105 protein-coding genes, 27 tRNA genes, 4 rRNA genes, 2 pseudogenes and 1 riboswitch (1 of these 139 running past the window's edge) are annotated in these 115,343 nt (G+C 39.1%); of the genes and pseudogenes, 12 read left to right on the top strand and 126 right to left on the bottom strand.

Annotation, left to right across the window (positions count from 1 at the left end; genetic code table 11):
• From tsaE to AN957_RS02660, 18 genes are all read right to left on the bottom strand, one after another.
• Window positions 1-78: the start of a tRNA (adenosine(37)-N6)-threonylcarbamoyltransferase complex ATPase subunit type 1 TsaE gene (gene tsaE / locus AN957_RS02745; protein WP_056682053.1), read on the bottom strand. It extends 378 nt beyond the left edge of the window; the window shows 78 of its 456 coding nt (coding positions 1-78); its start codon is at window positions 76-78; its stop codon lies off the left edge, out of view.
• Window positions 79-367: 289 nt separating this feature from the next.
• Window positions 368-444 (bottom strand) — tRNA-Asp (locus AN957_RS02740).
• 3 nt (window positions 445-447) lie between these two features.
• Window positions 448-521, bottom strand: a tRNA-Met gene (locus tag AN957_RS02735).
• Window positions 522-548: 27 nt separating this feature from the next.
• Window positions 549-665, bottom strand: a 5S ribosomal RNA gene (gene rrf, locus AN957_RS02730).
• A gap of 67 nt (window positions 666-732) precedes the next feature.
• Window positions 733-3,665 (bottom strand): 23S ribosomal RNA (locus AN957_RS02725).
• A gap of 420 nt (window positions 3,666-4,085) precedes the next feature.
• Window positions 4,086-5,636, bottom strand: a 16S ribosomal RNA gene (locus tag AN957_RS02720).
• Together the 16S, 23S and 5S rRNA genes with 13 tRNA genes alongside form the textbook arrangement of a ribosomal RNA operon.
• A gap of 81 nt (window positions 5,637-5,717) precedes the next feature.
• Window positions 5,718-5,791, bottom strand: a tRNA-Gly gene (locus AN957_RS02715).
• A 25-nt stretch (window positions 5,792-5,816) separates the two neighbouring features.
• Window positions 5,817-5,893, bottom strand: a tRNA-Pro gene (locus tag AN957_RS02710).
• Between the two features lie 73 nt (window positions 5,894-5,966).
• A tRNA-Arg gene (locus tag AN957_RS02705) sits at window positions 5,967-6,043 on the bottom strand.
• 59 nt (window positions 6,044-6,102) lie between these two features.
• A tRNA-Leu gene (locus tag AN957_RS02700) sits at window positions 6,103-6,188 on the bottom strand.
• 60 nt (window positions 6,189-6,248) lie between these two features.
• Window positions 6,249-6,330 (bottom strand) — tRNA-Leu (locus AN957_RS02695).
• 10 nt (window positions 6,331-6,340) lie between these two features.
• Window positions 6,341-6,416 (bottom strand) — tRNA-Lys (locus AN957_RS02690).
• A 12-nt stretch (window positions 6,417-6,428) separates the two neighbouring features.
• A tRNA-Gln gene (locus AN957_RS02685) sits at window positions 6,429-6,503 on the bottom strand.
• A 21-nt stretch (window positions 6,504-6,524) separates the two neighbouring features.
• A tRNA-Asp gene (locus AN957_RS02680) sits at window positions 6,525-6,601 on the bottom strand.
• A 55-nt stretch (window positions 6,602-6,656) separates the two neighbouring features.
• A tRNA-Glu gene (locus tag AN957_RS02675) sits at window positions 6,657-6,728 on the bottom strand.
• 15 nt (window positions 6,729-6,743) lie between these two features.
• A tRNA-Ser gene (locus AN957_RS02670) sits at window positions 6,744-6,834 on the bottom strand.
• 10 nt (window positions 6,835-6,844) lie between these two features.
• A tRNA-Asn gene (locus AN957_RS02665) sits at window positions 6,845-6,919 on the bottom strand.
• Between the two features lie 116 nt (window positions 6,920-7,035).
• Entirely contained in the window at window positions 7,036-7,506 is a 471-nt protein-coding gene (locus tag AN957_RS02660; RefSeq protein WP_053477854.1) for a SprT family protein, read from the bottom strand.
• A gap of 88 nt (window positions 7,507-7,594) precedes the next feature.
• Between AN957_RS02660 and cmpA the strand changes: the two genes are divergently transcribed.
• On the top strand, window positions 7,595-7,708 hold the full coding sequence (gene cmpA, locus AN957_RS27495) for a cortex morphogenetic protein CmpA (RefSeq protein ID WP_142108194.1): 114 nt from the start codon (window positions 7,595-7,597) through the stop codon (window positions 7,706-7,708).
• Window positions 7,709-8,097: 389 nt separating this feature from the next.
• Here the strand turns inward: cmpA and AN957_RS02655 are convergent, their stop codons facing one another.
• The 9 genes from AN957_RS02655 to acpS form a co-directional block, all read right to left on the bottom strand.
• Window positions 8,098-10,236, bottom strand: a complete 2,139-nt coding sequence (locus tag AN957_RS02655; protein WP_180320709.1) for a Tex family protein — start codon at window positions 10,234-10,236, stop codon at window positions 8,098-8,100.
• Window positions 10,237-10,413: 177 nt separating this feature from the next.
• The gene (gene sigB, locus AN957_RS02650; protein WP_056682046.1) at window positions 10,414-11,196 is read right to left on the bottom strand and encodes an RNA polymerase sigma factor SigB; all 783 of its coding nucleotides are present in this window, start codon (window positions 11,194-11,196) and stop codon (window positions 10,414-10,416) included.
• Window positions 11,162-11,647, bottom strand: coding sequence for an anti-sigma B factor RsbW (gene rsbW / locus AN957_RS02645; protein ID WP_056682043.1), 486 nt, complete (start codon window positions 11,645-11,647; stop codon window positions 11,162-11,164). The genes sigB and rsbW overlap by 35 nt, the downstream gene beginning before the upstream one ends.
• Complete coding sequence (locus AN957_RS02640; RefSeq protein ID WP_056682040.1) at window positions 11,644-11,976, bottom strand: anti-sigma factor antagonist; 333 nt, start codon at window positions 11,974-11,976, stop codon at window positions 11,644-11,646. Before AN957_RS02640 ends, rsbW begins: the two co-directional genes overlap by 4 nt.
• 250 nt (window positions 11,977-12,226) lie before the next feature.
• The gene (gene ndoA / locus AN957_RS02635) at window positions 12,227-12,577 is read right to left on the bottom strand and encodes a type II toxin-antitoxin system endoribonuclease NdoA (RefSeq protein WP_009336311.1); all 351 of its coding nucleotides are present in this window, start codon (window positions 12,575-12,577) and stop codon (window positions 12,227-12,229) included.
• Window positions 12,578-12,581: 4 nt separating this feature from the next.
• The gene (locus AN957_RS02630) at window positions 12,582-12,863 is read right to left on the bottom strand and encodes a CopG family ribbon-helix-helix protein (protein WP_053477859.1); all 282 of its coding nucleotides are present in this window, start codon (window positions 12,861-12,863) and stop codon (window positions 12,582-12,584) included.
• A gap of 178 nt (window positions 12,864-13,041) precedes the next feature.
• On the bottom strand, window positions 13,042-14,187 hold the full coding sequence (gene alr / locus AN957_RS02625; RefSeq protein ID WP_425388937.1) for an alanine racemase: 1,146 nt from the start codon (window positions 14,185-14,187) through the stop codon (window positions 13,042-13,044).
• Window positions 14,188-14,336: 149 nt separating this feature from the next.
• Window positions 14,337-15,344, bottom strand: a complete 1,008-nt coding sequence (locus tag AN957_RS02620; RefSeq protein ID WP_053477861.1) for a LolA family protein — start codon at window positions 15,342-15,344, stop codon at window positions 14,337-14,339.
• Window positions 15,345-15,553: 209 nt separating this feature from the next.
• On the bottom strand, window positions 15,554-15,922 hold the full coding sequence (gene acpS / locus AN957_RS02615) for a holo-ACP synthase (protein WP_053477862.1): 369 nt from the start codon (window positions 15,920-15,922) through the stop codon (window positions 15,554-15,556).
• A gap of 258 nt (window positions 15,923-16,180) precedes the next feature.
• Between acpS and AN957_RS02610 the strand changes: the two genes are divergently transcribed.
• Window positions 16,181-16,909, top strand: a complete 729-nt coding sequence (locus AN957_RS02610; RefSeq protein ID WP_053477863.1) for a rhomboid family intramembrane serine protease — start codon at window positions 16,181-16,183, stop codon at window positions 16,907-16,909.
• A gap of 32 nt (window positions 16,910-16,941) precedes the next feature.
• Here AN957_RS02610 and AN957_RS28730 read toward each other — a convergent pair whose 3' ends face one another.
• From AN957_RS28730 to AN957_RS02515, 20 genes and pseudogenes are all read right to left on the bottom strand, one after another.
• Window positions 16,942-17,940 (bottom strand): methyl-accepting chemotaxis protein, encoded by a 999-nt coding sequence (locus tag AN957_RS28730; RefSeq protein ID WP_053477864.1) that lies wholly within the window; start codon window positions 17,938-17,940, stop codon window positions 16,942-16,944.
• 229 nt (window positions 17,941-18,169) lie between these two features.
• Entirely contained in the window at window positions 18,170-19,591 is a 1,422-nt protein-coding gene (locus AN957_RS02600; RefSeq protein ID WP_056682038.1) for a PH domain-containing protein, read from the bottom strand.
• Window positions 19,584-20,063 carry a PH domain-containing protein gene (locus AN957_RS02595; RefSeq protein WP_056682034.1) on the bottom strand — a complete coding sequence of 160 codons (480 nt, stop codon included), beginning with the start codon at window positions 20,061-20,063 and terminating at the stop codon, window positions 19,584-19,586. Before AN957_RS02595 ends, AN957_RS02600 begins: the two co-directional genes overlap by 8 nt.
• 117 nt (window positions 20,064-20,180) lie before the next feature.
• Window positions 20,181-21,677: a degradosome RNA helicase CshA gene (gene cshA, locus AN957_RS02590; protein WP_056682031.1), complete on the bottom strand. Its 1,497-nt coding sequence runs from the start codon at window positions 21,675-21,677 to the stop codon at window positions 20,181-20,183.
• A gap of 361 nt (window positions 21,678-22,038) precedes the next feature.
• Window positions 22,039-22,734: an alpha/beta hydrolase gene (locus AN957_RS02585; protein ID WP_056682028.1), complete on the bottom strand. Its 696-nt coding sequence runs from the start codon at window positions 22,732-22,734 to the stop codon at window positions 22,039-22,041.
• A 118-nt stretch (window positions 22,735-22,852) separates the two neighbouring features.
• Window positions 22,853-24,067, bottom strand: coding sequence for an ABC transporter permease (locus AN957_RS02580; protein WP_056682025.1), 1,215 nt, complete (start codon window positions 24,065-24,067; stop codon window positions 22,853-22,855).
• Complete coding sequence (locus tag AN957_RS02575) at window positions 24,060-24,992, bottom strand: ABC transporter ATP-binding protein (RefSeq protein WP_056682022.1); 933 nt, start codon at window positions 24,990-24,992, stop codon at window positions 24,060-24,062. The genes AN957_RS02580 and AN957_RS02575 overlap by 8 nt, the downstream gene beginning before the upstream one ends.
• A 24-nt stretch (window positions 24,993-25,016) precedes the next feature.
• A complete protein-coding gene (locus AN957_RS02570; protein WP_231690148.1) occupies window positions 25,017-25,886 on the bottom strand; it encodes an ATP-binding cassette domain-containing protein in 870 nt (289 codons plus the stop codon).
• Window positions 25,864-26,283, bottom strand: a complete 420-nt coding sequence (locus AN957_RS02565) for a GntR family transcriptional regulator (protein ID WP_053477871.1) — start codon at window positions 26,281-26,283, stop codon at window positions 25,864-25,866. Before AN957_RS02565 ends, AN957_RS02570 begins: the two co-directional genes overlap by 23 nt.
• 27 nt (window positions 26,284-26,310) lie before the next feature.
• Entirely contained in the window at window positions 26,311-27,039 is a 729-nt protein-coding gene (locus tag AN957_RS02560; protein WP_053477872.1) for a hypothetical protein, read from the bottom strand.
• Window positions 27,040-27,174: 135 nt separating this feature from the next.
• Window positions 27,175-28,548 (bottom strand): UDP-N-acetylmuramoyl-tripeptide--D-alanyl-D-alanine ligase, encoded by a 1,374-nt coding sequence (locus AN957_RS02555; RefSeq protein WP_056682019.1) that lies wholly within the window; start codon window positions 28,546-28,548, stop codon window positions 27,175-27,177.
• Window positions 28,549-28,922: 374 nt separating this feature from the next.
• On the bottom strand, window positions 28,923-30,002 hold the full coding sequence (locus tag AN957_RS02550; protein ID WP_053477949.1) for a D-alanine--D-alanine ligase: 1,080 nt from the start codon (window positions 30,000-30,002) through the stop codon (window positions 28,923-28,925).
• 264 nt (window positions 30,003-30,266) lie between these two features.
• The gene (gene ltaS, locus AN957_RS02545; protein WP_053477874.1) at window positions 30,267-32,219 is read right to left on the bottom strand and encodes a lipoteichoic acid synthase; all 1,953 of its coding nucleotides are present in this window, start codon (window positions 32,217-32,219) and stop codon (window positions 30,267-30,269) included.
• A gap of 254 nt (window positions 32,220-32,473) precedes the next feature.
• Window positions 32,474-33,931 (bottom strand): SulP family inorganic anion transporter, encoded by a 1,458-nt coding sequence (locus AN957_RS02540; RefSeq protein WP_056682016.1) that lies wholly within the window; start codon window positions 33,929-33,931, stop codon window positions 32,474-32,476.
• Window positions 33,932-34,151: 220 nt separating this feature from the next.
• Window positions 34,152-34,568: a CBS domain-containing protein gene (locus AN957_RS02535; protein WP_053477876.1), complete on the bottom strand. Its 417-nt coding sequence runs from the start codon at window positions 34,566-34,568 to the stop codon at window positions 34,152-34,154.
• Between the two features lie 111 nt (window positions 34,569-34,679).
• Window positions 34,680-35,093 (bottom strand): VOC family protein, encoded by a 414-nt coding sequence (locus AN957_RS02530; protein WP_056682013.1) that lies wholly within the window; start codon window positions 35,091-35,093, stop codon window positions 34,680-34,682.
• A 112-nt stretch (window positions 35,094-35,205) separates the two neighbouring features.
• The gene (locus AN957_RS02525) at window positions 35,206-36,069 is read right to left on the bottom strand and encodes an AraC family transcriptional regulator (protein ID WP_053477878.1); all 864 of its coding nucleotides are present in this window, start codon (window positions 36,067-36,069) and stop codon (window positions 35,206-35,208) included.
• 77 nt (window positions 36,070-36,146) lie between these two features.
• The gene (fosM, locus tag AN957_RS28340) at window positions 36,147-36,569 is read right to left on the bottom strand and encodes a FosM family fosfomycin resistance protein (protein ID WP_053477950.1); all 423 of its coding nucleotides are present in this window, start codon (window positions 36,567-36,569) and stop codon (window positions 36,147-36,149) included.
• A 75-nt stretch (window positions 36,570-36,644) separates the two neighbouring features.
• Window positions 36,645-37,064: pseudogene (locus AN957_RS28725) on the bottom strand (GNAT family N-acetyltransferase); the annotation flags it as partial.
• Between the two features lie 225 nt (window positions 37,065-37,289).
• Entirely contained in the window at window positions 37,290-37,481 is a 192-nt protein-coding gene (locus tag AN957_RS02515; RefSeq protein ID WP_053477879.1) for a hypothetical protein, read from the bottom strand.
• 193 nt (window positions 37,482-37,674) lie between these two features.
• On the opposite strand from AN957_RS02515, the gene AN957_RS02510 reads away from it, so the two are divergent.
• Window positions 37,675-38,229 (top strand): GNAT family N-acetyltransferase, encoded by a 555-nt coding sequence (locus tag AN957_RS02510; protein ID WP_053477880.1) that lies wholly within the window; start codon window positions 37,675-37,677, stop codon window positions 38,227-38,229.
• A gap of 353 nt (window positions 38,230-38,582) precedes the next feature.
• Here the strand turns inward: AN957_RS02510 and AN957_RS02505 are convergent, their stop codons facing one another.
• From AN957_RS02505 to AN957_RS02435, 15 genes are all read right to left on the bottom strand, one after another.
• Window positions 38,583-39,191, bottom strand: coding sequence for a histidine phosphatase family protein (locus AN957_RS02505; RefSeq protein WP_053477881.1), 609 nt, complete (start codon window positions 39,189-39,191; stop codon window positions 38,583-38,585).
• 1 nt (window position 39,192) lies between these two features.
• Entirely contained in the window at window positions 39,193-39,900 is a 708-nt protein-coding gene (locus AN957_RS02500; RefSeq protein ID WP_053477882.1) for an AIR synthase family protein, read from the bottom strand.
• Window positions 39,897-40,391 carry an ECF transporter S component gene (locus AN957_RS02495; protein WP_053477883.1) on the bottom strand — a complete coding sequence of 165 codons (495 nt, stop codon included), beginning with the start codon at window positions 40,389-40,391 and terminating at the stop codon, window positions 39,897-39,899. The genes AN957_RS02500 and AN957_RS02495 overlap by 4 nt, the downstream gene beginning before the upstream one ends.
• Entirely contained in the window at window positions 40,392-40,976 is a 585-nt protein-coding gene (locus tag AN957_RS02490; RefSeq protein WP_053477884.1) for a cob(I)yrinic acid a,c-diamide adenosyltransferase, read from the bottom strand. It lies immediately after the preceding gene.
• A 15-nt stretch (window positions 40,977-40,991) separates the two neighbouring features.
• Window positions 40,992-41,426, bottom strand: coding sequence for a bifunctional adenosylcobinamide kinase/adenosylcobinamide-phosphate guanylyltransferase (locus AN957_RS02485; protein ID WP_056682010.1), 435 nt, complete (start codon window positions 41,424-41,426; stop codon window positions 40,992-40,994).
• Window positions 41,378-41,995, bottom strand: a complete 618-nt coding sequence (locus AN957_RS02480) for a histidine phosphatase family protein (RefSeq protein ID WP_053477886.1) — start codon at window positions 41,993-41,995, stop codon at window positions 41,378-41,380. The genes AN957_RS02485 and AN957_RS02480 overlap by 49 nt, the downstream gene beginning before the upstream one ends.
• Window positions 41,953-42,744, bottom strand: a complete 792-nt coding sequence (gene cobS / locus AN957_RS02475; protein ID WP_053477887.1) for an adenosylcobinamide-GDP ribazoletransferase — start codon at window positions 42,742-42,744, stop codon at window positions 41,953-41,955. Before cobS ends, AN957_RS02480 begins: the two co-directional genes overlap by 43 nt.
• Window positions 42,731-44,245, bottom strand: a complete 1,515-nt coding sequence (locus tag AN957_RS02470; RefSeq protein ID WP_053477888.1) for a cobyric acid synthase — start codon at window positions 44,243-44,245, stop codon at window positions 42,731-42,733. The genes cobS and AN957_RS02470 overlap by 14 nt, the downstream gene beginning before the upstream one ends.
• Window positions 44,160-44,822 (bottom strand): bifunctional adenosylcobinamide kinase/adenosylcobinamide-phosphate guanylyltransferase, encoded by a 663-nt coding sequence (locus AN957_RS02465; protein ID WP_053477889.1) that lies wholly within the window; start codon window positions 44,820-44,822, stop codon window positions 44,160-44,162. The genes AN957_RS02470 and AN957_RS02465 overlap by 86 nt, the downstream gene beginning before the upstream one ends.
• Window positions 44,801-45,877: a threonine-phosphate decarboxylase CobD gene (cobD, locus tag AN957_RS02460; RefSeq protein WP_053477890.1), complete on the bottom strand. Its 1,077-nt coding sequence runs from the start codon at window positions 45,875-45,877 to the stop codon at window positions 44,801-44,803. The genes AN957_RS02465 and cobD overlap by 22 nt, the downstream gene beginning before the upstream one ends.
• On the bottom strand, window positions 45,852-46,817 hold the full coding sequence (cbiB, locus tag AN957_RS02455) for an adenosylcobinamide-phosphate synthase CbiB (RefSeq protein ID WP_053477891.1): 966 nt from the start codon (window positions 46,815-46,817) through the stop codon (window positions 45,852-45,854). Before cbiB ends, cobD begins: the two co-directional genes overlap by 26 nt.
• The gene (locus AN957_RS02450) at window positions 46,814-48,283 is read right to left on the bottom strand and encodes an adenosylcobinamide amidohydrolase (RefSeq protein WP_056687027.1); all 1,470 of its coding nucleotides are present in this window, start codon (window positions 48,281-48,283) and stop codon (window positions 46,814-46,816) included. Before AN957_RS02450 ends, cbiB begins: the two co-directional genes overlap by 4 nt.
• A gap of 3 nt (window positions 48,284-48,286) precedes the next feature.
• A complete protein-coding gene (locus tag AN957_RS02445) occupies window positions 48,287-49,264 on the bottom strand; it encodes a FecCD family ABC transporter permease (protein WP_379998234.1) in 978 nt (325 codons plus the stop codon).
• A gap of 46 nt (window positions 49,265-49,310) precedes the next feature.
• The gene (locus AN957_RS02440; protein WP_053477893.1) at window positions 49,311-50,288 is read right to left on the bottom strand and encodes an ABC transporter substrate-binding protein; all 978 of its coding nucleotides are present in this window, start codon (window positions 50,286-50,288) and stop codon (window positions 49,311-49,313) included.
• 115 nt (window positions 50,289-50,403) lie between these two features.
• Window positions 50,404-50,590: riboswitch (cobalamin riboswitch) on the bottom strand.
• 144 nt (window positions 50,591-50,734) lie between these two features.
• Window positions 50,735-51,511 carry a hypothetical protein gene (locus AN957_RS02435; RefSeq protein WP_053477894.1) on the bottom strand — a complete coding sequence of 259 codons (777 nt, stop codon included), beginning with the start codon at window positions 51,509-51,511 and terminating at the stop codon, window positions 50,735-50,737.
• Between the two features lie 188 nt (window positions 51,512-51,699).
• Between AN957_RS02435 and mgtE the strand changes: the two genes are divergently transcribed.
• The gene (gene mgtE / locus AN957_RS02430; RefSeq protein WP_142108202.1) at window positions 51,700-53,058 is read left to right on the top strand and encodes a magnesium transporter; all 1,359 of its coding nucleotides are present in this window, start codon (window positions 51,700-51,702) and stop codon (window positions 53,056-53,058) included.
• Between the two features lie 306 nt (window positions 53,059-53,364).
• Window positions 53,365-54,555: an FtsW/RodA/SpoVE family cell cycle protein gene (locus tag AN957_RS02425; RefSeq protein ID WP_053477895.1), complete on the top strand. Its 1,191-nt coding sequence runs from the start codon at window positions 53,365-53,367 to the stop codon at window positions 54,553-54,555.
• Between the two features lie 40 nt (window positions 54,556-54,595).
• Here the strand turns inward: AN957_RS02425 and AN957_RS02420 are convergent, their stop codons facing one another.
• Complete coding sequence (locus tag AN957_RS02420) at window positions 54,596-55,468, bottom strand: sulfite exporter TauE/SafE family protein (protein WP_053477896.1); 873 nt, start codon at window positions 55,466-55,468, stop codon at window positions 54,596-54,598.
• A 187-nt stretch (window positions 55,469-55,655) separates the two neighbouring features.
• Here AN957_RS02420 and AN957_RS02415 point away from each other — a divergent pair, with 187 nt between their 5' ends.
• Both AN957_RS02415 and AN957_RS02410 read left to right on the top strand, forming a co-directional pair.
• Complete coding sequence (locus AN957_RS02415; protein ID WP_053477897.1) at window positions 55,656-56,093, top strand: Dps family protein; 438 nt, start codon at window positions 55,656-55,658, stop codon at window positions 56,091-56,093.
• A 152-nt stretch (window positions 56,094-56,245) separates the two neighbouring features.
• Window positions 56,246-56,872, top strand: coding sequence for a pyridoxamine 5'-phosphate oxidase family protein (locus AN957_RS02410; protein ID WP_053477898.1), 627 nt, complete (start codon window positions 56,246-56,248; stop codon window positions 56,870-56,872).
• 236 nt (window positions 56,873-57,108) lie between these two features.
• Here the strand turns inward: AN957_RS02410 and AN957_RS02405 are convergent, their stop codons facing one another.
• The 23 genes from AN957_RS02405 to AN957_RS02295 all read right to left on the bottom strand — a co-directional run bounded on the left by AN957_RS02405 (window position 57,109) and on the right by AN957_RS02295 (window position 84,220).
• Window positions 57,109-58,152, bottom strand: coding sequence for a siderophore ABC transporter substrate-binding protein (locus AN957_RS02405; RefSeq protein WP_053477899.1), 1,044 nt, complete (start codon window positions 58,150-58,152; stop codon window positions 57,109-57,111).
• 263 nt (window positions 58,153-58,415) lie between these two features.
• The gene (locus tag AN957_RS02400; RefSeq protein WP_053477900.1) at window positions 58,416-59,183 is read right to left on the bottom strand and encodes an iron ABC transporter ATP-binding protein; all 768 of its coding nucleotides are present in this window, start codon (window positions 59,181-59,183) and stop codon (window positions 58,416-58,418) included.
• Window positions 59,180-60,136 (bottom strand): iron chelate uptake ABC transporter family permease subunit, encoded by a 957-nt coding sequence (locus AN957_RS02395; protein WP_053477901.1) that lies wholly within the window; start codon window positions 60,134-60,136, stop codon window positions 59,180-59,182. Before AN957_RS02395 ends, AN957_RS02400 begins: the two co-directional genes overlap by 4 nt.
• Window positions 60,123-61,079 carry an ABC transporter permease gene (locus tag AN957_RS02390; RefSeq protein WP_053477902.1) on the bottom strand — a complete coding sequence of 319 codons (957 nt, stop codon included), beginning with the start codon at window positions 61,077-61,079 and terminating at the stop codon, window positions 60,123-60,125. The genes AN957_RS02395 and AN957_RS02390 overlap by 14 nt, the downstream gene beginning before the upstream one ends.
• Window positions 61,080-61,380: 301 nt before the next feature.
• Window positions 61,381-62,175, bottom strand: a complete 795-nt coding sequence (locus tag AN957_RS02385) for a serine hydrolase (protein WP_231690149.1) — start codon at window positions 62,173-62,175, stop codon at window positions 61,381-61,383.
• Window positions 62,172-63,182: an ABC transporter ATP-binding protein gene (locus AN957_RS02380; RefSeq protein ID WP_053477903.1), complete on the bottom strand. Its 1,011-nt coding sequence runs from the start codon at window positions 63,180-63,182 to the stop codon at window positions 62,172-62,174. The genes AN957_RS02385 and AN957_RS02380 overlap by 4 nt, the downstream gene beginning before the upstream one ends.
• 18 nt (window positions 63,183-63,200) lie before the next feature.
• Window positions 63,201-64,142: a C40 family peptidase gene (locus AN957_RS02375; protein WP_053477904.1), complete on the bottom strand. Its 942-nt coding sequence runs from the start codon at window positions 64,140-64,142 to the stop codon at window positions 63,201-63,203.
• Window positions 64,099-65,208: a dipeptide epimerase gene (locus AN957_RS02370; RefSeq protein WP_053477905.1), complete on the bottom strand. Its 1,110-nt coding sequence runs from the start codon at window positions 65,206-65,208 to the stop codon at window positions 64,099-64,101. Before AN957_RS02370 ends, AN957_RS02375 begins: the two co-directional genes overlap by 44 nt.
• 29 nt (window positions 65,209-65,237) lie before the next feature.
• Window positions 65,238-66,158 (bottom strand): S66 peptidase family protein, encoded by a 921-nt coding sequence (locus AN957_RS02365; protein WP_053477906.1) that lies wholly within the window; start codon window positions 66,156-66,158, stop codon window positions 65,238-65,240.
• A gap of 136 nt (window positions 66,159-66,294) precedes the next feature.
• Entirely contained in the window at window positions 66,295-67,935 is a 1,641-nt protein-coding gene (locus AN957_RS02360) for a peptide ABC transporter substrate-binding protein (protein ID WP_053477907.1), read from the bottom strand.
• 77 nt (window positions 67,936-68,012) lie between these two features.
• Window positions 68,013-69,011, bottom strand: coding sequence for an ABC transporter ATP-binding protein (locus AN957_RS02355; RefSeq protein ID WP_053477908.1), 999 nt, complete (start codon window positions 69,009-69,011; stop codon window positions 68,013-68,015).
• Window positions 69,012-69,016: 5 nt separating this feature from the next.
• Window positions 69,017-69,970 (bottom strand): ABC transporter permease, encoded by a 954-nt coding sequence (locus AN957_RS02350; RefSeq protein ID WP_053477909.1) that lies wholly within the window; start codon window positions 69,968-69,970, stop codon window positions 69,017-69,019.
• Window positions 69,970-70,902 carry an ABC transporter permease gene (locus tag AN957_RS02345; protein ID WP_053477910.1) on the bottom strand — a complete coding sequence of 311 codons (933 nt, stop codon included), beginning with the start codon at window positions 70,900-70,902 and terminating at the stop codon, window positions 69,970-69,972. Before AN957_RS02345 ends, AN957_RS02350 begins: the two co-directional genes overlap by 1 nt.
• A 13-nt stretch (window positions 70,903-70,915) precedes the next feature.
• Entirely contained in the window at window positions 70,916-71,740 is an 825-nt protein-coding gene (locus tag AN957_RS02340; protein WP_053477911.1) for a M55 family metallopeptidase, read from the bottom strand.
• 154 nt (window positions 71,741-71,894) lie between these two features.
• Complete coding sequence (locus AN957_RS02335; protein WP_053477912.1) at window positions 71,895-72,212, bottom strand: DUF3870 domain-containing protein; 318 nt, start codon at window positions 72,210-72,212, stop codon at window positions 71,895-71,897.
• A 174-nt stretch (window positions 72,213-72,386) separates the two neighbouring features.
• The gene (locus AN957_RS02330; RefSeq protein WP_245637754.1) at window positions 72,387-73,589 is read right to left on the bottom strand and encodes an alanyl-tRNA editing protein; all 1,203 of its coding nucleotides are present in this window, start codon (window positions 73,587-73,589) and stop codon (window positions 72,387-72,389) included.
• 153 nt (window positions 73,590-73,742) lie between these two features.
• On the bottom strand, window positions 73,743-75,071 hold the full coding sequence (gene dsdA / locus AN957_RS02325; protein ID WP_053477914.1) for a D-serine ammonia-lyase: 1,329 nt from the start codon (window positions 75,069-75,071) through the stop codon (window positions 73,743-73,745).
• Between the two features lie 140 nt (window positions 75,072-75,211).
• Window positions 75,212-76,912: a methyl-accepting chemotaxis protein gene (locus AN957_RS02320; protein WP_172797604.1), complete on the bottom strand. Its 1,701-nt coding sequence runs from the start codon at window positions 76,910-76,912 to the stop codon at window positions 75,212-75,214.
• A gap of 187 nt (window positions 76,913-77,099) precedes the next feature.
• Window positions 77,100-78,077, bottom strand: a complete 978-nt coding sequence (locus AN957_RS02315; protein ID WP_053477916.1) for an agmatinase family protein — start codon at window positions 78,075-78,077, stop codon at window positions 77,100-77,102.
• Between the two features lie 2 nt (window positions 78,078-78,079).
• Window positions 78,080-79,339 (bottom strand): imidazolonepropionase, encoded by a 1,260-nt coding sequence (gene hutI, locus AN957_RS02310; RefSeq protein ID WP_056682005.1) that lies wholly within the window; start codon window positions 79,337-79,339, stop codon window positions 78,080-78,082.
• Between the two features lie 2 nt (window positions 79,340-79,341).
• Window positions 79,342-81,015 (bottom strand): urocanate hydratase, encoded by a 1,674-nt coding sequence (gene hutU, locus AN957_RS02305; protein ID WP_056682002.1) that lies wholly within the window; start codon window positions 81,013-81,015, stop codon window positions 79,342-79,344.
• A gap of 246 nt (window positions 81,016-81,261) precedes the next feature.
• Window positions 81,262-82,737 (bottom strand): response regulator transcription factor, encoded by a 1,476-nt coding sequence (locus AN957_RS02300; RefSeq protein WP_056681999.1) that lies wholly within the window; start codon window positions 82,735-82,737, stop codon window positions 81,262-81,264.
• Between the two features lie 208 nt (window positions 82,738-82,945).
• Window positions 82,946-84,220, bottom strand: coding sequence for a murein hydrolase activator EnvC family protein (locus AN957_RS02295; protein WP_053477920.1), 1,275 nt, complete (start codon window positions 84,218-84,220; stop codon window positions 82,946-82,948).
• A 315-nt stretch (window positions 84,221-84,535) separates the two neighbouring features.
• Here AN957_RS02295 and AN957_RS02290 point away from each other — a divergent pair, with 315 nt between their 5' ends.
• Window positions 84,536-85,210, top strand: coding sequence for a nuclease-related domain-containing protein (locus tag AN957_RS02290; protein WP_231690151.1), 675 nt, complete (start codon window positions 84,536-84,538; stop codon window positions 85,208-85,210).
• A gap of 715 nt (window positions 85,211-85,925) precedes the next feature.
• Here the strand turns inward: AN957_RS02290 and AN957_RS02280 are convergent.
• From AN957_RS02280 to AN957_RS02260, 5 genes are all read right to left on the bottom strand, one after another.
• Window positions 85,926-86,237 carry a hypothetical protein gene (locus AN957_RS02280; protein ID WP_053477922.1) on the bottom strand — a complete coding sequence of 104 codons (312 nt, stop codon included), beginning with the start codon at window positions 86,235-86,237 and terminating at the stop codon, window positions 85,926-85,928.
• A gap of 29 nt (window positions 86,238-86,266) precedes the next feature.
• Window positions 86,267-86,983: a cysteate racemase gene (gene cuyB, locus AN957_RS02275; RefSeq protein WP_053477923.1), complete on the bottom strand. Its 717-nt coding sequence runs from the start codon at window positions 86,981-86,983 to the stop codon at window positions 86,267-86,269.
• A gap of 39 nt (window positions 86,984-87,022) precedes the next feature.
• Window positions 87,023-88,531 (bottom strand): Mur ligase family protein, encoded by a 1,509-nt coding sequence (locus tag AN957_RS02270; protein WP_053477924.1) that lies wholly within the window; start codon window positions 88,529-88,531, stop codon window positions 87,023-87,025.
• A gap of 27 nt (window positions 88,532-88,558) precedes the next feature.
• The gene (locus AN957_RS02265) at window positions 88,559-89,731 is read right to left on the bottom strand and encodes a carboxylate--amine ligase (RefSeq protein ID WP_379998211.1); all 1,173 of its coding nucleotides are present in this window, start codon (window positions 89,729-89,731) and stop codon (window positions 88,559-88,561) included.
• 399 nt (window positions 89,732-90,130) lie between these two features.
• Window positions 90,131-91,042 carry a DUF4003 family protein gene (locus AN957_RS02260; protein ID WP_053477926.1) on the bottom strand — a complete coding sequence of 304 codons (912 nt, stop codon included), beginning with the start codon at window positions 91,040-91,042 and terminating at the stop codon, window positions 90,131-90,133.
• Window positions 91,043-91,263: 221 nt separating this feature from the next.
• Here AN957_RS02260 and AN957_RS02255 point away from each other — a divergent pair, with 221 nt between their 5' ends.
• From AN957_RS02255 to AN957_RS02245, 3 genes are all read left to right on the top strand, one after another.
• Window positions 91,264-93,114 (top strand): LTA synthase family protein, encoded by a 1,851-nt coding sequence (locus AN957_RS02255; protein ID WP_053477927.1) that lies wholly within the window; start codon window positions 91,264-91,266, stop codon window positions 93,112-93,114.
• Window positions 93,115-93,300: 186 nt separating this feature from the next.
• Window positions 93,301-93,561: a YiaA/YiaB family inner membrane protein gene (locus tag AN957_RS02250; RefSeq protein ID WP_053477928.1), complete on the top strand. Its 261-nt coding sequence runs from the start codon at window positions 93,301-93,303 to the stop codon at window positions 93,559-93,561.
• Between the two features lie 174 nt (window positions 93,562-93,735).
• A complete protein-coding gene (locus AN957_RS02245; RefSeq protein ID WP_053477929.1) occupies window positions 93,736-94,659 on the top strand; it encodes a cation diffusion facilitator family transporter in 924 nt (307 codons plus the stop codon).
• Here the strand turns inward: AN957_RS02245 and AN957_RS02240 are convergent.
• The 5 genes from AN957_RS02240 to AN957_RS02220 all read right to left on the bottom strand — a co-directional run bounded on the left by AN957_RS02240 (window position 94,656) and on the right by AN957_RS02220 (window position 97,703).
• Window positions 94,656-94,982 (bottom strand): ArsR/SmtB family transcription factor, encoded by a 327-nt coding sequence (locus AN957_RS02240; protein ID WP_053477930.1) that lies wholly within the window; start codon window positions 94,980-94,982, stop codon window positions 94,656-94,658. The genes AN957_RS02245 and AN957_RS02240 overlap by 4 nt on opposite strands.
• 76 nt (window positions 94,983-95,058) lie before the next feature.
• On the bottom strand, window positions 95,059-95,742 hold the full coding sequence (locus tag AN957_RS02235) for a hypothetical protein (protein WP_053477931.1): 684 nt from the start codon (window positions 95,740-95,742) through the stop codon (window positions 95,059-95,061).
• The gene (locus tag AN957_RS02230) at window positions 95,739-96,479 is read right to left on the bottom strand and encodes a hypothetical protein (protein WP_056681993.1); all 741 of its coding nucleotides are present in this window, start codon (window positions 96,477-96,479) and stop codon (window positions 95,739-95,741) included. Before AN957_RS02230 ends, AN957_RS02235 begins: the two co-directional genes overlap by 4 nt.
• A complete protein-coding gene (locus AN957_RS02225) occupies window positions 96,460-97,362 on the bottom strand; it encodes an ATP-binding cassette domain-containing protein (protein WP_053477933.1) in 903 nt (300 codons plus the stop codon). The genes AN957_RS02230 and AN957_RS02225 overlap by 20 nt, the downstream gene beginning before the upstream one ends.
• Window positions 97,359-97,703, bottom strand: a complete 345-nt coding sequence (locus AN957_RS02220; protein WP_281176483.1) for a GntR family transcriptional regulator — start codon at window positions 97,701-97,703, stop codon at window positions 97,359-97,361. The genes AN957_RS02225 and AN957_RS02220 overlap by 4 nt, the downstream gene beginning before the upstream one ends.
• 253 nt (window positions 97,704-97,956) lie before the next feature.
• Between AN957_RS02220 and helD the strand changes: the two genes are divergently transcribed.
• Window positions 97,957-100,221, top strand: coding sequence for an RNA polymerase recycling motor HelD (helD, locus tag AN957_RS02215; RefSeq protein ID WP_053477935.1), 2,265 nt, complete (start codon window positions 97,957-97,959; stop codon window positions 100,219-100,221).
• 56 nt (window positions 100,222-100,277) lie between these two features.
• On the opposite strand, the gene AN957_RS02210 is transcribed toward helD, so the two are convergent.
• From AN957_RS02210 to rrf (AN957_RS02070), 30 genes and pseudogenes are all read right to left on the bottom strand, one after another.
• Window positions 100,278-100,484: a helix-turn-helix transcriptional regulator gene (locus tag AN957_RS02210; RefSeq protein ID WP_053477936.1), complete on the bottom strand. Its 207-nt coding sequence runs from the start codon at window positions 100,482-100,484 to the stop codon at window positions 100,278-100,280.
• Between the two features lie 25 nt (window positions 100,485-100,509).
• The gene (locus AN957_RS02205; protein ID WP_053477937.1) at window positions 100,510-101,019 is read right to left on the bottom strand and encodes a DUF6773 family protein; all 510 of its coding nucleotides are present in this window, start codon (window positions 101,017-101,019) and stop codon (window positions 100,510-100,512) included.
• A gap of 200 nt (window positions 101,020-101,219) precedes the next feature.
• The gene (locus AN957_RS02200; protein ID WP_053477938.1) at window positions 101,220-103,130 is read right to left on the bottom strand and encodes an ABC transporter permease; all 1,911 of its coding nucleotides are present in this window, start codon (window positions 103,128-103,130) and stop codon (window positions 101,220-101,222) included.
• Window positions 103,105-103,875: an ABC transporter ATP-binding protein gene (locus AN957_RS02195; RefSeq protein WP_053477939.1), complete on the bottom strand. Its 771-nt coding sequence runs from the start codon at window positions 103,873-103,875 to the stop codon at window positions 103,105-103,107. The genes AN957_RS02200 and AN957_RS02195 overlap by 26 nt, the downstream gene beginning before the upstream one ends.
• Before the next feature lie 178 nt (window positions 103,876-104,053).
• Window positions 104,054-105,031, bottom strand: coding sequence for a sensor histidine kinase (locus AN957_RS02190; protein ID WP_053477940.1), 978 nt, complete (start codon window positions 105,029-105,031; stop codon window positions 104,054-104,056).
• Window positions 105,028-105,729, bottom strand: coding sequence for a response regulator transcription factor (locus AN957_RS02185; RefSeq protein ID WP_053477941.1), 702 nt, complete (start codon window positions 105,727-105,729; stop codon window positions 105,028-105,030). Before AN957_RS02185 ends, AN957_RS02190 begins: the two co-directional genes overlap by 4 nt.
• Before the next feature lie 52 nt (window positions 105,730-105,781).
• A complete protein-coding gene (locus AN957_RS02180) occupies window positions 105,782-106,396 on the bottom strand; it encodes a hypothetical protein (RefSeq protein ID WP_075209068.1) in 615 nt (204 codons plus the stop codon).
• A gap of 333 nt (window positions 106,397-106,729) precedes the next feature.
• Window positions 106,730-107,215, bottom strand: a complete 486-nt coding sequence (locus AN957_RS02175) for a DMT family transporter (protein WP_053477942.1) — start codon at window positions 107,213-107,215, stop codon at window positions 106,730-106,732.
• An 11-nt stretch (window positions 107,216-107,226) separates the two neighbouring features.
• Complete coding sequence (locus AN957_RS28330; protein WP_231690153.1) at window positions 107,227-107,385, bottom strand: helix-turn-helix domain-containing protein; 159 nt, start codon at window positions 107,383-107,385, stop codon at window positions 107,227-107,229.
• Window positions 107,386-107,404: 19 nt separating this feature from the next.
• Window positions 107,405-107,926 carry a Crp/Fnr family transcriptional regulator gene (locus tag AN957_RS02170; protein WP_231690152.1) on the bottom strand — a complete coding sequence of 174 codons (522 nt, stop codon included), beginning with the start codon at window positions 107,924-107,926 and terminating at the stop codon, window positions 107,405-107,407.
• Between the two features lie 13 nt (window positions 107,927-107,939).
• Window positions 107,940-108,378, bottom strand: a pseudogene (locus AN957_RS02165) (DMT family transporter).
• Between the two features lie 102 nt (window positions 108,379-108,480).
• Window positions 108,481-110,340, bottom strand: coding sequence for an ABC transporter ATP-binding protein (locus tag AN957_RS02160; protein ID WP_053477944.1), 1,860 nt, complete (start codon window positions 110,338-110,340; stop codon window positions 108,481-108,483).
• Window positions 110,337-112,061 carry an ABC transporter ATP-binding protein gene (locus AN957_RS02155; protein WP_053477945.1) on the bottom strand — a complete coding sequence of 575 codons (1,725 nt, stop codon included), beginning with the start codon at window positions 112,059-112,061 and terminating at the stop codon, window positions 110,337-110,339. Before AN957_RS02155 ends, AN957_RS02160 begins: the two co-directional genes overlap by 4 nt.
• Complete coding sequence (locus AN957_RS02150; protein ID WP_053477946.1) at window positions 112,058-112,546, bottom strand: MarR family winged helix-turn-helix transcriptional regulator; 489 nt, start codon at window positions 112,544-112,546, stop codon at window positions 112,058-112,060. The genes AN957_RS02155 and AN957_RS02150 overlap by 4 nt, the downstream gene beginning before the upstream one ends.
• Before the next feature lie 187 nt (window positions 112,547-112,733).
• Window positions 112,734-113,333 (bottom strand): undecaprenyl-diphosphatase, encoded by a 600-nt coding sequence (locus tag AN957_RS02145; RefSeq protein ID WP_053477947.1) that lies wholly within the window; start codon window positions 113,331-113,333, stop codon window positions 112,734-112,736.
• A gap of 259 nt (window positions 113,334-113,592) precedes the next feature.
• Window positions 113,593-113,666, bottom strand: a tRNA-Ile gene (locus AN957_RS02140).
• Between the two features lie 6 nt (window positions 113,667-113,672).
• Window positions 113,673-113,748, bottom strand: a tRNA-His gene (locus tag AN957_RS02135).
• A gap of 10 nt (window positions 113,749-113,758) precedes the next feature.
• Window positions 113,759-113,832 (bottom strand) — tRNA-Trp (locus AN957_RS02130).
• A 5-nt stretch (window positions 113,833-113,837) separates the two neighbouring features.
• Window positions 113,838-113,921 (bottom strand) — tRNA-Tyr (locus AN957_RS02125).
• A gap of 15 nt (window positions 113,922-113,936) precedes the next feature.
• Window positions 113,937-114,009 (bottom strand) — tRNA-Thr (locus AN957_RS02120).
• A 159-nt stretch (window positions 114,010-114,168) separates the two neighbouring features.
• Window positions 114,169-114,244, bottom strand: a tRNA-Phe gene (locus AN957_RS02115).
• A 169-nt stretch (window positions 114,245-114,413) separates the two neighbouring features.
• Window positions 114,414-114,487, bottom strand: a tRNA-Asp gene (locus tag AN957_RS02110).
• A 21-nt stretch (window positions 114,488-114,508) separates the two neighbouring features.
• Window positions 114,509-114,601 (bottom strand) — tRNA-Ser (locus AN957_RS02105).
• Window positions 114,602-114,613: 12 nt separating this feature from the next.
• Window positions 114,614-114,687, bottom strand: a tRNA-Met gene (locus AN957_RS02100).
• A 20-nt stretch (window positions 114,688-114,707) separates the two neighbouring features.
• Window positions 114,708-114,783 (bottom strand) — tRNA-Ala (locus tag AN957_RS02095).
• Window positions 114,784-114,798: 15 nt separating this feature from the next.
• Window positions 114,799-114,872, bottom strand: a tRNA-Pro gene (locus AN957_RS02090).
• A 9-nt stretch (window positions 114,873-114,881) separates the two neighbouring features.
• A tRNA-Arg gene (locus tag AN957_RS02085) sits at window positions 114,882-114,958 on the bottom strand.
• 46 nt (window positions 114,959-115,004) lie between these two features.
• Window positions 115,005-115,079 (bottom strand) — tRNA-Gly (locus AN957_RS02080).
• A 17-nt stretch (window positions 115,080-115,096) separates the two neighbouring features.
• Window positions 115,097-115,171, bottom strand: a tRNA-Glu gene (locus tag AN957_RS02075).
• A gap of 43 nt (window positions 115,172-115,214) precedes the next feature.
• Window positions 115,215-115,331 (bottom strand): 5S ribosomal RNA (gene rrf / locus AN957_RS02070).
• Window positions 115,332-115,343 lie beyond the last annotated feature (12 nt).

Genomic DNA, 115,343 nt, shown 5'->3' with positions numbered 1-115,343 from the left:
CTTTAAAAATTCTGCAAGCCGTTTAGAAAAATCCATTGTTTCTTCGGGCTGGTTCGAGATAAACTCAAATTGCTTCATATTAATTACTCACCTTTATTTTCATTTAAGTCCCTTTTTTCAAAAGACTGTTTTCAACAGTGTTCATTTACATAGCTATCCTTTATTAAAAAACCTTACTAGAAAAGAATCAACTTTAGATAAAAGTCCGATCTTCTTATTCTGGACAAAAAAACCTTAGGATGGATCCTAAGGAGTATCTATTATATGTATAGTCTACATGATTTTTTGTTACTGAGCAAAAAAGCATGGATAAAAATAGACAAAAAAAAAGACGAAACAATGTTTCGCACTTAACTTTTGTGTATAATGGCGGTCCGGACGGGACTCGAACCCGCGACCTCCTGCGTGACAGGCAGGCATTCTAACCAACTGAACTACCGGACCAGATTGCGGGGACAGGATTTGAACCTGCGACCTTCGGGTTATGAGCCCGACGAGCTACCGAACTGCTCCACCCCGCGACAATAATATTTTATATTAGTTAAACAGCCTAGCGACGTCCTACTCTCACAAGGGGACAGCCCCTAACTACCATTGGCGCTGAGAAGCTTAACTGCCGTGTTCGGGATGGGAACGGGTGTGACCTTCTCGCTATCGCCACTAGACCTATTTATGATGAGGTTTGTTCCCTCAAAACTAGATAATGCTAAAGAAGAAGTTGAGTAATCATTTATGGTTAAGTCCTCGACCGATTAGTATTTGTCAGCTCCACGCGTCACCACGCTTCCACCTCAAACCTATCAACCTGATCATCTTTCAGGGGTCTTACTAGCTTGACGCTATGGGAAATCTCATCTCGAGGGGGGCTTCATGCTTAGATGCTTTCAGCACTTATCCCTTCCGCACATAGCTACCCAGCGATGCTCTTGGCAGAACAACTGGTACACCAGCGGTGCGTCCATCCCGGTCCTCTCGTACTAAGGACAGCTCCTCTCAAATTTCCTGCGCCCACGACGGATAGGGACCGAACTGTCTCACGACGTTCTGAACCCAGCTCGCGTACCGCTTTAATGGGCGAACAGCCCAACCCTTGGGACCGACTACAGCCCCAGGATGCGATGAGCCGACATCGAGGTGCCAAACCTCCCCGTCGATGTGGACTCTTGGGGGAGATAAGCCTGTTATCCCCGGGGTAGCTTTTATCCGTTGAGCGATGGCCCTTCCATGCGGAACCACCGGATCACTAAGCCCGACTTTCGTCCCTGCTCGACTTGTAGGTCTCGCAGTCAAGCTCCCTTATGCCTTTACACTCTTCGAATGATTTCCAACCATTCTGAGGGAACCTTTGGGCGCCTCCGTTACTTTTTAGGAGGCGACCGCCCCAGTCAAACTGCCCACCTGACACTGTCTCCTGCCCCGATCAGGGGCATGGGTTAGAATTTCAATACAGCCAGGGTAGTATCCCACCGATGCCTCCACCGAAGCTGGCGCTCCGGCTTCCAAGGCTCCTACCTATCCTGTACAAGCTGTACCGAAATTCAATATCAGGCTACAGTAAAGCTCCACGGGGTCTTTCCGTCCTGTCGCGGGTAACCTGCATCTTCACAGGTACTATAATTTCACCGAGTCTCTCGTTGAGACAGTGCCCAGATCGTTACGCCTTTCGTGCGGGTCGGAACTTACCCGACAAGGAATTTCGCTACCTTAGGACCGTTATAGTTACGGCCGCCGTTTACTGGGGCTTCAATTCAGAGCTTCGCGTAAGCTAACCCCTCCTCTTAACCTTCCAGCACCGGGCAGGCGTCAGCCCCTATACTTCGCCTTGCGGCTTCGCAGAGACCTGTGTTTTTGCTAAACAGTCGCCTGGGCCTATTCACTGCGGCTTTTCAGGGCTATTCACCCTAAAAAGCACCCCTTCTCCCGAAGTTACGGGGTCATTTTGCCGAGTTCCTTAACGAGAGTTCTCTCGCTCACCTTAGGATTCTCTCCTCGCCTACCTGTGTCGGTTTGCGGTACGGGCACCTTATCCTCACTAGAGGCTTTTCTTGGCAGTGTGGAATCAGGAACTTCGGTACTATATTTCCCTCGCTGTCACAGCTCAGCCTTCACGCAAACGGGATTTTCCTCGCTTGCAGCCTAACTGCTTAGACGCACATATCCAGCAGTGCGCTTACCCTATCCTCCTGCGTCCCCCCATTGCTCAAACGGAGTTTGGTGGTACAGGAATATCAACCTGTTGTCCATCGCCTACGCTTTTCAGCCTCGGCTTAGGTCCCGACTAACCCTGAGCGGACGAGCCTTCCTCAGGAAACCTTAGGCATTCGGTGGATGGGATTCTCACCCATCTTTCGCTACTCATACCGGCATTCTCACTTCTAAGCGCTCCACCAGTCCTTGCGGTCTAGCTTCAACGCCCTTAGAACGCTCTCCTACCACGGACATCGTAGATGTCCATCCACAGCTTCGGTGATACGTTTAGCCCCGGTACATTTTCGGCGCAGAGTCACTCGACCAGTGAGCTATTACGCACTCTTTAAATGGTGGCTGCTTCTAAGCCAACATCCTGGTTGTCTAAGCAACTCCACATCCTTTTCCACTTAACGTATACTTTGGGACCTTAGCTGGTGGTCTGGGCTGTTTCCCTCTTGACTACGGATCTTATCACTCGCAGTCTGACTCCCATGGATAAGTCTTTGGCATTCGGAGTTTGTCTGAATTCGGTAACCCGATGGGGGCCCCTAGTCCAAACAGTGCTCTACCTCCAAGACTCTTTCTACATGAGGCTAGCCCTAAAGCTATTTCGGAGAGAACCAGCTATCTCCAAGTTCGATTGGAATTTCTCCGCTACCCACACCTCATCCCCGCACTTTTCAACGTGCGTGGGTTCGGTCCTCCATTCAGTGTTACCTGAACTTCAACCTGGACATGGGTAGATCACCTGGTTTCGGGTCTACGACCACATACTCATTCGCCCTATTCAGACTCGCTTTCGCTGCGGCTCCGTCTATTCAACTTAACCTCGCATGTAATCGTAACTCGCCGGTTCATTCTACAAAAGGCACGCCATCACCCATAAACGGGCTCTGACTACTTGTAGGCACACGGTTTCAGGATCTCTTTCACTCCCCTTCCGGGGTGCTTTTCACCTTTCCCTCACGGTACTGGTTCACTATCGGTCACTAGGGAGTATTTAGCCTTGGGAGATGGTCCTCCCTGCTTCCGACGGGATTTCTCGTGTCCCGCCGTACTCAGGATCCACTCTGGAGGGAACGAAGTTTCAACTACAGGGCTTTTACCTTCTCTGGCCGGCCTTTCCAGACCTGTTCATTTACCTCGTTCCTTTGTAACTCCGTGTAGAGTGTCCTACAACCCCAAGAGGCAAGCCTCTTGGTTTGGGCTAATCCCGTTTCGCTCGCCGCTACTCAGGGAATCGCGTTTGCTTTCTCTTCCTCCGGGTACTTAGATGTTTCAGTTCCCCGGGTCTGCCTTCAATACCCTATGTATTCAGGTAAAGATTCTATCCCATTACGGATAGAGGGTTCCCCCATTCGGAAATCTCCGGATCAAAGCTTACTTACAGCTCCCCGAAGCATATCGGTGTTAGTCCCGTCCTTCATCGGCTCCTAGTGCCTAGGCATTCACCGTGCGCCCTTTCTAACTTAACCTACTTCGGTCAATGATCAACTGCGCATCTCGGCGTCAGCTCTCTCGCTGTGCTCCTCACGTACTGAGTACGTTCCGGTGCTCGCTCGGTCGCTTCCTTGATCTGCTTGTTGCTCATTGCCCTCATGGTTTACACTCTTACTTGGTTTTAAAAACTCAATATAAGAGAAAAAACTAAGATGGCGATTACTCGGTTATCTTCTTTATTGCATTATCTAGTTTTCAAAGAACAAGGCTACTGATTTCAATCACAACGTGATTAAGCTTCGTAGCTATTCATCATGCTGCCTTGCGACGAGCTGAGGTTTATCTTCCTCGAACTACTGCGGCGCAGGAGCAAAATAATATGAGAGATTACTCTCTCAAAACTGAACGAACAATGAAACGTCTTTTAATGAAGTTAGACTTCATTTCATCCTTAGAAAGGAGGTGATCCAGCCGCACCTTCCGATACGGCTACCTTGTTACGACTTCACCCCAATCATCTGTCCCACCTTAGGCGGCTGGCTCCTTGCGGTTACCCCACCGACTTCGGGTGTTACAAACTCTCGTGGTGTGACGGGCGGTGTGTACAAGGCCCGGGAACGTATTCACCGCGGCATGCTGATCCGCGATTACTAGCGATTCCGGCTTCATGCAGGCGAGTTGCAGCCTGCAATCCGAACTGAGAATGGTTTTATGGGATTGGCTAAACCTCGCGGTCTTGCAGCCCTTTGTACCATCCATTGTAGCACGTGTGTAGCCCAGGTCATAAGGGGCATGATGATTTGACGTCATCCCCACCTTCCTCCGGTTTGTCACCGGCAGTCACCTTAGAGTGCCCAACTGAATGCTGGCAACTAAGATCAAGGGTTGCGCTCGTTGCGGGACTTAACCCAACATCTCACGACACGAGCTGACGACAACCATGCACCACCTGTCACTCTGTCCCCCGAAGGGGAACGTCCTATCTCTAGGATTGTCAGAGGATGTCAAGACCTGGTAAGGTTCTTCGCGTTGCTTCGAATTAAACCACATGCTCCACCGCTTGTGCGGGCCCCCGTCAATTCCTTTGAGTTTCAGCCTTGCGGCCGTACTCCCCAGGCGGAGTGCTTAATGCGTTTGCTGCAGCACTAAAGGGCGGAAACCCTCTAACACTTAGCACTCATCGTTTACGGCGTGGACTACCAGGGTATCTAATCCTGTTCGCTCCCCACGCTTTCGCGCCTCAGTGTCAGTTACAGACCAGAAAGTCGCCTTCGCCACTGGTGTTCCTCCAAATCTCTACGCATTTCACCGCTACACTTGGAATTCCACTTTCCTCTTCTGCACTCAAGTCTCCCAGTTTCCAATGACCCTCCCCGGTTGAGCCGGGGGCTTTCACATCAGACTTAAGAAACCACCTGCGCGCGCTTTACGCCCAATAATTCCGGACAACGCTTGCCACCTACGTATTACCGCGGCTGCTGGCACGTAGTTAGCCGTGGCTTTCTGGTTAGGTACCGTCAAGGTACCGCCCTATTCGAACGGTACTTGTTCTTCCCTAACAACAGAGTTTTACGATCCGAAAACCTTCATCACTCACGCGGCGTTGCTCCGTCAGACTTTCGTCCATTGCGGAAGATTCCCTACTGCTGCCTCCCGTAGGAGTCTGGGCCGTGTCTCAGTCCCAGTGTGGCCGATCACCCTCTCAGGTCGGCTACGCATCGTCGCCTTGGTGAGCCGTTACCTCACCAACTAGCTAATGCGCCGCGGGCCCATCTGTAAGTGATAGCCGAAGCCATCTTTCAGCTTTTCTACATGAGTAGAAAAGGATTATCCGGTATTAGCTCCGGTTTCCCGAAGTTATCCCAGTCTTACAGGCAGGTTGCCCACGTGTTACTCACCCGTCCGCCGCTAATCTTTGGGAGCAAGCTCCCTCAGATTCGCTCGACTTGCATGTATTAGGCACGCCGCCAGCGTTCGTCCTGAGCCAGGATCAAACTCTCCAATAAAGAGTAAGATTAGCTCTTAAGTTTTAAAACTTGAATTAACGTTGACGTTTTTTGTTCGTTCAGTTTTCAAAGAGCAACTTTTGGAGCGGGTGAAGGGAATCGAACCCTCGACAACAGCTTGGAAGGCTGTGGTTTTACCACTAAACTACACCCGCATTATTATTTATAAATGAAATCGAATGGTCGGGAAGACAGGATTCGAACCTGCGACCCCTTGGTCCCAAACCAAGTGCTCTACCAAGCTGAGCTACTTCCCGGATTAGATTAAGAGGTCGAAGAGGAAAGTTTATTTCATCCCTGCTTCTAACTTCCGAATTCTTATATTATAAATGGCGCGCCCGAAAGGAGTCGAACCCATAACCTTCTGATCCGTAGTCAGACGCTCTATCCAATTGAGCTACGGGCGCATTTATTAAAGCAACTTTTATATCATATATTAAATCAATTTAGTTGTCAATATATTTTTTGGTGCGGCCGAGAGGACTTGAACCTCCACGGGGTTGCCCCCACTAGGCCCTCAACCTAGCGCGTCTGCCATTCCGCCACGACCGCATTTAAATAGCGACAAAGTTAATCGTATCAATATTTTATAAAAAAGTCAATAATCAATCATGCGGGTGAAGGGAGTCGAACCCCCACGCCTTGCGGCGCTAGATCCTAAGTCTAGTGCGTCTGCCAATTCCGCCACACCCGCATATTATAAATGGTGAGCCATGAAGGACTCGAACCTTCGACCCTCTGATTAAAAGTCAGATGCTCTACCGACTGAGCTAATGGCTCTAAATAAAAAAATGGCTGGGCTAGCTGGATTCGAACCAACGCATGTCGCAGTCAAAGTGCGATGCCTTACCGCTTGGCTATAGCCCAATAATATTCTCAAAACAAAAATGGCGGTCCGGACGGGACTCGAACCCGCGACCTCCTGCGTGACAGGCAGGCATTCTAACCAACTGAACTACCGGACCAAAATTGTCATTCCATTGCATTTTCAATTAATACAAATTACCGAAAACCTATGGATGACCCGTACGGGATTCGAACCCGTGTTACCGCCGTGAAAGGGCGGTGTCTTAACCGCTTGACCAACGGGCCACATTAAAATTTCGCTGGCGGAGAAGGAGGGATTTGAACCCTCGCGCCGCTTACGCGACCTACACCCTTAGCAGGGGCGCCTCTTCAGCCTCTTGAGTACTTCCCCAAAATAAAAATGGCTCCGCAGGTAGGACTCGAACCTACGACCGATCGGTTAACAGCCGATAGCTCTACCACTGAGCTACTGCGGAATAGTACATATCATCTTTTTGACTCTTCCTATTATAAAAACCTGCCTATTAAAAGTCAAGAATGTTTTTCAAAAAAATAACCCTTTTAGTAGCACCTTATCTAAAAGACAAACCTTTTATATTTTCCCTTCATTCTTCTTAACTAATTTTCCCCTGCACTTTCCGCAAACGTATTTTTGTGTATTTATATTTCTTCTTCTATGATACTCTTGCCCACAGTTCTTACAAGAATAGATAATAATCTTCTTATCTCCATTCCTCCGATTATCCCCTGGCAGTGGTGAGCAAAAACGAGGAGCTCCAACAGCTTTCATTAATATCTTGAAATCTCGATCCTGGTGTTTATACCCTTTTCCCTCTATATGCAAATGATAGTGACAAAGTTCATGCTTTATAATGCCACATAACTCTTGATACCCTAGCTGCTCTAAATATTTTCGATTTATTTCTACATGATGGGTACTCAACATATATCGTCCGCCAGTTGTTTTAAGTCTTGAATTAAAGTAAGCCTTATGTCGAAATGGTTTACCAAATTCCACTAAAGAAATTTCTTCAACCAGTCTTTGTAACTCTAAATCATCCATCTTCCTCTTACCCCTAAGAAATATTGTCAACATGACAACCTATTATAGCATACATTATATATACCTTTTGATCTGAGGAGGTACTCATATGCCTGTATGGTTTCAAAATCAAATCCAACGTGCTTTCTACGAAAAAGATCGTAATCAAATAAAATTGTTAAACCAATGCTGGTTTTTCTACAGAAAAAAACACTGCTCATAGAAAGGCGGAAGCACCTTGATCATCGCCGTACAAACTGGAAGGGCCGTGACTGAGATATAGGAGACACAATGAGCGATAGCGAATTGATGTCGACTTATCGTAGGGAGGGGACCTGAAGTTTGATAGGCGATAGGTGCTGGAGCTAGACATCACGAAATGCGGAGGTAGCTTGTTCACCCCCGACAAGCATAAGACAAATCGGCAGGAAGGTTGTTCTTTAACCTTCTTGACGAGTTGGCTTATGACCTCGAGCCCCTAGCCACCGTAGCTAGACAATTAGAAAGGCGGAAGCGGCTTGCCCACCACCTACAAGAATGGAAAAAGCCCTTGCAAAGTGAAATATTTCCACCTGCAAGGGCTTGGCTATTGTTTAAGCCTCAACAATTTTTTTATTCATTTGGCGGGAGCATTGTTAATGATACTCTTCCTTTATTTTTATCAACAGAATCAACCCATACGGTAACTACGTCGCCTACTGAAACGACGTCAAGAGGATGCTTGACGAATTTTCGGCTTAATTTTGATATATGAACAAGTCCATCCTGCTTTACTCCAATATCAACAAATGCACCGAAATCTACTACGTTTCTGACGGTACCTTGAAGCTCCATTCCGAGATTTAAATCTTCAAGCTTAAGGACATCCTGCTTTAATAAAGGTTTAGGCAAATCATCACGGGGATCCCTTTCAGGTCTTACAAGTGCATCAATAATATCCTTTAACGTTAATTCCCCAATCCCTAACTCTTCCGATAACTGTGCAACATTCAATCCAGAAAGTGATTCCCTTAAAGCTGGACTCCCTAAATCAGCTGTTGTAAAACCAAAATTATTAAGCAGTTTCATTACTTCAGGATAACTTTCCGGGTGGATACCTGTACGATCCAACGGCTCTGTTCCATCTATGATTCGCAAGAAACCGATGGCTTGCTCGTACGTTTTAGCACCAAGTCTAGGAATTTTCTTTAGTTGTTTCCGATTCGAGAATTTGCCCTCTTCCTCACGCTTTTTCACGATGTTATTGGCAACCGCTTTAGACAATCCAGCAACATACTGAAGTAACGATGACGAAGCTGTATTTACGTTGACACCAACCTGGTTAACTGCTGTCTCAACAACAAAGCTTAATGATTCGGTTAATTTTTTTTGGGAAACATCATGCTGGTACTGCCCTACACCAACAGACTTAGGATCAATTTTTACGAGCTCTGCCAATGGGTCTTGAAGTCTGCGGGCAATTGAAACCGCACTTCTTTCTTCCACCTGCAGCTCAGGAAATTCCTCTCTCGCTAGATCTGATGCGGAATAAACACTCGCTCCAGCCTCATTTACAATGAGATAGAAAATTTCTTCATTTAGTTCTTTCAAAATATCTGAAATAAACTGTTCTGTTTCCCTTGAAGCCGTTCCATTACCAATGGCAACCATTTCCACCTTAAATGTCTTTAATAAATTAATAATTTGTGATTTGGCCTCTTTCGTTTTCGAGACAGGCGGATGTGGATAAATCACAGATATTTTAAGAACCTTTCCTGTTTCATCCACAACTGCTAGCTTGCAACCTGTTCGATAGGCAGGGTCAACAGCTAATACCACCTTGCCTTTTAATGGAGGCTGTAATAATAAATTTCGTAAATTCTCGGAGAAAATCATGATAGCCTGCTCTTCAGCTTTCTCCGTTAATTCATTTCGAATTTCTCTTTCAATGGATGGCTGAATTAGACGCTTATATCCATCCTCATAGGCTTCTTTCACAAATACAGCAGCGGGTGATTGCTCATTTTTAACCCACTTTTTATGAAGATATCTTAAAATAAACTCTACATTCGGCTTCACGCTTATTCGCAATATATCTTCTTTTTCTCCTCGATTAAGCGCTAACGTCCGATGCGGAACTATTTTTGCTAGCTGCTCCTCATATCTGTAATACATTTCATACACTTTCTTCTCATCATTTTTTTCGTCTTTAACAGCAGACTCGATTGTTCCGGTTTTTATCGTTTCATGACGAATCCACTTCCTGCTTTCTGCATCATCCGATACCCATTCAGCAATAATGTCCTTTGCCCCTGTAATAGCTTCTTCAACCGTTCCTACTTCTTTTTCTTCAGAAAGAAATTCGGCAGCCTTCTCGTTTACTGGTAGAGAAGTCGGAAAAGTAAGCAGCCATTCAGCAAATGGTTCCAAGCCCTTTTCCTTTGCTATCGTTGCCTTTGTTCGGCGTTTCTGTTTATATGGACGATATAAATCTTCTAACTCTTGAAGCTTACTCGCTTTTTGAATCTGTTCATTTAAATCATCCGTTAATTTCCCTTGCTCTTCGATTAATCGAACAATTTCCTCTTTCCGTTGCTCAAGATTCTGTATGTACTGCCAGCGTTCCATTATATCTCGAATTTGAACCTCATCTAAAGCTCCCGTTAACTCTTTTCGATAACGGGCAATAAATGGAACAGTATTCCCCTCTTCAAGAAGATTAATTGTATTCTTCACTTGTTTTAGCGATAAGGATAGCTCCGATGTAATCATCTCTAATATTTGTTCTTGCCTATTTACTATTTTCTCCAAGGTTTTACCTCCAGCTTTTTAGGTCATCATCTTATCTTATCAAAATCTTGCTCGAGTTTCATACTGCCGCACTTCAATAGCAAATAAGCTTATCTTGTTTGTAAGATAAGCTCAAAAATAAGCTTCCTGTCACGAACGCTATTCTGGATTCTTTTCCTTTGCGTTAATTGCTTCCCTTAACTTTTTTATTGCCTTTCTTTGCAGGCGTGATACGTGCATTTGCGAAATAGCCAGTCTTTCCCCTGCTTCCTTTTGACTCATATTCTCTATATACGTATATTGAATGACACTTCTTTCACGTTCAGTTAGTACATGCAATATTTTTTCAAGTACAAGAATTTGGTTTATTTTCTCATAGCCTTCATCTTCATTCCCTACAATGTCATGTAATGTTGTTGTCCCACCTTCAGAATCAGCATCAATCGAATGATCTACAGAAAGCGCATGATAGCTTTTGCTAATTTCCATTACTTCTAATATTTCCTCTTCTGATACACCAACAACATCGGCAATTTCAGCCATTTTCGGGGACCGCTGCAACTGGATGGTTAGTTCATCAATTGTCGATTTTATTTTTGGACCCAATTCCTTTATCCTGCGAGGTACATGAACACTCCAAGTTTTATCACGCAAAAAACGTTTAATTTCTCCGATTATCGTTGGTACTGCGAAGGCTTCAAAATTCTTCCCATAGGTTTCATCATATCTTCGAATCGCCCCTAATAATCCAATTAGACCAACTTGAGAAATATCTTCATGAAAAGATTTCCCTTTCGAATATTTACGCGCAATAGACTCCACCATCTTTCGATAATGGAGGACAAGTAATTTCTGTGCCTCTTCATCTTGTTCAAGTTGGAAAGCCTTTATGAGTCTATTAATTTCTTCAGGAGTTATCTGGTTTTGAGATTGTCTTGACATCCCTCTCCACCCGCTCTCCCTCAAGGTATTTGATCATGAAGACCGTCACACCCTCTTTGTTATGAATTCGAACCTCGTCCATTAACGACTCTATTAAGTAAAGACCTAAACCTCCTTCACGTAAAAACTCAACAGAATCATTCTCTTCATAACGGCCAATCCCTTGCTTAGCTGATAGAAAGTCAAAACTTTTCCCATTATCTGCTACCATTACTTCCAAACGGTTCCCATAAAGACCGAAGCCAACAATCACTTCCCCATGCTCATTATTGGTATAAGCATGTTGAATGGCATTTGTACAAGCCTCGCTTGTAGCAATCTTTAAATCTTCAATTTCATCATAGGCAAACCCCATTCGGCTCGCAATACCTGACAGTGTAAGTCTGATGACACTCAAAAATTCTGCTTTAGCAGGAATTTTCAATTCTATGTAATCAAACGATTGAATCATTTAGCTTCACCTTCAATCTTGCTGGAAATATCCATAATAGTAGACAAGCCTGTGATTTCAAAAAGCCTCATTAATCGGTTGGATAACCCTAAAAGCCGTAACTGTCCATTATTTGAACGGATATTTTTAAAGACGCCAACAAAGACACCTAATCCAGTACTATCCATATAAGTAACTTCAGAAAGATTAATGATGATAACTGATTCCTTTTTTTCTGCCAAATGAAAAAGAGACTCCCTTAGTTTAGGTGCAGTATATGCATCAATCTCACCGCTAATATCTACAGTAGTTAAATGATCCTTTTCTTTCGTTTCAATTGAAATATTCATGACTGACCCACCTTTTTATGCCAATTTGCCTATTAAGTACCCTGATTTTACAGAGGGTAAACTTGTTATTTACAATTAATTAAAAAATAATTAATTTGAATTTTCGAAACATACCACTGATAAAAAAGGCAAGCATTTTATGCTTGCCTTGGGCAGACGATCTATTTTTTATAAAAATGGTGGCTGTTTAACCAATGTTCTATTTAGCTGTTCAAGATATAAAAACGCTCTTTAGCAAGAGCGTTTTGTATTAAAATTCGATGAGACCAAGGCTAATCTGCACAGCTTCATCCACTTTTTCCATCATTTCGTCATCGAGATGGGTAATCTTATCGGTTAAGCGCTGTTTATCAATTGTACGAATTTGTTCTAAAAGAATAACCGAATCCCGTTCAAAGCCATAACGCTTCGCATCAATTTCAACATGAGTAGGCAGCTTAGCTTTTTGAATTTGAGCAGTGATTGCTGCAACAATTACTGTGGGACTAAACCGATTCCCGATATCGTTTTGGATGACAAGCACTGGACGAACGCCACCTTGTTCTGAACCAACAACTGGGGATAGGTCTGCAAAATAAACGTCACCACGTTTGACAATCAAAGGATTACCCTCCGCTTACTAGACGTTCAACTGTATGTTCTGCCTCGAATTCCGCTTGAAATGCTTCAGATGCAATCGTCAAATTTATTTTCGCCATCTCCATATAGCCACGACGCATGGATTCACGAATTTGTCTCTTTTTCCGTTCACGCAAATACATTTTGGTTGCTTGATAAATGAATTCACTCCGGTTAACGTTTTCCTGTTTAGCAAAACCATCTAACTCTGTTAATAGATGTTGCGGTAATTTAACCATTATCTCTGTTGTTGCGCTAGACTCAGCCACAAACAAACACCTCCACCATCACTACACACCATTTTATATCTACCAATTTCAATATTATCATCAAACACGCCTTATGCAAAGAGGATTTATCAATTCTTCTGTATTATCGGCTAAAAAATTAAGTTTTTATGCATAATCTTATTTTTCCAGTAAAAAACCTGTCTTTCAGCTAAATTAATTACAGTAAAGAGTTAATAATCCTTTTAACTTTTCCATTCTTTTTATACACCTTTGGTATCCTTCCTGCTACCATACATGTAATTTCATAATTAATGGTATGAAGCTTTTCAGCAACCTCATTCACAGAAATATACTCTTCTCCCTGCTTCCCAATCAAAGTCACTACCGTCCCTATAGGTAACTCAGCGGGTAGCTTAACCATGCATTGATCCATACAAATTCGCCCAACAATTGGGACTCTTTGCCCCTCGATAAGCACCTCTTGACCTTGTAATTTGCGTATCCATCCATCAGCATAACCAATTGGCAAAGTCCCAATCCATTCATCTTCGGTTGCTTCATAGGTAGCACCGTAACTAAGTCTCTCTCCTTTACTAATCTTTTTAACATGTACAAGTTTTGTATGGAGAGAAAAGGCAGGCTTCAATCTAAATGGCAGCACTGGCTCAATCTCTGGTGAAGGTGTTAGTCCATACATAGAAATTCCCATTCTTACTGCATTATGGTGCGTCTCTGAATGTATTAAAGCAGCTGCACTATTTCCTGTGTGGATAAATTCTGGTCTTGCCTCAAACCAGGAAATCATTTCTTGAAATCGTTCCATTTGCCGTTCAAAATATGCGAAATTCAGCTCATCAGCTGTTGCAAAGTGCGTGTAAACACCTTCTAAACAGAAGCGAGGATCCTCTTTAATTGTGCTTTCTAGCTCCTTTAGCTCGTCTTTATTGCGCACACCTAGTCTTCCCATTCCAGTATCAAGCTTTACATGGATGTCTAACCTAGCATTAGAAGGAAGGATTTCCTTTGCTTCACACAGCCACCGCTGTTGAAAAACGGTTAATGAAATCCGATTTTCAACTGCAATTCTGACGTCTCCTGGTCGGCATATTCCTAACACAAGGATAGGTGCTGCTATTCCTTTTTTCCGGAGAGCAAGGGCTTCATCCAAAAACGCAACAGCTAAATAGGAGGCACCTGAATTTAATGCCTCTCTAGCGACCTCTTCGTCACCATGGCCATATGCATTAGCCTTCACAACTGCAAACACCTTCACATCTTCACCAACATGCCGCTTCATTTCATCCATATTATATGAAATATGATCCAAGTTTATTTCCGCCCAAGTATCTCTATAATAAGCCAATTGGCTGTCCACTAACTTCCCCATCCTTTTAACAGTCATAAATATTACTATTATCAAACTCTCTATATAAATTTGTCAAATTAATTTATTTTTTATCTGAATATTCACAAATAAAAAAGGCTCTTTTCAAAGAGCCTGAAAGTTAATACTTATTTTACTGTATTTCCTTGGACGGAACGGGCGATTGCAGTTAATTCTTCGTCCGTTAAATCATTAGATGCAATTAAATAATCCACTCCTTGATGTGTCCAAGTAATTGTATTATTAGAAAGAGCACCAATCGTGAAACCTAGGTCCACAGGGTCACCACTTACAGATGTTAATGAAGAAGCAGTCCTTACTTCTGCCTTTTCCTGAATAAGTGTAAATGATTTTTCACCATCATATGTTAAAACTACACGCTTTCCATTTTCCGTTTTTATTTCCTTTTGATCAATCAATTCATATTCTGAATACTCAGTAGGATATTTCACTGAGAACTCTTCATCTGCTACTTCTCCCATGACAGGAACTTCTAATTGAGCACTCGTCATATTCTTTTTCATATCAAAGTCTTTTTTATCTAAAGAGGTATTAAATTTCACACCCGTAAATTCAACGGTTACAAGCGCATTTTTATCTGTATCCATTACTTTCACACTTACAGGAGATAGATCTGACTTTTTCAGTGTAATTTCTTGGGTAGGAAGCATTTGGTTATTTTGATATTTCGTTTTTGTTTCAAATATATAATGTTGTTTTGTAGCTTTAAACGTGGCTTCTTTGTCGTCAATAATATCATTTATTAACGATTCATATAAATAAGCCTGACTGCTATTTTTCGGCCACTCGCTTTGAAACTTGAAGCTCTTATTTAGCGCAGGTGTAAGGACAAACACGCCTTCATCATTCCGAAGAATCATTTGGCTTTGATCCTTTTGCGCATTTTTAAGATCTACCTTATAATACATTGGATCCTTGTGCCAAACCTCAATATCATACGTTTGTGGCTCTGTTCCCATCTGCAATGTCATCTTCGCATTTGCCTTATAGCTTTTAATTTCCTCGAGCTTCCCGCTCAACTCCTTCGTTACGTCTTCTTGGGATTTCGTTCCGCAAGCAGACAATGCAATGACAATCAATAGCCCGGCTAACAGCATTAACCACTTTCTTCTCATTCCTTCAACCCCTTTAGTCTCGATTCAGTGTATTGTCCAGCCACTGCACTAAGCCAATTCCTAACGGAAAAATCAGCTTTGATCGCGCGTTTATTGTGGAGGAGATGGAGGCAAGATTTTCAGTTGCAAAAAACCAGCCTTGTCTCTCCTATTGCACTATGAATATATGAGACAACCTTTAAGAATATGCTAAAGGGAATGACAAGCTTTTATTTTTCTTTCAGTTCTTGTTTTTCAATAACAACCTGTGCAACGGCATATTCTTTACTATGGGAAATAGAAAGATGAACACCTTCATTAAACGGTTTAGAGATAAACGGCTTCCCTTTCTTATCTTTTTCGATTTCAATATCTAAAAATGACAAATTCCCGCCTAAACCTGTTCCTACTGCTTTCGAAAAGGCTTCTTTTGCCGCAAAACGTCCGGCTAAATACTCAGCTTGCCTTTCTTCTGTCAAACTGTTAAAGATCTCCTTTTCCTTCGCGGTTAATATTCTGTCAACAAACTTTCGCTGTCTTAAATAAATTTTTCTTATTCGATTAAGCTCTACAATATCTATCCCAATACCAGAAATCATTGGACATCATCCTTCTAATTAAATTATTCTATGCATAAACAATTAAGAGAAAAGAAAAGCGCAAGCGCCTTGGTCATCGCCGTACAAACTGGAAGGACCGGTTCTTTCGATAAAGGAAACACGGTGAGCGAGAGCGAACCGATGTTGACTTATCGTAGGGAGGGGGCCTGAAGTTTGATAGGCGATAGGCGCTGGAGCTAGACAATTCTCTAACTTCAAAGTTATACTTTCTTATCCTTTAATACAGGGAGGACCCACATGTTCACTAGAACGGAGAGCTTTAAACAATTTCTGCGCTATTACCCAGTAGTTTCTATCATTGTTTTCATTCATATTGTACTTTATTTAATATCCATCCTGCCATTTCTTCCAAACACATGGCTCTTTGAACATTTTGCTGGGGTGAATTTATATATTGTAGAAGGGGAATACTGGCGGTTGCTTACACCTATTTTTATGCATAGCGGCTTTTCTCATGTACTTTTTAACAGCTTTTCACTCGTCTTATTCGGCCCTGCTCTAGAGCAGATATTAGGGAAAGGCAAGTTTATCTTTGTTTATGTAACTGCTGGGGTGGCCGCAAATGTAGCTACATTACTTTTCGAGCCATTAACTTATATTCACGTTGGAGCTAGCGGGGCAATTTTTGGGTTATTTGGCTTTTTCGCAGCCATCATTATGTTTAGAAAAGACTTGATTTCTTATGCAAATGCACAGCTCATTTTAACTATTACTATCATCGGTGTAATTATGACCTTCTTGCAGCCGAACATTAATGTAGTTGCTCATTTAATTGGGCTCTTAGCTGGTTTTCTAATCGGGGCTGGCTTACTCTCGAATAAAAAAAGACCAACCTTTTCATTTAACCGTCCCTCTTCCAATCGTTTTGGAAACCATCGTCCTTCATTAAAAGAAATCGCTCTTTCTAAACGATTGCTATGGGGCATTATCATTATTCTAGCATTAGTAGGATTTTTATTCAGATAAAAAGGGGCATTTTCAGCCCCTTTTCCAATTCATTATTTATATTCTTTATACTCATCCCAAAGTTCTCGGTTTCCCCGATTGCTTAACTCTGCTATTTGCTTGATGCCACTTTCTAACTTTTCATCGACAACACTTGCATCACTAATATGCTTAATAATCATTTCATTTGCTTCATCAAAAGTTGATCTTGTTTCTCTGATTTCATTCATTACATCATTTGAGTAGTCACGCTGCTCCTCAATGGTGCTAATAACATCCTTAACCTCTGTTTGGACATTATTAATGACAGACAAAATATAATCAATCGTACTTGTTGTATTTGTGCTTAGTTGAATTCCTTCTTCAATTAGTCCTGTACTCATTTTCGTCGATTGCAAGGAACCATCAATATCCTTTTGGATATTTTGTGTCAGCACACTAATATTGTGCGTACTTTCCGCCGTATTTTCTGCCAGCTTTCGAACCTCTTCAGCAACGACAGCAAAGCCCTTCCCGTGCTCTCCAGCTCGTGCCGCTTCAATTGATGCATTAAGTGCAAGAAGATTCGTTTGGTCTGCAATTTCTTTAATTACTTTAACAATCATTTCAATTTCTTTTGACCGCTCATTTAATTGATTCATTTTAACAGAGGTTTCATGCAGCTGTTCACCAAGCTTTGCGATAAGACCCTCTACTTTACTTACAGAATCTCTTCCTTCTTCTGATATTTTCACCATGTCTACTGTAGATTCAATTAGGCTCTGACCCTTTTCATGAAGTCCAATGGATTTATCATAAGACATTTGACTTATGACATTCACTTTATCAAATCGCTCCATGATTTTTCCAACTAAATCAGCAAGAATATTATGCTGTCCATTCACCATTTCATGCTGTTCAATTGCAATATTTATTTCATTATTAAAGCTTTCAATAAAACTATTAAGATATTCTTCATTTTGCTGAGCTTTTTCAAATATAGTCTTTAAGCGATTTTTCAACTCCGTATTTTCCTCTTGAAGCTGTGTCGATCCTTTTTTTGTTTTAAACATAGTCAGTCACTCCATTGTTCAATTTTCATACCACTTCAACCCGTTTTTCTATATATGTTATTGGAATCAGCTAGGTCTTATCCCCTACACCGAAATGGATTCGAAAAATCTGGGAGGGGCAACTCAATTTAAAACATAGTCCATTATTACTATCGGTTATTTTACCTTTTTATTTATTGATTTGAATCAAGAATTGAAGAATATTCAATAATTTTTTAATTTTTCTCGATTACTTTGTATACGAGTACCATTCATATATACCTTCTACATCCTTCTTTTCCAAATCAACCACTCTCCCACCAGTTCCACCTGAACCAGACATCACCGTTGCTTCAATCGAAGCCAATTTATTTTTATTTTGAAAATAGCTTTCTTTCATTACTAGTGATTGAATTCGATTTCTTTTCATAAAAATCGTATTTCTTATTATGGTTCGGTATCTCAAAGTCAGCTGCTGGTGATCAACCTTCCAGCCCGCGTCCATAAATTTTAAATACGACAGGAACATCGCAGGGATGACGATTAGAAGCGATAAATACCCCCATGGCCTAAAGAAAAGTACTGAAACAGCCATGATTGGCAGCATATATACAAATCCTCTAAATAAATACCGTTTTAAAGATCTTCTTGGAGCAGATAAAATGGAAGTCTCCAAATTATATTCAGGTAAATACGGAGATAAAATAGTCGTAATAACATTCCTTTTCGCGATTGGCACAAGCATTTCACGAGTACTTTCTGTATCAGTTGCAGATCCGCCAGCACTTTCAATATATACTGTACTTAATCCCAATGGCTGCCTTATGAGGTTTTCACTTATTCGAATCGCCTGAATGCGATGCAAAGGTATCGTAAGCTGCCTTTTTTCAAGCAGCCCTCTCGTAATAATGAAGTCATCTTCGTTCTTCTTTACAGTAAATCCAGCATACTTAAGCATCGTTCCAATCAGCGCAGCTGCCCACGCAACTAAAAAGCCAATAAATACAAGTAAACTGACAACAAGAACCCCACTTGAAATAAAATTCTCCAGCCCGTTGAAAACTTTTTCATAAGGAATAATTTCCTCAAATTGAAAGATAAATGCAATAACTGCAGAAATAACTACCCCTACTCCCCCGGACGTAGATGCAAGCAGAAAAAGCTCCTTCGGTGTTATTTGATAAAGAATGGTTTCTTTCTCATCTTTAACCACTTCTTGCTCGTCTATTGAGGTGCCATCTTTAGCGAAGGATAAAGCTTGTTGAATGATAGTTGCTTGACTCTTTGAAATAGCTGTTAAAACAGCCTCTGCCTCTCCACTTGAACCGGCGGTTTCAATTTTCACCTTCACTAGGCCAAATGGGCGCTGTAAAATCCCTTCTGACAAATCAAGACTTTGTATTCTTTCAAAGGGAATATATCTTTTCTTTCGTACAAACACGCCGTATTCAATCCGCAATTCCCCATCTTCTAAACGATATGTAAATCTAAGCCATGTAAGAATTCCAATGATCAATACTAAAACAATGACCCCTAAGGAGGCGAATAACTGAAATAAGCCGTTTTTGCTCCCAAATACAACAAATACTAGAAAGGGAATGATTAATTCCTTTAACTGTTTTATACAGTTAATGACAGCAGCTATGGGATGAAGCCGTTTTGGTTCAGACATCCTCATCAGCCACCCTCGCTAGCTTCGAAATGAAAAAACGCAGCTCCTCTGCTTCATCCATCTCCAGTGCCGGAATCTCATGAACGGTTGCGGCAGTAGATACGGTTATGGTTGCTAACTGATATTTCCGCAAAATTGGTCCTTGCTGCGTATCAACATGTTGAACTCGTATCATAGGAACTAATGTTCTTTTTATGATAAATACGCCATGCTGAAGCTCAATTTCATTTTCACGCACCTCATACCGCCAGCGCTTCCACCGTATTGTTGGAAGAAGCATAATAAAAAGATAGGCATACAACAGAAAGGTAAGAACGGCGATCCCAATAATCCAGCCCGGCCAATCAAAGATAATTGTAAGAGCGATCGCTGCTCCAGATACAAGGAAAGCAAAAAATGAATGCATAGCCCCTGATATCCTCCAAACGGTCAGCCCCTTCTTTGAAATTCTTTTTTGTGGTTCCAAAATCATGTGTAACCTCCTAATAATTAACTACTCTTATTAGTATACATGACCGAAAAAGGCATGTATAAACTTTAAAAGAAAACATAGAAAAAAAGAGAGCACTCTCTATGCTCTCTCTTTTGCTTAACGATAACTATTAGAATTAGATCGATTATTATTGTTATTATTGTTATTATTGTTATTGCTGTTGCTATAGCGTTTATTTTGGGATCCTTGGCGTGATCTTACTGGCGCCTTTTGTCTTCCTCTTTGACCGCCATATGATTTATTTTTGTCATCAAATCTGCGTTCTCTTTTTTGTGGCAGCGGTTTTTCTTCTGTTAACTTGACTGGCGTTGTATCAGGTTCTTTTGTTAACATCTTTAATACTGCTTGAACAATCGTTGTTGCATCTTGCTGCTCTAATAATTCTTCAGCTGCTTGTTTATAATATTGCAGATTATTCGATTCCACAGATTGCAGAATTCGTTCGATAACAGCTTTTTGCTGACCTTCTAACGCCTCATCTAAAGTTGGTGGCTTCATGCGTTCCATTTTCCGTTTGGTTGTTCTTTCAACTACCTGCAGATATGATTTTTCTCTCGGTGTAATGAAAGTCATTGCTACGCCTGTTTTGCCAGCACGTCCGGTACGTCCAATTCGGTGAACATAGCTTTCCGGATCTTGTGGAATATCGAAATTGTATACATGTGTAACACCTGAGATATCCAAACCACGTGCCGCAACATCTGTTGCCACTAGCACATCAATAGAGCCTTCTTTAAATTTGCGTAATACAGACATCCGCTTCGCTTGACTTAAATCGCCATGAATTCCCTCTGCATTATATCCTCTAAGGTTCAACGCCTCTGCCAATTCGTCAACCCGACGCTTTGTTCGTCCAAATATAATAGCAAGTTCAGGTGATTGAATATCAAGCAATCTTGTCAAAATATCAAATTTACTTCTTTCCTGTACTTCTAAGTAATACTGCTCAATTTGCGATACAGTTACTTCCTTTGTTTTCACACGGACGATTTGTGGTTCTTTCATAAAACGTTCAGCAATTTTTTTGATCGGACCAGGCATTGTTGCTGAGAACAAAAGAGTCTGGTGTTCTTCAGGAATTTGTGCAAGGATTGCCTCGATGTCCTCAATGAATCCCATATTCAGCATTTCATCAGCCTCATCGAGAATCACTGTATGAACATTTTCTAGACGTAACGTTTTTCGGTTAATATGGTCAAGCAGTCGTCCTGGTGTACCGACAATAATATGAGGACGGTTTTTTAACGCACGAATTTGGCGATTAATATCTTGGCCGCCATAAATCGCTAACACTCTTGTTCTTTTTCCATAGCCGATTTTATACAATTCTTCCGATACTTGAATAGCAAGCTCACGTGTTGGGGCAATGATAATTCCTTGAATCACATCTTGACTGTAATCAATTTTGTCGATCATCGGTATACCAAACGCTGCTGTTTTTCCTGTTCCTGTTTGAGCTTGTCCGATCAAATCTTTGTTTTCTAGACTCAAAGGAATCGTTTGTGCTTGAATTGGGGTCGCTTCTTCAAATCCCATTCTCTTAATAGCCTTCATCGTTGCAGGGCTGATGCCCAAATCTTGAAACTTTGTCAATGTGTTCATTCTCCTTCTAATCTTCGTAGAGTATTTTCCATTAATACAGGAAAGATATTTTCGTGAATTGGGTACGAGGATGATTCTTCATTTGTTTTCAATAGAGAAATCTTTACCTTACATGAAGAAACCCGCTTGAGAGGAAGGATGTGGCAAGGAGATTGGTTCCCCTTTAAATCTATATATACAAATTCACGTAATGAATGAGTGATCCGCATCCTACTTAATGCAGTATAAAAGTGAAAAAAGACATTCTCCAATTGGAGTATGTCCGGGTTTCTAAAGTGTTCCTCATGATCCTATAAAATTAATTTTATCATTTTCTATACACAATTGCAATCTGAGACAGTATTGGATTCCTTTAATTTCCTAACTGTTTTAAAAATTGGTGCACTTCCATAAAAAGGTCTTCACTTTCCTCACAATGGCAAATTAAATGCTTGGACTTCTTAAAAAATATCAGCTTTTTAGAAGTGGTTCCAATTCGATTATATAAATATTCTGCACTCTTCGGGGGAACTACTCCATCAATTTCCCCTTGTGCAATTAAAGTGGGGATAGTCACTTGAGACAAGATTGGCCGAATCGACGCAACCAATCTTCGAAACTGAATGGTTGCTGTAATAGGGGTAGCCTTGATTTTTCTCCTATATCTAATAAATAGTTCATTTTCTGTTAGCCTTCCCTTTGCTGCGTCCCTCAGGATTTCACCGATATCCTTAAAAAGCTGCTTCGGATTAACATAATAGGCAGCGGCGCTAAGCAGGACTAATTTAGCAACGGGATAATGAACAGACAAATAACTGGCAATTAGTCCTCCCATAGAAAAGCCAATAACATAAACTGTTTCACATTTTTCAATCAGCCTTTGTAATTCATGTTCCGCATGTTCAATCCATTTCTTATATTCTATACCCTTTAATTCGAGCTTATCCCCATGCCCCGGGAGAGTAGGTACAACTATTTCCCAATCCGTACGGTCCTTTAAATAGCTAGCTAAAGGCTCTACCTCATAAGGTGAACCTGTAAATCCATGTATACACATGCAGCCAATCATTTATAATCACCGCCAAATTAAGTTTATTTTGTTTTATTTTACACTAAAAGCTTTTTTCAATACTATTAATAGCACTCATAATTAAATCCCTTCAACTTCTTGTTGAAGGGATTTAATATTAATATCTCAGCCATTTTAATATCTCTTTTGGTGTAGCATTTTTTCCATACATTAAAATACCAATTTTGAATATTTTTCCTGCTAACTTCATAAACAGCCATATACTGATCAGAAGAATAATGATTGAAATAGATATTTCAATCCACGGCCAGCTTTCAAGCACAGATAGCCTCATAATTAATACAGCTGGCGATGTTAAAGGAAAGTACGAGGCTGCTTGTGCAATAATCCCTTCTGGGTCAGATATGACTGGAGAAAACAATGCTGCTGGCAGCCACGGCAATAAAAAAACAATCCCTTGGAAATTACTCGTTTGGTCCATATCCTCGAGAGTGGCACCAATTCCGGCAAAAATAGCAGCAAACAGAAGATAGCCTAAAACAGCAATAAAAACGAGCAGCAAGGTTTCTGGTACTAGCAAATATTCTAGAATCGGAAAATCATTTTTCCAAATGAAAAATGGAACAACTATTAAAATCCATGCAAAAACTTGAGTAATTCCAAGAGCAAAGTAACCGATTATTTTACCTTGCATTAATTCAGAGGAATCTACCGATGAGAGAACAATTTCAGCCACCTTTTCCTTCTTTTCATTAGAGGCGCTTTGAAAAATCATCATTCCTGTCATGACAATAGAAAAAAGAATGATACCTGCAAAAACTCCAGGAACAAGTCTTTTTAACGGATCTTCCTTCACTTCACCAACACCTTTTGATAAAGAAACAGCATCAATTGTGATTCCCTGATTAATGATATCTTTATCTTGCTGTGATAACTGAAGGTTTTCTATTTGCAAGTCTCTTAAAGGCTGCACCAATACATTCACTTGCTTTTCAAAATCTTTATCTATTTCTTCATTTGTATAAACAGTCAGCTTCCCTTGTTCCATCAAATTTTTACTGAAAGAAATATAAGCTGTATTTTCTGTGTTCTTTATTATTTCCTTCATTCCGCTTTCATCAGTTTCCGCCTCTTGAACATCCCATTCAATCCCTTGTGAGAGAAGCGTTTCTTCAACACTTTCCCACGTATTCATTTCATCCTGAATATAAACCTTCACAGGGTCAGATTCACTTTTAAACAAATCCATGAATGATGGCAATGAGGAAAAGATAATAAAAATTAGCGGCGTGATTAACAGGGAAATAATAAATGATTTGTTTTTCATATTTTTCCTATATTCCCACTTTGCTACCTTCATACTGTTACGCACTCTTTTCACCCTCTCCCAATAATTTTTTGTCTGTTGCGATATCTATAAAAATTTCATGGAGCGAAATTCTGCTTACTGTTAGCTCTTGAATTTGAATCTCTTCTGGAAGCTGCTTTAACCAAGTGGATGGTTGGATATTTGCCTCCAAGTACAATGTTGCAAGCTCACCGCTCTGCTCGACTCTTTGAACCTGAGGGAGCCTTGCTAAAATACTCTCCTCATTATTCCCGCGGATTACACATTTATAGTTAGCATACTGCGCCTTCACTTCCTCCATCGTTCCGCTGATAACCTTTTGACCTCGGTGTATCATAAATAGACGATCGCATAATTCTTCTACTACATTCATTTGGTGCGCAGATAATAAAATCGCTGTTCCCTTATTCGCTAATTCTTTAATCTCGCTTTTAATCAATTCTTGACTAACAGGATCGAGCCCTGAGAAAGGTTCATCTAAGATAAGAAGGTCAGGCTCATGGATTATCGAAGCAATAAATTGAACCTTCTGTCCCATCCCTTTTGACAATTCTTCAATCGAGCTTTTTTCCTTCCCTTCGAGCCCTAATTTCTTTAAGTATGTCAATGCTCGTTCTTTAGCCTTTTTCACAGGATAGTCCTTCAATTCAGCAAAATAGAGCAGGATATCCATTATGCTAACCTTTTTATATAAACCGCGTTCCTCAGGAAGATAGCCAATTCTATGGCGAGGAATACTTCCTGCTGAGTGGCCATGAAATTTCACTGTCCCTTCATCAGGATGAAGAATTCCCATAATGCTGCGGATTGTCGTCGACTTCCCGGCTCCGTTTGGTCCTAAAATAGCCATTATTTCACCTTTTTTAACTTCAAAAGAAATATCCTTAATAATTTGTTTATTTTTAAAAGATTTACCAACTTGGTTTACTGCCAAAACAGGTCCACTCATTTCCCATTCAATCCTCTCTCCTAATTATGATGCCTTCCCAATAAGCATATAGGTGATAATCTCTTCTATTTCTAAGTTTTTGGCACGAAGCCATTTTAATTGCTTACTTGCTAAATACGACTCTGTTTCTTCTGCACATTTAGAAACTAGAATTCGTTCATTTTTCCGTTCGATTACTCCCGGGATGGGTTCGTTTGGAAGGGAATCCTCCATCCAATATTGCTTATATTGGCTCGTTAATTCTTCTTTTTCGAATTTTCCAAGCAGCTGCCCCTCTTTCATAACAACTACATAATCTGCAAGTTTTCGGATATCCTCAGCCTGATGACTTGAGATAATGATTAATTTTTCTCCTCTTTCCATCCATTCAACAATCACATCTAAGAGCAATTGCTTTGAAGGAATATCCATATGAGCAGTCGGTTCATCAAGTATTAAAATTTCAGCATCCCTAGCAAGTGTTAGTGCAAGATTTAGTTTTTGCTGGACACCTTGAGATAGCTTTCCATATTTTTTTGTCAGCGGAATTTGGTACATCTCCACTAACTGCTCAAATAACGATTGGTCCCATGTTGGGTACCATTTCGAAACAAGCTCCCTAAGCTGGTTTCCATTGAAAGAATCACATCCTACTAGTGTCTGCGGCAAATAGGCAATTCTTTTTTTCCATCCTTCCGCTTCACTATCTATCAGCTGTCCAAATACTTTTATTTCTCCTTCATTTTGTGCAGCTAAGCGCATCAAAACCTTTAATAACGTACTTTTTCCAGCCCCATTGTTACCGACAACAGCAGTGATGGTGCTAGCCTCAAAGGACAGGTCAATTGGTCCTAATTGAAAATCATCTACATTCTTTTTTAAACGATTTATTTCAATCCATTTTTCCATCGTCATCATGTCCGCCTTTCTCTTTCAAACTAGCGATGATTTCTTGAAAAACTGCTTCTATCTGTTCAAGGGTATAATCATGGCGCAGAGCTGTTTCTACAGCTTTTTCAATTGCTTGATAAACTGCGGAAACCGTTACTTCTTCCTTCTTAGATGCCTCAATCTCTGCGACAAATGTCCCTTTCCCTTGAGTCGTTCTTATGAATCCTTGGTATTCAAGATTTTGGTAGGCGCGCCGTGTTGTGATCACACTGATTTCAAGCTCCTTAGACAGAACACGTATGGATGGCAACGGTGTTCCGGCGGGCAGCTGACCTCCTGCAATAAGTGCTTTTATTTGCTCTTCAATTTGGTGATAAATTGGCTCTCTTGATTCCTTTGAAAGGCGAATAGGAAGTTCCACTTAATCGCCACCTTTCTTATTAATCCATTAGTGTAAATAATCCACTTTATCAATTCTTTTGTAGACATAGCCTTTGTAATATAAGAGACCGATGGCAGCCAACAAAATTGAAATAAGAATTGAAGGTAGCGGCCACTCCTTTGCAGCATACATAGTCATTTCGACAATTCCTTTATTAAACACATAATAGATCACTATAAGAACAGCAAGTATCCCACCATAGAATAGGACACTGTAGACGATTGCCTTTAATGTACTAATCTTCTCTCCGACATCACTTGCCGGAAACATGGAACCGCATAATACACCAAAACTAAGCCAGATAATCGAAAATACTAGATATGAACCGACGGGCATATATGCTCTATACTCTGATGAAAGCGTATAGATAAGAATAAGCACTAATATATGAAAGGGAATTGAAATCGTAAAATAACTAATGAATCTGCTCAATACAAGTACATTTTTCTTAACCGGCAATTGGTTAAGCATGATGAAATAAGGGGAGACCCAGATATCTCCTCCCATCCTTTTTAATTGATGCTCCTTTGGTCTGAACGAGGCAGCAAGCACCCAAAAAGTGAACAAAAAGAATACGTCAAAAACAATTGGAACATCTTCCATGATCGTGATCGAAAAAACCTCTGTAAAAAAAATGGCTAATCCAAATGATAAAGCAATAAGTGTAATAATTCCTTTCAATGATGCCTTCACTTCAAACATAGCAAGCCACCGCGCTTGTTTCCACTCGCTCATAGATAAGTCCTCCTATAGCTGTTATACTGTTTATATCTATATACACACTATATGATACATGGAAACTTTTTGCAACTGATTTCTAGTAAAATAAAAAATCCCTATTCAGAAAACTGAACAGGGATTTTTACAATTCTATTGTAATGCCGAGACAACTTCCTCGAGCATCATTCCTCTTGATGCCTTCACTAATATAATTGTGTCTTCATTTACTAATTTTTTCAGCTCATCAATAAGAGGCTGTTTCTCTGTATAAGCAAAAACTCGATTTGCTGGCAAGGAGATTTTTGCCCCTTCAGCAATATGCTTTCCTAGGTTTCCAAAAGTAAAGACATAATCTATTTTATTGGAGTCAATAGACTCGCCCATTTTGCGGTGGAATTCTTCTTCTTCTGGTCCTAGTTCAAGCATATCACCAAGAACAAGAACCTTATTCTTATACCCAGGAAGATGGGCAATTAACTCAATAGCTGCATACATCGATGTCGGACTTGCATTGTACGCATCATTAATAATTTTTTCACCCATTTTTCCTTGAAGCAGCTCTGTCCTCATATTTGTCAATTTCAATCCGGTAAAACCGTCATTCATCTTTTCATAAGGAATACCGAAAAAATTGGCAACAGCCATGGCTGCCATCGCATTTAATACATTATGCGTTCCAAGGACAGGAAGAAAAAATGTTGACTCAGAAGCATTGATGACAAACGAGCTCCCAGTATCATTTTGTTCAATTTCCACTGGATAAAGGTCATTTTTGATCGTTCTTCCAAACGTCTTTGTGTCGATACTTCTTTCTAAGTTCTTTAATTGTTGTGTTAATAAAGGTTCGTCCCCGTAATAAGCAAGTAAGCCATTTTCCTGTAGACCGTTAACAATCTCCAGCTTTGCTTCCGCAATCCCTTCTCTTGAACCTAAATCTAGAAGATGGGATTCACCGATATTCGTAATAATAGCAGCCTCTGGCCGTGCTAAGCGGGTAAGAAAATCAATCTCTCCCTTGCTGCTCATCCCCATTTCTAGAACAGCCATTTCTGTATCTTTTTCTAATCCAAGAATCGTTAATGGGAGGCCAATTTCATTATTAAAATTCCCCTCTGTTTTTTGCACTTTGTATTTTAAGGAAAGCAGGTTTGCCGTTATATCCTTTGTCGTCGTCTTTCCATTACTTCCTGTAATCCCAACTACCTTAACATCCAGCTCATTGCGGTATTTACGCGCTAACTCTTGCAAGGCTATCAACGGATCCTCTACAACTAAAATAGGCAAATGCAGTGGCGGGTTAGGAACATCCTTTTGCCAAAAGGCTGCTGCTGCTCCTTTTTTAATAGCTTCCTCTACAAATCGATGACCATCTGAATTTTCCCCCTTAAAAGGAATAAACAGATTCCCCAAATTCAATTTTCTTGAATCAATACTGACACCGCTAATAGCTGAATCTTTAAATGCTGAAACGTCATTCTCAACTTTTATCATCTCAGAAATCTCACGAAGCGTTCGCTTAATCATCTATTTACCTCCTTTTCAGACAGCATTTTATTAATTGTGCATGCGTCATTATGTATAAAAGAGAGCACGCCGAAAATATCGCCGTGTCTTTTCGAATTGTCCAGCTCCAGCGGCTAGGGGCTCGAGGTCATAAGCCATCTCGTCTTGAAGGTTAAAGTACAACCTTCCTGCCGATCTGTCTTATGCTTGTCTCCCCTGGGCAAGCCCCCTCCGCTTTTCGATTTGTCTAGCTCCGGCGCCTATCGCCTATCAAATTTCAGGTCCCCTCCCTACGATAAGTCGACATCCATTCGCTTTCGCTCATTGTGTCTCCTATATCTCAGTCGCGGCCCTTCCAGTCTGTACGGCGATGATCAAGCCGCCTCCGCTTTTCTTTATTCCATCGTATGTTTAATATTTTGCTTTTCTGCATGTCTTTCTTTTGCAAGATTGACTAGTTTTTCAATCAGCTGCGGATATTCTACCCCAGTATGCTTCCAGAGTAACGGAAACATGCTAAATGGTGTAAAACCAGGCATGGTATTAATCTCGTTAATATACCATTTGCCTTCTCTTGTCAGGAAGAAATCAGCTCTTACAAGCCCTGAACAGTCAAGTTCTTTAAAGGCTTTGATTGCCATTTCCTTCAGTTCATTATATTCCGTCTCCGTAATTTCAGCTGGGATAATTAATGCTGTATTGCCATCTTCGTATTTTGCCTTATAATCATAAAATTCCTTCTTTGGAACAATCTCACCAGCGACCGAGCATTCCGGATAATCATTTCCAAGTACCCCCGCCTCGATTTCTCGTGCAGTGACACCTTCTTCAATGATAATTTTTCGATCAAATTGAAAGGCCTCTTTAAATGCTCGCTCAAGCTCTGAACGGTTTGAACATTTACTTATACCAACACTTGAGCCAAGATTCGCTGGTTTAACGAAACAAGGATAGCCAAGCTCATTTTCTACTTTATTGTAGGCATCATCCTTCGCATTTTCCCATTCGCTGCGGATAAACCATGTATACTTCACCTGTGGAAGACCAGCCTGTGCAAAAACGTTTTTCATAATAACTTTATCCATGCCTGCTGAGGAAGCAAGAACTCCATTGCCTACATAAGGAAGGTTCATAAGCTCTAATAATCCCTGTACTGTACCATCCTCTCCATTTGGTCCATGTAATAATGGAAAAATCACATCAAAAGGACCGCTCTGTTCGGATGCTTGAAATAAGTCAGGTGCTAAAGCTGCTTGTGGCAATGCTTCCGTGTTAGAAAATGCCAATTCTTTTATATTTGTCACAGGTCTCAATAATTGCTGACCTTTAATCCATTCCCCGCTTGTTGAAATATATATTGGATGAATTTCAAATTTCTCTAGATCTAATGCTTTTATTACAGCCATTGCCGTCTGCATCGAAACATCATGTTCTGCGGATTTACCGCCATATAAAAGACCAATTTTTGTTTTCATCATTTAAACAAACCTCCATTTGGAATTGCACCTACCTATTTTACCACTTACTTAATTAAGAAAGGGAGTGATTCATATATGTTTATTGAGGAATTTTTTCCCGACTGTCTCCGCCCATATTTATATATGTATGAATCACTATTAAGAAAGGAAACTTTTCTTCGTATGATTTCTATTTTACTTTTTATTCACTTAATCTATCGCTTCATACGTATGCAATTTTAAAAAAAGCTGCCTGATTTCACAGGCAGCCTTTTAATGTTGCTATTCTTCAGATTCAACCACTTCAGATTCATTATATTTATATTGCGAGCGGTCAACTGGAGTAAACCCTTCAGGCGTATAGAAACGCAATAGATCCCCATTGACAACCCTATCAGAAAGAGATAATTTATGACTCGCACTTTCCTGCAATTTTTCTGCTTCAGGTAATCTGTCTTCTTCTACTAGCAAACCAGTCTTTGAATCATAGAATTTGCCATCAATAGCAGTAATCGTTGAGCTTACAAAGTTGCCATTTCGGAAAGGAACTAGATCATCATGCTGTTCAGATAATAGATCTGTTCCGAACTGTACATAATCCTTTGTTTCTATTCCCAGCAAGTGAAGAAGGGTTGGGAGTATGTCCATTTGTCCGCCATACTCATGGTTCACTCCACCTTGCACGCCAGGCACTCGGATAAATAACGGCACTCGTTGTAAACCAGTGCTCTCAAAAGACGTAATTTCTTTACCTAGCACTTTTTCCATTGCTTTATTATGATTTTCTGAAATTCCATAATGGTCACCATACATGATAATAATCGAATTATCATATAACCCGGATTCCTTTAGGTAGTCAAAAAATTGCTTTAAGGCTTCATCAGCATAACGAGCTGTCTGGAAGTAGCGGTCAACTGATTTATCACCAGTTGTATGCGGGGCAATTGTCGCATCTTCATCTTTAATTGGATATGGATAATGATGTGTTACTGTAATAAATTTTGTATAGAACGGCTGTGGCAATGATTCCAATAGTGGAATGGATTGCTCAAAGAACGGCTTATCCATTAACCCATAATCCGCTAAATCTTCCGGCTTCATATCATAATAGCTTGAATCAAAAAATTTGTTAAAGCCAAATGATTTATAAATTTCATTACGGTTCCAGAAGCTTCCTGAATTCCCGTGAAATACTGCGGACGTATAGCCTTGCTGACCTAGAATAGCTGGTGCAGCCTGGAACGTATTTAATCCTTTTGTTGTAAATGCTGAGCCTGAAGGCAATCCATGCAATGAATTTTCCAGCATAAATTCTGCATCGGCCGTTTTGCCTTGTCCAGTTTGATGGAAGAAGTTATCAAAGTAAAGCGTGTTTCCTTCACTTGTCAATGAATTTAGAAACGGTGTTACCTCTTCCCCATTCAGCTTGTAATTAATCAGGAAGTTCTGAATGGATTCAAGATGCAAATAGATAACATTCATTCCTTCGCCCTTAGCAAAATATGCCGGATTTGGCTTAGCATAATTCGATTGAGTAAAGTTAACGACTTCTGTAATGTCATTGCTATCTGCCATAACCCTTTGGGCAGATGCTTTCGTGCTTTGAACCGCATCATAAATTGTGTAGTTATACATTCCCAAATATTTAACAATGTAGTTTCGGTCAAATCCTCTTGTTAATAGCTGAGGACGGTCTGCCTCTGCTATAGCAAGGTTTAAACTTGAAATCCCTAAAGCAAGTGATAATATAGCAGCTACCTTCCGGCGGCCAATATCTTTCACTTCAATCTTCACAAATTTAAAAGAAAGCAAGCCTATCAAAAGAATGATATCAATAAAGAATAAGAAATCATACGGTTTTAAAAGAGAGCTGATGCTTCCACTTACATCGCCAAAATTTTGTGTCTGCGTTAAAGTCGGCAATGTAATAAAGTCATTAAAGAATCGGTAAAACAATACATTGGCAAATAAAAGAAATGATAATAGAAAATCAATTATCAGCAAGAAAATATACTTTTTCCTTCCTTTAAAAAAGAAAGCTAGTCCCAAAAATAATAAAGAGGACCCTAATGGATTTAAGAATAATAGAAACTGTTGCAAGGAACTTTCAATTCCTAAGTCAAACTGTGTGGATTGAACAATAAATGTTTTCATCCATAGAAGAACAACTGCTAAAAAGAAAAAGACCACATATTTATTTAATATATTTTGATCTTTTTGAAACTGTTTATTCATTTTTACACCTTCCCCTATTCTTTGCATTACCGTATGAACATAACTAAGATCCATTAAACCGAAAACTCAAAGAAAGGTTATTTATATATTGATTAATTTTTTATCATTTTAACCGCGATAAACAATATATCATGTTTTACTAAAAAAATGAACCATTTTGATCTATTTACCAATATCCAATTTATGTTCTAAACGTTGAAGAAATGTCCAATTTTATTGAAAAAAATCACTTAATGACCGTGATTTCTATTGACCTAAAACTTCGCTCCAGCCTTAGGATGAACGGCTAATCGATCAATTAAATTCGAACTAGGTTTATTTAACCCAGATAATTGAACAGATACCCCATGAACCCTCAGCTTTAATACAATTTTATCAATCGCTGCAACCCCTGAGTCATCCCAAATATGCGCGTGGGTGAAATCTATATCTACTTCATTTACATCTCCGTTATAATCGAAAGCCGTAACAAGTTCATCAACTGAAGCAAAAAACACTTGCCCTTTAACCGCATATACTTTCTTATTACCTTCTATTTTTGAGATTACCTGAACCTTAGAGATTTTTGCGACAAAGAAGATGGCACTTAAAATAATCCCTGCAAATACCCCTTTTGAAAGATCATGAGTGAACACAGTCGTTACCGTTGTCGTGATCATGACTATGGAGTCTGTGACAGGCGTTTTAGCTAATCCTTTAATTGAAGCCCAATCAAAAGTCCCAATTGAAACCATAATCATCACACCAACTAGGGCAGCCATCGGAATCTGAACAACGATGTTTCCAAGTGCTAAGATCAAAAACATCAAAAAGGTTCCAGCAACAAGAGCAGAAAGCCTACCTCTTCCACCAGATTTTACATTGATTACGGATTGACCAATCATAGCACAGCCAGCCATTCCTCCAAATAATCCGGCAACAATATTTGCCACTCCTTGACCACGGCTTTCACGATTTTTATCACTAGCTGTATCTGTCATATCGTCTACAATAGATGCAGTTAATAATGACTCCAATAAACCTACAATGGAAAGAGCTAGTGAATATGGGAAGATAATTTTCAACGTTTCTAAATTTAACGGAACATCCGGGAAGAAAAAAGATGGGAGAGCAGATGTTAAAGTGCCCATATCCCCTACAGTTTTCACATCACTTTTTGTCATAATAGCAATAATAGTAATAACTATAATCGCAACTAATGGTGATGGAACTGCCTTCGTTATTCTTGGGAAAATATAAATGATCGCTAAAGCTCCAGCTACCATTGCATACATAACCCATGTTGCATCAACAAATTGTTCAAGCTGCGCCATAAAAATTAAAATAGCTAATGCATTAACGAAACCAATCATAACGGATCGCGGGATAAATTTCATAAAACGAGCCAATTTCAACACACCAAATAAAATTTGCAGAAGACCGGTCAAAATCGTGGCAGCAAATAAATATTGCATCCCATGATCAGCAACTAATGTAACCATTAGTAGTGCCATTGCTCCAGTTGCTGCAGAAATCATTCCAGGCCTGCCGCCTACAACGGAAATCGTTACCGCTATGCAGAAAGAGGCATACAATCCTACCATTGGGTCTACTCCAGCAATGATAGAAAATGCAATGGCTTCTGGAATAAGCGCTAATGCGACCACTATTCCAGCAAGTATATCTCCTCTAATATTGCCTAACCATTGTTCTTTAGTTGTTAGTACTTTCAAATAAACACCTCATTCTTAATCTTTTTCCAAAAAAAAAATGACTTTGAACTCGCATCAAAGTCGGGGCCGATAAAAACATATAGAATCATAACATATTTGCGAAGAATGACAAGACTCAATGAAAACGTTTACTCCCTTGCATTTTTTCAAATTCCTCCGTTTTTCTCTTAAATACTATATAAAGACTTTTAAAATAAAAAAGAGACACTTAAACGTGTCCCTAGGATAAATCACTTTTTGAAATTTGCGTAAGTGCTTGACCAGCTTTTTGATCAGCTTGTTCACGAATCGCTAGATCTCCGAGAGATACCATCCCAACTAAATTTCCATTATCTACAACAGGCAAGCGCCGAACCTGGTGCTGAGACATTAATTGTGCTGCTTCCTCTAAAGATGAAGAAGATGAAACAGTTATGACGTTATTTGTCATTACACTTTGAATCGAATCATTTGGAGCCCCATTTGTTAATCCTCTGACAACCATATCCCTGTCAGTGACCATTCCTACCACTTGGTTGTTTTCTACTACTGGCAGTGATCCAATGTTTAATGCCTGCATTTTAGAAGCAACCATGCTTAAATTATCTTGGTTAGAACAACTTTGAACGTTCGTGCTCATAACATCTCTTACTTGCATAGTGCCGTACTCCCTCCATTGGTAATAAACCTTACTGGAGTATTATTTGCAAGTTAAGCATTACTATTCAAATGAATTAGAAATTCCTATTCCTAATAAAATATTGAATGATTAAATGTGAAATTTCCCCTTAAACTCAGGACTTAACTCGCTCCAAACATCGAATAGATTACCATCTAAGTCACTAAATACAAAGTTTTTTCCTGCATGGCCCCTATCTTCTATATCTCCAACTTTTATTTGGCTTTTAAGAAACTCCCTATGTAATTCCTCTAAAGCAGATAATCCATTGACTTCGAACGTAAGTGAAAAACGTTCCTGGCCCTGATAATCATAGAAATTAGCCGTTTCATTTTCTTTTGCTCGCACTAGAAAAAAACTTTGATTAGCAAAATTAAGAATGGCTTTATCCTCGTCTTTATAGCTAAGCTCAGCCCCTAATTTACTGATATACCAGCTGGATGATCGCTCGATATTTCGGACTGGAATATAGGTTGTTCCTACTCTTAAAATTTTCCCTTTCATCTCAATCACTCCCTTTTAATAAACTATCTTCATACATTCTCTTCATCTCGTGCAAACCCTTTTTTTGCAGAAAAAAAGAGCTGCATATTTTATACGCAGCTCCTCTTAGTGATTATTTTAAAGGGATCCAAATCTCAGAATATAAATCTGGGCTTGAAGGATCTTCATCTGAATAAACTTCCAATTCAGGCGTTCCCGCATGTTCATATTGATTGGAAGGGAACCATTCTGAGAAAATTTGCTTCCATACTTTTGGCATTGCACCTGGCATAGGTCCATGCACCTCGAATACGCCCCATTTCGATGCTGGGATTTCTAGAGTTAGAAAATCCTCGGATGCATCTCCTATATGTTCTGTAGCAACCCAGTAATCAATGGATGGTTCGGACTGTGTTAACCTCTTATCTACACAGACCCCTAGAATCCCTTTAATTTCCCCATTATTTAACTCTGCTAATTTGCCAACCGTTCCATCCCCATTTACTTCATCCCACATTTTAGGGATTCCCTTTAGATTTTCCTCATTTTTTAATGAAAACTCTCTTTTAATACCTGCTACTTGAAAACTGTCTCTTTCCACAATTTTGTACCTCATCGGTTCCGCTCCTTTCAGATTCACCTGGATGACCAGGCGGTTATAGCAATTTAGCTTTCCAATGTTCTTTCTTGCCTCACTTGGTGTAATCCCGTGCTGCCTGCGAAATGCCTTTGAAAAAGCCTCAGGAGTGTCATAGCCATACTTGTATGCCAGGTCAATGATTTTGTGATCCGTATTGGATAATTCTTGAGCTGCTAACGATAATCGTCTTCGCCGAAGGTATTCACCAACAGAGACATCTGTTAAAATCGCGAAAGTTCTCTGAAAGTGAAATTCAGAAGTGTTTGCCTGCTTCGCAATACTTTCCATTGATAGATCCTCTAATATGCGTTCTTCCATATAGTTAATAGCCTTCTGCAACGATTCAACCCAACCCATATCGCTCACTCCTTAATGAAATAATAACAACCGTACTGCATTACTTCCTGTCAATTTATGCTTTGTTAAGACCGTTTTTAATCGAAAAACTCCATGTGCTTTTTTTCTTGCTGATAATACGTCAGTCTATCTTCTAAAGTACCTGTATGGAATTCAAATTTATGACCGTCCGGATCCGTAAAATAAATTGATTTTTTATCTTTTACATCTCTTTCTCGGCCTGTAAGGATATGTACATGTAATCGATTTAATTTCTCGTATACTTTCTCAAAGTCATCTTCCTCAATTGAAAAGGCGATATGTGTATAGGAATGGCTAATATCATTGCGAGGGATATCCCTTTCTTCATTCAGCGCAAGCCACATCCCATTCAAATCAAAATACGCCGTACTTCTCCCTTTTACTAAAAGCTTTGCATCAAAAACATTTTGATAAAAATCGATCGAATTCTCCAAATTTGAAACCGAAAATAAAAAGTGATTTAAGCCTTTAATATTCATCTTAAAGTCAAAATCGCTTCTAACCGGGAAACTAAATATGAATTGTTCTCCAATCTTCCCCATTTTCCGGCGGCCAGTGTCTTTATAACCGACTTTCTCATAAAGTTTCTGGGCAGCCAAGTTCCTTTTATTCACTGCTAATACAATCTCATCACACGACGGAAATTTCTGATTGACAAAATCCTTTATTTGCTCCATTCCTTTTTTCGCAAATCCTTTTCCCTGGTGAGAGTGATTAATGGAAAATGCCGTTAATAACATGGCATTCGGGTTATCAGAATACTCTTTTACTCGGTCACTTGAATGGAGTACAAAAAATCCAACTGGCTCATGATTGTTTAAAATGACAATTGGGTGCCGCTCATGAGTCATTTCTAGTGAATGAATGGGTAATGCAGTAAATTGTTCTTGTTCTTCAGGTAATTCAAATCGGCTTAACGATTCGAAGTATTCAGATTTATACAACTGTAAATTTACTTTCTTTATTGAGTGCATAAAGGAGTCCTCCTAATCTTTGGATGTTTCCTATTTTACCACAAGAACGTTTGTTTGGTACTAAGATTTTTTTAGATATTTTCCACAAAAAAGGAGTGTAAAACTTTTAGATTTTACACTCAACCACGATTCTTATTAATTATTTTTTACTGCCTTAATAATAAAACGGTCCGACCTTACCTCAATATATCCTTTTTCTTCAATTATCTTATGGATATTGTAAAGCTATGTTTCATACTTATGAATTGAAAAATCATCAATCTGCCAGGGTATAGCTTTTAAGTAGTAACAGATTGCTCCTACATCATAAAACCTTGTAAGCGGATATGCCTCTTCTTTTTCTATTATTGAAAAACCAGCTGCTTTAATATCCTCAACTGCCTTTGCTAGCTTCCACTGTATATAGCCAAAATCCATTGGGGTACCAAGGAGCTCATTCTGTTGTTCGTTATCAAGTATCCATATAGGAGGTCCTCTTATACGGTTGCTAATTATCTGTTAAAAGATTGTACATTTGTAATCACGTTACTAGTTTTCTGCCATTTTAATGCAAATATTTGAAACATTCAAATACAGATTGATACAATAGTGTACAGATAGGAGAGATAATATGACAAAAATACTTACAGGAAGAACAGTAACTATACGTCCTATTTTGGAAAATGATTTAAAACCGCTATGGGATTATATTTATGGAACAGAAAATCCAGAATGGAAAAAATGGGATGCACCCTATTTTCCTCTTGTTTTTAAAGAATATGAAGATTTCCAAAAAGATTTTATCAAGATTCCAGACAATGCCCCTGCACCAAGAATGGCCATAGAAGCCAATGGGAAATTGATTGGAACAGTAAGCTACTATTGGGAGCATCGTGAGTCCAATTGGCTGGAAGCGGGAATTGTTATCTATGATCCGCAGTATTGGAATGGCGGCTATGGAACGGACGCCCTATCCCTCTGGGTTGAGCACCTCTTTGCTTCGCTTCCACTAGTAAGAGTTGGGATCACGACATGGTCGGGCAACAAAAGGATGATGCGCGCTGCTGAAAAAATTGGGATGAAGCTTGAAGCTCGCCTGAGAAAATGCCGTCTGTATAATGGGGAATACTACGATTCCATTCGAATGGGGATTTTAAGAGAAGAATGGGAAGAGCAAAGCTGTTAAGATATGGTTTTTTCAAATACGAGACAATTCTACATTCTTGCAGGAAACAAGCTTCTTTCCATTGGTGACTGCTTTTTCTCTTTTCTGCTTTTTAAAGGCACCAATCTGCTCTATTGGTTACCATAACTTCTCATTTCCTGCTTTCTCGGTCGCCTATCAACTCTATTGGCGACCGTCGCTTTCCTTTTCCTGCTTACTCGGGCACCAATCGACCCTATTGGCTACTGTAACTTTCCTTTTCCTTCTTTTTCGGGCACCAATCAACCCTATTGGCAACCGTAACTTCCTTTCTCCACCATTTACGTTCACCAACAACTTTTATAAAAAAAGACCCGCTTCAATTACGAGCGAGCCTAACAGCAATGAGCCATGCATCCTTCCAGTACGAGCTCTTTCTCTCCATTATGAAGTTTAACAATCGTAAGGCTTGTGCCATGTATAAAAGGCGGATCCCAGAGCTGATCAATCGACGCATTTCGGCAGAGCAGGTAGAGTGTTTTAAGAACAACCCCATGTGTAACAACAAGCACATTTCCTAAAGGAGTTGTGTCGATTAATTCCTCTAAAAAGCTAGCAACCCGATCCATTACGTCTATAAATCTCTCACCTTCAGCATTTTCATACATATGAGGTTGATTCCAATATAAATCGTACTGAGAAGGAAATAGTTCCTTGATTTCATCCTCAGTTTTCCCCTGCCAAGCGCCTAGAGCAATTTCCATTAAGCGCTCGTCGGTTTCTATTGGAATATCCCTTTTTCCGCAAATATGCTTAGCTGTATCGAGCGTACGCTGACTAGGAGAGGAAATAATCCGCTCGAAAACGGTATCCTTCAGCCTCTCACCCAATAACTGTGCATCATTTCTGCCCTTCTCCGTCAAATCCGAATCGAGACGCCCTTGCATTCTTTTTTCTGTATTCCATTCTGTTTCACCATGTCTAATGATATATAAATGTAGCATTTTAACCCCTTAACTCGTAAAAATAACGCCCCGCTAGAGCCATCACTTCATCCTTTTTCCCCTCAGGATAAGCTGCGATAAAACAAGTTGATGGACCAGAGGACTTAAGCAGATTCAAGCTCGTATGAATCTCAGGCTCAGTAAATACTTTATTTAAAAATAAACCGTTCAATTCTGATAAAATCCCCCTCGATCCAACTGGCATGGTAACAACATCTGTCAGCGAACAAATTTTCTTAAACAACGACAATGGAGCGGCTTCCTCTTCCCTTTCTACTAACTCATTTCCTACTAATGGAACACCGATTACAGCCAGCATCGTTTGATCCGAGTACACAGGCTCATACATATTCTCCCTCGTTTTCCCGAGAACTGTAATCCCAATTGCTGACTGGCTCAAGGAAAAATTACTCTCTGTGCTTCCGGTAATAGAAACTCCATCCAGTTCAAGTTCAGCAAGACCCTTCCTAATTCCATCTATCAATGCCTGCCATGCCTCATCCCCGCAAAAGTTCTGCAATGTAACAGCAAACGGTTCCGCTCCTGCGGCCATACATTCCATAACTGCCACTCGAAAAGAGTAATAGGAAACCATTTCATAAGGGACCTTTACAGCATCTCCCGATTTCAGACCGATTGCTCCGCTATTATCACTCGCAATGACAATAGATTCTTCACTGTTAAAAGGGATACGAAGGACGTCCCTCATTGGCTTGCCCGTTCCTTAGAAATCACTAACTCTACAATGGGAGATAGCCGTGGAACAATAAGTAAGGCGATAATTGTGTTTAAAACAGAGCCAATAAAAAGAGACGGCACAATAGATAAATAAAAGGCTTTCCCCATTAAAAATAAAAATGGTAATGGCGCAGCAAATGTATTTCCTAAAATAAAGAGAATTCCCGCCTTCCACCTTTTCCTATTTCGATAAAAGAGTGAAAAGACGAAAGCTAAGAACGCCATTTCAACGGCTACTACAAAATGCAACGGACCAAGCGGCATGCCGCCTAGAAGCGCAGACAGCAAATGCCCCATCCCGCCGACAATAGCTCCAGCTGGACTTCCTAAAAGAGCAGCAGCCAGCAAAGCCGGGAAGGCATCTAACGCCACACTGCCAATGATTGCTGGAATCTTTAGGGCTGCCCCAATAGCAGTCAGCGCAACGAGCAGGCTGATCAAAGCCATTTTCTTTGATTTCATTTATTTATCCTCCTTACGCTTCCCCTCACGAAAAACCTTTGCGCTGCGGATGTACTCGACATCTTTTTGATTCAAACGGAAGTTAATCACTCGTGCTAAAGCAAAGAAGTAATCTGATAAGCGATTGATGAACTTTAATGATATTTCAGAAACCTCAGGATCTGCCTTCATTAGGGAAACAACTAATCTTTCCGCTCTTCTTGTAACAGTTCTTGCAATATGAATGGATGCAGATGCAGGAGTCCCGCCCGGCAAAATAAACCTTTCTATCTTAGGAGCCTCTTCAGTGAAAGCATCAATTCTTTTCTCTAAATACTCCACCGCTTCCATCGTTAACTTTAGCTCACGATTTTTTGTAACATTCGCTAAATCCCCGCCGCAATCAAAAAGCTCATGCTGAATTTTCTCCAAGTCTTCCAAAACGTCTTGAAAAATCGCTGGATCTAATTGTGTCATAGCTTGCCCGACAAAGCAGTTTGCTTCATCAACTGTCCCATACGCTTCTACCCGAATATCATCCTTGTCTACTCGTCCGCCAATAATGCTTGTTTTTCCTTTATCCCCAGTTCGTGTATAAATTTTCATTCATCCCATCCCCTTTTATTTGATTTTTTGGCAGATCCCATACCAGATTAAGTCAACCTCTTCTGCCGTTTCTGCTATATCTTGGTAGACCCATCCAGTTACATCCCGCCAGTTACGTTCTTCGGCAAGCATCGGCACAATTCCTTTTGAGATATCCGTTCCAATTAAAATTAATTTTCTATGCTCCTCTTCTTTCTCCCATTGAATCCAACTTTGCAATAGTATTCGCCATTTTCCCCTTATCTCATGAATGGCTAGTTGACCATTCCATTCCTGAACCCATTTTTCAATCCCCTCAAGGATCACAAAATCCAGCCAGTTTTCTCTATTCTCTGGAACAGGATTGCCTTGATAGGCGGAAAACCATAAATGAGGAGCAGCGTTCAGCTTGTAGTGTTCCTTCACCCATTTGGACTTGCCGTTAAAGGCACCTCCTGTAACAAAATGCATCGCTCACCTCTCCTTAATCCATCCCGCGTCCAAATCAGCTCGTATCCTATGCCGTGTGGAATATTCCAATCCCAAAAGTCCTTCACATAAGGCGCATGCTTTGTTAAAAAATAACGAATAACCCCGCCATGTGTCATAACTGCAGCCCTATGAATATTCTCTTCCATTATTCTGTCAACTATCTTTTCCCAACCGCTTTCCACTCTCTGGGAAAATTCTGAAAAGGACTCTCCTTTAGGTGGTTTAACTGTAAACGGTGCATCTACCCACTTCTGATAAAAGAAATCACCCTTTAAATCAGCATAGGTTTTTCCTTCCCATTCCCCAAAATGCATCTCTCTTAGTTCGGATAAACGTTCTGGATGGCAGCTTGGGAACAGGATATCTGCCGTTATAAGACATCTGTCCAAATCACTTGAAAACAAAAGCTCATAGTTTTCTGTACGGCAAACCAGTTTCTCTTTTTCTATTGAACAAAGCGGTGAGTCCGTCCATCCAAGATAGGCATGACGCTTATTTGCTTCCGTCAGCCCATGGCGAAATAATGCAATAGCCACAGTATCATCCATAGCACAAGCTCCATCCCTTCTACACTCGCACCAAGCACATCCCCTGTCATACCGCCAAACCAGCTGATAATTTTCCTAGAAAGAATAAGCAGGAACAGTATGGATACGACTGTGAAAACAATCATTCCGAATAAAAGATGATTAAATAATATACCCGCTGCCGCAAGAAGAAGAATGACATAAATCGGATAAATGACAAGTGTTCTTTTATTCGATGCATTTTTAAACAAAGTACCTAACCCTTCTTTTTTCGCTGCTTTTACCTTTAAAAGTAAAACACCCATCACCATTTTGCTAAAAAAAGGGATCGCTGCAATAAAAAGATACGTAGCCGGAAGAGCCTTCTGCGTGATTTCATACATAAAGAAAAATTTGGCGGTGAGCAAAACAATAACAGAAAGGACACCAAATGCGCCTGTTCGCGGGTCCTTCATAATTTCTAGCCTTTTCTCCCGGTCTCTATATGAAAAAAAGGCATCGCTTGTATCCATCCAGCCGTCCAGATGAATTCCCCCTGTGATAATGATTCCTGCAAGCCAGAGAACCAGCGCTGCAGTTAACACAGAAAACGGAGTCCAATGAAGAATCGCGTAAAACAGCGACGCATAAATGCCACCTTGTATCAAACCTAGCAGCGGAAAGGTCTTAATTGCTTTTTCAAGATGATCCTTATCCATTGGCAGTTCGACTGGAACAGGAATGGAGGTGAAAAACTGAAAATTAATTAATAATCCTTTAAGCCATTTCATTTTCAGTTCTCCAGCTGAATATTATTTCCTTCAGCTTTTCCCAATTAAGATGCGCCACTAAGTGGGCGGCCAGCTCATCATATTTTTGATCCTTTAGCTTACTAATATAAACAGTTTCCTTTAATGGGATCCCCTTTGCATACCGCAGTCCATTCAGCCATTTATTTCTCCATTCATCATTATGAAAAAGGTGATGCAAATACGTACCGATGATTTTGCCATCATTCCCATAATATCCTTCTTCATTGCCATTGTTTAATAGGAGAAAACGATTTTCCTCCCCTTCACTAAGCTTCGTTTCACCTAAGTGTATTTCATAGCCTTGGATCTGCTGCTGAATGCCTGTTCGCGGATGCAAGGTTCCCTCCGCTCTGACCGTAACCTTTTCTCTTAAAAAAGTTGTTGTTGCTGGGATTAGACCTAAACCCTCTTCCATTAAACCAGCAACTCCAGTATCAGAGCCCTCATGATCTACCAATAACTGTCCAAGCATTTGATACCCGCCGCATATACCAACAATATGCCCGCCTCCGCTTTCAAATGTGTGGAGCCACTCATTAAGTCCTGCCTTCTTAAAAAACCGCAAATCGCGTATGGTGCTTTTTGTCCCTGGCAATATAACCGCATCTGGCTGACCAATTTCGTCAAGATGGCTGATCCAACGAATGGAAACATCATCTTCATAGTAAAAGGGCTCAATATCACTATAATTTGAAATATATGGCGGCTTAAGGACTACAATATCAAGGAAATTCTTCCCCCGATTTCCCGAAGAGGCTGGCATCGATAGAGAATCTTCTCCATCAATCATATGATTATCGATATGAGGGACTACTCCAAGGACGGGGATTCCTGTTCTTTCCTCGAGCCACTGCACTCCATCCTCGAATAGCGAAAGGTCACCGCGAAACTTATTAATAACAATGCCTTTTACTCTTGCTCTTTCCTCTTCAGTTAAGAGCTCTAACGTTCCAACAATGCTGGCAAAGACGCCTCCCCTATCAATATCCGCTACTAAAATCACAGGAATATCAGCCATCTGTGCAACCTTCATATTCACAAGCTCTTTTTCTTTTAAATTAATCTCTACCGGGCTCCCTGCACCTTCCATAACAACAACGTCGAATTCCTGACTTAAGTGGTGAAGGGCGGTTTGAATCGCCTTCAGTCCTTTTTCATAGAATAAATCGCGATATCCTCTTCCAGAAAATGTTTCAGTCGTTCTTCCGAATAATACAACCTCAGATTGCTGATCCGATCTCGGCTTTAACAAAATGGGATTCATCCATACGGTCGCTTTTATCTTTGCCGCCTCGGCTTGAATCCCCTGGGCCCGCCCAATTTCCTTCCCATCAAGGGTAACATAGGAGTTATTGGACATATTTTGTGATTTAAATGGTGCAACTCGAATCCCTTCATTGGCAAAAGCCCTGCAAACCGCTGTCGCTATCAGGCTTTTCCCAACATCCGATGCAGTTCCTTGAATCATGACTCCCTTCATGTCCGTCCACCCCTTTCATTCGTACCGGAATGCCTGCTTCCACAAGATAAGCCTCTTTTGCAATAGTAACTATTTGCTGGTGGAGACTGCCAAGCATTCTGCCATATGTAAAAACAAGCTCATTATTATTGATCATTTCATTAAGAACTTCATTACTTACTATAATTAGAGCACGACAGCTCTTCGCAATTTCCCCAACTCCCTCAATAATCGAACACATTATCTGCTCTTGAAAGAAGGATTCCTTCCATAGGTCTTCCTTAGTGAAAAATTCATTATTTAGTAACGTCGTTAAACAATCAAGGAGGACAACATCATTAGAAGTAAAGACTCTAGAAAGCCGCTTTAAATCCCTTGGCTGTTCCCATGTCTTCCAATTTAGCCCGCTCTTAGTTCGATCTTTTTGATGGCGGGCAATTCTCATCTCCATCTCGGGATCACTCGATTGGCCTGCGGCAATATAATGAAGACTTCCCTCTGTTTGATTCACGATATTAGCAGCAAGCCGCTCTGCAAAACTGCTTTTTCCACTCCGAACGCCCCCGCTTATAAAAATTAAAGATGACTGCTTGACCATTCTTTAATCGCCTCCATCAAACGGCTATTATCTTTAGAACCTTTGATTGCAAACCTTAGCCACTCGCCTCTAAGACCTGGAAAGTTCATTGTATGTCTAGGAATAATGCCTCTCTCAATTAAAAACTGAAACAACGGCAGCTGGTCCTTTAAAACCGGGTCCTTAAGTAAGTAGAAATTAACTTGAGAAGGAGAAAATTGAATTCCCTTTTCTTTATAAAATCCAAAAAGACGCTCACGCTCTTGTTTGATCATGCCTCTTGTTTCAATCATATGCGATTCACTTTCAAGACACCATTCACCAGCCATTAGCGCCAGCGCATTCATGCTCCACTGAGGCTGAAAAGCCGACAGCTCCTCAATTACTGATGGAGCTGCCATTAAATAGCCAAGGCGTAAGCCGGGAATCGCAAACATTTTTGTCATCGATCGAATAATAAGAAGGGTAGGAAAGTTATTTATGTATGGAACGATAGATTCATAATCAATAAGAAAATCATAAAAGGCTTCATCTACAATCAATAGACAATCATTTTTCTCACATGCTTTGATTAATTCAAGCACCAGTATTTTGGGATAAAAAACACCAGTTGGATTACTTGGATTGCAAAAAAACAGCGCATCCGCCTTTTTCAGTTTAGAAGCTATTCCTTCCTGCCACTCCCAGTTGTCAGGTTCCAATTGGTGGTAATCGATTGTACAGCCATTGATCCGGCATGCTTCCTCATATTCCGAAAATGCAGGCTGAACAATAACGACTCTTTTCCCTGCCAGCATTCTGCCAATTAGCGAGATAATCTCGGCACCGCCATTGCCAATCAATATTTGACTTTCTCGAATATCTTCTTTTATAGCAAGCTTCTTCTTTAATTGATAGCCCTTAGGGTCAGGATAATCACTTACTACATCATAAAGCTGATCCCATTTCTCCTTTAAAATCCTTGGCGGTCCAAGAGGATTAATATTCGCACTGAAGTCTATCTTTTGGTCAGGCATCGGTATTCGTAATGCTTCAAATAAATAATGCGGGTTAGCCCCGTGTGCAGGCCATTTCAATGAGCATCCCTCCCAGCCATAAAAGTAATAGAAAAATAGGAACCGTACGTGCAACAATTGTATTCGCTTTAAGTATGTGACTCTTCTCTAAATGAATAAGAGGATCCCCCATTTTTGCCCGGTTAGAGACGATGCCTTTATAATAATTAATGCCACCTAGCTGAATTCCTAGGATTGCCGCAACAGCCGCTTCTCCCCAGCCACTATTCGGACTTGGATGCTTTTTTGCATCACGCCAGACAATTTTCCATGCCTCTCTGACATTCATATATTCGGGCTGACTGCTGACAAGCATACAGATAGAAGTAATTCTGCTTGGAATCCAATTCACAGCATCATCTAAGCGAGCCGAAGCCCAGCCAAATTCTTGATACTTTTCATTTCGATAACCAACAATGGAATCACATGTATTAATTGCCCGGTACATCAGCGCTAAAGGCGCTCCGCCAATCAGTGCCCAGAATAAAGGTGCTGTAATCCCATCACTTGTATTTTCAGCAACCGTTTCAATTGCTCCTCTGACGATTTCAGGCTCTTCAAGTTTATCTGTATCTCTTCCAACAATGTATGATAGCTTCTGCCTAGCCTCTTCTATATCTCCCTTTTCTAAAGGAGCATATACAGAAAGAGCGGCCTTTTTTAAGCTTTTCTGGGCAATAGCAGTAGAGATCAAAATTCCTTCTGCCACTATTCCAGCAAGGGGATGAATCCAAAAAAATAAACGAACGATTAGAAAGGAAATTCCACCTACAATAAGCAAAACCGTTAGCAGCATCCCAATTCCTTTCGCTCTTCGTGAGGTTCCCTTATTCCAGCTTTTCTCTAGTTTATAAATCAAAGAACCGATCCAGCGAACAGGGTGCGGCCAATTCTCTGGATCTCCAATTATCCGATCTAGTATACAGGCAAATGTAATAGCAAATAGATGAAAAGTAATCATTTCTTTTTCCTTTTTCTAGACTTTTGGATGGCCATCATTGTGCATTCATAGACGCCTTTTCCAATTAATTTTCCTAGCGGTGTAATCGTTCCGGCATAGTCTTGTCTTTGCCCCTTTTGAGTGGCCGCAATTAATATACTATCCGTTGAGGTTCCTGTAGCAACGGTTCCTGTTACTGCATCCATAACTTCTAGATCATGCATCGCTTTCACCTTCGCTTCAGTAGCAGTCATAATGCTTTGAATGAAGGCTTCTTCTGTTAATTCTCCATTAACAAATACCCAGGTATTGATTGTTCCTGGTGTCTTATTAAAGGTATGCTCCTCGCTTCTTGCTGCATCAATAGCATTTCCTACTCCTGCTGTCACAACAATAAAGGCAGAAAAATCATCCGCCTGATAGAGTTGATGGCTCACATCCTCAGGATAAACGGCTGTCATCATCCCAACTGTTTCCCCAGGTTCAAAGTGATAAGATTTTAAATAATTGACCATTTCTCTTCGATGATCACTGCAATCATAATCCTTATCCACATGCCTATTCACAAAAAACTGATGCCATCCTGTTCCAGATCCGACAACGCCAGAAGACATCGTTCGAAGCGGAATCGGACACTTAAGTGCAATATATTCTTTGGATACTTCTAATAAGGATTCATCAATTGTAAAGCTTCCTTTTTCCTCAGAAAGTTCTTCTGGGAGCAGCACCATTTGCGGTGCAGGTACTTTCGGATGAGGCTGTTTCTGTATCTTCGTTCGATAAACCTTCCTAATTCGTTCTTCACGGAGGACTTCATTTGGAGTATGGTTAATATTAATTTCACCATTTTCTAATAGCAGCAGCCGATCACAATATAATCCTGCTAAATTTAAATCATGAAAGATAGAAATGACGGTTAGTCCTTTCACCTTCGTCCATTCCTTCAGCAAATCAAGTAATTCTTTCTGAAAGGAAAGATCAAGGTGATTCGTTGGTTCATCAAGAAGCAAAATTTCCGGTTCCTGAGCAAGTGCCTGAGCAAGAAAAACCCGCTGCCTTTCGCCGCCTGATAACTCATGAATAGGATGATCTTCAAAATGAGCGACACCCGTTTGTTCCATTACCTGCCTAACGATTCTTTCATCATCCGCAGACCATGTTTGAAACCAGCCTTTCTGATGTGCATACCTGCCAAGCGAAACCGTTTCCTTAACTGTATAAGAAAAGCTCTGGGATGTATGCTGAGGCAGAACAGCAACTACCTTCGCTAATTCCTTTGCCGTATACTCCTTAATCGGGATTCCTTTTAAAAGAATTGTTCCTTCGGAAAAAGGAAGTATCCCGCTGAGCATTTTAAGCAAAGTTGTTTTCCCGCTGCCATTAGGTCCTAAAATTCCGAACAATTCGCCCTGTTCCAATTCAAAGGAGACATTTTTCAAGACTGAATCAACTGAATATCCGCCTGTTAATTGCTGTACACTTAGCATCATCTACCCTCTTCTTTCCTTTCTTCTATTCATCAATATAAGCCCAAATACAGGTGCACCAATAAGTGCTGTAATGACACCAATTGGCAATTCAGTAGGAGAAATAATGGTACGGGCCACAAGATCGGCCAGAATGAGAAAGCCTCCACCTGCTAAAATGGAGAGCGGCAATAAATGCCTATGGTCCGGTCCCCATAACAGCCTTGTTAAATGCGGAATAACAAGTCCAACAAACCCAATGGTTCCTGAAACCGCAACGGCAGCCCCTGTTAAAATAGAGCCCGCAATTAATATCGTCATTTTTCTTTTTTGGACATTTACCCCAATATGCTGTGCTCTTTCTTCCCCAAAAGACATCGCATTCAATTCCCTGCTGTTTATAAGCAAAAGAAGCGAACCAATGATAAAGAAAGGAAAGATAATTTTAATATACGCCCAGCCTCTCATTGAAACACTGCCTAGCAGCCAGCCAATAATTTGTCTTAATTCCTCACCCGTAAGCGCAATCATAAGCGAAATAAGCGACCCTAAAAAGGAACTAAATATAATACCGGTTAGAATGATTGTTTCTACTTTCATCGATCGGTCAATTTGGCGGGCAAAAAATAACACCAAAAAAATAGTAATAAATGCAAAGAGAATACTGAATAACGGCAGAGTAAACATGCCTGCAACTGGAATGGAAATACTAAAGAATAATGTCAATACCGCGCCAACTGATGCTCCAGAGGAAACACCCAATGTATAAGGATCAGCAAGAGGATTCCTTAATAAACCTTGAAAGGCGGCTCCCGCAATTGCAAGAGACGCCCCAACTAAGCCTGCTAAAATAACCCTTGGCAGACGAATATTTAAAACAATATTCGAATACATCGGATCTATATTTTCATTTGGTGCGATACGAAAAATTTCTGCACCAATAATTTTAATAATGTCTATCACCGGAACAGAGACTGTTCCTATTGATATCCCAAACAGCATCGCAATGATTAGAAATGCTGCTGCAATCAAGTAGGCAACGAACTTATTATTTAAATACTTCAGGGTAAACAGCTTTTGCAAGTTCCTCTACTCCTTCAACAAGCCTTGGGCCTGTGCGGGTAACCATATCAGAATCTACATCCACGACTTCCTTATTCTTCACAGCGGTGATATCCTGCCAGCCATCTCTGCTTGTTACATTTCCAACTGGATCTTCTGTATAATATCCGTGAGTTGTGATGATTACATCCGGGTTTCTTTCAATAATTGCTTCTGGGTCCATTGGAATCCAGCCATCTTCCGTTACAATGTTCTTCGCATTAATGGTCTGCAGCATGACGTCCATGAACGTATTTTTACCAGGTGTAAAAATTTCTGGAGCAGGTGCTACTTCAACAAAAACAGTTTTCTGATCCTCTGTTTTTATTTCCTGTGCTTTTGCCTTTATTTCTTCAAGTTTTTCTTTCATGTCAGCAACAAGTGCTTCTGCCTTATCCTTTACGCCGTTTGCTGCACCAATCATTTCAATGGATTGATACACTTCATCGAAGTTTTTCGCATCATTCACTACTAGTACCGTAATTCCAGCATCTCTAAGCTGCTGGAGGCCCTCTGCAGAATTATGTGCACCAGATGCATGCGCAAGGACAAGATTTGGTTTTAAAGAAATGATTTTCTCTACATTAAATTCCATGCTGCCAATCTTTTCAATTTCATTTACTTCTTCAGGATAATTATCGTAATCGTTCACTCCAACAACTAGGTCTCCTAATCCTAATCCGAAAGTGATCTCTGTATTGCTTGGAATCAATGATACAATTCTTTCTGGCTTCTCTTGTATGACAACCTCATTATCAAGCGCATCTTTGATGGTGACTGGAAATGCTGGTTCTTCCTTTGGAGCTTGTGTTTCCTCACCTGATACATTTTCATTTTCCTTTTGATTATCCAAACTTCCTCCGCACCCAGCTAAGAAACCAACTGCCAGCAAAAGTGCAAATAATAATGAATAAAGCTTCTTCATTCTATCTTTCCTCCTAATTGAAAAAACATCTCCACAATTGATATGGAGATGTTTGAATAGGCATATCTTCAAAAGAGGTATGAAACCTGTCAAACACCCCCTATCCTCGTAGGCTGTGGCGCAAAAAGATCAGGCAGGTCTCCTGGCTCATGGTCATTGCTTTACTGCTCCTTCCCATACATCCTCGTACAGTGGCCATTGCAGTATGCTCCCATTTACAGTGGCGGGACCGCGTTGGAATTACACCAACTTCCCTTTTAAGTCTTTAAACATTGAAAGACACCTATCTTTACATATGTATAAAATTTTCCGCTAATTTCGATTATACACGATATTTTTTTGTATTGACGAATAAATTTATGATTTTGTCCAATAAAGTCAAGACAACGGCGAATATAATAGATTTTAGCGGCTTAAACATGAGCTAAACGGGCAATTCTTCTTCATTATCGGCCGTAAACTTTCCATTCACGTGATTTTTTATCAAAAACCAGCTTGGCTTCACAAGGTTCTTTTACAATGTTTTCATATTCCTCGTACATGTCGTCCATGTTTGAAAAGTCACCGATCGTCCATACTGGTATTTCTATTCTTGTACGATTTTGTTCAATATCCTTAATGGAAATAAGAGCGCCTTCTCTCATCAGCGGTTTCAAAAGACGAAGGATATCACTTGAAATTGATGGATAAGACCGTTTCTTCTTTATCCCAAGCAATGACTTTTCAACCTTAATCTGCCCCATTTTTTCAGGAATGACTTCACCTAGTAAGGAATAAAAATCACTGAAATCGCGGTAATATGTTTTATTATACCAACCATCATCATGTGCCAGGTAGACATAACGATTGCTTAGATGATTATAAAAAGGGAGCTTTAAATGTTCTTTCAAATGACCAAGGTACAGCAGCTCAGCTATGGATTGACTTGGCAGTTCATTTAATGCTTCTTCTTCTTCAAAATCAATCCAGCAAAAATCTCCATATACATAGACATCTTCTTCCATTAGCTTTTTTAATTTTTCTTTTGGCACAAACTCATGCAAGGTATGCATATTAAAATCCCCATCTTCATAGCGGTGCTTCAGCAATAGAAGATTATTTAGCGTGGCAAACAACGACTGGGCAAACTGGGCAAACTCAATACCATAAGTAATTGTATAGTGTTCACGTTCATTTATATGAATATAAATAATATCACGAACCCCTTGATTCCTCTTTTTCAATGGTGAAACCTCCGTACATTGTAAATAACTAATAATAAGATCATATCAAAGTATAGCTTATAATAAATCTAATAATGAATATTTTTATTTATATTAACCATAACACATTTTATTCCGCGGCAAAATTTTTTATAATAAGCGTGGCATTATAATATAGATAAAGGTCCGGCGGAAGGAGTGTGAGAAGTTTGATACAAAGCATGACAGAAAATCAGATTACTCTTCACATTATAAAAACATTAAAAGAGAATAAGAAAAAGGAATTTGAATTGATTCTCGATGAATTACAGCCATATGATATCGCACATATTTATGAAAACCTGCCGGAAAAGCATCAAACTCGCTTTTTACTATTTATGAATATAGATTTGATTGCTGACCTGCTCGAAGAACTGAATAAGGACCGTCAGCTTGAGGTATTGAATAAACTAGGAATTGAAAAAACAGGGAAAGTCCTTGATTTAATGGACAACGATGACTTAGCTGTTCTCTTAGACGATTTATCACCAGAAAAAATCGCCTCTCTTCTTTCCGGCATGAAGAAGAGTGAATCAGACATTGTCCAGGATATTATGAAGTATCCCCCTGAAACAGCAGGACGATTAATGACAAATCGCTTTGTATGGATAAGGGATTACTATACGGTAATTGAAGCGGTTGGGAAGCTGAAATCCTTTGCTGAATTTGCTGAAACAATCAATTATTTATATGTGATCGACCAAGACAGAAAGCTTGTTGGAGTTGTTTCTTATCGGGATCTCCTAATCGCAGAACCAGATGAACCCATTCGAAATGTGATGTATGAGCGTGTGATAGCAGTAACCGTTACTACCGATCAGGAGGAAGTAGCTAGACTAGTTGAAAAATATGATTTTCTCGCTATTCCTGTTGTCAGCGACGAAAATGTCTTAATGGGAATTGCGACAGTTGATGATATTATTGACGTTGTCATCCAAGAAGCAAACGAAGATATTGAAAAACTTTCTGCTTCAGGAAAATCGATTGACTTTGAAACGAAGGCTTTTGTTGCTGCCTATCGAAGGCTGCCTTGGCTGATTTTATTATTATTCATAGGAATTGTATCAGGCAGTATTATTAGCGGTTATGAAGATACATTACAAAAGGTTGTTGCTCTTGCTTTCTTTATGCCAATGATTTCGGGGATGACAGGAAATACAGGTACCCAATCATTAGCAGTTGTTGTCAGGGGGCTCGTTTCGAATGACATTAATAAAAATGTCATTTTCAGACTCATTATGAGGGAGTTTCTTGTTAGTTTAATCATTGGAATTGTTTGTGGAGTTCTTATTTCTTTAATTGCATTTTTCTGGCAAGGAAGTGCCATTTTAGGAGCAGTAGTTGGCATTTCTCTGTTTCTGACATTAATCATCGGGACACTTGCCGGGACAATTATACCAATCATTCTTTATCGTTTGAAGATTGATCCTGCAGTGGCATCTGGGCCACTCATTACAACATTGAATGATATTTTCTCACTTGTTACCTATTTTGGGATTGCCACGATGTTTATTAATCATTTGATGTAATAAATTAAGGAAACCATCTCCCTTCTTCTTACGTCTTATATTATGTGATTAATTTTACTTAAAAGGAAATCGAAATACATTGAAAGGCTATTTTTTCTTTGTTACGATGGTAAGAAAAGCAGAAGTGTCTTGATAATCGCCGTACAAACTGGAAGGGCCGGTTCTTTCGATATAGGAAACACGAAGAGCGATAGCGATTCGATGTTGACTTATCGTAGGGAGGGGACCTGAAGTTTGATAGGCGATAGGCACTGGAGCTAGACAATTCTCGAGCAAAGGAATTGAACGGAAATAGGTGCATGGTAAATGAATAAGCCAAAAAAAGTTGCGGAACGATTTGATTGGACACTATGTCTGTTGTTATTTTTATTTTTTCTTATTAGCTGTGTTGCTATCTACAGCGGCCAAGCATCAGGACAATATGAAGGAAACTTTGTACTCGGACAAATAAAAAACTATGCTGTAGGTATTTTCATAGTTGCTGTTGTCATGTATTTTGACAGTGAACAAATTAAAAGACTTTCTTGGGTATTTTATGGGATTGGCATTTTACTCCTTATCGGGTTATTTGTTCTTCCAGATAGCATTGTTCCTGAGAAAAAGGGGGCATCCCTCTGGTATGTCACTCCTTTAGGGCAAATTCAGCCATCAGAATTTGTTAAAGTCTTTTTAATTATTGCTTTAAGTAAGGTTGTCGTTAGTCATCATGAAAAAATTACAACCAAAACGATAAAAACGGATATTCTGCTCCTCCTCAAACTTGGTATAGTTACGGTTGTACCTCTAGGCTTGATTATTGTTGATGATTTAGGTACGGCGCTTGTTATTATTGCCATCTTGGCTGGGATCATTATGGCATCCGGCATCACTTGGAAGATTATCGTTCCGATGTTCGGAATTGGCGGGGCTTTTGCTGGAGTCATTCTATATATGGTTATTGCTTTTCCCGAAATTCTTGAAAAATATTTAAAAATTGATACGTATCAATTCTTTCGGATTTATTCTTGGCTTGATCCAGTAAGCCATAAACAAGGAGCTGGCTTGCAGCTTTATAATTCATTGCTCGCAGTTGGATCCGGACTTATTACTGGAAAGGGATTTGGCGACAGACAGGTTTATATCCCTGACAGCCATACTGACTTTATCTTTAGTGTAATAGGCGAAGAATATGGCTTTATCGGTGGCAGTATTGTCATTAGTTTATACTTCCTGCTTATCTATCACTTAACAAAAACGGCACTTGATACGAAGGATCCTTTCAGTACCTATATTTGTGTTGGTATCATAAGTATGATTACCTTCCATGTTTTCCAAAATGTCGGGATGACTATACAAGTATTGCCGATCACCGGAATCCCTCTGCCATTTATCAGCTATGGGGGCAGCTCCTTAATGGGCAATATGTTTGCTATGGGACTGATCTTCAGTATTAAGTATCATCAAAAATATTATATGTTTGAATCCGATGCAAACTACGTCGCAAAAAAAACAAGCTAATCCAAAAGGAGAAGGGATCCCCTTCTCCTTTTGGACTTTTTTATTTATTTGCTGCCCATAACCTTTTTTTCACCCTTACTTTAATAATCGATCTTATAAAAAAGATTCCAGCAAAAACTGCTAAAAGAATAAGACCAATATAGCTTAAATCCACTAGTTTCATTACCACACTTACCAATGTTGCTAAATATAATACACCAAGCAATAGGCTAATTTCTCTGTTTTCATAATATTTAATAAGTCTTACACCAATTTGTGAACCAATTAATCCACCTGCTACTAATATGAATCCAATTCTGTAATCAATAGAAATTGTAAAAGCGTAAGACAGAAAACCCCACATAACAATTAACAACACAGCAAACATACTCGAGCTAACAGCTTCTTTAGGGGCTATCCCTAAAAAGGTAATAGCAAGGGGCACGATGATGAACCCTCCACCCACTCCAAGTGTTGTTGAAATAAAACCCGCAAACAAACCGATAAAGATCATTTTAACAATGGAAGGTGAAGCGGGAGGAAGCTTCCCTTTTGCTTGATTTCTTTTTCCTTGCTTTAGCATCTTTAATGCAAAATAAGCAAGAAGGAAAATGTAAAAAATAGGAATGGCTAATTCATCCCATCCTTTCATTTCAAGAAAAAAGACAAACGGCTTGGCAATTTGTGTAGCTGCCATCCCACTGATGCCTATAATCATCCCTTCTTTCCAAAGAATACTTTTCATACGAATATGTGCTATTATGCTCGAAAGCGAAGTACCAATTGTAAACAATAAGCTTGTCGCAATTGCTTCAAGAGGAGAAAAGCCCATTAACATAAGCATTGGTGTTAGAATGAATCCTCCTCCTACACCAAAAAAGCCTGCTAATACACTAATACATCCCCCTAATAAGAAAAATGAAAAAATCCCCATAAATACTCCTAACTTAGTACATTTTCTTCCTATTGTAAGTTATTTTTCTCATACATGCCTTTAATATTAATTGAGAAGTAAGATTTTACTTGTATAAATAACTTATTTATAATTATTATAATTTAGTATTGATTTTAATATTATATCTGTTATAATGTAATTAAGATAATAAGAGGAGGAATTATGAATGGAAAATTTATATTCAGCATTAAATGTACAAGTTGCTAACTGGAGTGTCCTTTATACTAAACTGCATCGTTACCACTGGTTTGTAAAAGGACCGCAATTCTTTACATTACATGAGAAATTTGAGGAATTATACAATGAATCTGCAAGTGTTGTGGATGAAGTAGCTGAACGTCTCTTAGCAATCGGCGGTGAGCCAGTTGCCACTATGAAAGAGTACATTACCATTGCAACCATCGAAGAAACAAAAGGTGAAACAAATGCAAACGAAATGGTTTCAAGCCTTATTAATGACTATAAACATTTAAAAACAGAAATTAAGGAACTTGCCGGGCTTGCTGAACAATATGATAATGATGTCATTAATGACCTAGCAGTTGGCCTATTAGTTAAATTAGATACACATATTTGGATGCTAAGTGCCTACTTAGGAGAATAATAGAAATAGCAGAAAAAGTCAGTGAATTTTGTCACTGGCTTTTTCTTATGTTAATGTAATAAGGAAATAGTATCGGAAACATCATATTGTTAGAGTTGAAGAATATAGTTAATTAAATGTATATGAAAATAATAGAAAAGGAGAAATATATTATGCACTTTAAGCATATCGTCACTTCTGAAGACGAGCTCCGCTCATTATTAGGCACTCCTAGTAAAACAGTAGCAAATAAAACGATTTATCATCTAGACGGTCATTGTAAAGAGTTTATTTCAAAGGCTCCAATCGTATTCATTTCCACCTCAGATACCTCTGGACATTGTGACACCTCCCCGCGTGGAGATGAGCCGGGTTTCATACATATCATTGATGATCACCACTTCGTCATACCTGAAAGACCTGGAAATAAACGAATGGACTCACTTAGAAATATCATAGCTAATCCCTATATTGGCCTTCTTTTTGTCATTCCAGGATTAGAAGAAACTTTGAGAATCAATGGAAGGGCAGAAATTATAAGAGATGCAGGTATTCTAGAACAAATGGCTTCTCATGGAAAAACACCATTACTTGGAATCGCTGTAAAAGCGGAAGAATGCTACATCCATTGTGCCAAAGCATTTAAACGTTCAAAACTATGGCAGCCAGATTCTTGGCCAGAAAAGTCTGCTCTTCCCTACCCGCCGAAAATTCTTGCCGACCATATCAATATGCCCGATGTCAACAGCGAAACAATAAAAGCAGCGCTAGAAGAAAGTTATTCAAAGCGATTGTATTAAATGAGAAAAGCGCAAGCGCCTCGATCATCGCCGTACAAACTGGAAGGGCTCCGACTGAGATAAAGGAAACACGGTTTGCGGTAGCGAACCGATGTTGACTTATCGTAGGGAGGAGGCCTGAAGTTTGATAGGCGATAGGCACTGGAGCTAGACAATTCTCTAACTCCATAGTTATAGTTTCATATCTCAAAATATAAAAAGACCTGACTCCATTACAAGTCAGGTCTTCTTATTGTCTATTTTAATTCTGCCAAAACTTCTTCGATTTTTGCAAGTTCAGATTGTAAACCGCCTCCACTTAAGTACCAAAGTGGACCATCTAAGTATACGATTCGATTGTTTTTGTAAGCTTCTGTTTTCTTAACGATTTCATTTTCCATATCAGCTTTGATGTTAGACTCTCCACCTACTGCCGCAGTACGATCGATTACGAATAATACTTGTGGATTAAATTCCAAAATTGCTTCAAAACCGAAGTTAGAACCGTGAGAAGAAGATTCGATATCTTCTGTTACTGGTTTGAAGCCATAAATATCATAAATGTAGCCAAAACGAGAATTTGTTGAGAAACCAGATAATTTACCTTCGTTGTACATCGTAACTAATGAAGTTTCATAGTTGCCAGCTAATGTTTTGATTTTTTCTAATGCTGAATCGAATTTACCTAAGTATTCTTCAGCTTCTTTTTCTTTACCGAACATTTCAGCTGCCATATCTACTGAAGCTAAAAAGGTGTTCCAATAATCTTCCTCAGAAGTACCAACATATACTACTGGAGCAATTTCTTTTAATTCTTCATAGAATACAGATTGACGGCCAGAAATAAAAATTACATCCGGGTCAAGTTCAGCGAGATCTTCAAATAGTGGCTCCTTTAAAGTACCGATGCTTACATACTCATCAGCAGAATATGCTTCCAATTGAGCTGGTAAAGCAGAGTCTTTAGCAACCCCTACAACTCCTTCAACGCCAAGTGCATCTAATGTATCTAAGAAGCCAAAGTCAAATACTGCGATTTTTTCTGGCATCTTCTCGAATGTAACATCTTCAAAGGTATACTTCTCACTGCTATCTCTGCCCTCAATTGAAGCGACTGTTGGTGATATAGTCATTGGATAAGCAGCACCTTGCTCCTCCGCAGCTGAATTATTTTCTTTCGCTTGATCTTCAGCTTGAGTAGTATCTTTTGTCTTTTCATTTGAAGCTTTCTCGTCAGTGCCGCAAGCTGTAAGCATTAGAGACAAAGCTAATAGTGCACTGGCAAACTTCCACTTTTTCATATACGTTCTCCCCTTTTATGTATTAACATTTTCTTATCATTAATGATTATCATTATCACTGATAACAATTCTCATTATAGGATCTTTACTCACTCTCGTCAATACCAATCTATAAACTTTTTTGGAAATTTTTTATAATGATAAATATATCAAGTTTTATTAGCGTTTTTGCACTAATGGCCTTTTTTCAAAAAAACACCTAGAGAAAACAATTAAACTAGTAACCTTCCTCTAGGCATGCTCTTTGTAATTATATTATTGGTTTAAGCATGTGAATTAAAGTAAACACAAATGCGGCATCCATTTTGTTCTTGAATAGGAATATCCATATCGTAAATTTCGCGCAATGCATCTGAATTAATAATCTCATGTGTTGGCCCATTTTTGACTAGCTTACCGTCCTTCAATGCGACAATACGATCTGAATAAACGGAAGCGAAGTTAATATCGTGTAATACAATGACAACAGTTCTGCCAAGCTCATCTACAAGTTTCCGCAAAATTTTCATAATTTGCACTGAGTGCTTCATGTCTAAGTTGTTCAAAGGCTCATCAAGCAAGATATAATCTGTATCCTGAGCAATTACCATCGCAATAAACGCACGTTGTTTTTGACCGCCAGATAATTCATCTAAAAACTTATCCTGCATATCAGTTAAGTTCATATATTCAATCGCTTGATCAATGAATTTTTCATCCTCTGCTGTCAGACGTCCCTTCGAATAAGGATAACGGCCAAAAGCAATAAGCTCACGTACCGTTAATCGTACATTCAGATAGTTTGATTGCTTCAAAATTGAAACGCGTTTCGCAAATTCAGATGATTTCCATTTTTTCACATTACCTTGATCAAGTAATACTTCCCCAGTATCTGCTTCTAATAATCGGCTCACCATCGAAAGAAGTGTAGATTTACCTGCCCCATTCGGTCCGATAAACGATGTAATCGTACCCGGCTCAATTGTGACAGATACGTCCTCTACAACAGGTTTTTTGCCAAATCGTTTCGTTAAACCCTTGATTTCAATCATCCTGCTGCCCTACTTTCCTTTAATAATAAGTAAATGAAGTAAATACCACCGATAAAGTTAATAATAACACTTAACGTTGTACGTAATTCAAATACATGTTCAACAAGGAACTGACCACCGACTAATGCAATAATTGCAATTAAGCTTGCACCTAAAATTAATACAGAGTGTTTATACGTAACTAAATATTGATAAGAAAGGTTCGCAACGATTAAGCCAAAGAACGTAATCGGGCCAACTAAAGCTGTTGATGTTGCAATTAATACCGACGATAAAATTAATACATTCATTACCATACGGTCATAGTTAATACCAAGATTCATTGCATTTTCACGGCCAAGTGACATAACATCCAGCTTACCCATAATGCGATAACCGTAAATAAACGCAATGAATAAAATACCGACTGAAATATATAATAAGTCTGCCTTTACGTTTGAAAATGTAGCAAATAAGCGGTTTTGCAGGCTTAAATATTCGACAGGATCAATCAATACTTGTAAGAATGTCACAAAATTCCCTAAAAGCGCTCCTAAAATCATCCCTATTAAAAGGAGCAAATAAATAGGATGCTTATCAGCACGGAAAAGGAAACGATATAAAATGAGTGCAAATAATACCATTGCGATAATTGCTGCACCAAAATTCAAATATTTATTTAACACCCATACTGACATGGATCCTGCAAAGAAGTAAATGCACGTTTGTACGACTTCATACATAGAATCAAGACCCATTACAGAAGGTGTTAAAATGCGGTTATGTGTAATGGTCTGGAACACGACTGTCGAATACGCAATTGCAATCCCTGTTACAACCATTGCTGAAACACGAATCATCCGTCTTGGAAAAGCGTAATCAAAACCGCCTTTTATATCATAAAATGCGTATAACAAAATACAAATAAACGCTAATACTGCTAAAAAAATTAGCTTTGTACTATTTTTTCGCATATGCTCTCCCCCTAAATAACATAATTAAGAAGATCGCACTACCGATTACTGCCACAGTCACATTAACCGGAATCTCATATGGGTGAATGACAATACGTCCAATAATGTCACATATTAATAGAAATACAACCCCTAATATTGCTGTGTGTGGAATCGTTTTTCGTAAATTATCCCCTAAGTAAAGCGAGACAATATTAGGTACAATTAAACCTAAAAACGGAATGACTCCGACAGTTAGTACGACAGTTGTAGAAATAATCGCAACAAGGATTAGACCTAAATTTAAAACTACCTTATAACTTAAGCCTAAGTTTTTTGCAAAATCTTCGCCCATTCCTGCGACTGTAAATTTATTCGCATAAATATACGCTAAAATAACCGCCGGGACACTTACATATAACAGTTCATAGCGGCCAGCAATAACTAATGTAAAGCTCCCCATTAACCAAGAAGAAATATTTTGAAGAAGATCTGCTTCATATGCAAAAAACGTTGTAATAGATGACAAAATATTTCCATACATAATTCCAATTAACGGAACAAAAATGACATCCTTAAATTTAATACGATCTAAGATTTGCATAAAAATAAATGTACCTGCTAAAGCAAATGCGAAGCTAAAAATAATTTGCTGCGTATACGTTACATTTGTTAAGAACAGCATCGAGATTAAAATACCTAGTTTTGCTGCATCTAACGTACCAGCAGTCGTTGGCGATACAAATTTATTTCGGCTTAAAGACTGCATAATTAAGCCTGCAATACTCATTCCAGCTCCCGCCAATATAATAGCCATTAAACGTGGCACTCGACTAATTAAGAAAATTTGTGTCTCATCCGAATGCCAATCGAGCAAGTCACTTACCTTAATATCAATTGCACCTATAAATAGCGATATAAATGACAGGACTATAGTTGCAATAATTAACATCCATAGTTTCATATGTAGCCCTCATAATATGTTTATTCTCAGCATGACAATTAGAAGTTTATTATCATTCCAAGTGAAAATCCAATTTAATATATCGAAAAATCGAATATCAATCCCAGACTTTTCTCTACGTATTCATACACACTTATATTAGAATTATTCTAATTAAGAATCATTCTCACTAAAGTGCAAAAAAAATATTGATAATGAATTTCACTATCAATCTTAACTATAATTTAACTAAATTACTGGAAAAAAGTCAATATCTTATCTGATATTCATTCTCATTTTCACTAAATGTTCATAATGTAATTTAACTATATTGTAAAAATTGGGAGATTAATTGACCAATAGATGATAATGTCTGCCTTCCATCCTTTGGAACTGTTAACTGATCAATTAAGACAGCAGCATACACGTTTCTGTTCTCGTACTGTATAATCGCACAATCATGCTCAATGCCTAATAATTCACCCGTTTTATTTGCAACCTTGAATATATCTAAATCGATTTGATCAGATAACTTATTATTAAATTGCTGATTCTCCATAATTTCTTTAGCCTTGCTCGCGCTTTCATTAGATAAAATCTTATTTTGGCAGATTTCTTTTAAGCAAGTAAGCATGTCCGATGCAGTCGTATAATTATCTACCCCGTTATTCAAAGCTGTAAAATCCATCATTTTTCGATTGAGCTCCGTTTGATGCAAATTCAGCTCCTTCATCCCTTGATTAATTTGATCCATGCCGAGAAGATCAATTAATAGATTTGTAGCTAAATTATCGGAAACGATGATCATTAATGTCATTAAATCGATTATTTTTAACTTTAAATTTCCTGATAATGCCTGCAGGACCCCTGCTCCACCTACCTTTTCAACTAATGCTATTTGGATAGACTGCTGCAGGTCGAGAGTTCCCTTTCCAGACTGTCTGAAACATTCGACTAGGATCGGAACTTTAATTAGACTAGCCGAAGAAAACCTTCCTTCACTATTTATCTCTATTCGTTTATCTTCGGCTTCAATGATTAGACCTACTCTCCCCTTACATCTGGATGCTTCCGTATATACTTTTTCCCTAAGCTCGTCAAAATCTATCTTCTTCATTTTAGTACCGCCGCCTGTGGATATCTTTGGCGGCCATGGATATCTTTATAATACAAATGACAGGCTACAAAGTGATCCTTCTCTACCTCCTGCCATTCGGGCTTAATCGTTTGACATGCATCCATCGCTAAAGGACAGCGGGTTTTAAATACGCAGCCACTCGGAGGATTGATTGGACTAGGAAGCTCTCCTTTTAATATCATTCGTTCTCTTCTATCCTCTACATCCGGATCAGGAATAGGAATGGCTGATAAAAGCGCTTGTGTATATGGATGAAGAGGATTTTTATAAAGGTTAGCACTTTCTGTTTGTTCAACAAGATTACCTAAATACATGACCCCGATTCGGTCGCTTATATGTTTGACCATCGATAAATCATGGGCAATAAATAAAAAGGTTAGCCCCTTCTTTTTTTGCAAATCCTTAAGAAGGTTGACAACTTGTGCCTGTACGGAAACATCTAGGGCAGAAATGGGCTCATCAGCAATAATAAATTCTGGATCAAGTGATAATGCTCGTGCAATTCCAATCCTCTGTCTTTGGCCGCCGCTAAACTCATGTGGATAGCGATTGGCATGATCCCGATTTAAGCCTACGTCCTCTAATAATTGATAAATTCGCTCCAAACGCTCCTTCTTATCTGGATATAGCCCATGAACTTCCATTGGCTCAGAAATAATTTCTCTAACCGTTGAACGCGGATTTAATGAAGCATAAGGATCTTGAAAAATCATTTGCATTTTTCGCTGGAAAGCAAATCGCTCCTTACCTGTCATTTGATGAACATTTTCCCCTTCATATATGACTTCTCCCTTAGTCCGGTTATACAATCCAATTATTGTTCGTCCTGCCGTTGACTTCCCGCATCCAGACTCACCAACAATTCCAAATGTTTCTCCTTTCTTAATATAGAATGAAACACCATCTACCGCCTTTAATAACCGATCTTTGCCTAGAGAAAAATACTTTTTTAGATTCTTTACTTCTAATAGTGCATCCTTACCCATCCTATATCCTCCAATCATTTACCAAAAACGCTTTGCTGCGCATAATTCCTTCTCATAAATCGTATCCTTTAATTCGATTATTTCAATGCATTTTCCTGTATTAGGTGAATGAATTAATTTGCCTTCTCCATAATAAATTCCTACATGATGAATGCTTCCTTTTCCTTCTTCATAAGCAAAGAACAAGAGATCTCCCGGCTCCATTTCAGTTAGTTCAATCTCCTTTCCAGCTTGAGCCTGGTCATGTGCATCACGTGGAATGATATAGCCATTCGCTTTACACATCGAATAACTAAAACCTGAACAGTCGTAGCCAAAACTGCTCATCCCCCCCCACAAATACGGCAATTGAAGAAATTGCTCACCAGCTAAAACTATATCTTTACCGCTTCCCTTAGGGATTTTTTCTATGGAATCATAAATACATACGTCCTCTGCTCTCAGAAAACCCTCTCCTGTTGGTGTTTGAACTTGAATCCAGTTCTCATCCTTGCTAATAATCGGAAGAATCGTTTGATAGCTTAATGCAAACTGTGGTTTTCGGTAATAACAATAAAGGGCAGCTTTTTTTTCGGAAATAACAGCGACCGGACTTTTATTTATTGCCCAGTCGTCCCGCAAAATCAATTGGTCCTTAGGCATCCACCCTGGATATCCTCTATCATCTTTAGAGGAAGACTGACTCGGAACAATGACGTGAACCCAATTCCCCTTCTCTTCTATCACATGTACTTCTTCTCCGTATAAAACCTGTGACTGCACTAAGTTTTTATTACAGAGCTCTAAACTAGTCTCGTATGTTAAACTATTCAGCCATTCTTCAACATGTACAGGATGGCTTATTGCATTCTTATCGATTTCTCTTGGTGAATCATACGAAGTCCACACAGTAGCAACAGCAACATCAACTAGCCATTTAGGATTTTTCTCCAATTGCAATGCCCCCTTCGATATGAACATTCCTTATTCCTAAGCCAGGCTCCTTTGGAAAAGCAATCTTTCTCCCGTTGTATTTAATTCCTCCCTCGATCACTTCCTTGGCAAGCATTAAGGGAGCATCAAAGTCAAAACGTGTGATGTTCTTCTTACTGGCTGCAAAATGTGCCGCTGCAGATATTCCAATTCGTGTTTCAATCATGCTGCCTACCATGCATTCCATCCCGCAAACCTCTGCAAGCTGATTAATGATTTGTGCTTGATAAATTCCCCCTGATTTCATTAATTTTATATTGATTAAATCAGCGCTTCTCGACTTTACAACATCAAACGCTTGCTTAGGCGTAAATACACTTTCATCTGCCATTATTTGTGTATCTACATTGTCTGTTACTTGCTTTAGCCCTTCAATATCCCATGCTTTCACAGGCTGTTCCACCAGTTCAATATTTAAATCAAGACTTTCCATTTTTCTAATAGCATAAATGGCTTCTTTTGGCTTCCAGCCTTGATTGGCATCAAGGCGGATTTTCACCTTTTTGCCTACCCTGTTACGAATTTCACGAATACGTTCGATATCTGTTAAAATATCATCTTTTCCTACTTTGACTTTTAAGACATCAAATCCTTGCTGAACATAAGAAACCGCATCTTCTCCCATTTCCTCCGGTCCATTGACACTTACTGTAAAATCGGTTTCGATTTCATCTTTATGTCCGCCTAAATATTGATATAATGGCAGCTTGCAAAGCTTAGACAAGCAATCATATAGGGCCATATCGACCGCAGCCTTTGCACTTGAATTCCCTATCAGAATTGATTGGATTCCTTGAAAAATTTCTTCATAGTTTCTTAAACTTTGATTTTCTAAGAACGGTTTTAACACGTGATGAATAGCTGATTCTATGCTTGATAGACTCTCCCCTGTTATCACAATTGTCGGAGGAGCTTCTCCCCATCCAATCGTCCCATCCTCACATGTGATTTTCACAATAATTGAATCGGCTATATGAACGGTTCTTAATGCTGTTTTAAACGGCTTCATAAGTGGTATCGCTACCCTGTACGTTTCAATTTTGTCTATTTTCATTTTCTCCCACCCTTTTTGAACACTTCCAGTTACCGGACTCCACTATCAATAATTAATTGTTTTTCAGATGTGTCCATTTCTGCCTGAACACCTAAAGGAATGGAAATATGCGGGGAACAATGGCCGAATTTGAATCCTTTTAGAGCAGGTTTATTAGCTAAATGAGTATAATGAGAGATTACTTCGTCAAGCTCAAGTGAAAGTTCCCTTTCAGGTACACAATTATTAAAATCTCCGATAATTAGACCAGCCGCATCGGTAAGCTTACCAGCCATATGCAATTGATTAAGCATACGATCGATCGAACGCGGTTCTTCATTTATATCCTCTATTAACAGCAGCTTCCCTTTCGTATCAATTTCAAATGCTGTCCCAATGGTGCTTGCAAGCAGAGATAAATTTCCTCCAGTGATCTCCCCGCTTGCTTTTCCATCAATTAAAACTTCCAATTCCGAGACTTCATTCGGATACTGAATCGAGGTTAGTTCAAACAATTGCTTAAAATATTCCTTTGATAGAGGATCTGCATCGGCCTTTCCAATATCTGATGCAAGCATCGGTCCATGAAAAGTAATAAGACCCGTTTGCTGCCGGATAGCAGTATGCAAAAAAGTAATATCACTATAGCCCCAGAATATTTTGGGGTGATTTTTAATCATCTGATAATCTATTTGTGAAGCAATTCGTCCCGTGCCATATCCTCCACCTGCACAGATGACAGCCTTCACTTCACTATCCATAAACATAGTATGTAAATCAGCTAGCCGGTCCTTATCCTTTCCGGCCAAATAGCCATACTGGTCGTACACATGCTTGCCAAGCCTTACTTTCAGTCCTAATTCCTCTAAAAATGCAAAGGAACGCTGTAAATTCTCCTGATTTGGCGGGCTGGCAGGCGCAATGATCCCAACCGTATCTCCAATCCTTAACCTTTGTGGTTTTACTCCCATGCTGTCACATCCTTCATTTTATTGATCTTTCTTTACATCCATATTCAGTGATGAGAATAAATAAAGGTCGTCTAAATGATTATTTTTTTTAAAAGGGATGTTCAAGCGAACATCCCCATTTTAGATACATGTTTTCTTAATTTTTATCTGCCCATTTCAGTTCCAAATAGCCAACTGGGTGGCGGACAATACCCGAAACTGACTCATTTTGCAAATACACTTGATTATAGAAATGGATTGGGATGATTGGCATTTCTTCAAATAGAATTTTCTCTGCCTTATACATCATCTCATAGCGTTTCGTTTCATCTGCTTCATTTTTTGCATCTTTAATCAACTGGTCATATTCTTCATTGCTCCAGCCAGTACGGTTCATCGAATGGCCCGTTTGGAAGTTTTCCAGGAAGTTGATTGGGTCGGCATAATCAGCAAGGAAGGAGCTCCTTGAAAGCTGGAATTTTAAAGCTGTTTGCTCTTCAGCAAATACATTCCATTCCATGTTAGCTAGCTTCACTTCTACACCTAAATTATCCTTAAACATCTGTTGAAGTGCTTCAGCAATTTTCTTATGTGTATCACTCGTACTATAAGTCAAGGTCACTTCTGGTAGCTTTTCATATCCTTCTTCTTCCATCCCTTTTGCAAGCAGCGCCTTTGCTTCTTCAATATCTGTTTTCACAAGATCTCCCGCTGTTTCGCGGAAGTCTTTTCCTGCTGGATCATTAAAACCGTAAGCAACAAAACCATAGGCCGGCTTTTCTTTATTTTTTGTTACAAAGTCTACGATTTGCTGTTGATCAACCGCCATTGCAAATGCCTTACGAATATTTACATTTTGGAAAGGCTCCATTGTTAAGTTAAATCGATAGAAGTAATCCCCTGCCTGATCACCAACTTGCACTTTCCCTTCTGAGAATAGCTGCTCACTTAAATCAGCTGGTATATCGGAAACATCTAGATTTCCAGTTTGATACATTTGATATTCTGTATTTGTGTCATCCACAATTGCCCAATGGATTTTGTCTAACTTTACTGTACCTGCATCCCAGTACTCGTCATTCTTTTCCATTAAAAAGTGGCTGTCATGCTCCCATTCAGTTAGATTAAAAGGACCATTTCCAACAAATGTTTCTGCCTCAGCAAACCACTGTGGATTTTCTGTTGCAACCTTCTCGTTAATCGGGAAGAATGCCGGGTTTGTGATCACACTTAAAAAGTATGCCTGTGGACTAGTTAATGTCACTTCAAATGTTTTATCATCAACAGCTTTAACCTTTACATCATCTGCTGACCCTTTACCCGTGTTGAATGCTTCTGCACCTTCGATAAAATAGCCTAAGAAGGCTGCTGGAGAGCCTGTTTCAGGGTCTAATAGACGTTTCCATGCAAACTCAAAGTCACCAGCCATTACACTATCGCCATTTGACCATTTGGCATTTTCACGAATATGGAATGTATAGGTTTTCCCATCTTCAGACACATCCCATTTTTCTGCTGTCGCAGCTTCAGGTTCATGGTTTTGACCTAAACGGGTTAAGCCTTCCATTATATTATTTAACCCGCTCCATGAGACAGAATCAAAACCAATCGGCGGATCAAACGAGGTTGGTTCCATTCCATTATTAAGATAAAGAATCTTTTCACTCGCTGCCTCTTCCTTTGTACCTTCTTCTTTATCTGTTGGTTTAGGCTCATTTCCTGTTTCCTGTTTTGCCGTACAGGCAGCCAGAACAAAAATCAATAAGCATGTTAACAACAAAGATACATACTTCTTCACGCCACTTCCCCCTCTTTTTTTATGTTTCTAGCATTTCTAATTTCAGCTATATGATAATGGCTGAAAAAAAGAACAAACTACTTGATACTAGCAAGCATTTTTATGGCGCGCTCATCCTGCAGCCAGCAATCCACATGATGTTCCTGACTTAGACGAGTCTTAAATGGGTATTTCCGATCACAAACTTCCATGGCATATGCACATCTAGCTGTAAAAGGACACCCTGTCGGAGGTGAAAACAAATCAGGAGGTGAACCACCAATCGGCACAAGTTCTGTTTCTTCAATATCAAGACGTGGAACAGAATTTAATAAACCCTTTGTGTAAGGATGCTGAGGGTTATAAAAAATCTCCCTTCTTGATCCTGCTTCCACTATTTTTCCTGCATACATAACCACCACCCGATCCGCAACCTGTGCGACTACACCAAGATCATGGGTGATGAGAATAATGGATACGCCTGTTTTACTTTGTATCTCTTTAAATAAATCTAGTATTTGTGCTTGGATCGTGACATCTAAAGCTGTTGTTGGTTCATCCGCAATTAAAACTTCAGGCTGACAGACGAGCGCCATCGCAATAACAATTCGCTGTCTCATCCCCCCGCTGAATTGGTGGGGATAATGCTTTAAACGTTCAACCGGGTTTGGAATCCCAACAAGATCCAGCATTTCAAGTGCTGTTTTTTTTGCTTCCTGCCTTGTGACTTGTTTATGCTGTAAAACCCCTTCAATGATTTGTTCACCTATTGAGATTGTTGGGTTCAAAGCTGTCATCGGGTCTTGGAAAATCATCGAGATATCCGCCCCGCGGATATTTCTCATTTGCGGTTCTTTCACAGCTGTTAAATCCATTCCTTTAAAAAGTATGGAACCATGCTTAATTTTCCCAGGCGGATTTGGAATCAGACGCATAATACTTTGAGCGCTTACGCTTTTCCCGCAGCCTGATTCACCAACAATCGCTAATGTTTCCCCTTTGTATAAATCAAAAGTAACGCCACGAACAGCCTTGACTTCTCCACCATAAGTTTTAAAAGAAACATGGAGATTTTTTACCTCAAGAACTTTTTCCATGCTGCTTACCTCCTCAACTTCGGATCAAGCGCATCCTGCAGCCCATCCCCTAGAACATTAAATGAAAACATCGTCAGAGAAATGAAGAAGGCTGGGAAAAATAGCCGCCACCAATGTCCTGATAGAATCGTAGACAATCCATCACTAGCCATGGAACCCCAACTCGCCAAAGGGGGTTGGATTCCTAAGCCAAGGAAGCTCAAAAATGCTTCTGCAAAGATTGCTGAGGGAACCGTTAAAGTCATTTGGACAATAATTGGACCCATTGTATTTGGCAATAAGTTTTTCTTTATGATTCGAGAGGTTTTCGTTCCAAATGTTTTCGATGCAAGCACAAATTCGTAGTTTTTGATTTGAAGGACCTGTCCTCTAACAATTCGGGCCATCCCAACCCAACCGGTTATAGATAAAGCAAATATGATTGTAAACAAGCCAGGACCCATGACAACACTTATTAAAATAACGACAAGTAAATATGGGAGGCCATACAAAATTTCTACAAATCTCATCATTACATTGTCTGCTTTCCCGCCTTTATATCCAGCAATTCCTCCGTAAACGACCCCAATAAGAAAATCGATTAATGCGGCAACAGTCCCGACAAACAAAGATATTCGTGCCCCAAGCCATGTTCTCGAAAATACATCCCTGCCTAATTCATCTGTCCCAAACCAATGCTTACTAGAAGGAGGTAGATTTTGATTTGCAAGCTTTTGTTCTGCAGCATCATGTGGCGATATGATTGGTCCAAAAATAGCCATCACTATAAGGAGAATAAGAAATGTTAATCCTGCCATGGCTAATTTATTTTTCAGAAGGCGCCGCCATGCATCCTGCCAGTAGGATAAGCTTGGCCTTACAACCGCTTCCGCTTCCGTTTGATCCTTTACTTTTGGAACAAACCATTCATCAGGAATATTTGGTTCAATATGATGTTCATGCGGTTTCCTTAGTTCCATTAGCTTCCCTCCTTTTTATGCAGCTTGATCCGAGGGTCGAGGATGCCGTAAGCAATATCTACTAGAAACAGCATCATAATGAGAATCGCACTGTAAAATACCGTCGTTCCCATAATGACCGGGTAGTCGCGCTGGTTAATACTCTCAACAAAGTATTTGCCCATCCCCGGGATCGCAAAAATTTTCTCGATAACAAATGTCCCAGTCAGAATACTTGCTGCCAAAGAGCCTAGCACGGTTACAACAGGCAAAAGGGCATTCCTTAAAGCATGTTTAAAGATAATTTTCACCGGCGAGAGCCCTTTAGCCTTCGCTGTTCTTATATAATCCTGTGTAAGAACCTCTAGCATACTGGAACGGGTTAATCTCGCAATAATCGCCATCGGTCCTGTTGCGAGAGCTAAAGTTGGGAGAATCATATGCTTTGGGCTCACCCATGTGGCTACAGGCAGGATTCCCCAATTTACAGCCACCTGCTGAATAAGGAGGGTAGCCATAACAAAGTTTGGAATAGATATGCCAAGTACCGCTATCGTCATCGCCGTATAATCAAGAATCCCGTTATGACGAAGTGCAGCAATGATTCCAAGCGTAATTCCCGAAATAACTGCCACAATAAGAGTGACAAGCCCCAATTCGAATGAAACAGGAAATCCTCTTCCAAGCATTTCATTGACCGTTTGAGATGATTTTTTGATAGAAGGTCCAAAATCAAAAGTAATAACCGATTTTAAGTACAATCCATATTGGACAATTAGCGGTTCATCCAGATGATAGTATTTTTCTAGGTTTTTCTGAACGGTTTCATTTGTGGCTCTTTCCTCATTAAAAGGAGACCCTGGCACCGAGTGCATGAGGAAAAAAGTGAGTGTAATGATTAGCCAAAGAGTTACAAGCATGGCAATGAGGCGTTTTACGATGTAAGCTGTCATCAATTAACACTTCCTAACAGAATGATGTTCTCATTGCTAATTCAATCATCACAAGCATCGCTCGATACGCTTCCAAAATATCCTTCGCCTGGAAACGCACTATCGTTGTATTTCCTTCCATTTCTGTACCAGGCATTAAATGAGCCCATTCTGCCTGCCCATAGTTGGCAAATTCAATTCTCAAAAGCGGATGCTCTGGTGGAATCAGCGGTTTCACTAGATCTTTATTCTTAAATGCAGCTAAAGTCTTTTCCTTTAGAAGTTCTCCTGCCTTAGCCGGTGTCAATGATTTGACAGCTGAACGAGTAATCGTTTCCTTTACAATGGCAGTAGTCACATTCGGGATAAGCTGTTCTGCTTCCAATGCTGCACGGTCATCCCCTGCTACTAGAAGAACAGGTACACCATAGTACCCTGCAACGTAAGCATTGAATCCCATTTCACCAATTGCCACATCATTGATATACATATTTCGGACACCAAAAATCATTGAATGGGACATAACACCTAACATAGATGCCCTCGCATGATAGCCAATAAACATGGCACCTGAATAAGAAGAATCAAGCCCTTGGACCATGGAATATGGTTTCACATCCCCAACAATTACCTTTGCCTCCGGATGAATCCTTTCAATTAATAGATTATTCATTTTTGAATGGCTATCATTCACTAAAACCTCTTCACAACCTTCATTAAAGGCAGCTGCAATCACATGATTCGCCTCATCTGTCATAATCAAACGGCTTCGCTCGTAATTATGTTTGGAAGAGTCAACATGTGTATGATCAGCAAGTCCTGTGATTCCCTCCATATCAACTGAAACATATAGCTTCATTTACATCCCCCCTGTTATTTCATATACTATTTTCCTAGATTCTATTCCTACATTTTGAGTGTGAATCTATTAAATAAAAAAACCAGCTGTCAGAGAAAAAACACTAATCTCTAACAGCTGGATTTCATCTGCGATAAACAGAAAAAGCAGCTTATTATTTATTCTTTATTTGTAAATATTTAATATGAGCATTCTTAAACGCGACTATCAATGCTTTTTGCGAGGATCCAAAGTAGCGCTGCTCAATTTCTTCCGTTAACCTATCCACTTCCAAAATGGATTTTTCCACAAATAATGAATGGACAAAGCGAGTAGTTAAGTCAATGGTTGATGAGCATTCTGCATCAATAATCTTATCTGTTTTTCTATCAATGACAAGACCTACAAAAAAGGCTTTATATTGCTGCATGATAGGATTGTTGGATGAAGTTTTGCTATCCCCGATAACATAAACAGTGCCTTGCTGATACATGAACGTACCTCCTATAGAGCAAGGATATTACATGGGGTGTTCATGTGAAAAACATAAACATTCAATGTAATGCATAGCTCCTATAAGAATTGTAATATAACAGAGGTAGGCTTGACAACTACTTTATTTGACTTTTCTAAATATTTTATTAATTTATCATTAAGAACACTGGTTTTAATCCTGCTCCATATATTCTAATCCCTGATGAAATAATTGCTCTGCAGTTATCAGCGCTTCTCCTCCACCTTGGGCAAACAAATCATTTCCCCCGCCCTTCCCATTTATTAATGGCAAAAGTTTATTTGTTATTTCTTTCATGCTGCCATTCGGCGCCTTTCCTTTTGCACAAACAAATTGCAGCTTTACTTCTGCATCATTCACGAAAAACACAACAGCCTCCTCTGATAGGACTGTCACTGCTCGAGCTAGCTTCTGTACTTCCTGGATCGATCGATTTTTAAATTGTTTACTTATAATTAATCCGTTGCTTGAAGATTTTCCGTTCGTAAGGAGATCTTTCGCTTCATATGCGACAAGCTCATCTTTTAATTCCTCAATAGATTTTTCAAGCATCTTTTTGTCTTCAATTAGCTTTTTCGCCGTGTCCGCAAGGTTTTCTTCAGGTGCGTTCAGTATACTCGTCAAGCGTTTGATTTCCTTTTGCTTTTGATGAAGCTGGTTGAGTACGCGGTCACCGCAAACAAAATGAACACGGATCTTTTTCCGCTGTTTCTCCCAATCTAAAATTTTGATTGCCTTTACTTCTCCAGTTGAATGCGGATGCGTTCCTCCACAGCCGTTGTAATCAAAATCAGGAATAATCACGAGACGGATATTTTCGGTGACAGAAAGCTGCTTTCTAAGACGATAGGAAGATAGCTCGTCCATTGTTACCCATTTCGTTTCAATCGAACGGTTTTCTAATATGATTTGATTGGCTAAATCCTCTGCTTCTTCCGCTTGTTCGTCTGTTAACTCCTCAATATCCAGATCAATCGTTAACACTTCATTCCCTAAATGAAAACTAACGGTGGCAAAACCAAATTTTTCTTCAAAAGCTGCCGACAGGATATGTTGGCCTGCATGCTGCTGCATATGGTCAAATCTTCTTTCCCAATCAATTTCGCCAGTTATTTCCCCAGGCTCGTTGAACGGTTGCGCTATATAATGACGGATCTCCCCATCGATTTCCTCCACATCAATAACCTTAATCCCATTTAACGTACCTGTATCATACGGCTGCCCTCCACCTGTTGGATAAAAGGCTGTTTCCTCTAAAATAGCGTACACCCTTCCTTGTTCATCCTTTTGCTGATCCTTTAAATGAGTTGTAAATGACTTTATGTATGGATCTTGATAATATAGTTTATTTTTCAATGAAAAAGGCCTCCAGTTTATTAGTTTTACTAAGTTTTTTTTGTGAACATTCATTTTTCTGTAAATGTAAATTATCTATTTTTGCGATATCCTATTTATTTTTGCAAAATTACTGGTTTTTTTGCGATATCCTATTTATTTTTGCAAACGCTATTAGATGCCTCTCTCATAATATTTCTTCATTTCGGCTTTAGGAACCATGCTGCCGCCCGTCCCCCAAATGATATGTGTAGCCTTTTTCAATGAGACATCGAGCTTGTTATTTCCTCCCATTTGCGATTTCAACAGCTGTACAGGTCCTAAAAATCCTGCAAGGGCAGACGGTTCAAGATATATTCCTTCCGTATCAGCTAGTATAGTCAGCAAAGTAAATAATTTTTCATCTTCTACTGTGTAGATCCCACTTATTTCTTTTTCAAGGAATTTCCCCACAAAGCCCGATGGTCTGCCAACCGCAAGTCCATCTGCCTCTGTTTGGTTATCCAGACCAAAGTCTTGGACTGAAACCTGATCATGCAATCCTGTCATTAAGCCAAGGAGCATACATGGCGAATGTGTAGGCTCAGCAAAAAAACAATGCACATGCTCTTTAAAGACTTGCTTTAGTCCGAAGGTTATCCCTCCAGGTCCGCCGCCAACACCACAAGGGAGGTAGACAACTAGCGGATTTTCCTCATTAACCTGAATGTTCATATCCTCCAGCTGTTTCTTTAACCGAATGGCAGCTACAGAATATCCTAGAAAAAGATGACGGGAGCTTTCATCATCAATAAAATACATATGAGGATCCCCAGCAGCCTGTTTCCTTCCCTGTGCAACTGCCTCGCTGAAATCAGAATTATGCTCGACTACATTGACCCCTTTTGCTCTAAGCAAGTCCTTCTTCCACCTCTTTGCATCTGCTGACATATGAACATACACGTTAAAGCCTAGCTTTGCGCTCATGATGCCAATGCTTAACCCTAAATTTCCTGTTGATCCAACTGCAATGGAATAACGGGAAAAGAAGTCCTTAAATGTTTGATCCGCAAAGACTGAATAGTCATCCTTCAAGGAGATCATTTGATGCTTCAATGCTAGGTCTTCCGCATACTTTAATACTTCGTAAATCCCGCCTCTTGCTTTAATGGATCCTGAGATTGGCAGATGACTATCACATTTCAACAAAAGACGGCCTGGTAATTCAAAATGATAGATTTGCTCCAGGCCCCTTTTCATTTGTGGGACAGATATAAGAGGAGACTCTATCAATCCGCTACTGTTTTCTGTTTCAGGAAAAACTTTTGCAATATAGGGCGCAAATCGAGCTAGCCGCTCTTCAGCATCCATAATGTTTTTAAATGAAAGTGAAGACGGCTCAGAAGCTGTTTGATACATAGGGTTTGTCCAAAAAACTTCCTTAAGATCTATTACTTCATTCAATAATGGGAGCCTTTTTTTCCATTCCACAAGAGTTCTTCCTAAAATAACTTTCTCAGACATTATAGCCACCCCTATTCAAAAATGATAATCTATTAATTCAAATTTGCCTGAAAGGCGTTTATTTTTCAAGTGAAGGATAGGAAAATAAAAAACAAGCAAGCTTTTATATCATCAGCCTGCTTGTTTTTCACTATATATCTTTATATTTTAAAGCGATTTGCTAGTTTCTCCATTTCATTTGCCGTATGAACGAGCATTTGAATGGCTGCAGACACTTCTTCCATGGATCCAGTTTGTTGCTCAGATGAAAGAGCAACATCCTGCATTTGGCTAGATATCTCCTTCGAAATCGATGCGATGTTTATTATTTGAATGTTAGCAGCACTTATCTCTTCCTGAATTTCAACAGTAGATGTAAGAACATGTTCAACTTCTTCACTTAATCCTTTCGTTGATTCCTTTATTTCATTAAAAGAGTGACCTGCATTTTTTACCTTTTCCATTCCAATTTGTACAATCTTATCTCCCTGCTCAGATAGTTGAACTGCTTCTGTTGTTTTACTTTCAATCTCAAAAACAATTGATTTTATACTTTCAATACTCTTTGATGTTTCCTCGGCTAAGGTGCGTATTTCTTCAGCAACAATAGCAAAGCCTTTCCCATGCTCGCCAGCCCTTGCACTTTCAATTGAAGCATTTAGAGCAAGCAGATTTGTCTGTTTAGATACATTCATAATTATATTCAGTATTTCCTTCACTCTATCCGATTTTTCCTTCAGCTCGTGCATTGTCTTTGAGACATTCGTTGAACTTAACCGAATATCGTCCATTTGTTTAATGGATTCTCCAATAATCACATTTCCATTCACGGCATAGTCGGAGACTTCACGCGAATTTTTTGTAGTGATTTTTATTCTTTCTGCTATATCATTCGTTTGAGTAGCAATTTTTTGAAAGATAGCCTGTATATGTTCAGCCTCTATTGCTTGATGATTAGATGACTCGGCAACGTTTTGGAATGTGGCAGAAATTTCTTCAACGATGTCCACTACTTCTGAAGTATTGACGGACAGCTCCTCAGTCGATGAGGCGACTTCTTTAGAGGTTGATGCGGTTTGAAGGAGAGCGCTCTTTAAGTTTTCAACCATGATATTAAAGTTTTCATTCAGAATTCGTATTTCTCCTGTTGCTTTAATTGTAGTTGCCTCTTTGCTTAAATCACCTTCAGAAATTCTCTTTGTATATTCTGTCAAAAACTTTAATGGCAGAATCGTTTTCCTTACATACAAAATAATAATTGTTCCAGCTGCAAGCAATGAAATAATTCCAACAATGATGGTTGATGATACCATACTCCAAGTTCTTTCCGTTAGAATCTCTGCATCGAAATCAATTGCACTAATTGCAACAATTTCACCATGCATATCATGATTTTTAAAAATAGGAGCATATCCAGTCAAGCGTTTCATACCCGAATAATCGTAAACATCTGAGAAAACTGGCGCCTTCGTTTCTAGTAATGTATTTAATATATCCTCATCAACAGGTGTCATGTCCCCAACTTTGATTCCTTGTTTGTTCGATTTTTCATCAGGAACAAGCACTTGCCCCTTGATAGACATAATATACTGGTTTTCAAAAATTGGCTTATGGGCCGTAGTCCAGTCAATTTTTTCACCAAGCTCTTCAGCCTGTGAAGACGTAAGCGAATTCAGGCTGTCAATATCATTCCTTGTTAAAAGACCAGTAGTAATATTCGCGCAGCCAAACAGTTCAATTCCGGCTGATTCCTTTACCTTTAAATAGGTCATTCGATAATTCGCAAACGAAATAACCGTTAAACTCACGAATATAACAACAGACACAAGACCAATCAGCTTTGTTAGAATGGATCTCTTCAAAGTAACCCTCTTTTCCACATTTAACATAGTAAAAATTTCCTGCTCTGATTATAAATGATTCATTCTACTCGAACTGTTATAAAAGTCACTACTTTTAAAAAAATTTGGTTGTTTTTATCGGATTTTGTCGAATTTTTCAGATAAACAAAAAAACACGAGGTTGTTATTTATACCCCGTGTTTCATCATTATTTTTGATTGGAATGGCAGGCAAAGCCTGTAACAAACTGCAGCCATGCATATACACCAGTTTTGACAGTTTCTGCTACATTCGTATCCTTGCTAGGATCCAAACAAACAAAATCTATATGCCGAACTGCTGTGTTTTTTCCTATTTCAAGCAGTGCATCGAATAGCTCTATGGCAGTTAAGCCTCCTGGTGTAGATGCTGGTACACCTGGTGCAACGGAAATATCAAGTACATCCATATCCACTGTGACATATATGCGATCCACCTGCTTGGCAAGTCTCTCCAGTGCATCCTGAATCGTTTTTACTACACCATCTTTTCGTGCTTGCTTTAATGTCACCATTTGAATCTTGTGCTCTTTTGCATAATCAACTAATGGCTTCGCATTAAAATACCCATGTAAACCAATATTTATTACATTTTCTCCCTTGACTGCATTTCCATCTATCAATTGTCTAATTGGTGTTCCATTTGCCGGCCCTAATTCTGCTGGATCTCTTACATCCAAATGCGTATCAAGCTGTAAAATTCCGATTGTTTCCTCAGGATGGGCATCCTTTACTCCTCTAACAGCACAAGCAGTTGTGGAGTGATCACCGCCAATCATACATGTCAAGGCATTCGGATAGTCAGCTGCTAATGCTTGAGTTGATTCCTGAATACGCCGGTGGGATAAAAGGATATCTGTCGTATGCATGGCTACATCTCCTGCATCCCCCACCCGAATAGAGGTTAAATCGATATCCTCATCCAAATTATAAGTAGCATAGCCTTTCCACATTTTGCGGAATTCTGTCGGATAAAGAGATGCACCAGAGACACTGATTGAGGAACGTGAAATAGGTGCCCCGTAAAGAATGAGGTCCGGTGATTCAGCGAATTTATCTAATGGCTGAACCCAGTGATGAACATATGTTGGTTGCCCTTCCGTTTGATTCCATGACCATTCAGGCTTTTGCAGCCAATTCTTTTTCATAATTATCCCACCACCTGAACGCCTTTTTTCCAAACCTTTTTGACATGATTAACTCCGAATAAGTATTGTAATTCCTGATAATTCTTTACGTTCCATAAAACGATGTCCGCTTGTTTTCCAGTCTCAAGTGAACCTACCAGGTCCTGACGGTTGATGGCACAGGCAGCATTATATGTTGCCGCTGTCAGCGCCTCTGCAGGAGTTAGTCTCATCGATATACATGCTAAATTCATCACAAGCGGCATCGATGTTGTTGGCGAAGACCCTGGATTACAGTCTGTTGAAATAGCTACTGCCACACCCCCATCAACCATTTTCCTGCCTGCTGCTGCCCCTTCACGCAAATAGAGGGCTGTTGCCGGAAGCAGACAGGCAATTGTTCCCGCTTCCGCCATTGCTTTGATTCCTTCATCCGATGCTTTTAACAAATGCTCAGCTGAAATCGCTCCAACCTTTGCAGCAAGTTCTGCCCCGCCGTATGGCTCAATTTCATCCGCATGGATTTTTGGTGTCAATCCGAGCTTTTTCCCTGCTTCTAAAATTCGCTCCGACTGCTCAGGCGTATACACACCCATTTCACAAAAAACATCGTTAAATTCCGCTAATTTTTCTTCAGCAACAACTGGAAGCATGTCATTAATAATATGGTCAACAAATGCATCTTCTTTTCCTTTAAATTCAGGAGGTACCGCGTGCGCACCCATAAAGGTTGGAACGAGATCAATCGTATGTGCTTCCTGCAATCGCTTCATCATCCGCAATTGCTTAAGTTCTGTCTCAAGGTTCATACCATAACCGCTTTTCCCTTCAACTGTCGTAACACCATGCTGAAGAAAAGAATCAAGCCTTCGGGATGTCTGCTCAAATAACTCCTTCTCTGTTGCTTCACGTGTCATGCGGGTTGTAGCATGAATTCCACCGCCGGCATTCATAATTTCCATATAGGTTGCACCTTCAAGACGCATTTCAAATTCACGCTCACGGCTTCCGCCATAAACAACATGTGTATGAGGATCAACCAAACCAGGAGTAACTAAATGTCCTGCTGCATCAACAATTTCTGCTTCTTGAGCCCTTGCAGAATAACGTTCATTTAAATCCTGTGTAGTACCAACAGCTTGAATCTTTCCGTCCTCCAGCCATAAGCTGCCATCCTCGATAAGCCCTAACTCAGACATCGCTTCTTTTGAACGCGGACCATTGCTGTTTGAGGCAAGTGTAGCAAGCTGCGATATATGTTTAATCCAAATTGGTTTCTTCATTTTTACTCATTTCCTTTATTGAGCATTGGGATGTTAACCCCTTTTTCTTGAGCTGTTTCTTTCGCCAAATCATAGCCTGCATCAACATGACGGACAATCCCCATTCCTGGATCTGTAGTTAATACACGCTCAAGACGTGCTTCCGCTTCCTTTGTTCCGTCAGCAACAATAACCATTCCTGCATGCATGGAGTAACCCATTCCCACACCGCCGCCGTGATGCACAGATACCCATGTTGCTCCGCCAACTGCATTAATCATCGCATTCAATATCGGCCAGTCTGCAACAACATCAGAACCATCCTTCATAGCTTCTGTTTCTCTGTTTGGAGAAGCTACTGAGCCAGAATCGAGGTGGTCACGACCAATGACGATTGGTGCTTTCAATTCTCCGCTTGCCACCATATCATTAATGATTTTTCCAAAGCGTGCCCGCTCCCCATAACCAAGCCAGCAAATACGAGAAGGCAGTCCCTGGAATTCAATTTTTTCTTGCGCCATACGAATCCAATTGCATAAATGCTCATTATCGCTAAATTCACGCAAAATGACTTCGTCCGTTTTATAAATATCCATTGGGTCACCTGAAAGTGCTACCCAGCGGAAAGGTCCTTTTCCTTCACAAAATTGCGGGCGAATATACGCAGGCACAAATCCAGGGAATGCAAATGCATTTTCTACCCCTTCATCCTTTGCAACCTGACGGATATTGTTGCCATAGTCAAATGTAACTGCACCTTTTTCCATCATTTCAAGCATGGCTTCAACATGTTTTGCCATAGCAGCTTTTGAAAGCTTCACATATTCTTCCGCATGACTCTTCCGCAGCTCTGCCGCTTCTTCAAGAGACATTTTTGAAGGGACATATCCATTCAGCGGATCATGTGCAGATGTTTGGTCTGTTAGTACATCTGGAATGAAATTTCGTGCAATCATTTCAGGCAGAATATCTGAGGCATTTCCGATAAGACCGATAGATAGAGCCTTACCAGATAGTTTTGCTTCCTGTGCAAGACGAATCGCTTCATCAAGGGAGTCTGTTTTCACATCTGTATAGCGTGTTTCAATTCGGCGATCAATGCGAGTTTCATCCACATCAATACCAATACAAACTCCGCCATTCATCGTAACAGCAAGCGGCTGAGCTCCACCCATCCCGCCAAGTCCAGCTGTAAGCGTGATTGTATGTTTAAGTGTACCATTGAAATGCTGCTTAGCTAGTTCCGCGAATGTTTCATATGTTCCTTGCACAATTCCTTGTGAGCCAATATAAATCCAACTGCCTGCTGTCATTTGCCCGTACATCATCAAACCTTTTTTATCAAGCTCATGGAATGTCTCCCAATTTGCATAGGCAGGGACAATATTCGAATTCGCGAGCAGAACACGTGGGGCATCCGCATGTGATTTAAAAATCGCCACTGGTTTTCCGGATTGAACAAGCAGCGTTTCATCATTTTCCAACTCTTTCAATGATTTCACAATTGCATCAAAGCAATCCCAATTACGTGCCGCCTTTCCAATTCCTCCATAAACAACAAGATCCTCTGGACGCTCTGCCACATCCGGGTCCAAATTGTTCATTAACATCCGAAGTGCTGCTTCCTGTAGCCACCCCTTCGTATTCAAAACTGTTCCACGGTAACGCACAACCTTATCATTCGAAATCGCTTTCATTTCTAAATCCCTCCATTTCTATATTTTTATTTTATAATGAAATTTCGGATAATTTATTATAAATTAAGGATATTTTTATAATCTATTGCTTAACAATTTATTAAAATGACTATTATTATAAATTGATTCATTCTATTTTAATTTTAGGTGAGTTAGTATCCATGGATGGAGGATAGGAATAACATCCGTTTTTTCTTGGCTACTTATTTTCCATATTTTTGAGGAAAAGGGCAGCATGAGGCTTTTTCACCTCTTAACCCCAGTCCGAAAAGCCAAAGGGGTACTGCCTACATACTGTTTAAATTTTGCATTGAAATACGTTTGATGAGCATAGCCGATTAATCGTGCTACTTCATCTAATGAAATATCTGTTTCCTGCAGCAATCGCTTTGCTTCACGAATTCTTACTTGATGAAGATGCGTGCGGAAGGTTTGTCCTGATTCAGCCGAAAAGCGCCTGCTAAGCGTACTTTTGTTCATGCGCAGCCCTTCCGCACATGCCGCTAAATTCCATCCAGCATCCCAATAATTCGATTCAATCATTTCCTGTACTCTCTCCACTAGTGTCCGGGGACCGTCTTGTATTTGCTCCTGAACCTGAAGAAGCAATCTCTGGATAAATGTTAGAAACTCTTGAACAATTTGATAAATAACAGATTGATGAACAATTTGCTTAAAAACCTCATGATAACTCGCTTCAAGTAATATACTTTGTAGATTATATGCTTTCATATGTCTGCGGATTTGTGCGAGTACACTCGTTAATCGGATTCGAACCAATTCTGGGTCTGGATAAGGACGGTCATAAGTTAGAAATTCGAGCTCAACCCACTCTCTTATTGCCTTTATATTCCTTGTTTCAAGCATCTCAATCCATTGACGCTGCTCAAGTGGCGTAAGAAAGGGATCCATTTCTAAAGGAGCTAGTTGCTTATTTTCTTCCAAAATAATATCATAGCCCTCAAAAAAGACTCTTTTTGTTAATTGCCTCGTTTGCTGATACGTTTTCTTTAATGATCCTCTTGAAGAATCTATGTTAATAACAATTGCAAGCGGTTCATCCATTCGCTCTTTCCACCTTGATAGGAAAGAATGATAAACTTCCCTAATCGATTCTATTTTTTCATTCTCCTGAACACATAAAATAAAATCAGATAATGCAAAAAGCTTATGCTTACCTGGAAAGGAATAACGCTGTAGGGCATCATAGACAAACGGCAGTGTCTCAGGGTTCGGTGTCAAAAAGGCAACCATTGTTATCGGATAAGATCTGTTCTTATCTAACAAAAATAAATCTGGATAATCAATTGTGTAGGTATCTACTTTATCTCCGGTCTGATTTGAGAAGAAATTATGGTCATTTCTTGTTTGATAACGGATTTGCTGAATTTGTTTTTTCAAATCATCAGGTGATATCGGACGGAATAAAACATCTTCTGCACGAAAACGGAGTGCACGATAGGCAGTTTGAAAAATCCGCTCAGAGGATAGACCTAACCAGCGAATTTTATACCGTTGAAGCAGCTCACAGAATCCTTCACTGCTCTTCATCCAACCGTCCATATCCAAAATGACAAGGTCTGGTCGTTCATTTTGCACTGCTCTTGAAAACTCCTCCAGCGAATCCCATACCGTCAACTGAATACCAGGCAAATGTGATTCAATCATCCACCGAATCCCTTGAGCCTCTAACGTATCTTTTGCCATCACATGAATATTCAAATGTATCTCACCTCTAAAGATCAGCATAACTAATCAAACGTTTGATTAATAGATATATTCTGATTTCTTCTTAATCAAACGTTTGATTAAGGGGTATGTTCGCATTTTTTACTAATCAATCGTTTGATTAAGAAGCATAGTCGCAGTAAATAGAATACTAAATTAGAAAAAAAGCACTACACCTATTGGTGAGTGCCTTTTCAATTGCTTAATAGTTTACATATCTTAGAGGGTTAACAGAATTTGATCTGCTTCCATTCCAAGGTCCATGATGGATCTCAAAGTGTAAATGCGGTCCAGTTGAATTACCTGTATTCCCCATATACCCTAACAGCTGACCTTTTTCAACACTTTGTCCATTGGATACAGAAAGGGATTCCATATGACCATAGACAGTTGTCATGACTTGTCCATCAATTACATGTGTAATCATGACGACATTTCCGTAGCTGCGATCAAAATTCGCTTTGATTACCGTTCCCGATGCTGAAGCAACAATTGGAACTGCTTCTGTTCGGCCGCCTTTACCAATATCGATCCCTGAATGCAATCTGCCCCATCTTTGTCCATAATGCGATGTAAGCCTACCTGTTGCTGGGTTCATAAATGCTCCATTGGTAATTGCCGGAGGAGCGCCCACACTGTTGTTTCCATTATTATTAGCCTGTTTTTTTCTTTGTTCCTCTAGTTCACGCTGTTTCTTCTTCCAAGCTGCAATTTCACGTTCCATTGCCTTTTCCTGTGCAGCAAGTATAGCTGCTTCATCTTCAAACTCTAAAAGTTCTTCATGCATATGTTGTTCTTCTTGTTCTAATTCTTTATATAGTTTGTTTCTTTCAGCTTTTTGAATCTCAAGCTTCTTCTTCATTCCTTCAAGATCGGCCAATTTTTTATTAAGTTCTTCTAATTGTTTCTGTGCTTCTGCTTCTTTTTTATCAAGCAACGCCTTATCTTCTTGGTGCATGCGAAGTAAATCACGGTCTGCTTCCATGAATGAAGTTACCGCACTTACACGATTAATAAAGTCGCTAAAGCTTTGCGCACCTAATAATACGTCTATGTAGTTAATGACTCCACCATTTTCTTGAATGGAACGAATACGTTCCTTTAATAGTTCGTCTCTCTTTTTTATCTGTTCCTTTAGAACGGCAATCTCTTGTTGGAGTTTCTTAATTTCCTCTTTTGCATCTGCAATCTGAGCTTCTTTTTCTTTAATTTTATTCTCCGTGTCCGCAATTGTAAGTTCTAATTTATCTAGCTCTTTCTGAACTGCTGACTTTTCTTCTCCTATTTGCACTAAGTCATCTTTCTTTTGATTAATCTCTGATTGAACATTTGAACGTTTTTCTTGTATATCCTTCTTTTTTTCCTCTAGCTGCTTATTTGATACTGCATAAGCAGTGCTTGACATAGGCATTAGTAAACTGCCGCTGCCTATTATGATTCCTATTCCTAGAGCGAGAAATTTTCTTTTCAATTTCATCCATGTCTCCTCTCTATTACTTTAAAATTATCTATGTACTTTAAGATTCTATTACTATAGAAAAGTAATCCTCATTTGTCTAGTTATGGCGAAATTTCACAGGTAATTTATGAGGTAGAATGTAAAATGTTGTATATTATTTTGGGAAAATGAGTCATATTTTGTTGTATATTCACATCTTTTATATTATAGCATTGCCATTTATAAATTTAATCCCTAAAATTATTACATTTATATTTCAGTAGATTCCATCACTTGTAAAAATAAGTAATATTTCATAGAATGATTGTAAATCTTGATTAGAGGATGGTGCCTATGGTTATTAAACCTCGTAGTGAATCAAAGGAATTAAAGCTTTATCGAATGTTGAATATGCGCATGGATTTATCAGTTGAAGAAGTGCAGTATTATGGGAGCCTTGAAAAAGGTTTTGAGGGCGAAATTCAGTTTGATGCGTGGCTTGAAAGTTTGCCAGAATCAGAGAATCGGCTGATCCTGAATGATTTATTGCTTGAATGCAATCATACTACTTTTCAAATAGATTCGCTGCTGCTAGTTGACGAGACTCTCTATGTTTTCGAGGTTAAAAATTATGAAGGAGATTTTTATATCGATGAAAATGGAAGATGGCTTACTTTATCAAAGAAGGAAATAAAGAACCCCTTACTCCAATTGGAACGAAGTGAATCATTACTCAGGCAATTGCTTCAAAACCATGGAATTAAAACACATATAGAACCCTATGTAATCTTCATTAACCCCAACTTTCAACTCTATCAAGCTCCCCTCGGTCAACCCATTATATTTCCCACTCAGTTGAAACGATTTTCGAAAAAGTTACCTGTTAAACCAGCAAACAGAAAAGGCATACAAATTGCCGAAAAGTTACTATCTATTCATTTAAAAGAATCACCATTCAAAAGACTGCCTAAATATACTTATGAGCAGTTAAAAAAAGGGAATCATCTGTCAGTCCTGTCATTCTTGTGAGTTACAATTTCAAGATCAGATATTAGTATGCACAAAGTGCTCATGTAAGGAAGATGTCAGATCCTCAATTATCCGGAGTGTGGAAGAGTTTATCCTCCTTTTCCCAGATAGGAAAGTAACTACAAATGCTATCTTTGATTGGTGCAAAGGAATTAAATCTAAGAAAGTTATACGAAAAATTCTATCAGAGAACTTTACATGCATTGGTTATGGTAAATCTTCATATTATGTAGATTAATTAATTTTATGTGCCCTCTTTTTCTATTTATTTCCACATGTGAGCGCCATCCTCTTTTTATGCGACCTCTTTTTACACTTATAACCATTAATGAACTCTATTCTCTTTTTACGTGACCTCTTTTTACATTTATAACCATTAATGAGCTCTATTCTCTTTTTACGTGACCTCCTTTTACATTTATAACCATTAACGAGCTCCATTCTCTTTTTACGCGACCCCTTTTTACATTTATATCCATTAATGAGTTCTATCTTCTTTTTACTCGACCGTTTTTTCATTTATATCCATAAATAAGCTCTATTCTCTTTTTACGTGACCTCCTTTTACATTTATATCCATAAATAAGCTCTATTCTCTTTTTACTCGACCACTTTTTACATTTTTAACCATAAATAAGTTCCATCTTCTATTCATGCATCTTATTCCCCCAAATAAACAAGCCGCCCAGTATCCACCGAGCGGCTTGTTTCCAATTTATTTACCTTTATCAACCTTCATCGTTCGTCTAAGGACTTCTATTTCCTGTTTTAGCCTCAAGTTCTCTTGTTGGATTGCTGTGATTTCATCCTGATTGTCTTTCTTGGTTGGGGGCAGAAGTGTTACCTTGTACCAGTTTTTTCCGTCTAAAGTTTCCTTTTGGAAACTTTTATTAAAAATAGCTTTAGGGTAGGTCTTTTTAATATATTCAGTTTCTTCATTAGATAAGCGTAATTCCCTAATGTGTACGCCATCTCCAAATGACTCTGACAAAAACTCCTCGAATCTCTCGACTTCATTCAGTTTCAAAAGATACCCCTCCCTCAAAATTACCTCAATCAGTTTTTCTCTTTTTTCACAATCCCGCCGGAATACTCAATCGATCTCTCGACTAGTATATCCATTGCATCCACACAGTAAGGTGTCACTTCATCATTTAATTTCAAACATGACAGCTCCGTGCAGGCTAGGATGACACAGCTGCAGCCTTCATTATGAATCAAGTCCGTTATAATTTGTTCGATTACATTCACATCGATGTCTAAATCACTTTTCACATTATAAATTGTATTCATAATTTGGTCTTGATAGACCTTGTTCGGCTTATACAACTGCATATTGTAGGCATTACAGCCTTTTTCATATATGCCGCTGCTTACTGTACCATTCGTTGCTAAGATGCCCACCTTGCTTTGATCTCCGTATGATTGATGAATTGCTTTACAAGTCTCATCAATCATATGAATAATATTGACCCCGGTCATTTCCTGCATCTTATCATAGAAATAATGTGAAGTATTACATGGAATCGCAATATTTGCTACACCAGCACTCTCAAGCAGTTTTATATCTTTTTCAACCGCATGTAAAAAAGTATCTTCCTCTTTATTCAAAATCACACTTGTTCGATCGGGCAATGTAGCATGATTAAGAATAATCATATTAATATGATCTTGATCAGCACCAGCAACTGTATTTTCAATGACCTTTTCAAAAAAAACAGATGTGGCCATCGGTCCCATTCCGCCGATTACACCTAAGCTCTTCTTTCCCATTATTCAACCTTCTCAATTAACAATTTTTAGATCTACGCTCTATTCAAGTATTTCAATACGAAGTTCATTTTTTTCCCGCAGCAATTGCAAAGCAATCTCAGCTCCGTGGTCCATTCCTTGACAGCCAGCTAGAAGGACAAGATCTCCTTCTTCCGCCTTAGCCAATGCACGGGCAATCGCATCTGGTAATTCGTCATATAAATCAACCTGGATACGTGCTTCGCCCATCACCTCTTCAAAGACGCGCTGTTCCTCATCTGTCACCTTATCCTTAGCTGTTACATGAGAGACACTCTTCGTAGCAATGATCTCATACAAACCAAGCTTCGAAGCCCATTCAACAATCGCTTCCGCATTTTCCCGGTTAACTGTTGGTCCGCGCTCCCCACGAATGGCATATACTATATGAAGCTTTTTGTAATCCATATACTTTAACGTTTGCAGCGTTACATTGATATTTCCTGTATTAGCAAAATGATCATCAATAATCTTTATATCTTCTTCATAAATAAATTCAAAACGTCTTTCTACACCAGCAAAATTTTTCAACGTATGCTGGATCGTTGAGACAGCCACACCGGAAAGCAATGCTACCGTAATCGCAACCATTGAATTGTACACTGAATGAAGACCAGGAACAGACAACTCGATATCAAATTCTCCAGGGATGTATTCAGCCCCATTCGCTTTAAATGCCTTCAAAATTTCAACTGTAAATTTAGCTCTTCCCGTTGTTAAATCTAAGTTTTTACAATGGATATGCCCTTCTGTACTGTTCACACCAAAGGTAATTACTCGTGCATTTGTTTTATTAACAAGTGATGCGGAATAAGGGTCATCCAGATTTAAAACGGCCATGCTTCTTTCGCTCGCATTTCGAATGAGACTGGATTTCGCTTCAAAATACTGTTCAAAGGAACCGTGTGAATCGATATGTTCACGGCTGACATTGTTTAATGTAACAATATCATAATCAACTGTCTCTACTCGATGAGTCTCTAAAGCAGCTGACGATACCTCCATACAAACATGCGAAACATCTTTCTCAACCATTTGATTTAGGTAATTTTGTAAATCCAATGATTCTGGTGTTGTTAGCTCCGCAGGGATTGACATATCATCAATTTTGATTGAAACAGTTCCAATTAATCCTGTTTTAAAGCCTTCATTTTCAAGAATGGCATTGATCATATAAGATGTGGTTGTTTTCCCATTTGTCGCTGTTACACCAATCATCTTCATTTTTTTCGAAGGATGATCATAGAAGGCATCCCCTAATTGGGCGAGAGCAATTCTGCTGTTTTGCACAACAAATTGCGGGATATCGAATGCCTCTTGCACTTCTTCCACCACCGCAGCTACTGCTCCATTGGCTACTGCCTGTGCAAGGTATTTATGTCCATCTGTTTTATATCCGCGAACACAAACGAAAAGATGTCCATTGGAAACCTTTTGTGAATGGTAAGAAACACCGCTAATCCTCATATCCTTGTCATTATAAACACGCTCAACCGTTATCGAACGTAGAAGTTCCTCTAACTGCATCATTTACTACCTCTTTTCTGCATCTATCGATTATTTTCTTTTGAGCATCTTCCCAGCCGTTTTCCTGAAAAAGATCATTCCAGGCTTCGGATCTTGCCAATCCCAGATGGCATAAGCTTTTTTCTTGAAAAGCGATTTAAAAACTTCGCCTTTTGTCAATTGACCCGTTCGAATATAACCCTTTATCGCTAACATATCCTCATAAGCGTACCAAAATACACGATTTTTATCTTCTTTCACTGCTTTTGGTGGAAGTGGAGAACCTGTTAATTCGCGGTAGGTAATATAAGGAAAATTAACACCAACCTTATACAACAGATTGTTTAGGTTTGTAATTCTCGCATTAATTTCGATTAAATAATACTTCCCTGTATCCGCGTCTTTCTTAAACTCAATTTCAGCAAATCCTTTAAACCCAATTTCCTCTAAAAATTTTGCTCCGATTTCATAAAGCTCAGGAACATATTTTTGCTCTGTATAGACAGAGGCACCAAAATTGATTGGATATTGACGATGCTTTTGACAGGTTACCCAGTGGGTTACCTTTGAATCTTGGTTTAAATACGCATCAAATGTGTACATATGATCATCGAAACCAGGAATAATCCGCTGAACAATAACTTCTAAGCCTGCTTTTTCTGCTTTTGCTAAAGCTTCTTCCAATTCCTCTTTATTATGAACCTTAAATATCTTTCTCCTAAAAGTGGCTACAAAGGTAGGGGAATCCGTCGGCTTCACAATACAAGGATATTTAATGATCGTATCGATTTTCTCAAAAAAGTTCTCTTCATTCACTCGAACCGTTTCTGGTACTAGCATTCCTTTTTCCATTGCTAGTGCATGAAGGGCTTCCTTATTCATAACTTGCGAATACAAGCCTTTCTTCGTTTGAGGAATTAGATAGCTTTCTTTCAGTTCATCTAAGTACTCATCGATTACTTCTACATATGAATCATGACAAGGGATAAGAACTGGCTTTTCATTTTCCTTGCTCGCATATTCCTTTAAAAATTGCACGAAAGCTTTTGTTTCTTTTTTATAATGAGGAGCAATCAGCTGCTCCGAACAATACTTCGATTCTGCCCCGTATGTATCAGCTCCAGCATAATCCACTGCAACTGTATGTATTCCATTCACACCCAAACATCGGATGGTACTCAAACCTATATAATAATTACACCCTAAAATAACTGCTTTATTCAACTTATTCATCTCCTCGAATATCTATTATAACGACATTCATCAATATATAGATATTGACACAGAAATACGTAACCATGCAAGAGATAATACGGAATTTCGAACAAATAGCACAGGTATTTTATGGTTTGAAATACAATCTTCACATGTTAGAAAATTGACTACATTTTCGCTCAATTTAAATAAAAGCGGAAGCGCCTTGATCATCGCCGTACAAACTGGAAGGGCTCTTCCTTTCGATAAAGGCAACACGGTGAGCGTGAGCGAACCTATGTTGACGCAATCGTTGCGGAGGAGACCTGAAGTTTGATAGGCGATAGGATGCTTGCGCTAGACAATTCTCTAACTAAAAAGTTATAGTTTCGTATCTTTCAAAAAGAGCACACCCATTATGGATGTGCCCTAACTTCCTGAAGAGGCGGCCGCAGTAGCCGCAGCAGTCACAGCTGCAGCCGATGCCTGCTGTGCTTGAATCATCGCATGAATCGCTGTTGTCAGTCCAGCAGACGCATCAATGTAATCCTGTGATACAAAGGTTGCGGCTACCGTAATAGCCATCTCCTTATACCATTTAAATTCCTTCATTTCTGCTAGTTTGACAGCAAGGCTTGCTGCTTCCTTAATTTTCCCTGTAAGAGCAATGACACCAAGAGCAGGATAATGAACTTCCTTCACCTTTAGACCGCGACGGATAAGTTCCTCTTTTGTATAGATGACGTCTCTCACTAATTCGTGCTGAAAGTCTCCACACATCACAAGCATATTAGCCAAGAATTGCAGATTGTTTCCCTTCCATAGTCCCTTTTCGTTCAGCCCTCGGTAATAACGCTCGGAAATCTCAATTAGTTCTTTTACCCTTCCATCCCTTTTGGCTATAATCACAGCCGCCGGGTAATCATCATAAGAAGTAAGGAAACGGTGATGCTTTTTCATTTCTTCATATATCGCACTGATCCGGCTTGCATCCATTTCTTCATCTAATAAATATGCAGCAATATATGTGAACGCAGATGAACGCATATTTGCCTTTCGTAATATTTGATAATTATGATGTAAGCGGCTAATTTCCACTTCTGGATGGCTATCCTTTGCCATAATTAGACCAGTCATTGGAAAATATATCCCTCTTAGCGGCGAAAACATAGATGTACTGCTTTTCACAAGATCAGAGACTTTAATAAAAGCATGTCCATCAATTTTTTGTCCTTTTGCAGCAAATTGAGCAGCTGTCATAAGTACAAGCCGGCGATCCATCCAATTTCCTGCTGCTCGACGCAGTACTTCCACATTCTCTACAAGTAATTTTTTCTCCAATATCCATCACTCCGATCCTTCTCTATTATTTTCATTTACGAAAAATCAGAAAAAAAGTTCCCATATTTTGAATCTTTCTGTTATACATTTTCGTCTTAAAGGTTGAAACCCATTATTTCTCAGACATTTATAAATTGCATAGCAAATAAATATACTTACATGTATACTTTTGTTTGCAAGGTTTAAAGAAAATTGAATTATTTAGTTAGAGGTGCTTTTGTATGCAAAAGTGGGATTTGAATCTAAAAAAACATATTTCCTATCCTTTTATACTCATTATGCTTGTGCTATTTATCAAAATTACGGCATTTCAAATGGTCATTTTTGATAACAAGTCTATTTTCCATATTGTTCTCATTGAATTTCCCATGTGGGCACTCATGGTAACTGGTCTTCTTCTTATTTTCAAAAAGCGGAAATGGCTTTCAATCTGGCTATTTAATCTATGCTTATCTGCACTTTTTATCGTTATTATGTATTACACAAGGTATTTTTCAACCGTTCCTTCCTATTATGATGTTAAACAAATATACCAATCCAATTCTGTAGGAGGAACAGTCGCATTGCTTGGCAGCCCATATGACTTTCTATTTTTCTTAGATGTTGTGCTAATTCTGCCGCTAATTTGGTATTTTACTAAAATGTCTGATCCGCTTTCCTTTCAATCAGCTAAAAAATGGGCTATTGCCTTTAGCTGCGCAGGACTAGTTACTACAGTAATTGCGTTTTTCTATCCATTAGTGGATGTTTCTTACTTTGCCAAGAAGCATGGTTATATTCAATCCCAATTTGTTCAATTATATGAACGTGGAATTGGTACTGCCCTTGCAAAGAATGACCATTTATCCGATAAGGAATTAGAAAAATTAAAGGGAAATGTTTTTCTTCCTCCCTCCGAACATGAAACATTCGGCCTTGCTAAAGATCGCCATGTATTTACAATTCAGGTAGAGTCCTTGCAGGAATTTGTTATAAACAAATCGATTAAAGGGCAAGAAATAACACCAAATTTAAATAAACTTCTTAAGGACAGTGCCTATTTTGATCATGTTTATCAGCAGATCGGGGCTGGGAATACGTCAGATGCTGAATGGATTATGCACACTTCCCTTTACCCTGAGGGAATGGATCCAACAGTAAATGTCATTGATGGCAGTGATATCCCTTCCCTTGTACGTACATTGGAACGTAATGGATATGGAACATCTACTTATCATGCTGATGATATTACATATTGGAGCCGAGATAAGTTATATCCTGCTCTTGGATTTGACTATGTATATACAAGCGAAGATATTCCCAACAAGAATGAAATTGGGTTTGGACCAGCCGACGAAGTATTGTTTAGTTATGTAGAAAAGCAGCTTCCAGGTCAAATGGAAAATCATCCGCGCATGTACTCAAATATTATTACATTAACAAGCCACACCCCTTTTGAAATGCCAGATGAATACGAATATCTTAACTTGCCAGATTCATATAAGGATACGTATGTTGGGAATTATCTCCAATCCGTTCGGTATACTGATGAACAGATTGGGAAGTTTATTCAATCATTGAAGGAACTGGGCATATATGATCAATCACTCATCCTCATTTACGGGGATCACTCAGGCTTACATGGGGCACCAGTGACAGAGAAGGATGAACAGCTTTTAAAAGAAATGCTTGGGCATGATTACAATTTACATGACCGTTTTGTTGTCCCTGTTATATTTAACGCACCCGGAATCTTTAACGGGGAAACACATTCCCAATTAGGCGGCCAAATTGACCTTATGCCTACGTTATTAAACCTGCTTGGAATAGAGCATGATTCGCAAATGATTGGCCATAATCTTTTTCAATACAAAAAAAATCTGCTCGGAATGCGCTATTACATGCCAGGCGGTTCATTTATCAGTAATAACACTTTATACACAGCACCAAGTGCTAAACTTCCTGCGTTATTATATAATCGGGAAACGATGAAGAAAACGAAGAACACGAAGAATATGCAAAAATATATTGATAACACATTACAAATTATGCAGTATTCAGACTTTATTAGAAAAGAACAAGAGAAGAAATAAACACCCCGTATGCAGTCTCTATCTGGAGGCTGCATTTATTTTTTTATGACCGAATGCCCACTTCCAAACAAGTAAAAATATGGTATAATCATTACAGTTTCCTTCATTAACAGCTACTTTATCTTTCTAACAAATTATGCTTTATAAAAACAAATAGATTATCATATTCATAAGGAGGTCATTCGAATGCAAAGATATCGAAGAAGAAATACAACTGCATTCACCGTATTAGCCTACTTTACGTTTTTTGCAGGCGTGTTTCTATTTTCCATCGGTCTATACAATGCCGATAATCTTCAACTGAACGAAAAAGGTTATTACATTGCTGTTATGATTCTAGTTGCAGTTGGAGCGATTCTTACTCAAAAGGTTACAAGAGATAACGCTGAAGACAATGAAATCATTGCAGAGCAAGAAAGAAAGCAAAACCTTAATAAAATTGATTAATTACGTAAGGAAGACACAAACCCATGTGTCTTCCTTTTTTATATTTTTTTAAACATTGGATAAAACTAAGTACTTAATTTCATTTAAATTTAATTTAATTGTTGAACAATTTGCTAATTTATATCATAATATATATGAGCATATATTCATATAATAAAATAGGAGGCATCAATTATGGGACATCACCACGGTCATTCACATGGTCATAATCACTCACACGGTCATACAGGAAATAAAAAAGCTTTATTTTTGTCTTTTCTACTCATTGCATCTTTCATGATTGTTGAAGTTGTTGGGGGCTTATTAACAAATAGTCTCGCACTTCTTTCAGATGCAGGCCATATGCTTAGCGATGCTGCCGCATTAGGTTTGAGCTTGTTCGCAATTAAGCTTGGAGAAAGAAAAGCTTCTGCCTCAAAAACATACGGATACAAACGGTTTGAAATTATTGCTGCAGCATTAAATGGGCTTACACTCATTGTGATCTCCGTTTATATTTTCTATGAAGCATACCAGCGTTTTTGGAATCCGCCTGAAGTGCTTAGCGGAGGAATGCTGATTATTTCAAGCATTGGTTTACTAGTTAATATTATTGCAGCATGGATTTTAATGCGTGGGGATAAAGATGAGAATCTAAATGTTCGCAGTGCTTTCCTTCACGTAATCGGCGATATGCTTGGCTCAGTAGGAGCAATTATTGCCGCTTTGCTGATGATTTTCTTTGGCTGGGGAATTGCGGACCCGATCGCAAGTGTCATTGTTGCAATACTCATCTTAATCAGCGGATGGAGAGTAATGAAAGAGTCTTTCCATATTTTAATGGAAGGAACACCAGCAAACCTTGAGATGGACAAAGTGAAATCATCTTTATTAAAGATCCCAGAAGTAGCAGAGGTGCATGATATGCACATATGGTCGATTACTTCAGGCATGCCGATGCTAAGCTGCCATATGGTTATCGAGGGAGAAGGTGTTCACGATACCATTCTCCACCATGCACAATCCATTCTCCATGATGATTTTGAGATTGAACATAGTACGATTCAGATTGAAAAAATAGAGCATGGCTGCCCGAATCATCATGGAAGCTGCAATTAATGATGATTCGCATGCTCGATCGTTTGTCTTAAAATATCCATTACATGCTCGTCATCACATGAATAGAATAGGGAAGTTCCTTCTCTTCTAAATTTAACTAAACGTAAGTTTTTTAGAAAACGAAGCTGATGGGAGACAGTTGACTGCAGCAAGGACAGTTTTTCAGCAATATCGTTCACGGAATGCTCGCCCTCAAATAACAAATGCAAAATGCGAATCCTTGTTGGATCTGATAATGCCTTAAACGTTTGTGAAACTATGAAAAGAGTTTCTTCATCAAGTTCTTTTAAATGAAAATGCTGATCTTTTTCCAAATGAATCATCCTCCCTATCCCTATTATAACAATACTTGAAGAGGAAAAAATCATGGGCTTATGTAAAACCCATGATTTTTTTATATTATTCGCCAACAAAGATTACGGACATTTCTGTTCCTTCAATTAATTCCAGGTTTTTCGGAATACGCATGTACAAATATGGACTGTTCACTATAATATGGCTTCCTTTTTCCCTAGCACCAGTAAATTGATTGATCGTAAATTCATTTTTCACTATGGAAACTTTAACTTCTCTCTCTTTCGGTGGTTTAATCGTTAAGATATTATTCTCTAGCACATAGCTGAGTGGTTCACCAGCCATATCGGTGAAATCAAGTGTATCAATTGTCAGTGCACCAGCAAAACAGAAAACCTCTATTTTTCCGTCATCCACTTGTTTTCTCTCCACATGTAGTTCAGGAACGTTCCCATAGATTGTATCAATTTCAAGTGTCTTCCCTTGATAATTGTCAAAGTTCTTTTGATTGACTAGGTACTTCTCATCAATGTCTTCAATCCTTCCCGCTCTAAGTGCTTTATGAAGTTGATTATCCGCTTGACTGATCTCCTTTTCACTGACGGTTTCTCGAGCATGTAATTTTCCATCTGCAACAAATGGTGCAGCAGCCATTGAAAGAAGCAGCACACCCACATAAGTAAAAAGAAGCCAATGAGTTATTTTCACAGTAACAAACTTTTTGCGCTTATTAATTGATAGGAATGCAATAGCAAGTGCAACCAGTAATATAGGAATGATACTACTCATCTTCTAACCTCCATCCGATTCAAAATAGCAATGGAAGTAAAAAAGAATAAACAACTGGTCAATAATATCTTTAAAAGCAATAAAAGAAGGGATGGCTCAAAAAAGTAGAATTTAAAGATACTTGTTAAGAATGGCTCCTTTTGAACACTCGTTTTAAGCAGAATAGTACCAAAGAATAAAACAGGAACGAAAAGGATAAATAGTTTACTGACTTGAACTAACGTTCCTACTAAATAGCCGAATGCACTTATGCAGAATACATATAAAATGGTCATACTTATCCCAAGCGCAAGTTCCCTAAATCCGCTCTGAAAGCTGTATAACTGCTCATTAAAAATAAAATAAGCAATAATTTTCAGCAGGTTGTTTACAAGCATAGCAGTAATTCCACCAATGATACTAGCTGTTAGTAAAAATATTATATTTGCAAGGCTACTGCTTAAACGATTTGTCACATAAGTAAAATCTTGATTTCGATAAGGCTTTGTAGTAATTATAATGGCTGTTACGAAAGCCCAAATCATTGTAAAAGCAATAACTAAGTCTGCGGAATAATACTTAACTTCAATACTAAGATAGCCTGAGGAGGCAAGCGTTGAACCAACACCGCCTAAAGAAAATAGCAAAGCTAATAATTGAATCCATATAAGTGAACTGAAAGAGTCGATATTTGCTTTTAGTTTAAAAAGATACTGTTTTTTTACAATATCCACTAAATTAGCGATCACTAAAGACATTGTCAATTCCTCCTTTCGATTCACTGGTTAAGTAGACACATAGATCACTTGCGGAAACAGAGGTAATCTTTAATCCTGCAAGACTAGCTTTCATAAGTGAAGGCTCATCGAAATCATTTTTCACCACTGCGTACAACGTATCTGCACCTATTTGATTCTTGTAAATCAGCTCTTTTTTATCCGACCATTCAAGAACAGTTGCAGTTGCGCCTTTTATACCAATCGCCCATTCTTTCAGTTCTTCCATTGGCATATGCAAATGTTTTTTGCCATCGTTTATCAGAAGAATATCTTCCAGTAAATCTTCTATTTCATCTAAATGATGACTAGAAAGTATAATTGTACGTGGAAAAGCCAGATAATCCTTGAGCAGCGCTCGGTAAAAGTCCTTTCTAACTACTGCATCCATACCTGTTGTCGGCTCATCAAAAATCGTTAACGGACATCTTGCTGCTAAGCCAACAATCATATTGAAAGTACTCGTTTTCCCCTTAGAAAGCCGCTGATGATAAGCCTTTCGATCAAAGGAAAAGTAATCAAATAGGCGTTCCGCCAAATCCATATCCCAATTTGGATAGAAACTACCCGCAGCTTCTAATAATTCGTATAGCTGCAATGCTGGTGGAAAGCTCATTTTATCATCGACAAAAATGGAGTGTGCAGACACATTTAGGCTATTAAATGGCCTTTCTGAAAAAACTTGGATCGTCCCAGAGGTTTCTTTGAGGAAACCTCCTATTATTTTCAACAATGTTGTTTTCCCTGCCCCATTTCGTCCAACCAGTCCTGTAATTTTATTTTCTTCAATAGAAAAGGAAAGTTGATTTAAGGCATTTTTCCCTATATAGGCTTTCGTTAAATCTTTACACTCAATAACCTTCATTGCTCCCCCTCCTCGTTTTGAACGGCCTTTATCATTTCAATTAATTCATCTTCACTCATTTGCAAACGAGCAGCCTCTAAAACCACTTCTTGTACTAATCGCTTCAATGTTTGGTTCTTCCGTTTGTTTATTATCATTTCTTTCGCATTTACTGAAACAAACATCCCAAGCCCCCGCTTTTTAAATAGGATGCCTTCATCAGCAAGCAAGTTAAGTCCCTTTGCTGCTGTGGCAGGATTTATCGTATACATTTCCGCTAACTGGTATTGGGAATACACCTTTTGGTCACTTTCAAAGTGGCCTTTCATAATCTCTGTTTCAATCCATTCTGCGATTTGCACATAAATAGGCTTCGTTCCATCCGTATTAAGAATAGAGATCGCCCCCTTCCGATATAGTGCATTACTGTTGTAATGTAGTATATATTATATTTCTAGAATATTCAAGTTCCCCACTCAAAATATTAGGTGCTACTATTGCGAGATGATTGGTATTGCATCCAACTGATTTTTCTGATAATATAAATTCCTTGTCACTCACGCTCCTATGTTTTTCTCCATTGCGGCTGAATTTGTAAATGGAAAGGAGATTCAAATGTCATTTCAACAACAGCACCCCGATTTTCAACATGAAGTTCAACGTCTAGACTTTACAAAGAAGTATATTGATGTCGTTATTAAGACGGCTGAAACGAGCAAGGACCAATTTCTAGAAAATATGAAAGAAGCTTTTCAAGATACGGATGCGCTCGAATCCAGCATGAGCTATTTATCCCTTTTAACCAATGCACGATTTTTTGAAATGTCCCGTGAAGAATTGAAAAATTTAAAGGTTGCGAGAAGGAAGCCATATTTTGCAAGACTTGATCTCTTACGTGAAGGCTTGGAAGAGAAAGAAAGCTTATACATTGGAAAAACGTCTTTATATTCGAGGGAGAATCAAGAACAAATTATTGTGGATTGGCGATCGCCGATTGCCAATCTGTATTATGAAGGACGGCTTGGTGAAGTTCATTACGAATCATATGAGGAAAGCTTTAATGGCTATTTATCCCTAAAACGTCAGTTCATGATTGAGGATGGGCAGCTTGATGAAATTCGTGATATTGATCTAACAACAACCGATGAGCTTCTGCAGGAATCACTTTCAAAAAGCTCAAGCAACCGACTTACAGAAATTATCTCCACAATCCAGGAGGAGCAGAATAAAATAATTCGGGCTGACTTAAATCGCCCAATTATTGTACAGGGTGCTGCTGGAAGCGGGAAAACAACGATTGCTTTGCACCGAATTAGTTATTTCATTTATCAATATAAAGAAAACTTTGCTCCTGAACAGCTGATGATTTTGGCGCCAAGCCGCCTCTTCATTGACTACATATCAGAGGCACTGCCGGAATTAGGCGTTGAGAAAGTCAGGCAAACGACTCTACAAGACTATATACAGGCATGCATTGCCCAAAAGCTGAACATTCAAGATGATGACAAGCTTGTACGCCTTTTGGAAAACTCAAATCACAGCGAAACGGAAATCGCAGCATGGGCATCCTCCATAAAAGGCTCCCCTGTCTTTCATCGAATATTAACTAACTATATTACTAGTATTTATGAATCCTTTTATCCTTCAAAGGATTTTACTGTCGATAAATTTCGGCTCTTCAGCTACAAAAAATTCATCCAACTTTTTAAGGATGACTATAATTATCTTCCTTTATATAGAAGATTGGAAAAGCTGAAAGCTGTCCTACAGAATGATCTCGCTAAGAAAAAGAAAAACATGATAGATAAAATCGAAACGTATTACGATGACCGGATTGAACGGGCAATCTATCGAGGGAAAGATCCAGACAAAAGAAGGCAATATGTATCTGATGCACTTGATAAAAAGGCCTTAAGACTTGCAGAAATAAAAAAGGCCATTAGAAGTGCCGTTTCTACTTATATGAAGCAGTTTCCAAAAAGGACGTTAATTCAATACTATCATTCTTTGTTCAATGATCCGAAGCAGCTTTACCATTGGGCAGAAGGTCAGCTCTCTGAACAAGAAACCCAGAATCTCTGCCAATATAATAGACAGCTTTTTGCAAAAAAACAGTTCGAGAGAGAAGATCTTGCTCTTTTGCTGTATTTACAGGTACACCTCTTCGGAATACCAAAGGAACTGAAAGCGAAAAATATCGTCATTGATGAAGCACAGGACTACAGCTTTATGGAGCTGCTCTCTCTGAAAAAAGCACTTGATACAGACATGTTTACACTTGTAGGCGATCTTGCACAGGGAATTCATTCCTATCGAGGACTGACATCATGGGAAGAGGTAGTGAATAATATTTTTCCGCGGGCAACATATACAGAACTGCAAAAAAGCTATCGTACGACTGTTGAAATTATGGAAAAGGCAAACGAGCTTCTGCGGCTGCTCCCCTACTCTTTCCCTGTTGTAGAACCAGTTGTCAGACACGGGGAAAGCCCAAAGTTTATTAAAAGAAAAAACGGAAAAGAACTCGTCAGCCAAATTGAACAACAAGTGACCCATTTAAAAAAAGAAAATTATAAAACGATCGCAGTCATCGGGAAAACAATGAAAGACTGCCGGCTCCTTTACAGCCTTTTCAAAGAACATTCCCATGAGTCTGTTAAATTACTGGAAGAGCAAGAAAAAATCCCTAAAGATGAAATGGTGATTGTTCCATCCTTTTTAGCCAAAGGCTTGGAATTTGATGCGGTTATGATCGTCTGTGTAGATGAGACATTTTCAAGTGAGTCAGAACTAGATATCAAGCTGCTTTATGTAGCAATGACAAGGCCTTTGCATCGCTTGTACTTTTACGGTGAACGAAAGGAAGACTTCATAATTTAGTTTTTCCTTAAGTAAAAGTGCCTGCCACTCTATATTTTTAGTAGCAGGCGCTTTTCCTATTCTTCTTCATCCTCTTCCCAAAATAAATCATCCAATGTTTTTGACAGTGCCTTACAAATAGCCACACATAAATTCAAGCTTGGATTATACTTCCCTTGCTCAATTAGCCCAATTGTTTGTCTTGAAACCCCTACAATCTTGGCTAAATCATCCTGTGATAAATCTTTTGCAACACGTGCTACCTTTAATTTTATGTTTTTCATTGCTTCCCCCCGCCTTTTTAGACTGTCATTCGTCTAAATCCTTTTCAGTTGCTTTTATACTAGCCTTCTTGGCAACGGAAAAGCCGCCAGCAAATAATACTAAAAAGAGCGGAAGATAGATCATTAGTGTGGCAAAAAATACGATGACAAAATAAAAGATGCTGTTCAATAAACCACTTCCATATACTATTGCACTTCGAATCCCAAAAAATAAACCTATAATTACACCTAATCCCAAACCAATATACACATTTTTTGAACTCATAGGGACTTTGCTGTTTCGATCATGAAGCTCCACTTCATCCGAAAAAATTCCTATGCTTGCTGCACGAACCGTATAGTAAATGCCAGACACGAATAAAATGATTAATTCAGTGGTAACTATCTTTGCATCTATCCCATACAGATAATACTTAGTAACAATTGAAATTAAACAAAGTATCATCACAATCGTGTAAATTTCCTTATAGATTTTGTTTTGCATATTGATCATTCGTTCGTCAGCTATTTTCTGTCTTTTACTTAGCCATTTCATGCTCATTCACTCCCTTAACAACTTCCTATATATCCTATTATATATTATTAATTACAAAATGCAACATATATATTACATTTTAATTTATATAAATTGCATTATCTATCCAACATAAAAAGAGTCTATTTTGTTTAAAAAACAAAATAGACTCTAAATTATTTTTTCCTTCGTATCTTCCACATGGGCTGAGGTGATTCTATTTAAATTAACGATTTCTTTAAATTACGCAAATAGTTATAGCGAATAAAGAAGAAATAAACAATCTGTGCAGCAAGAAAGCTGGCAAGAACAATGACTACCTCTCCTGCAATCGATAATGTAAAGTAGCTTTGCAAAGCCATAAACGCAAATCCGCTATGAATAAAGGCAACCACAATAGGAACAAAGAATAGCAATGCTAACTGGCGAGTCACAATCTTATTCAATTCTTGGTCGGTTAAGCCTATTTTCTTGATGGTTAAATATTGACGGCGGTCATAATCTAAATCCGCATAGAGACGGAAGTAAAGGAAGCTCCCTGCTGTGATAAAGAAGACTGCGCCTATTAATAAGGCAACAAATAACATCATCTTAAACATGCTCATTTGTATATTTAATAAGGTACCGCTGACTGTCATCGAATAGGAACTATCATCAGAAGGAAAGGCAACTCCATCTTTCACTAAATTGTTTGCAATACCTAACGTTTTCTCAATATCCTCTATATAAAATCCGGTAAATAACTCTGTACTTACTGGTGTAAGTTTTTCATATAATGGATCGCTTACGACCATTCCTTCATCATAAACAAGCTGCCAAGGCAATACAACATGCTCTGTTGAGCTTTCAGGCTCCAGCTTTATATCTTCCTGTTTTAATATAAAAGATAAAAAATTGGAATTTCCGAGGGATGATGACTTCATTTCCAGTGCATCTTGCTCTGCTAGAGGTTTTTCGGTAAAAACATATCCTGCTGCCTCTGCAATTTTTTTATAATTAGAGAAAGAAATGACAGCCAGTTCTTCAGGTGGATATAGAGCTTCTGAAGATGAAGATGCTATTTCAACTATTTTTATTGGCACTTGATTCTTGTGATAGCTCAGTTGTTTCTCTTTTAACTCTGACTCTATTTGTTCTAAATTCCTTTGATGAAGCGGCTCCTCATCCATCGCAATATAACTGATTTCCGCAGGATACTCAGTATCAATTTGCTCATTCAGCACATTCATTGAAGCAAGTGTCCCAACGGCACAAAATGCTACTGTCGAAACAATAGTAACCAAAAAAAACATCCTGGCATTATCCTTCAAACGATAGGCCAGACTAGAAATCGTAATTATATTTGTTTTATTCCAAAACAGCAATCGATTTTTCTGCACTAATTTCGTCATAAAAACTGATAGCTGGGTGAAGAAGAAGTAGGTTCCGATTATTGTCATGCCAATGACAGGCAGCATGCGAAACAATAATGAATACACCGTTGCTGTTGCAGCTAAATAATAGCTGACTAGCAGCAGCACGGCTGAAACCACTGAAAGGAATACCGATGTTTTCGGATCCTTTTTCGGCTTTTCTCCTGCCTGAAATAAATCGATTAATTTATTCACTCGGACAAGGATAGCTGTAAATAAGGATATGCAGAAGAATAAAATTAAAAAAGCGCTTATTGTTATGATTAATACCTTTGTTGATAGAATGAACGGCAGTGGTTCAATTCCAATCATTCTCGAACCAATCATTAAAAAAAGCTTCCCCGTGATTATTCCAATACCTATCCCTGTTAGAATAGATGCGATCCCAATAAGCATATTTTCCAAAAACACCATGCGATTTAATTGACTTCTCGTCATACCATGCATCATTAATATCCCAAATTCACGCTTTCGCGATTTTAGAAATGTGCTAACAGAATATAATACAAATAAAAAGGAAAAAACATACATAATCACTTCTGCCGCTACCATAAGCTGTACAGCAAGCGAGGCAGTCACCCCATTTTTAATATCAGGGTGAAAGATAAAAAGTGCATAGACAAAGAAAATGAGCACGGAGAAGGCACTGCTTAAAAAATACGCCGCATATGTCCGCTTATTACGGATGACGTTTCTAAAGACGAACTGTGGAAAGGTCATGACTATCCCCTCCTAACAATGCGAGCATATCAATAATTTTTTGGAAGAAAGCCTGACGGTTATCCCCGCGGTAGATTTCATTATATAATTCTCCATCTTTAATAAAGATGACTCGATGACAAAAGCTCGCAGCAACAGCATCGTGAGTAACCATTAAAACAGTCGCCCCATCTTCCTCATTCAACGCTGTCATCGTCTCCATAACATCCTTTGATGCTTTTGAATCCAAATTTCCAGTTGGTTCATCAGCTAAAATGAGTGAAGGTTTATGAATAATCGATCTCGCTATCGCTGTTCGCTGCATTTGCCCACCAGAGATTTCGTATGTCCGCTTTTTCAGAATTTGATCAATCCCTAGTTTTTTTGCAACTTGCTGAAGTCTAGCTTCCATCTCTCGAACACTTACACCATCAAGTGTAAGGGGAAGAACAATATTTTCCTCCACCGTTAATGTATCAAGCAGGTTAAAATGCTGGAAGACAAAACCAAGCTCACGTCTTCTGAATAAAGCTGTTTCTTTTCGATTGAGCACGTGCGGATTTTTGCCTCCAATAAATATCTCTCCCGATGTTGGACGGTCAATCGTTGCTATTAAATTTAAAAGGGTGGTTTTCCCGCTCCCGGACGGGCCCATAATCCCGACAAACTCCCCTTTTTCAATGGTGAAATTTATATTGTTAAGTGCTTTATGAGCCACTTTTCCTTCATAGATTTTTTCTATATGTCTTACGTCTAGTACCGACATACCGTTCACTCCCTGTTCATTTGTAGCATCATTGTATCTTGAAAACTGTAGCTCGTGCTATGTGGCTAACTTACAGTTAGCTTACAGACTTGTAAGGTAGCTAATCCTTAATTGTCCACCCCAGCATACATAAATGAAAAAAGTGCCTTCACGCGGTGCTGGGCATCGCGAAAAGACACTAGAAGATGATGCGTACAGTAGTCCCATGATTAACTTTTGATTCAATTTCGATTTGGTGGCCGAGTTTTTCACAGATTTGTTTTGCCAAGTACAGCCCCATTCCGGTTGATTCCTGAAAGTTCCTCCCGTTTTCTCCAGTAAAATACGGATCAAACACACGGAGAATGTCACTACTTGGAATTCCAACACCTTCATCTTGTATTTCCAATATCCTATTTTTGCCTCGACTGTACTCTCTAAAGTATACCTTTCGATTTTCCTCCACCGTATAGCGGATCGCATTCGTAATCAATTGTGTTATTACAAATGACAGCCATTTTTCATCCGAGACGATTGTTGAATGAACATCTATTTGAATGGATGGAAAAATACGCTTGCGAATAAATAAACGTTTTTGGTTTGAGGTAACCGATCTTACAATGGATTCTAAATAGAGGGTTTCTACATAGAAATCTCGTTCAAATGTTTCGAGCCGCGCAATATATAAGACCATTTCCAAGCCTTTCTTTAGGCGATCAATCTCATCAGCAATTGCCTTAAACCTTGGGTCGTCCTCTTCCTGAATCATTAAATGAATAACTGAAATCGGTGTCTTCATCTGGTGAACCCACTGATTAATGAACTGAATATGATCTTCCAGCCTATGTTTATAAGTATGTAAGTCTTTTTTATACTGACTATATTGATTTTTCAATAGCTGCTGTAAACCTTCAGTCAGTGGGGAACCTGCTCCTTGTGGTTCATTCACTAATTCGTCTATCGAAGTCAGCGTTTTTTCTAACCGCTGATAAAATCCTTTATTCCGTATATAGCGATAAATAAGGTACCCTGTAAGTAGACAGAGGCTCAGTACAGCAGCATACACACTCACTGCCATATTGCGATAACCATCGAGCCAATAAACAAGTAAGATTAGGAATAATTGCATGACATAAATAAGAAGGAGAGGCATTTGTTCCCGGAAAAATAACTTCATTCATCATGCCCCCAGTTTGAATTGAAACGATACCCTTGGCCGCGAATGGTTTGAAGTGCATTACTTATATGTAAAGCATCTAACTTTTTTCGAACACGTGTGATATACACGTTCAATGTATTATCGTCAACAAATGCCTGATCATCCCAAATTTTTTCTAATAATCGATCCCTGCTGACAACACGTTCTGATTTCTTCATTAATTCATCCAAAATTTTTGCCTCTGTATGACTCAGTTCAATGTTTTCATCATTGAACGTGAGAATCATTCGCTCTACATCAAGCTTTAAGCCTCCCACTGTAATAGTTCGGCCATTTTGAGAGGTTGCATATGAACCATATGCCCGTCTAAGATGGCTATTAATTTTAGCAATAACAATCTCAAAGTCAAACGGTTTCGTGATATAGTCATCCCCTCCGTTTTCCAGTGCCATCACTTGATCCATTTTACTATCACGTGCAGAAATAAATACGATGGGGCAAGTAGATAGATTTCTGATTTGACGGCACCAATAATAGCCATCATATTTCGGCAAATTTACATCCAGCAAAACGAGGTGTGGCTCATATTGTTCAAATTGCGATCGAACAGCATCAAAGTTTTCAACAGTCTTTACATCATAGCCAAATTTATTCAGATGCTCTTCTAATAAGCTAACAAGCTGCTTGTCATCTTCAATGATAAATATTTTAAACATCGCTACTCCCCTTTTCTTCTTTTAAAATTGTATCAAAAAAATAGAAGATAGCCTAAAAGCTACCTCCGATGAATTTGTAACCAACTATATATTTCGCTTTTTCTAGAAATGAAGCTGTAACCTCCCTTTCATTATTCATAGAGGTGCCCTGAGGTGAAAGGTAGGAAAAAAGCTGTCCCTCGTATATTAAACTGAATTTCTCACAGTTTGCTAAATCATTCGGTTTTACTAGGCTTGGGTGTTTACTACTAATTGCGATCCCGCCAGAATTTAAAATAGTCGCCACAAATTCCGAACAAAAGAAAGCTTTTTTTCTATTAATTTTTTTATTTAAAAGAACCCCAAAAAGACCAATAAAATTATATTTATACGCTTGCTTTTCAACTTCGATTTGTCTAACTCCATTAAGCATCTGTTTATATTCAAATTCTGAAACAGAACATTTGTAAACTGCACATTTTGCTTTCCTGAACAATTTCCCGTTCATATCTTCCTTTACAAAACCACCGATAAATGGGTTGTTTGCACGTTTTCTGCCAAAGCTATATGTTGTATCTAATTCTTTTGTAAAGGAAATGGAAGCATGATTTAATGGGTATTTCGTAAACCTTCTAATCATTTTAGTGAATAATGTCCCTGTATCTGTAAGAATGATATACACTTCCATTTCTAATCCCCCTTGTAGCAGCTGCTAAGCTCTCATATAATTTTAACGTATCTATTCTTAATTCTATATTCCTATAAATCCCTTATTTGCAGAACAATCGCGAGCTCTATCTTCATCTAGGACTAGAGTCTTATTATTAATAAAAACGCTTAAAATGGCATTAAAGTTTCACTTTTGATTATTTTCAGTATAAAGAAGAATATATAAAAAAAGCTTAAGAAAACTCTTAAGATTTTCTTAAGATTCCTAAGCTTTTTGATTTTCTTTTTACAATAGTAAATACTTGTATAAATGTTAGATTAATTCTCTCAAGTTACTTTATGGGCAGCTTTCTTAAATGGGTTTTATTCTAAAAAAGACTTTCGAAGTATGTTTTTGCTGCCCAGTTACTTTCTTCAGTTTAAACACACTGATGCCTGCAATCATTAAAGTAAGTCCGACCAATTTGTTTATTGTAAATGAAATAGTTTCAAATCCAAACCAACCAAATGTATCAATAAGCACTGCAATAAAAAGCTGAGCTACTAGAACAATGGAAATTGCATAAGCTGATCCGAGCATACGAATCGCCTGCATTATACAATAGACAACCCCTACCCCAAGGAATCCACCTAATAAATAGATCTTATTCACATTTCCAACAGAAAACAGCTGTGTGTCGTCCATAATGATAAAAATTGGGAAAGATGTAAATAAACCTAACCCCAAGACTAAAGTAGTTGTCGCCCACATACCAACCTTTTCACTTACTCTTGTATTAAAGACCGTCTGCAGGCTAATGAATACACCAGCCATTATAGCAAACAACATTCCTTTCATGTTTCTCTGCCTTATTCATAAATATTTCCATCAGCAAGTTTCTTCAGTCGCTGTATATCCTTTATATACAACGAACCTTTTTTTCGTTGTATAATCCCTTCCTTGCTTAGTTTGTGAATGACTCGATTTAAGTGACGGTAGCTTGTACCAATAAGATCTGCGATATCCATCAGATTTGATGTTTGCATTTCACTGTAAAAAAAGAGATCCTTCTCTTTCTGTTGACAGAGACAATAAGTAGCTTGCAAGGCGTATATCAACTGGATAGAGCATGTTTAAACTTGTGGCATGTGATTCCGTATAGAATTTTTCTGTGACAATTGCTAGTAAAAATTTCAGGAAATCAATTTGATTCGTTTCCATCCCTCTTAATTCGGCAAAATGAACACCAATAACTAGCCCTTCACTAACAGCTTCAACCGTGTTAAATACCTCTGTTCTTTTTACATATTCTATATCCCCAATTACAGCCAATGGTGTTTTGAAACGTACAATTAACGTCTTACCTTCTGGAGATGTTGTGAAAATTTTCACCTTCCCCTTCACAAGGAAATACATATGCTGAATTTCTTCTCCCTTTAAACATAAGATTTCTCCTTGCTGAAAGTGATAGAGAGACATTTTTCTTTTCACTTCTTCTGAAAAAATTGGATTCAGCCCAAACTGCTCTAGACATTCTAATAACTGATTTTTATCTATTATTTCCTTCACAATTTTCTCCTTTTTACAATTTAAATATAGTCACTCCTGCTATCATCATAACCATTCCGATTACTTGATGAATCGTAACATGAATTTTGTTCATACCGAAAAGCCCCTTCGCATCCACCATAAAGGCACATAGCAGCTGGGCGATTAACAGTATAGCAATCGCTAAAGACATGCCAAGTAGATTAATCGCTGTCATTTCTCCAACAACAATTACAACACCAAACATTCCTCCAAGCACATATATAAAAGGAACCTCTTTAAATCCCTTTCTTCCATCCCGAACAAATAAATAGATAATGGCAGAAAAAGTTAACCCAACGAGAAACCATCGTGGTTGTATGCCATGGGCTAAGCTCCTCACCTAGTCTTGAATTAAATACACCTTGCAGAGAAATGAATATCCCAGCAATAATGGCAAATAAGACACCTTTCACACTTTCTCCTCCTAACATTTCTTTCTATTAAAATACAGAAGGAGAATACAAAAAAGGACAAATGTCCCTTTGTATAATAAAAGAGGCTCCATTTCTATGTAGAAAAGAGCCTCTTTCTGCTTATCCTGCAGCTTTTTCAGAGAATTGACTGTTGTAAAGATCGGCATAGAACCCATTACCTTCAAGAAGTTCTATATGTGTTCCTTGTTCAATCACTTTGCCTTGGTTCATGACAAGAATTAAATCGGCATCTTTAATTGTTGAAAGACGGTGAGCAATTACAAAGCTGGTACGTCCTTCTAATAACCGATTCATCGCCTGTTGAATAAATACTTCTGTCCTAGTATCTACACTAGAAGTTGCCTCATCCAGTATCATAATTGGCGGATCTGCAAGAATCGCTCGTGCAATCGTCAGAAGCTGCTTTTGACCTTGCGAAATATTAGATGCTTCTTCATTTAATACTGTCTCATATCCATCTGGCAGTGTACGAATGAAGTGATCGGCATGGGCTGCTCGTGCAGCTGCAAAGATCTCCTCATCTGTTGCTCCTTCTTTTCCATAAGCAAGATTGTCTTTAATCGTTCCATTAAAAAGCCATGTATCTTGAAGCACCATTCCAAAGCTTTTTCTAAGATCTCTGCGTGACATATTCCGTGTATCAAGACCATCAATCTTTATCTTTCCGCCATTCAGTTCATAAAATCGCATGAGGAGGTTAATCATCGTCGTTTTTCCAGCACCAGTTGGTCCAACGATGGCTACCGTCTGACCTGGTGAAACATTGATATTCATATCTTTTATTAACAATTCTTTCCCATATCCAAAATCCACATGTTCAAAGGTAACAGCACCCTTTGCACTCATTAACGTTTCTGATGTTACTTCTTTCTTTTCTTCTTCTTCATCAAGAAGTTCAAAAACACGCTCAGCAGCCGCAACAGTTGCTTGAATAATATTTGCAATATTAGCAGTTTGTGTTATCGGCTGTGTAAATTGCTTTGAATAAGTAATAAATGCCTGAATATCCCCAATGGTAATGGCTCTCTGCGTCACTAATATCCCGCCGACAACACTAATGATGACATAGCTTATATTCCCAATAAAAAACATGATTGGCATAATAATCCCCGATATGAATTGAGCTTTCCTTCCTGCATCATACAATTCCTCATTAACAACATCGAATTGCTTTAACGCCTTTTCTTCATGCCCAAATGCTTTTACTACTTGATGACCTGTGTACAGTTCTTCTATATGTCCATTTAATTGACCAAGAGTCCGCTGCTGATCAGCAAAATGTTTTTGTGATCTTTTCAAAATTGGTCCGATAGCAAACATTGACACTGGTAAACTAATAATTGCAATTAACGTCAGGATTGGGCTGATTGAAAGCATCATAATAATAATCCCGATAATCGTAACAATGGAGGTAATGAACTGTGTTAAGCTTTGCTGAAGTGTACTGCCGATTGTATCAATATCATTCGTTACGCGGCTTAGCGTTTCTCCGTTCGAACGGCCATCAAAATATTTAAGAGGCAATCTCCCCAATTTTTCATTTACATCCTCCCTAAGATCATACACCGTTTTTTGAGCAACACTAGACATGATATATTGCTGCAAATAGCTAAACAAACTGCTAAAAACGTATAGTCCGGCTAGTAAAAGTAGGATTTGCCCAATTTTTGTAAAGTCAATCTCCGCTCCAGGAACCCCCTGAAACTTCCCATATGCACCTTCAAATAATTCCGTTATCGCTGTTCCCATAATTTTTGGGCCAACAATCATGAAGATTGTACTCAAGATGGCCGCAACAAAAACAGCAGCCAATTGGTACCTTCGAGGCTTCAAATAGGCCAAAAGACGTCTCAATGTCCCCTTAAAATCTTTTGCTTTTTGCCCCATCATCATCATGCTTCCGCCACCTGGACCTTGCCCCATCTGTTGGCTATCTTGAGGTTTTTTCTTCTTGCTCATGCGATCTCCTCCTCTGAAAGCTGTGAAAGGGCGATTTCTCGGTAGACATCATTCGTCTCAAGCAGCTCCTGATGTGTCCCAATCCCTGCAATTCGTCCATTTTCTAAAACGATGATACGGTCAGCATCAACGACTGTACTGATCCTCTGCGCAACAAGCAGCATAGTTGCATCCTTTGTTTCATCTTTTAGTGCTTGACGAAGCTTTGCATCTGTCTTGAAATCAAGTGCAGAAAAACTATCATCAAATATATAAAGATCTGGTTTTCGAACAAGAGCTCTAGCAATCGACAATCTTTGCTTCTGTCCTCCCGATAGGTTGGATCCGCCTTGTTCAATTTCTGACTCATATCCATCTTTCATTTGCTGTATAAATTCTTCTGCTTGTGCAATTCGAGTGGCTTGTTCAATCTCATCTTGTGAAGCATTTGAATTTCCAAAGCGAATGTTCTCAGCAATTGTGCCAGTAAATAGCATTGCCTTTTGCGGCACAAAGCCAATTTTTGATCGTACCTCGCTTTGTGGGGCTTCTCTAATATCAACCCCATTCACACGAATAGAACCGCTAGTTACTTCATAAAAACGAGGAATCAAATGGACGAGCGTTGATTTTCCTGAGCCTGTCCCCCCAATAATAGCTGTTACTTCACCCCGCTTGGCTGTAAAACTAATATCTGTCAATGCAGGTTCTTCAGCACCAGGATAACTAAAAGTCACATGTTCAAACTCGAGTGTCCCTTGCTCACGATCTGCTTTCAGTTTTCCTTCATCAAGAAATGCCGGTTTCATATCAAGCACTTCATTGATCCTTTTTGCTGATACTGCTGCACGCGGAATCATAACAAACATCATAGAAGCCATAACAAGCGCGAACATAATTTGCATAACATATTGGATAAACGCCATTAAGTCCCCTATTTGCATGGCCCCATTATCAATACGAATTCCACCAAACCAGATAATCGCAACAACAGTCAAGTTCATAACAAGCATCATCACAGGCATCATAAACGCCATTACTTTATTCACTTTAATTGAGACATCTGTCAGTTCTTTATTTGCTTTCTTAAGACGTACTTTCTCCTGTGGTTCACGATTAAACGCCCGTATCACTCGAATCCCTGTTAAATTTTCACGTAAAACAAGATTTAAACGATCCAGTCGTTTTTGAACAGTTTGAAAAAGTGGCATCCCTTTTTTAAAAATAAAAAGAATTGAACCAATCAACACAGGCATTGTGATAACAATGATAATGGATAATTCTGCATCCTTTGAAACAGCCATAATGATTCCCCCGACTAACATAATCGGTGCGCTTACAACCATACGAAGCATCATGATGACTACTTGCTGGATTTGCGTAATATCATTTGTTGTTCGTGTAATGAGTGATGCCGTTCCAACCTCATCAAATTCCTGCAGTGAAAATTTCTCCACATGATTAAAAACCTTTCGCCGAATATCACGACCAAGTCCTATTGCAGCATTAGAAGAATAATAGCTGGCAATAACAGAAGCGATAGCACCTACTGCTGAAACAACAAGCATTAAACCGCCAATCTTCCAAATATAAGGGGTATCCCCTAAAACAACTCCTTTATCCACGATATCTGCCATCAGTGTAGGCAGAAAAAGTTCAGCCATTGATTGTACAAAGACAAGTCCTAAAACTGCTAAAATAATCCACTTATAAACGGATAAATGCTTCAGTAATTTTATCAATTCATTTTCCCTCCTTGATCTGTCACTTGGGATTCTAAATAGGCTGATAGAAGCAAATGTGATTCAAGCAGTTCTTCATACTGTTTGTCTGTTAACTGCTCCATAGCAGATTGAAATAGCTGATGAATTCCTCCATCTTGAAGGTGCATCCTTTTTAAAAATGCCTTCCCTTTGTCCGTAATCTTTAACTCCATCTCACGTCGGTTCCCTTCCACTTGCTGACGGTTTAAAAACCCTTCCTGAGCAAGACCATCCACAGCATGGCTCAGCGTGCTTTTAGGAAGAAAAGTTTGTTCTCCAACTTTTTTTTGTGTCAGTTTCATTTCTTTATGTAGAGTTAGTGTCATCAATATCGTATATTGCGGGACAGATAGCCCATTCTCAACGGCAATTTTTTGAACGAAGCGCACAATATTTTTCTGCACACTCCAAAATGAACGCAATAATTGTGTTGAGCGTACTAACTTTTGATTTTCATGTTCCATTAAACATACCCCTTTCATCACTACTTGATAGTTCAATAATGGACAGTTCAATATAGGAGTATTTAAATTTACACCTTTTTATTTTTGCAGTCAAGCGATAGCAAATTCCAAAGATAAACTTTCGGTGTCCAAAAACATAAAAAGACCAGCTAACTGTTTATTAGCTGGTCTTTTATTAGACTGATTTTTAGAAATCCTTAGATTTAGATTTTGAAGGCAATATATATCCTTCTCCTTTTTCATATAACTTCAATAATTTTTGAATGAAGCTTATCCTAGGGACAACATAGTAAACAACAACTGCTGAAACAATACTTATTAATGCTCCTGCAGCGACATCAGCAGGATAATGCACGCCTACCCACATTCTTGATATTCCTACTAAGATAGCGGCTATCATCCATAAAAAGCCGTACCCTTTTTTAAAAAGCCAAAAGGTCATACAAAATGAAAAGAAAAGTATGGTATGGTCACTTGGAAATGAGTTCCCCACTGTCTTTTCTATTAATTTATTCACATTGGCCAGTTCAGCAAAAGGCTGATAGTTTGAATGGAATGTTCCTGCTAGTTTTCCTATGATTTCAGCGAAAATAAAAGTAATTCCTGCACTTATTACCATCATTCTATTCTTATACTCACGAGTAAACCAATAAACGATCGTTGCCAGTGCTAAAAGATATACTGTATATTCAGCAATGAAAATAAACGGAGGGTTTAAGAATGTGTATTCTTTCCCTAAGTCGTTAATCATTCTAAATATATTAATGTTCGTTTCTGTAAATGACATTAGCTGCTTTCCCCCCTAATTTCTTTCTTATACTACAATTATGTCCCATGCGCTGTAAATGGAAAATTTGTTTACCTTACATTTGCTTACATTTTTGTAAGGTAAGAGTTTAAACCAATAGGTTAATAACTATTGCATAGAATTAACAAAACAATTAAAAAATAGATAACTAACTATATCTCAATGACATGGTTAGTTATCCATTTTTTAAAATCGCCATTTCCTATAAGAATTAGGCTAGCTATCTATTCATAAATGATGGGCCTAAATGGACTCGAACCATCGACCTCACGCTTATCAGGCGTGCGCTCTAACCAGCTGAGCTATAGGCCCGCATTATGGGGCGGCTGATGGGAATCGAACCCACGAATGTCGGAACCACAATCCGATGCGTTAACCACTTCGCCACAACCGCCAAAATAAAATGGCAGGGGTAGTAGGAATCGAACCCACACTGAAGGTTTTGGAGACCTTAGTTCTACCTTTAAACTATACCCCTATAAATGGTGGAGGGGGGCAGATTCGAACTGCCGAACCCGAAGGAGCGGATTTACAGTCCGCCGCGTTTAGCCACTTCGCTACCCCTCCATAAGCTTTAAAACATGCCGGCCAGAGGACTTGAACCCCCAACCTACTGATTACAAGTCAGTTGCTCTACCAATTGAGCTAGGCCGGCATAGTAAATATTAGTATATTATTTAACTCCAATATATTTATAGCGTCGTCCTGATCTCAGAAAGCTTTTACAAGCAGCAGCTCGATCAGTACGCTAAAGTATTTCAAGAAGCATATTCGATCGTGCTCTACCAATTGAGCTAGGCCATCATCATATAAATGGTGGCTCAGGACGGAATCGAACCGCCGACACAAGGATTTTCAGTCCTTTGCTCTACCGACTGAGCTACTAAGCCATATATTGTTTTATTTCCTAAACATTGATTGCATTAAAAACTGTGCGGCAAAGCCCTTTGGTCTTTGTTGCAAATTGAAAGTTTTCTATTCATGGAAGCATTGCTTCGCAGGTAAACTTTCAATTCTCTACCAACTGAGCTACTGAGCCAAATACAAATAAAAAAATAGCGGTCCGGACGGGACTCGAACCCGCGACCTCCTGCGTGACAGGCAGGCATTCTAACCAACTGAACTACCGGACCAAATTATTATACCAAATGAAGTGGAGGAGGAAAGGGGATTCGAACCCCTGCGCGGTTTGACCCGCCTGTCGGTTTTCAAGACCGATCCCTTCAGCCGGACTTGGGTATTCCTCCATATTAAATAAGTAGCGGCAGAGGGGATCGAACCCCCGACCTCACGGGTATGAACCGTACGCTCTAGCCAGCTGAGCTACGCCGCCAAAATATTATTTTAAATCTATGGTGGAGCCTAGCGGGATCGAACCGCTGACCTCCTGCGTGCAAGGCAGGCGCTCTCCCAGCTGAGCTAAGGCCCCATAAATAATAAAAAATCGGGAAGACAGGATTCGAACCTGCGACCCCTTGGTCCCAAACCAAGTGCTCTACCAAGCTGAGCTACTTCCCGTTAAGAATATGGCGCGCCCGAAAGGAGTCGAACCCATAACCTTCTGATCCGTAGTCAGACGCTCTATCCAATTGAGCTACGGGCGCATTTATTCAAATAGTACTGAGAAGTGATCTAAACTCAATGGGAAATTGGAGCGGAAGACGGGATTCGAACCCGCGACCCCCACCTTGGCAAGGTGGTGTTCTACCACTGAACTACTTCCGCACATAAAAGACAAATAATGGTGACCCCTACGGGATTCGAACCCGTGTTACCGCCGTGAAAGGGCGGTGTCTTAACCGCTTGACCAAGGGGCCCATATTAAATTAGACGAAAAAAATAGCCCAACATTAGGGCCTAGCCTGGCGGCGTCCTACTCTCACAAGGGGACAGCCCCTAACTACCATTGGCGCTGAGAAGCTTAACTGCCGTGTTCGGGATGGGAACGGGTGTGACCTTCTCGCTATCGCCACCAGACTATTTTTAGTT

It is taken from the genome of Cytobacillus solani (assembly GCF_001420595.1).
Lineage (GTDB): Bacteria > Bacillota > Bacilli > Bacillales > Cytobacillaceae > Cytobacillus > Cytobacillus solani.
The sequence above is the reverse complement of the archived record's forward strand: the minus strand, read 5'-3'. Positions and strand labels throughout refer to the sequence as shown.

Excerpts from the sequence above, each read along its gene's own strand:
- AN957_RS02660 (WP_053477854.1), bottom strand. The coding sequence starts at position 7,506 with ATGGATGATTTAGAGTTACAAAGACTGGTTGAAGAAATTTCTTTAGTG.
- cmpA (WP_142108194.1), top strand. The coding sequence starts at position 7,595 with ATGCCTGTATGGTTTCAAAATCAAATCCAACGTGCTTTCTACGAAAAA.
- AN957_RS02655 (WP_180320709.1), bottom strand. The coding sequence starts at position 10,236 with ATGATTACATCGGAGCTATCCTTATCGCTAAAACAAGTGAAGAATACA.
- sigB (WP_056682046.1), bottom strand. The coding sequence starts at position 11,196 with ATGTCAAGACAATCTCAAAACCAGATAACTCCTGAAGAAATTAATAGA.
- rsbW (WP_056682043.1), bottom strand. The coding sequence starts at position 11,647 with ATGATTCAATCGTTTGATTACATAGAATTGAAAATTCCTGCTAAAGCA.
- AN957_RS02640 (WP_056682040.1), bottom strand. The coding sequence starts at position 11,976 with ATGAATATTTCAATTGAAACGAAAGAAAAGGATCATTTAACTACTGTA.
- AN957_RS02620 (WP_053477861.1), bottom strand. The coding sequence starts at position 15,344 with ATGAGAAGAAAGTGGTTAATGCTGTTAGCCGGGCTATTGATTGTCATT.
- acpS (WP_053477862.1), bottom strand. The coding sequence starts at position 15,922 with ATGATTTCTGGTATTGGGATAGATATTGTAGAGCTTAATCGAATAAGA.
- AN957_RS02610 (WP_053477863.1), top strand. The coding sequence starts at position 16,181 with ATGTTCACTAGAACGGAGAGCTTTAAACAATTTCTGCGCTATTACCCA.
- AN957_RS28730 (WP_053477864.1), bottom strand. The coding sequence starts at position 17,940 with ATGTTTAAAACAAAAAAAGGATCGACACAGCTTCAAGAGGAAAATACG.
- AN957_RS02600 (WP_056682038.1), bottom strand. The coding sequence starts at position 19,591 with ATGTCTGAACCAAAACGGCTTCATCCCATAGCTGCTGTCATTAACTGT.
- AN957_RS02595 (WP_056682034.1), bottom strand. The coding sequence starts at position 20,063 with ATGATTTTGGAACCACAAAAAAGAATTTCAAAGAAGGGGCTGACCGTT.
- AN957_RS02585 (WP_056682028.1), bottom strand. The coding sequence starts at position 22,734 with ATGATTGGCTGCATGTGTATACATGGATTTACAGGTTCACCTTATGAG.
- AN957_RS02575 (WP_056682022.1), bottom strand. The coding sequence starts at position 24,992 with ATGAGTGGACCTGTTTTGGCAGTAAACCAAGTTGGTAAATCTTTTAAA.
- AN957_RS02570 (WP_231690148.1), bottom strand. The coding sequence starts at position 25,886 with ATGACGATGGAAAAATGGATTGAAATAAATCGTTTAAAAAAGAATGTA.
- AN957_RS02560 (WP_053477872.1), bottom strand. The coding sequence starts at position 27,039 with ATGAGCGAGTGGAAACAAGCGCGGTGGCTTGCTATGTTTGAAGTGAAG.
- AN957_RS02555 (WP_056682019.1), bottom strand. The coding sequence starts at position 28,548 with ATGATTAAGCGAACGCTTCGTGAGATTTCTGAGATGATAAAAGTTGAG.
- AN957_RS02550 (WP_053477949.1), bottom strand. The coding sequence starts at position 30,002 with ATGAAAACAAAAATTGGTCTTTTATATGGCGGTAAATCCGCAGAACAT.
- ltaS (WP_053477874.1), bottom strand. The coding sequence starts at position 32,219 with ATGAATAAACAGTTTCAAAAAGATCAAAATATATTAAATAAATATGTG.
- AN957_RS02535 (WP_053477876.1), bottom strand. The coding sequence starts at position 34,568 with ATGCAAGTAAGAGATGTTATGAGCACGAACGTTCAAAGTTGTTCTAAC.
- AN957_RS02530 (WP_056682013.1), bottom strand. The coding sequence starts at position 35,093 with ATGAAAGGGAAAATTTTAAGAGTAGGAACAACCTATATTCCAGTCCGA.
- AN957_RS02525 (WP_053477878.1), bottom strand. The coding sequence starts at position 36,069 with ATGGGTTGGGTTGAATCGTTGCAGAAGGCTATTAACTATATGGAAGAA.
- fosM (WP_053477950.1), bottom strand. The coding sequence starts at position 36,569 with ATGAATATTAAAGGCTTAAATCACTTTTTATTTTCGGTTTCAAATTTG.
- AN957_RS02515 (WP_053477879.1), bottom strand. The coding sequence starts at position 37,481 with ATGGATTTTGGCTATATACAGTGGAAGCTAGCAAAGGCAGTTGAGGAT.
- AN957_RS02510 (WP_053477880.1), top strand. The coding sequence starts at position 37,675 with ATGACAAAAATACTTACAGGAAGAACAGTAACTATACGTCCTATTTTG.
- AN957_RS02505 (WP_053477881.1), bottom strand. The coding sequence starts at position 39,191 with ATGCTACATTTATATATCATTAGACATGGTGAAACAGAATGGAATACA.
- AN957_RS02500 (WP_053477882.1), bottom strand. The coding sequence starts at position 39,900 with ATGAGGGACGTCCTTCGTATCCCTTTTAACAGTGAAGAATCTATTGTC.
- AN957_RS02495 (WP_053477883.1), bottom strand. The coding sequence starts at position 40,391 with ATGAAATCAAAGAAAATGGCTTTGATCAGCCTGCTCGTTGCGCTGACT.
- AN957_RS02490 (WP_053477884.1), bottom strand. The coding sequence starts at position 40,976 with ATGAAAATTTATACACGAACTGGGGATAAAGGAAAAACAAGCATTATT.
- AN957_RS02485 (WP_056682010.1), bottom strand. The coding sequence starts at position 41,426 with ATGCATTTTGTTACAGGAGGTGCCTTTAACGGCAAGTCCAAATGGGTG.
- AN957_RS02480 (WP_053477886.1), bottom strand. The coding sequence starts at position 41,995 with ATGGATGATACTGTGGCTATTGCATTATTTCGCCATGGGCTGACGGAA.
- cobS (WP_053477887.1), bottom strand. The coding sequence starts at position 42,744 with ATGAAATGGCTTAAAGGATTATTAATTAATTTTCAGTTTTTCACCTCC.
- AN957_RS02470 (WP_053477888.1), bottom strand. The coding sequence starts at position 44,245 with ATGAAGGGAGTCATGATTCAAGGAACTGCATCGGATGTTGGGAAAAGC.
- AN957_RS02465 (WP_053477889.1), bottom strand. The coding sequence starts at position 44,822 with ATGGTCAAGCAGTCATCTTTAATTTTTATAAGCGGGGGCGTTCGGAGT.
- cbiB (WP_053477891.1), bottom strand. The coding sequence starts at position 46,817 with ATGATTACTTTTCATCTATTTGCTATTACATTTGCCTGTATACTAGAT.
- AN957_RS02450 (WP_056687027.1), bottom strand. The coding sequence starts at position 48,283 with ATGCTAAGTGTACAGCAATTAACAGGCGGATATTCAGTTGATTCAGTC.
- AN957_RS02445 (WP_379998234.1), bottom strand. The coding sequence starts at position 49,264 with ATGCTGTTTGGGATATCAATAGGAACAGTCTCTGTTCCGGTGATAGAC.
- AN957_RS02440 (WP_053477893.1), bottom strand. The coding sequence starts at position 50,288 with ATGAAGAAGCTTTATTCATTATTATTTGCACTTTTGCTGGCAGTTGGT.
- AN957_RS02425 (WP_053477895.1), top strand. The coding sequence starts at position 53,365 with ATGAATAAGCCAAAAAAAGTTGCGGAACGATTTGATTGGACACTATGT.
- AN957_RS02420 (WP_053477896.1), bottom strand. The coding sequence starts at position 55,468 with ATGGGGATTTTTTCATTTTTCTTATTAGGGGGATGTATTAGTGTATTA.
- AN957_RS02415 (WP_053477897.1), top strand. The coding sequence starts at position 55,656 with ATGGAAAATTTATATTCAGCATTAAATGTACAAGTTGCTAACTGGAGT.
- AN957_RS02410 (WP_053477898.1), top strand. The coding sequence starts at position 56,246 with ATGCACTTTAAGCATATCGTCACTTCTGAAGACGAGCTCCGCTCATTA.
- AN957_RS02405 (WP_053477899.1), bottom strand. The coding sequence starts at position 58,152 with ATGAAAAAGTGGAAGTTTGCCAGTGCACTATTAGCTTTGTCTCTAATG.
- AN957_RS02400 (WP_053477900.1), bottom strand. The coding sequence starts at position 59,183 with ATGATTGAAATCAAGGGTTTAACGAAACGATTTGGCAAAAAACCTGTT.
- AN957_RS02395 (WP_053477901.1), bottom strand. The coding sequence starts at position 60,136 with ATGCGAAAAAATAGTACAAAGCTAATTTTTTTAGCAGTATTAGCGTTT.
- AN957_RS02390 (WP_053477902.1), bottom strand. The coding sequence starts at position 61,079 with ATGAAACTATGGATGTTAATTATTGCAACTATAGTCCTGTCATTTATA.
- AN957_RS02385 (WP_231690149.1), bottom strand. The coding sequence starts at position 62,175 with ATGAAGAAGATAGATTTTGACGAGCTTAGGGAAAAAGTATATACGGAA.
- AN957_RS02380 (WP_053477903.1), bottom strand. The coding sequence starts at position 63,182 with ATGGGTAAGGATGCACTATTAGAAGTAAAGAATCTAAAAAAGTATTTT.
- AN957_RS02375 (WP_053477904.1), bottom strand. The coding sequence starts at position 64,142 with ATGTTCATATCGAAGGGGGCATTGCAATTGGAGAAAAATCCTAAATGG.
- AN957_RS02370 (WP_053477905.1), bottom strand. The coding sequence starts at position 65,208 with ATGAAAATAGACAAAATTGAAACGTACAGGGTAGCGATACCACTTATG.
- AN957_RS02365 (WP_053477906.1), bottom strand. The coding sequence starts at position 66,158 with ATGGGAGTAAAACCACAAAGGTTAAGGATTGGAGATACGGTTGGGATC.
- AN957_RS02355 (WP_053477908.1), bottom strand. The coding sequence starts at position 69,011 with ATGGAAAAAGTTCTTGAGGTAAAAAATCTCCATGTTTCTTTTAAAACT.
- AN957_RS02350 (WP_053477909.1), bottom strand. The coding sequence starts at position 69,970 with ATGGAACTAAGGAAACCGCATGAACATCATATTGAACCAAATATTCCT.
- AN957_RS02345 (WP_053477910.1), bottom strand. The coding sequence starts at position 70,902 with ATGACAGCTTACATCGTAAAACGCCTCATTGCCATGCTTGTAACTCTT.
- AN957_RS02340 (WP_053477911.1), bottom strand. The coding sequence starts at position 71,740 with ATGAAGCTATATGTTTCAGTTGATATGGAGGGAATCACAGGACTTGCT.
- AN957_RS02335 (WP_053477912.1), bottom strand. The coding sequence starts at position 72,212 with ATGTATCAGCAAGGCACTGTTTATGTTATCGGGGATAGCAAAACTTCA.
- dsdA (WP_053477914.1), bottom strand. The coding sequence starts at position 75,071 with ATGTCTGAGAAAGTTATTTTAGGAAGAACTCTTGTGGAATGGAAAAAA.
- AN957_RS02315 (WP_053477916.1), bottom strand. The coding sequence starts at position 78,077 with ATGAAAAAGAATTGGCTGCAAAAGCCTGAATGGTCATGGAATCAAACG.
- hutI (WP_056682005.1), bottom strand. The coding sequence starts at position 79,339 with ATGAAGAAACCAATTTGGATTAAACATATATCGCAGCTTGCTACACTT.
- hutU (WP_056682002.1), bottom strand. The coding sequence starts at position 81,015 with ATGAAAGCGATTTCGAATGATAAGGTTGTGCGTTACCGTGGAACAGTT.
- AN957_RS02295 (WP_053477920.1), bottom strand. The coding sequence starts at position 84,220 with ATGAAATTGAAAAGAAAATTTCTCGCTCTAGGAATAGGAATCATAATA.
- AN957_RS02290 (WP_231690151.1), top strand. The coding sequence starts at position 84,536 with ATGGTTATTAAACCTCGTAGTGAATCAAAGGAATTAAAGCTTTATCGA.
- cuyB (WP_053477923.1), bottom strand. The coding sequence starts at position 86,983 with ATGGGAAAGAAGAGCTTAGGTGTAATCGGCGGAATGGGACCGATGGCC.
- AN957_RS02270 (WP_053477924.1), bottom strand. The coding sequence starts at position 88,531 with ATGATGCAGTTAGAGGAACTTCTACGTTCGATAACGGTTGAGCGTGTT.
- AN957_RS02255 (WP_053477927.1), top strand. The coding sequence starts at position 91,264 with ATGCAAAAGTGGGATTTGAATCTAAAAAAACATATTTCCTATCCTTTT.
- AN957_RS02250 (WP_053477928.1), top strand. The coding sequence starts at position 93,301 with ATGCAAAGATATCGAAGAAGAAATACAACTGCATTCACCGTATTAGCC.
- AN957_RS02245 (WP_053477929.1), top strand. The coding sequence starts at position 93,736 with ATGGGACATCACCACGGTCATTCACATGGTCATAATCACTCACACGGT.
- AN957_RS02240 (WP_053477930.1), bottom strand. The coding sequence starts at position 94,982 with ATGATTCATTTGGAAAAAGATCAGCATTTTCATTTAAAAGAACTTGAT.
- AN957_RS02235 (WP_053477931.1), bottom strand. The coding sequence starts at position 95,742 with ATGAGTAGTATCATTCCTATATTACTGGTTGCACTTGCTATTGCATTC.
- AN957_RS02230 (WP_056681993.1), bottom strand. The coding sequence starts at position 96,479 with ATGTCTTTAGTGATCGCTAATTTAGTGGATATTGTAAAAAAACAGTAT.
- AN957_RS02225 (WP_053477933.1), bottom strand. The coding sequence starts at position 97,362 with ATGAAGGTTATTGAGTGTAAAGATTTAACGAAAGCCTATATAGGGAAA.
- helD (WP_053477935.1), top strand. The coding sequence starts at position 97,957 with ATGTCATTTCAACAACAGCACCCCGATTTTCAACATGAAGTTCAACGT.
- AN957_RS02210 (WP_053477936.1), bottom strand. The coding sequence starts at position 100,484 with ATGAAAAACATAAAATTAAAGGTAGCACGTGTTGCAAAAGATTTATCA.
- AN957_RS02205 (WP_053477937.1), bottom strand. The coding sequence starts at position 101,019 with ATGAAATGGCTAAGTAAAAGACAGAAAATAGCTGACGAACGAATGATC.
- AN957_RS02200 (WP_053477938.1), bottom strand. The coding sequence starts at position 103,130 with ATGACCTTTCCACAGTTCGTCTTTAGAAACGTCATCCGTAATAAGCGG.
- AN957_RS02195 (WP_053477939.1), bottom strand. The coding sequence starts at position 103,875 with ATGTCGGTACTAGACGTAAGACATATAGAAAAAATCTATGAAGGAAAA.
- AN957_RS02190 (WP_053477940.1), bottom strand. The coding sequence starts at position 105,031 with ATGAAGTTATTTTTCCGGGAACAAATGCCTCTCCTTCTTATTTATGTC.
- AN957_RS02185 (WP_053477941.1), bottom strand. The coding sequence starts at position 105,729 with ATGTTTAAAATATTTATCATTGAAGATGACAAGCAGCTTGTTAGCTTA.
- AN957_RS02180 (WP_075209068.1), bottom strand. The coding sequence starts at position 106,396 with ATGGAAGTGTATATCATTCTTACAGATACAGGGACATTATTCACTAAA.
- AN957_RS02175 (WP_053477942.1), bottom strand. The coding sequence starts at position 107,215 with ATGAAAGGAATGTTGTTTGCTATAATGGCTGGTGTATTCATTAGCCTG.
- AN957_RS28330 (WP_231690153.1), bottom strand. The coding sequence starts at position 107,385 with ATGGATATCGCAGATCTTATTGGTACAAGCTACCGTCACTTAAATCGA.
- AN957_RS02160 (WP_053477944.1), bottom strand. The coding sequence starts at position 110,340 with ATGAGCAAGAAGAAAAAACCTCAAGATAGCCAACAGATGGGGCAAGGT.
- AN957_RS02150 (WP_053477946.1), bottom strand. The coding sequence starts at position 112,546 with ATGGAACATGAAAATCAAAAGTTAGTACGCTCAACACAATTATTGCGT.
- AN957_RS02145 (WP_053477947.1), bottom strand. The coding sequence starts at position 113,333 with ATGTCATTTACAGAAACGAACATTAATATATTTAGAATGATTAACGAC.